The following is a 115,343-nucleotide window of genomic DNA, read 5'->3' as shown; positions in this document are numbered from 1 at the left end:
CTCGTCCGCGGTGTGCAGTACGGCGTGCTGGTGGCCGCCGTGGTGGTGCTCGCGCTGGTCGCCGACTGGCACCGGCTGCGGACGGCGTTCTTCGACGTGCAGATCGCCAAGGCGCTGTTCCCCGAGATCATCACCACGGCGCTGGTGAACACCGTCCTCTACACCCTGCTCGGTTTCGGTTTCGGGCTGGCGCTCGGTCTGGTGCTGGCACTGATGCGACTGTCGTCGGTGCCGCCGTACCGCTGGATCGCCATCACCTACATCGAGTTCTTCCGCGGCATTCCGGCTTTGCTGGTGTTCATCGCGCTGGGATTCGGGGTGCCGCTGGCGTTCGAAGTCGCGCTCGATATGAACGTCACGGTGATGCTGTCGCTCGGTCTGGTGGGCGCGGCCTACATGGCCGAGACCATTCGGGCCGGAATTCAAGCGGTGCCCAAGGGACAGACCGAGGCGGCACGTTCGCTGGGGATGTCGCAGGGGCGGGCGATGGTCTCGGTGGTGATTCCCCAGGCGTTCCGCATCGTCCTGCCGCCGCTGACCAATGAGTTGATCCTGCTGACCAAGGACTCCTCGCTGGTGTATCTGCTGGGGCTCGCCCTGAACCAGTTCGAGCTGGCCAACTTCGGCCGGGACGCGCTCAATGAGCACAAGAGCCTCACCCCGATCCTGGTCGCCGGACTGCTCTACCTCGTGATCACTCTCCCGCTGGGCCAGTTGGTTCGGCGGTTGGAAGCCCGTACGGCGAAGGCCAGGTGAGCGCGGTGGACGCGGTGGACGAGCCAAGCGGGGCGACCGGACCGGGCACCCCGGCCGGGGAGGCGCCGGCGATCGACGTCCGGGGCCTGTGCAAGTCGTTCGGCGAGCTGGAGGTGCTGCGCGGGATCGACTTCGCGGTGGCGCGCGGTGAGGTGGTCTGTGTCATCGGGCCGTCCGGGTCCGGGAAGTCGACCCTGCTGCGCTGTGTGAACCTGCTGGAGGAGCCGAGCGCGGGCCGGATCACGGTGGCCGGCAGCGAGGTCACCGACCCAGACGTGGACATCGACCGGGTCCGGCGGCGGATCGGGATGGTCTTCCAAGCCTTCAACCTCTTTCCGCACCTGACCGCGCTGGAGAACCTCGCCCTCGCCCAACGCCGGGTGCTGCGCCGCGACCGGACCGAGGCGGAGCGGGTCGCCCACGCCAACCTGGCGCGGGTCGGGCTCGCCGACAAGGCCGCGGCGTATCCGGCGCAGCTGTCCGGCGGACAGCAGCAGCGGGTGGCGATCGCCCGGGCGCTCTCGATGGACCCGGAGCTGATGCTGTTCGACGAGCCGACCTCCGCCCTCGACCCCGAACTGGTCGGCGATGTGCTGGCGGTGATGCGCGGGCTGGCCCGGGACGGCATGACGATGCTGGTCGTCACCCATGAGATGAGCTTTGCGCGGGAGGTCGCGGACCGGGTGGTGTTCATGGACGGCGGGGTGATCGTCGAGCAGGGCACCCCGGAGCAGGTGGTGGGCGCACCGCAGCACCAGCGGACCAGGACGTTCCTGGCCCGGGTGCTGGATCCGGCGGCGGCGGAGGTCCGCGACTCCGCCGACGGCGGGTAGGCCCGGTCGTCACGGCCGCCACGGCCGCCACGGTCGCCACGACGGCGTACCCGCCCCGGTCCGTCGGACGGTCGGGGGCCGTGGGCCGGGGCGGGCGCCGGTGGCGCCCGGCCGGCTCAGGACAGCGGCTTGGTGAGCTTCCGGGTGCCGGTGCTGTTGGCCGTCAGGCTGCAGCTGACGGACTTGATGCCGAGCTTGTAGCCGTTGATGCTGGGGAACTGGACGAACGTGCCCTCGACGGTTCCGGCGGGCTGCCGGGCCGCCTTCCGCTCCAGTTCGTCGCGGCACAGCGAGGACGCCTTGCGCTTGATCTCGGACTCGGTGCTCAGCCCCGCCTCCAGCCGGTGGGTAGTGACCACCTCGGCGTCGTGCGGGCCGTTGCAGGACGCCTCCTCGTTGTAGCCGCCGCCGTCGGCGGTGCGGTCGTAGCAGTCGCCCGTCTGCAGCAGGTAGTAGGGGATCTTGCTACTGCTGGGCGAGGGCGTGGCACTGTCGTCGTCGCTGCCGGTGGCGGACTCCGAGGGCGAGGGGTAGCCGGTCTCCGAGGACGAGGGCGATGACAGGGCGCTCTGGCTGGACGACGGCTGGGCCTGGTGCTTGCCGCTGTCATCGCTGTTGGCCACCACGATCACGGTGATCACGGCGGCCAGCACGACCGCGCCGCCGGCGATGATCGCCGCGATCAGCTTGCCGTTGCCGCCGCCGTTGGGCGGGCCGGGCGGCTGCTGCCAGCCACCGGGGCCACCCGGACCCGGCGCTCCGTAACCGCCAGGCGAGCCGTAGCCGCCGGGGGCCGCGCCGCCCTGGGGCGCACCGTAGCCGCCGGCCGGCGGGCCGAATCCACCCGGAGCACCGCCGGGGGGCTGGTGCGGCTGATGCGGCTGGTTCGGCGGCGGAGGCGGAGGAAAGCTCATGGCGGAAATGATCGCTTCTCTACTGGGTATTGAGGGACGTGGTGACCAACCTGGAACATTTCGCGCCTGAAATGTCTTCCTCTTGGGCACCGTTGGCGACAGGCAGCACGCCACCCTACGGCCCGGAGGTCTCCCGTGTTCACCGACCTGCCCCTGGACGAGCTGCGCCGCTACCACCCGCCGCTCCCCGAGCCGCCCGGCTTCGACGCGTTCTGGGCCCGGACGCTGGCCGGGGCCCGCGCCCATGACCTCGACGCCCGCTTCACCGAGGTCGACGCCGGGCTGGCCCTTCTCCGCTGCTACGACGTCGAGTTCTGCGGTTTCGGCGGCCACCGGATCCGCGCCTGGTTCCTGCTCCCGAGGGCCGCGGAGCACCCGCTGCCGTGCGTGGTGCAGTACCTCGGCTACGGCGGCGGCAGGATGCTGCCGTACGACTGGCTGCTGTGGCCGTCCGTGGGGTACGCCACGCTGGTCATGGACGCCCGGGGACAGAGTGGACCCAACCGCCCCGGGGACACTCCGGATCCGGTGGGGTCCGGCAATCCGGGCGTACCCGGCAAGCTGACCCAGGGCCTGCTCGACCCCGACGACCACTACTACCGGCGGCTGTTCACCGATGCCGTACGAGCCGTGGAGGCGGCGCGCGGTCATGCCGCGGTGGACGCCGGACGTCTCGTGGTGGCCGGCCACAGCCAGGGCGGCGGCCTCGCGCTGGCAGTGGCCGGGCTGGTGCCGGGGCTGGCGGGCGCGCTGATCGACGTGCCGTTCCTGGCTCACATCCGGCGCGCGATCGAGGTCACCGACGCCGGCCCGTACGGCGAGCTCGGGCGCTACTTCGCCGGCGCCCGCGGCCACATCGACACCTCCCTGCACACCCTCGACCACTTCGACGGCCTGAACTTCGCCGCCCGGGCCAGCACGCCCGCCCTCTTCGGCACGGCATTGCGCGACGAGGTCGTGCCGCCCTCCACCGGCTTCGCCGCGTACCACCACTACGCGGGCGAGAAGGAGTTGAAGGTGTGGCGCTTCAACGCTCACGAGGGCGGCGGCGGCGAGCAGCGGGCGGCCGAGATCGCCTTCGCGCGCAAGGTGCTCGGCTGACGCGACCGCCCCGTACCGGGCCGGCGCCTCAGATCGCCCCGAGCAGATGCTCCAGCGCCAGCTGGTCCAGGTGCTCGAAGGCCATGCCCCGGGCCGCCACCGCATCGGCGTCGAAGGCCTCCCAGGCGGTCGCGTCGGCGAGCAGGCCGGCCAGGCCGTCCTCAGCAGTGGGGCGGGCCAGCTGGCCGACGCGGGCGGCCCGCAGGGCGTCCTGGACGGCGGGGTCGGCGCGGAATGCGGCGGCGCGCTCCCGGAGGATCAGATAGTTGCGCATACAGCCGGCCGCCGACGCCCAGACGCCAGCCAGGTCCTCGGTGCGCGGCGGCTTGAAGTCGAAGTGCCGCGGCCCGTCGTAGCCGGCCGTCTCCAGCAGGTCGACCAGCCAGAAGGCGGACCGCAGATCGCCCGCGCCGAAGCGGAGGTCCTGGTCGTACTTGACGCCGCTCTGGCCGTTGAGGTCGATGTGGAAGAGCTTGCCGGCCCACAGCGCCTGGGCGATGCCGTGCGGGACGCTGAGGCCGGCCATCTGCTCATGGCCGACCTCGGGGTTGACGCCGAAGAGCTCGGGGCGCTCCAGGCGCTCGATGAAGGCCAGTGCGTGGCCGACGGTGGGCAGCAGGATGTCGCCGCGCGGCTCGTTGGGCTTGGGCTCGATGGCGAACCGCAGGTCGTAGCCCTGCTCGACGACGTACTGGCCGAGCAGGTCGAAGGCCTCCGCCATCCGGTCCAGCGCGGCCCGTACGTCCTTGGCGGCGCCGGACTCCGCGCCCTCCCGTCCACCCCACGCCACATAGGTGCGGGCGCCCAGCTCGGCGGCGAGGTCGATGTTGCGGAGCGTCTTGCGGAGCGCATGGCGGCGGACGGCGCGGTCGTTGGCGGTGAAGGCGCCGTCCTTGAAGACGGGGTGGGTGAAGAGGTTGGTGGTGGCCATCGGGACGACCAGGCCGGTGGTGTCCAGCGCCCGCCGGAAACGGGTGACGGCGGCCGCGCGCTCGCTGTCGGTGGCGCCGGAGGGGAGCAGGTCGTCGTCGTGGAAGGTGACGCCGTACGCGCCGAGGTCGGCGAGCCGGTGCACCGTCTCCACCGGGTCCAGGGCCCGTCGGGTGGCGTCCCCGAACGGGTCACGCCCCTGCCAGCCGACGGTCCACAGGCCGAAGCTGAACTTGTCCTCGGGCACGGGCTGGTGGCTCATCGCGACTCCCTCGGCATTTCGTCAAGGCGCTTTACAAATTCCCTCGCGGTCAAACTAATATGCGGCAGCACACCGGGGAACCCCCTGGAACCGGACCGTCCGACACGGCCGCCGAGGGAGCAGGCAGCATGGGCGCACAGGCAGCGGGACCGCTGGTCGTAGGGGTGGACAGCTCCACGCAGTCCACCAAGGCACTGGTCGTGGACGCGGAGACCGGTGCGATCCTCGCCCGGGGCCAGGCGCCGCACACGGTCAGCGGCGGCGCGGGCAAGGAGAGCGACCCCGGGCAGTGGTGGCGGGCGCTGGGCGAGGCGCTGGCGCAGTGCGGCGACGCCGTCCGGCAGGCCTCGGCGGTATCGGTCGCCGGGCAGCAGCACGGGCTGGTCACGCTGGATGCGGCCGGTACGCCGGTGCGCCCGGCGATCCTGTGGAACGACGTCCGCCCGGCGGCCCTGAGCGCGCGCCTGATCGCCGAACGGGGCGGCGCCGGGGCCTGGGCGGAGCGGATCGGCCTTGTGCCGGGGCCGGCGTTCACGGTGGCCAAGTGGGCCTGGCTGCGGGCCCATGAGCCGGCCGCGGCCGCAGCCACCGCGGCGGTGCGGCTGCCGCACGACTACCTCACCGAGCGGCTCACCGGGCAGGCCGTCACCGACCGCGGCGACGCCTCGGGCACCGGCTGGTGGGCCGCCTCCACCGAGTCCTACGACGCGGAGGTCCTGGACCACATCGGACTGGACCCGGCGATGCTGCCCCGGGTGGCGCTCCCCGGCGAGGCCGCCGGCACCGTGCACGCCGATGAACTGCCGCTGCCCAAGGGAGCGCTGGTGGCGGCCGGTACCGGCGACAACATGGCCGCCGCGCTGGGACTGGGCCTGCGCCCGGGGCAGCCGGTACTGAGCCTGGGCACGTCGGGGACGGTCTATGCGGTCTCCACCCGCCGGCCCGCCGACCCGACCGGCACCGTCGCCGGGTTCGCCGACGCCCGCGGCGACTGGCTGCCGCTGGCCTGCACCCTGAACTGCACCCTCGCCGTGGACCGGGTGGCCGCGCTGCTGGGCCGGGACCGGGAGGCCGTGGAGGTCGGCGGCGAGGTGGTGATGCTGCCGTTCCTCGACGGGGAGCGGACCCCGTACCTGCCCGGCGCCTCGGGCCTGGTGCACGGGCTGCGGCACGACACCACGCCCGGCCAGCTGTTGCAGGCCGCCTACGACGGCGCGGTGTTCGCGCTGCTGGAGGCGCTGGGCCGGGTGCTGGGCGAGGATGCCGCGCCCGATGTGCCGCTGCTGCTGATCGGCGGCGGGGCGAAGGGCCGGGCGTGGTGCGAGACGGTGCGCCGGCTGTCCGGGCGCCCGGTGGTGGTTCCCGAAGCCCAGGAGCTGGTGGCGCTCGGCGCGGCGGCCCAGGCGGCCGGGCTGCTGCTGGGCGAGGACCCGGCCGCGGTGACCCGCCGCTGGGGTACCGCCCATGGCGCACAGCATCCGGCCCGGCCCCGGGACACCGCTGCCTGGGAGCGGCTGGCGGCCACCCTCGCGGACGGTGCGGCGCTGTTGCGGCGATGACCCTGCGGCCAGGCCCCCGGGCCCGGGGCGACGCCGGCCGCACCACGTACGACACCGTCCCCCTCCCCCCTGCCCCCAAGGAGTCCCCGTGACCGCGTCCGGCGGCGACACCCAGCACGGCATCCGGCGCCGCAACCTGGCCCGGGTGCTGCGGACGGTGGCCGCGCACGGGCCGCTGTCCCGGCCCGCGGTCGCAGCACGGATCGGGCTGACCCGGGCGGGGGTGGCACCGCTGGTCGAGGAGTTGTTGCGCACCGGGCTGCTGATCGAGAGCGGGCGGGCGGCGCCCACCGGACGGGGCCGGCCGGGCGGTGAGCTGATGGTCAGCGACCGCGGGCCGGCCGGCATCGGGGCCGAGATAGGCGTGGACCATCTGGCGGTGTGCGCGGTCGACCTGCGGGGGCGGGTACGGGCAAGGATTGCGGCCGACGCGGCGAACCGGGGCAGCGCCCCCGGCCCGGTGCTGCGGCGGCTGACCGCGCTGTGCGCGGAGGTGACCGCGCGGATCTCCGCGGAGGGTCTGCGGCCTGCCGGGCTGGCGGTCGCGGTGCCCGGCCTGGTGGCCCGCGACTCGACGACGGTGGTGCATGCACCGAACCTCGGCTGGCGGGCGGCCGACCTGGCACCCGGGCTGGCTCCGGCGACCGGGGCCGGCGACGACTCCCCCGGTATCCCGCTGACCGTGGAGAACGAGGCCCATCTCGGCGCGCTGGCCGAACTGCGGCTGGCCGGGGACGACGCCGAACGGCCGGGCCCGCCACCGGACTTCGTCCATGTCTCGGCGGAGGTCGGCATCGGTGCGGCGGTCGTGGTCGAGGGCCAACTACTGCGTGGCGCACGGGGTTTCGCGGGTGAACTGGGTCATGTGCCGGTGTATCCGGACGGCCGGGCCTGCGACTGCGGCGGACGCGGCTGCCTGGAGCAGTACGCCGGCGAGCGGGCGGTGCTGCGCGCGGGCGGGCTGCCGCCGGAGCGGACGGCGGTCGGGCATCCGGGACCCGGCGGCCGGATCGCCCTGCTCGCGCGCCGCGCCGCCGACGGGGAGGCCGCCACCGTACGGGCGTTGGAGGAGGCCGGGACGGCGCTGGGCATCGCGCTGGCTGGGGCGGTGAACCTGCTGGACCCCCAGGCGGTGGTGCTCGGCGGCGCGCTGGCCGGGCTCGCGCCCTGGCTCCTGCCGTCCCTGGAGCGGGAGTTGGCGTTGCGTACGGCCGTGGCGGCGGGGCCCGCGCGGGCCGGCGGGCCGTTGGTGACGGTGTCTCGGCTGGGAGCGGACGGACCTCTACTGGGGGCGGCGCAGGCGGCGCTCCAGGGCGTACTGAACGATCCGCTCCACTTCCCTGCCCCGGCACACTCCCCCCAGACCCGAATCGGCTAAACCTTTCCATGGAAAGAGATTTCCATGCCACCCCATCGAGCGATTGTGCTGATAAAAACAGCACCATTACCGTCGGTTCAGCGAGCCTCCGCGGAACCGGCGTCAACCGGTCTTCCACGGCGGCCGCATCGCACCGTTCAAGGAGATGGGTCGCAGCGTGACGATTGCCGATGAAACACTGCCCGGCAGTGCGGAAGAATCCCAGAATTCCAGCCTGAGCACCACCGCGGCGCGGAATTTGGCGACCACCACCAAAACCTCGCCGCAGATGCAGGGCATCACGTCCCGGTGGCTTTTGCGGCTGCTCCCCTGGGTGCAGGTTTCCGGCGGTACCTACCGTGTGAACCGCCGGCTCACCTACACCCTCGGTGACGGCCGTATCGATTTCGACATCAACGGCTCCGACGCCTCGGTCATCCCCGAAGAGCTGCGCGAGCTGCCCGCGCTGCGGGAGTTCACCGACACTGAGGTGCTGGCGGCGCTCGGCAGCCGCTTCACCCAGCACGAGTACGCGCCGGGCGAGCTGATCGCCGAGGCCGGCACCCCGGACGACCGCCTGGTGCTGATCGTGCACGGCCGGGTGGACCGCATCGGCACCGGCAAGTACGGCGAGACCGCGGTGCTGGAGGCGCTGGCCGGCGGCGACCACCTCGGCGACGGCCCACTCTCCGCGGACGAGGGGACCCGGCAGTTCAGCTACCGGGCGATCACCCGGGTGACCGTGCTGGCGCTGCCCCGGCCGGCCGCGCAGGAGGTCATCGACCGCACCCCCGCGCTGCGCGAGCACCTGGCGACGGCCGGCGGGGGCACCGCACGGCCGACGAACGACAGCGGCGAGTCCCAGGTCTCGCTCGCCTCCGGGCACCACGGCGAACCGTCCCTGCCCGGCACCTTCGTCGACTACGACCCTGCGCCGCGGGAGTACGAACTCAGCGTCGCCCAGACGGTGCTGCGCACCCACAGCCGGGTCGGCGACCTCTACAGCGACCCGATGAACCAGGTCGAGGAGCAGCTGAAGCTCACGGTCCAGGCGCTGCGCGAGCGCCAGGAGCACGAGATGGTCAACAACCGTGAGTTCGGGCTGCTGCACAACGCCGACCTCAAGCAGCGCCTGCGCACCCGCACCGGACCGCCCACCCCCGACGACCTCGACGACCTGCTCGCGACGGTCTGGAAGGACCCGGGCTTCCTGCTCGCCCACCCGAAGACGATCGCCGCCATCGGACGGGAATGCAGCGCCCGCGGCCTGTATCCGACCGCGGTCGATTTCATGGGGCATTCGCTGCCGTCATGGCGCGGGGTGCCGATCTTCCCGTGCAACAAGATTCCGGTGACGAAGGAGCGGACCAGCTCCATTCTGCTGCTGCGCACCGGAGAGGAGAACCAGGGCGTGGTCGGTCTGCAGCAGACCGGAATTCCCGATGAGTACGAGCCGAGTCTCTCGGTGCGGTTCATGGGCGTCGATGACCGAGCGGTCGTCAAATACCTGGTGAGCGCCTATTACTCCGCGGCCATTCTCGTGCCCGATGCGCTCGGTGTGCTCGAGGACGTACAGATCGGCCACTGAGAGCCCACGGAAGAAGACCGCACACCGCGGCGGGGCGCTTCCCCGTCCCGCCGTCACAGCAGTACGTCCCGCATGCCCTGCACGACAGAACAGGTGAGCCCTCTCCATGACCACATCGGTGGACCCGACGTCCGGACCGCAGCCCGTCGAGCCGGCGCAGCACCGCTCCAGCCTGGACACCACGGCCGCCCGCAAGCTGGCGACCACGACCAAGACCGTGCCGCAGATGCAGGGGATCTCCTCCCGCTGGCTGCTGCGCGTCCTGCCCTGGACACAGGTCTCCGGCGGCACCTACCGCGTCAACCGCCGACTCACGTACACCCTCGGCGACGGCCGGATCGAGTTCGTCTCGACCGGCACCGAAGTGCGGGTGATCCCCCATGAGTTGCGCGAGCTGGCCCCCCTGCGCGGCTTCGACCACACCCCGGCGTTGGAGACTCTGGCCGACCGCTTCGTCCAGCGGGAGTTCGCGCCGGGCGATGTGCTGGCCCGGGCGGGCAGCCCCATGGACCGGGTCATCCTCATCGCACACGGCAAGCTGGACCGCTCCGGGACCGGCAAGTACGGCGAGGAGACGTCGCTGGGCACGCTGGCCGACGGCGACGCCCTCGGCGAGGAGGTCCTGGTGTCGTCCGAGGCGACCTGGGAGCACTCCGTACGGGCGGTGACCCGGGTGACCGCGCTGACCCTCTACCGCAGCGACTACGAGGCCCTGCTGGCCGATTCGGCGCCGCTGCGCAGCCACCTCGAGGAGTTCCGTGCCACGGAGGTGCCGGCGCACAACAAGCACGGCGAGGCGGCGATCGAGCTGTCCGCCGGCCACGCCGGCGAGCCGGTCCTGCCGGGCACCTTCGCCGACTACGACCTGGCGCCACGGGAGTACGAACTCAGCGTCGCGCAGACGGTGTTGAAGGTGCACTCCCGGGTCGCCGACCTCTACAACGACCCGATGAACCAGCTGGACCAGCAGTTGAGGCTGACGGTGGAGGCGCTGCGCGAGCGCCAGGAGCACGAGCTGATCAACAACCGTGAGTTCGGGCTGCTGCACAACGCCGACCTCAAGCAGCGGCTGCACACCCGCAGCGGGCCGCCCACCCCCGACGACCTGGACGAGCTGATCTCCCGGCGCCGCAAGACACAGTTCCTGCTGGCGCACCCGCGCACCATCGCGGCCATCGGACGGGAGTGGAACGCCCGCGGCATCTACCCCAGCACCATGGAGTTCGCGGGCACGGCGGTACGGGCCTGGCGGGGCATTCCGCTGCTGCCGTGCAACAAAATCCCGATCAACCCGGACCAGACCAGCTCGGTCCTCGCACTGCGGGTCGGCGAGGAGAACCAGGGCGTGGTCGGGCTCCATCAGACCGGCATCCCGGACGAGTACCGACCCGGGCTCTCGGTCCGCTTCATGGGCATCAACGACCAGGCCGTCATCAACTATCTGGTGAGCGCCTACTACTCGGCCGCGGTGCTGGTGCCGGACGCGCTGGGCATCCTGGAGGACGTGGAGGTCGGCCACTGACCGTGGGCCCGCCACCCGGCGCGGTGCCGTGTCCCCGCTCCGCCGTCGGAGCGGCGGGCGCGGCACCCGGGTGACCGCCGATCAGGTAGCGGATCCTCTCCTGACCTGCGCCGTTCCGCCTTTGGTCGAGCCATTGGCGGGGCGGCCATTCCCTTGGCAGGGCCTGTCCTGTTGCGCATGATGAACGCATCGCATGTGCGTGACATGTACGCGACCACCCCTCGGTCCCTTGTCAGGAGTTCACATGGAGCACGACCGCCCCCGCCCGGCCCGCCGCCGCCTGCTCACCGGCGCCGCCGCCCTCGCCGCCACCGCGCTCACCCCCCTCACCGCGGCTCGCGCCCTCCCCGTCCCACCCTGGCTGCCGGAGCGCGGCGACGACGGCTATCCCCCCGTCACCCGGGTCCCGGCCAGCCGGTCCAACTACACCGCCGCCGACCGTCCCACGCAGTACCCGGTCGAGATGGTCGTGGTCCATGTGACGCAGGAGACCTACCGGGACACCCTCCGGCTGTTCCAGGACCCGGCGCACAAGGCGGCCGCACACTACGTCGTACGCTCCGCCGACGGCCGCATCGCCCAGTGCGTCACCGAGCGGAACGTCGCCTGGCACGCCGGCAACTGGAACGTCAACACCCGCAGCATCGGCATCGAGCACGAGGGCTGGATCGACGACCCGACGTGGTTCACCGACGTCCTGTACGAGCGGTCCGCCCGGCTCACCGCGGCGGTCTGCGACCGTTACGGGATCCCCAAGGACCGCGAGCACATCATCGGCCATGTGGAGGTGCCCGGCACCGACCACACCGACCCGGGCGAGTTCTGGGACTGGGCGCGCTACATGGAGCTGGTCACCGCGGCCTCCTGGCAGCACAGCGGGTGACCGGCGGCCGGTCACCCGCGCGCAGCAAGCTCTCCGGCCGGGACGAGCGGGCGGGTGCCGGCCCGGTAGCGGTTCGACCACCGGCGGAACGGGCGCGGAGCCGCGGGCGGCGGACTGCCCGCGGCGGACGGCGGGCGAAACCCGGGGTCGGCGCGCGGCGACACGACGGCCGTTCCGCGGGTGTACAGATTCATGACATCTCCGGGCGATAGTAACGATGTCGTGATGAGCGCGGCATGGAGTGCGCGGCGCACAGCGCGCGACTTCGGCACCTGGACAGTTGGCGTGACGTCAGGGGGGCTCGTGAAGCAGCGATTCGGCCGGGTTCGCGTGGCACTGACCGTGCTGGTGGCCTGGGGTGCGGTGGCCGGCGGCGGGCTGACGGACGGGGTGGCGGCCAACGCCGCGGACGGCGCACTGCGCCGTACCGGCGCCGTGCCGGTCGCCCCCGGCGTGACCTACGGCGCATTCCGGATGACGGTGCCGCACGGCCTGGTGCGCGGCCATCTGCTGACCATCGACCTGACCGATCCCCGGGTCGCGGTGGACCTGCTCCATCCGGACGCGGTCGGCGCTCGCCTGCCGGTGTCCCAACTGGCCGACGACCGCGGCGCGGTGGGCGCCGTCAACGGCGATTTCTTCAACATCAGCGAGGGCCAACACCCGGGCGTGGAGGCGACCGGTGCTTCGGTGGGGCCCGAGGTGGCCTCGGGGCGGCAGCTGAAGGGCGCGGTGCCGGACGGACAGCGGTTCGGACCGGCCATGCCGCCTGGAGCGACCACCGAGGACGTCATCGGCGTGGGCTACGACCGACGGGCGCGGCTGGACCGGCTCACGCTGCACGGCACGGTGCGGACCCCGCGCGGAGCACTGCCACTGGGCGGGCTCAACCAGTACGCACTGCCGGTCGGCGGCATCGGCGCGTACACCCGGTGGTGGGGTCCGGTGTCCCGGATGCGGGCGACCTGCGGCACCGACACCGACCGGGGCGCGCCGTGCAGCACGGACACCGCGGAGGTGACCGTCCGGCACGGCCGGGTGGCGGCGGTCGACGGGCGACCGGGCGCCGGCGGGGTGGCCGCGGGGAGCGTGGTGCTGCTGGGCCGGGAGGAGGGGGCACGGCGGCTGCGCGAACTGCGGATCGGCGAGCGAGTGCGGGTCGATCACCGCCTCGTCGGCCGCGGAGCGGGCCGACTGCGGTGGGCGGTGGGCGGCTTCCCGATCGTGCGGGACGACGGGCCGGTGGCCGGCCTGGACACCGTGGCGGTGGCGGTGCGCACCGCCGCGGGGATCGGCGACGGTGGCCGGGTGCTCTACCTGATGGCGCTGGACGGGGCGCACGAGGAGGGACAGACGGGCCTGACGGTCCGTGAACTCGCGGATCTGATGGACCAGTTGGGCGCTGAGGACGCGATGGACCTGGACGGTGGCGGGTCGTCGACGCTGGTGACCGACGACGGGGACGGCACCGGTGTCGTGGTGCGCAACCACCCGTCGGGCGGGGCGGAACGGCCGGTGGCCAATGCGATCGGGGTCTTCTCGACCGACTGACCGCCGCACCGGCGGCTCGGAGGCTCGACGGCTCGACGGGTCGGCGGCTCAGGGACTCGGCGGGTCGGCGACTCGGCGACTCGACGGGTCGGCGGGTCGGCGGGTCGGCGGGTCGGCGACTCAGGGACTCGACGGCTCGGCGGGTCGGCGGGTCGGCGGGTCGGTGGGTCGGTGGGTCGGTGGGTCGATCCTCTGCCCGCCCGACCTCCCCGCAGCCTCTGGAAGGCCGCCGCTCAGCCCGTGGCGCCGGCTCTTCGGTCGGCGGTGCGCGCCCGGCCGCGGGCCCGGGCGCAGCCGGCCGGCCCGGGGGCGGACCGCGCCGGGAGGTCACGCGGGGCGAGTCCGAGGCCGCGGCGGCGCGCCAGGGTCACGGTCGGACGCTGCTGACCACGTCGGCCGCACCGGCCAGCCCCTGGTGGATGTCCGGGGCGAGGCTGCTGCTGGCCAGATAGAACCCGAGCAGTGCGCACACCAGGGCGTGCGAGAACTTCAGCTTGCCGCTGCGCAGGAAGATCACCGTCAGGATCACCAGCAGCAGTACGACCGAGATGGAAATTGCCATGCGACGCACGCCTCCTCGACCGCCGCCCGAACGGACGGCAATGGGTGGCCAGTTTGGCGTATTTCGGGGTATGTCCGGTTCGAGGCCCACTGCTCCATCCGGGTGATCACTACCGGTCACCAACACAGGCCAACGGGATCGCGTGGCGTGGATCACATCACCCCCCGCAACGGTCGATGGCGTTTGACCGTCTTAGCGGCCGGCATCCGGCTCCCCGGTGCCTCCCCTAACGAAAGCCCCCGATGAGCCAGACCCCTCGCCCCCGCCGCCGGCCGGCCCGGCCGCGGTGTGCCGCACTCGCCCTGGTCCCCGTGATCGGCGCCGGTGCGCTCACCGGCTGCGCGGGTACCGCGGAGCCGGCGGCCGAGGGCGATGCGGTGAAGGTGATGCTGGGCGCGGCGAGCGGGGCCCGGAGCGTCCAGGCCGGCGACCTGCTGAAGCTCACCGCGCGGGGTGGCGTGCTCACCGAGGTGCGGGTGACCGACCCCAGGGGACGAGGGCTGCCCGGCAGGCTGGGGAGCGGCGGGCGGGTCTGGACCTCCGGCACGCGGGCCGCTCCGGCCACCAAGTACTCCATCGTCGTCCGGACGAGGAGTGCCCAGGGCGACCCGGGCGCCACCAAGGAGTCGCTGACCACGGCGAGCGCCGAGAAGCTCAACACCCTGGCGATCGGCCCCGGCCGGCCGGGCGCCGGGCGGGGGGCGGACCGTCCGGTCGCGGTCACCTTCGACTTCCCGGTGACCGACCGGGAGGCCGTGGAGCGGCGCCTGAGCGTCACCGGTGACGTCCCGGCGGCGGGGTCGTGGAGGTGGAGCAAGGACGCGAGCGGCCGGGACCGGGCCGACTGGCAGCCCGCCTCCCCGCCGGAGCCGGGCACCATGATCACGCTGCGGGCGGAGCTCAACGGGGTGGACTCCGGCGGCGGCCGTTACTTCGCGAAGGACTATGACCTGAACTTCACCATCGGCCGGACTTGCACCGACTCGGATGCGACGCGGGTTTGTGGCAAGGTCCACGTGGGTGACCCCGTCGAGATCGCCGCGTCCCCCGTGCGAGGGAAGGACGATACGACCATCGGGGTCGGAGACGGGAACGTCGTCCGGTCCCCTCAGCAGCAAAACAGCGCACCCGCGCCGAGCAGCTGAACCCCTTCAGAGCCTAGTGTGACGGAATGAGCACCGTGCAGGACCAGGATCAACTCACGGGGTGGCGGCGCTTCCGGCGCCGCGTCCCGAATGGCTTCGCCATCATCTTCAGCGTACTCGGGCTGTTCTGCGCCCTGACGGCGCTGATCGGCCCCCTCCGGCGCGGGCTCCATCCAGTGATCTACTGGCTGGACACGCTCACGATCCCGGTGGCGCCGAACTTCGCCTATGCGGCGTTCCTCTTCCTTCTGGGCGCGGCGATGACCGCCCGCAAACGCGTCGCCCTGTGGTTCGTCGTGGCGTACATGGTGCTGGTCACCCTGGCGGACGCGCTGTTCCTGGCCGCGGGGTACTGGGAATTCGCCTTCTCCCTGGTGCTGTGCACCGGTGCGCTGGTGCTGCTGCTGGTCTCGCACCGAGAGTTCTATGCGATCACCCGGCGGGGCGCCTTCCTGCGGGCCATCGGCGTGCTGGTCGCCGGGCTCGCGGTGGCGGCGCTGTTCGGCTGGGGGCTGGTGACGCTGGCGCCGGGCACCCTGGAGGCCGGCGGTGGTAACCGCCTGCTGTACGCCGCCAACCGCGTCTGCGGCGGGCTGGTCACCGGCCGGCTGGTCGAGGGGCATCCGCCGCACTGGACCAGCACGGTCCTCGGTCTGCTCGGTGCGCTGGCGCTGCTGAACGCCGCCGCCACGCTGTTTCGTTCGCAGCGCATGGAGGCCGCGCTGCACGGCGACGAGGAGTCCCGGATCCGGGCGCTGCTGGACCGCTACGGCAGCCAGGACTCGCTGGGGTACTTCGCCACCCGCCGCGACAAGGCGGTGGTCTTCTCCCCCAGCGGCAAGGCCGCCGTCACCTACCGGGTGGAGGCCGGCGTCTGCCTGGCCAGTGGTGACCCGGTCGGTGACCGGGAGGCGTGGACGCAGGCCATCGAGGCCTGGTTGGAGGTCGCCGGACGGTACGGCTGGCAGCCGGCCGTGATGGGCGCCAGCGAGAGCGGTGCCAAGGCGTTCGCCCGCAGCGGCCTGGGGGCGCTGCAGCTCGGCGACGAGGCGATCCTGCATGTGAAGGACTTCAACCTGGACGGCCGGGAGATGCGGGTCACCCGCCAGGCCGTCAACCGTGTGGAGCGGACCGGCGCCACCTTCCGCGTCCGGCGCCACTCCGCGCTGACCGACGAGGAGATGCAGGAGGTCATCCACCGGGCGGACGCCTGGCGGGACACCGAGACCGAGCGCGGCTTCTCGATGGCGCTGGACCGGCTCGGCGACCCGGAGGACGGGGAGTGCCTGCTCGCCGAGGCGTTCGACGGCGACGGCAAGATGATCGCGCTGCTGTCGTTCGTCCCGTGGGGCAAGGACGGCATCTCGCTCGATGTGATGCGCCGCGACCGCACCGCGCCCAACGGCGTGATGGAGTTCATGGTGGCGCGGCTGTGCGCCCAGGCCGGGTCCCTCGGGGTGCGGCGGATCTCGCTGAACTTCGCGGTGTTCCGCTCCGTCTTCGAGGAGGGCGCCCGGATCGGCGCCGGCCCGGTGCTGAAGGTCTGGCGCCGGATGCTGCTGTTCTTCTCCAAGTGGTGGCAGCTGGAGGCGCTCTACCGCTCCAACGCCAAGTACGACCCCGAGTGGTACCCGCGGTTCCTGTGCTACGCCGATGCCGGTGCGCTGGCCCGGATCGGTCTGGCCTCCGGCATCGCCGAGGGCTACGTCGCCGTGCCGAGCCTGGGCAAGCTGTGGGGCAAGGGGCACAAGAAGCGGCTGCTGGCCCCGGCGAGCACCGCCGGGCTGCCGTCGCTGGACGAGCTCGGCCTGGTGCAGGCGGAGCCGGCCACTGCGGAGGAGCTGCGCGAGCAGGAGCTGGCCGCACTGCCCGAGCAGGTGCGGGTGCGGCACCGCAAGCTGGACCGGCTGCGCGAGGAAGGCACCGACCCGTACCCGGTGGGCATCCAGCGGTCGCACACCCTCGGCCAGGTCCGCGAGGCCCACCCGGACCTGGCGCCCGGCGTGCGCACCGGCAAGACCGCCCGCATCGCCGGGCGGGTGCTGCTCACCCGCGACCACGGTGGGGTGCTCTTCGCGGTGCTGCGGGACTGGTCGGCCGATCTGCAGATCGCGCTCACCCGGGACGGCAGCGGCAAGGAGCTGCTGGAGCGCTTCGGCACGGACATCGACCTCGGCGACCACGTCGAGGCCGAGGGCGAGGTCGGCACCAGCGACCGCGGTGAGCTGACGGTGTTCGTCACCCAGTGGCGGCTGACGGCCAAGTGCCTGCGCCCGCTGCCGGACAAGCGGCGCGGCCTGTCCGACCCGGAGGCGAAGGTCCGCCAGCGCTATGTGGACCTGGTCGTCTCGCCGGACGCGCGGGAGACCGTACGGGCCCGCAGCACGGCGGTGCAGGCGCTGCGCCAGGGGCTGATCGAGCGCGGCTACCTCGAGGTCGAGACGCCGATGCTCCAGCAGATCCACGGCGGCGCCAACGCCCGGCCGTTCCACACCCACATCAACGCCTACGACCTCGATCTGTACCTGCGGATCGCGCCGGAGCTGTACCTCAAGCGGCTGTGCGTGGGCGGTATGGAGAAGGTCTTCGAGATGGGGCGGACCTTCCGCAACGAGGGCATCTCCTACAAGCACAACCCCGAGTTCACGATGTTGGAGGCCTACCAGGCGTTCGCCGACTACGACGTGATGCTGGACCTGACGCGGGAGCTGATCCAGGACGCCGCGATCGCCGCGTTCGGCAGCGCCACCGCCCGTAAGGCGGACCGCAACGGGAAGCTCGTCGAGCACGACATCTCGGGGATCTGGCCGGTCAAGACCGTCTACGGGGCGCTCTCCGAGGCACTCGGCGAGGAGGTCGACGCGGACACCGCGCCGGACCGGCTGCGCCGGCTGTGCGAGGCCTCGGCCGTGCCGGTGAAGCCGGAGATGAGCCGCGGCGACATCGTGCTGGAGATGTACGAGCGGCTGGTGGAGGAGCGGACCCAGCTACCCACCTTCTACAAGGACTTCCCCACCGACGTCTCGCCGCTGACCCGTCAGCACCGGCGCGACCCGCGGCTCGCCGAGCGCTGGGACCTGGTGGCCTTCGGCACCGAACTCGGCACCGCGTACTCGGAGCTGACCGACCCGGTCGAGCAGCGCCGACGGCTCACCGCGCAGTCGCTGCTGGCGGCCGGCGGCAACCCGGAGGCGATGGAGCTCGACGAGGACTTCCTGCAGGCCCTCGAGTACGCCATGCCGCCGACCGGTGGTCTGGGCATCGGCGTGGACCGGCTGGTGATGTTCCTGACCGGTCTGTCGATCCGCGAGACGCTGCCGTTCCCGCTGGTCCGGCGGCGCTGACGGCGGCCGGACGGACCGGCCCGCCCGCCGGATCCGGGCGCCATGGCGGAGGCCACCCCCTGCACAGGGCGGTGGCCTCCGCCTTTCGCGCTCCGTTCTGCTCCGTTCTGCTCCGTTCTGCTTCGTTCGCGCTCCAGCCCGCAGTCCGTCCGGCGCGGCGGTTCCCCGTCGGCGGCGGGGCGGGGCGGGGCGTCAGTGCTCGCGGTGAGCCGCGTCCCCGGCGGCGATCCGCACGCAGCGCGGTACCGGCAGCGCGGCCCGGGTGAAGGCGTCGGCCACCGCGGCGCGCACCGCGGCGCGCCGCTCCCGGGGCATCAGCAGCAGCAGACCGCGGCCGGGACGCCGGGCGGGCCACCAGGCGGACCAGGCGCCGGCGCGCAGCGCCTCGCTGAGGGCCAGGGCGGTGGCGACTCCGCCGGCCGCGGTGTCCGGGTGCGGGGGCGGGCCGGCGGGGGCGCGCAGGGTCAGCAACAGCAGACCGGGGTCCGCGCCGCTGCGGTCGCCCCGCAGCGGACGGTGGGTGCCGCCGTCGACTGCGAGGAGGTGGCCGGCTCGGGCGAAGAGCACGGCCCGGCGCAGGGCGTCGTCACCGGGCACCGCGGCGCCGAGCAACCGAGCCAGCCGGGCGCGGGGCACCGGTGCGCCGCCCCGGTGGGCGTGCAGGTCGGCGACGGCCAGGGCGGCGGCGCACTCCAGCGGTTCGGCGACCGGCAACCCCGCCTCGTCCGGCAGCGCGGCGTTGACCTGAAGGTCGGCGCCGCCGCGGCCGACGCCGGCGGCGGCCAGGGCGCGCAGCGCGGCGTACGGGCGGGCCGCCCAGCCGGGGGCGCGGGCGGCGGGGCCGAGGAGCGGCAGTGCGGCGCTCTCGGCCGGGTGGTTGAGCGAGCCGCAGCGCAGCATCCCGTCGGTGCGCGGGGCGACGGCCGCGCCGGTGTGCCGGTCGGCCGCCGCGACCCAGTCGGTGCCCGGCACGATCCCGGTGAGCGCCGGGGACCGGGGGACGGCGTGCGCGCCCAGGTGGAAGGCGTAGGGGGCCCGCCAGACCGTCTCGGGCGGGCGGCCGTACGCCGCGGCGAAGCCGTGCGCGAGCAGGCGCTGGAGGGGGTCAGCGGTGGGGCGCCGGGCGAGGTCGGCGGCGGTCATCCCAGCTCCTTGCGGGCGAGCAGCCGGTAGGCGTTGCCGCCGTCGGTGGCCCGGACGAGGGCGTTGCGCACGCCGTCCAGGGCGAGGGCGGTGGCGTAGCAGGGCATCGCCGCCAGGTGGACGGCGGCCCGGGCGGCGCGGCGGGCGGGGGTCGCGGGGACGGTGGCCCAGGGGGCGCCCGGGTCGGGGGCGATCCGGTTCGCGGTGAGGGCGACGGCACCGAGGAAGTCGTTGGACTGGTGGGCCGCGCCGTGCTGCACCGCCAGGACGGTGAACCCCCGTGCGGCCAGGGCCTGTTCGAGGTTGCCGAGCGGCATGAGGTGCTGGTGCTGGGGCTGGAACCAGGGCAGCCAGTGCGGGCCGAGCAGCCGGGCGATCCGGGCCTCGGGGTCGGGGAGTTCGATCAGCAGGTGGCCGCCGGGGGCGAGGACCTTGACGGCCGCGTCGAGTTCGGCGAACGGGTCCCGGGTGTGTTCGAGGTAGTGGTGCATGCTGACCGTGTCGTAGCGGCCGGCGAGCCGGTCGGCCAGCTCGGGGAACTGGCCCCGATACCCGGTGGTGATCCACCCTTTGCGCTCGGCCTGGTGGACCCCTTCGCCCATGTCCAGTCCGTCGAAGCGGGTGTCGGGCCATACCGCGCGGGCGGCGTTGCAGAAGTGTCCGGCGGCGGTTCCGACGTCGAGCCAGTTCCTGGGCGTGGTGAAGGGGGTGAGCAGTTCGGCGCGGCCCCGGTAGGTGCTGTTCATCCGGCCGAGGACCAGGACGGCGCCCTCGGCGCCGAGGCCGTCGTAGAAGTCGCGGTAGTAGAAGTCCAGGCCCTGCGGGGTGAGGCGGGGGTTTTGGAAGACGTGGCCGCACTGCCGGCACTCCTCCAGGGTGAAGCGGCCCGGCTTGCGTTGCAGCAGGTCGGGCACGTGGACGCGGACGGTGAGGTCCACCGCGCCGCACCAGGGGCAGTCCGGGCGGCGGGGTTCGAAGAACCGGTCGGTGCCGGCGGCGAGTTCGGCGGCGTAGGCGGCGCGGCGGGCCGTGGCGGTGGGGTCCGCCGCCGACGTGCCGGCGGCCGTGGCCGGGCCGGGGGGTGGTGGTGCGCCGAGGGTGTGCAGGGCGCCGGTCAGGGCCCGCAGCGGACGCGCCGCGGTGGCGCGCGGCAGGTCGGCGGGGCGCAGACGGCCGTTCGACGCGAGGACCAGGGCGGGCTGTAGCCAGTAGAGGGCGACCACGGCGGCTCCCCAACGTGGCGTGGCATGCGCGCACTTGGCCAGCCACAGCAGGCCGGCGAGCTGCGCCGCGGACAGCAGGGCCGGTGGCAGGCCCCGGGCGCGGAGCTCCTCGGCGTGCCGTGCGGGGTCGGCGGGGGGCGTGGTCAGGCCGGGGGCGATGACCCAGCCGGTGCTGGTGGGGGCGTACTCCTTCAGGGTGCCGAGCAGGGTGAGGAGTTCGGCGACGGAGCGGGGCGGGGTGTGGGTGCCGAGCCCGGCGCGCCGGTGCACCTCGTCGGCCACCAGCAGGGCCCGGCCCGCGCCGTGTCCCGGTGCGCAGCGGTCCGCGCGGTGGGCCTCGGGGTCGAGCAGCCGGAGCAGGCCGAGGGCGCCGGCGGCGTCCAGGCGCTCCGGGATCAGGTCGAGGACGTGCAGCCCTTCCTGTACGGCGTGGGCGGTCGCGGCGCGCAGCGTCGCCTCGTCGGCCGTCACGCCGGGCGCGGTGATCAGGTGCCAGCCCGGGGCCACCGGACGTGCGGGGTCGTACGGCCCGGGCGGGGCCAGGACGGGCAGTGCGGCGAGCCGGCGGCGGGCGCGGACGGTGCCCGCCGCCAGGGCCACCGCCGTGGCGGCGGCCAGTCCCCGGATGACCGGTCCCGAGCGGTGCGCTGGTGCCATCTGCGTCACGGTCCCTTCACGGTCGCGCTGTCGGTGGGGGTGCGGGGGTGCGGACGGGCGGGCCCGGGCGGCAGCTTCTCCAGGCGGTCGGCCGCCGCGGCGGCTCCGCCGGCCGCGGCGAAGGAGGCCTGGATGCGGCGGGCGGCGGTGCGGTGGGCCGGGTCGTCCAGTACGGCGGTGAGCGCCTGCCGCAGCTCGTCGGTGCGGGGCCGGGTGAAGCGCACCCGGACACCGGCGCCGGCGTCGGCGACCTGGCGGGCCACGACCGGCTGGTCGTCCCGGACCGGCGCCACGACCAGCGGCAGCCCGTGGGCGAGGGCCTCGCACACGGTGTTGTGGCCGCCGTGGCACAGCACGGCGTCGAGGTGCGGCAACAGCCGGAGCTGGGGGACGTACTCCTGGTGCAGCACCTGCGGCGGCACGGCCGGGACGAGGTCGGCGGGGGCGGCCAGGATCAGTTGCACCCGGTCCGCGAGGGCGTCCGCGGCGCGCAGCACGGCCGGGTAGAACGCGGCGCCCGCCTCGCGGTTGAGGGTGCCCAGGGAGACCAGGACGCGGGCCCGCCCGGGGTCCAGGCGGCGCCAGGGGAAGTCGCCGGCCGGGGGGCGGGCGCCGAAGGCGGGCCCGACGAGGGCGAGCGGGGCCCGGCCGGCGGTGCCGGCGGATGCCGGGACGGTGGCGTCGCCCATGAGCTCCGGTGTGGAGAAGAGCAGGATCAGGTGTGGCGAGAAGCGCGGGTCCCAGCCGGCCGGTGCGCCGCAGTCGGCGAGCAGCCCGGCGAGGCGCTCACCGACCCACTCCCCCACCTTGGGGACGCCGTCGAAGGGCCGGTAGAACTCCGCGGAGGTGGTGGCGGAGGTGGCCCACGGCAGGCCGTGCCGGCGGGCCACCAGGGGTCCGGCGAGGGCCTGTTGGTCGGCCACCACCACATCGGGGGCGAAGGACGTGACGGCCCGGTCCACCCCGGGCAGCATGGCGTGCGCGAGCGGGATGAGGGCCTCGGCCCACAGGAAGCGCAGGGCGGCGAGGCCCCGCAGGCCGGGCCGCCGCTCGTGCAGCGCCGCGGTGCCGCCGGGCACGTCGGGGTCTCCCGCCGGGTGGAGCGCTGCCCCGGCGGGGAGCAGGGGGGCGAGGGCGGCGGCCGGGCCGGTCCAGGCGACCTGGTGGCCGCGGGCGGTGAGTTCGGCGGCGACGGCGAGGGTGGGGTTGACGTGCCCGGCCAGCGGCGGGACGACGAAGAGGAACCTCATCCGGCCACCGCCCCGGCCGTGGCGGACAGCCGCGGCAGGACGGCGGCGCACAGTCCGGCGGTGGCCTCGGTGAGCACGGTGTGTCCGATGCCGGGCAGGACGCGCAGCGCACAGTCCGGCGCAGCCTCCGCCAACTCCCGTGCCCCGTTGAGGAGTTCGGAGTGTGCGCCGTAGACGGCGAGGACCGGGCAGCGCAGCCGGGCGAAGTCGCCGGCGGTGAAGGCGCCGCCGGCCGCGATGTCCTCGATGAGGGTGGTGTGGTTGAGCAGGGCGTCGGCCGCGGCGGCCGTCCTGGCCTCCTTGCGCCGGCCGAGCGCGCCGAGCTGCCCGGCCAGCCGACCGTGTTCGAGGCCGAGGGCGGCGACGGAGAGGGTGTCGGCCATGGCCTCGGGCCAGTCGCCGGTCAGCTGGGCGTCGATCAGGACGAGTGAGGCGACGAGTTCGGGCCGGACCAGCGCGGTGTGCAGGGCGAGCACGCCGCCGTAGCTGTTGCCGATCAGGTGGACCGGGCCGCGGTCGAGCCCGAGGGCGGTGAGCAGCGCGGTGAGGTCGGCCACCGCGGTGTCCCGGTCGTAGCCGGCGGGCGGGCGTTCGCTGCGGCCGTGTCCGCGCTGGTCGTAGAGGAGCACCTGGTGCCCGGCGCGGGCGAGCGGGCCGGCGAGGGTGCAGTAGAAGCTCGACAGGTTGTCCATCACCAGCCCGTGCAGGAGGACGACGGCGGGTCCGCCGGGCCGGGGGCCGGCGCCCCGGCCCGGCAGCAGCTGGGTGTGCAGGCGCACTCCGCCTGCCGGTGTCAGGGCCATGGCGCGGTCAGCCCGCGCAGGCCCGGTCGGTGGCGGTGACCCGGTCGATGTACCCGGCGAGTTCGCCGACCGTCAGGGCCAGGATCTGGTCGAGGTCCCGCTCCGCGAGGAGGCCGAGGAAGTCCACCGCGGTGCCGTAGCGCTGCTGGAGCAGCTCGGCCAGGGCGACGAACTCGATGCTCTCCAGGGCCAGATCGTCGTTGAGGGTGGTCTCCGCGGTGATCTCGCAGGCGATCAGGATCTCCTCGCCGGCCACCTGCACCAGCATGTCGGTGATCTCGTCCAGGAGGGTCCGGATGCGCGCGGGGGGCGGGTCAGCTGCCATGGGTGGCCTCCGTGGGGATGGGGGTGTCGGTGCCCGCAGGGTCCTCGGGCGGCGGCCCGGTCCAGGCCACGACGTGGTGCGCGGACCGGTCGTGGACGGAGTCGAGGTGGACGAGGTGGGTGTGCTGGCCGCCCCGGCCGTCGGCGGCGGTCGCGCGCAGCGCACCGCCGGGCGCGGGGGTGACGGTCCACTCCTCGGGGCGGGCCCCGGGGCCCTCGGGGTGCGCCCGCGCGGCGGCCTCCTTGGCGCACCACAGCGCGGTCAGGTACGCCGGGCCGCCGCTGCCGTCCGCCTCCCAGGCGAACGGGCCGTCAAGGAGCGGGCCGTCGGGGAGCGGGCCGTCGGGGAGCGGGCCATCGGCGAGGCGGCGTTCGGCCGGGGTGAGGGCGAGCCGGGCGAGCGCCCGCGGGTCGTCGGTGACGGTGGCGACGGCGATGCCGGCGGGGCCACCGCGGCGGGCCAGCGCCACCGCGATCCGGTCGCCGTGGGCGAGCGCGAGGCGGACGCCGGTGGCGCGCGGGCCCTCGGACCGGGGACGGCCCTGCCGGTCGTCGCCGAGGGGGACCTCGGCGGGGAAGACGGGGCCGGCGCCCTCGTCCCACAGCAGCTCGCGCACCGCGTCCTTGGCGGCGATCCGGCCCAGCAGCCACGCCGTACGGTCGTGCGGGGCGCACTGTGCGAAGGCGGCGCGCTCGGCCGCGCCCAGGTAGCGGCGCATCACCAGCTCCTGGGAGGCCGGGTCGGTCCAGCGGCGCCGGGCCAGGCACCAGCCGCCGGGCCGGGGTTCGCCGATACCGCACACCTCGGGGGTGAACTTCATCGGCCAGACCCGCTCGTCGGCGCCGAAGCGCCGGTAGGTCCAGCCCTCCAGCCGGGCCCGGACGCCGCCGTCGGGGCCGCACAGTTCCACCTCGCCGCGCACCGAGCCGGGCCGTACCTCGCGGATCCGGGCGGTGGCCGCGAGCAGCGTGCCCTCGGGGGGCGGGGGTCCGTAGAGCCGCACCCGGTCCAGGGTCGCCGGGAAGACCAGCCGGTCGCTGGTGAGGTGCAGCTGCATCCAGTGGCCCAGGAGCTGACCTGCGGCATCGAGCAGGGCGCCGGGCGCGGGCAGGGCGCGCAGGGTTCCGCGGATGCCGTCGGCGGCGACCTCGGCGACCTCGTGGACGCCGGCGAAGGCCGGGCCGTGGAACATCCACCGGTCCCGGTAGAGGGCCCGGGCGCTGACCGGTGCGGGGCCGGGGGACGTGAGCGGGGCGGGGTCGGGCGGGGGCGGGGCGGGGTGCTGGGCGGCGAGGTGGACGGTGACGGTGGCGTGGTCGCCGAGGTCCACCCGGATACGGCCGGGTCCGGTGGGGGTGGTGGTGATCGTGAGGTCGACGGGCGGGGCGACCGGCAGCCAGCGCAGCGCCCGGACGTCGGACCAGCCGGTGACGGCGTGTCCGGGTTCGGCCTGGCACGCCGCGTCGGCGGCCAGCTCCAACAGCGTGGTCATGGGGACGACGGGGAAGCGGTCGGCGGGCTCGGGCCAGTCGTCGGGCTGGAGGTAGACGCAGTGGTCGCGGACGAAGGGGAGGGTGTCGAGGGAGAGCCGGCGGACGGTGCGGCGGGGGCCGGGCCGGGGCGCGGCAGGGCGGGACGTAGCGAGGCGGGCCGTGGCCTGGTGGGGCGCGCCGGGCCGGGCCGCGGCGGCGCCGGCGACGGCGCGGCTCGCGGCGGCGGTGTCGGCGAGCACGGCGTCCAGGGCCCGGCAGACGGGGTCTTCGGGCGACGGATGGCCGGCCGGGAGCGGACCGGGGGCCGGGAGGACGGGCGTTGAGTGACCGGCGGCCGAGTGGTCGGGAGTCGGGTGATCGGGAGTCGGGTGGCCTGGATCCGAGGGGCCGGGAGCTGAGTGACCGGTGTCCGGGTGGCCGCGCGTCGGGTGCCCGGGAGCGGGGTGGCCGACAGCTGGGTGACCGGCCGCCGGCGCGGGCGGCCGGGCGGCCGGCGCAGTGTCGCCGAGGCGGACGAGCGGGGAGCCGAGGTCGAGCCGGACCACCGGGCCGGCCGGCGCGACGGACGCCGCTGCGGGCGGCACGGCGGAGCCTGCGGCGGGCGGCAGCAACCGGTCCCAGCGGAGGTCGAGCCCCTCGGTCCAGAGGGCCCCGGCGAGCCGGCGCAGGGCGGTCAGGTGGTCGGGGCGGTGATCGGCCGCCGCGACGGCCAGGTGCTCCTGCCCGTGCAGGGTGTCGCCCACGAAGCCGGTGAGGCTGCCGGCCCCGGCCTGGACGAAGGCCCGGACCCCGGCGTCGTACAGCCGCCTGGTCAGCTGCTGGAAGCGCACCGGCTCCAGGAGGTGACGCACGATCAGTCGCCGGACCGCTGCCGGGTCTGCGGGGAAGGGCGCGGCGGTGGTGGCCGACCACACCGGGACGTCCGGCGCCCGCAGCGGGAGCGCCTCGAAGGCCGCGCCGACCTGGTCGAGGTAGGGCGCCCACATCGGCGTGTGGAAGCCGGACCGGAACGGCATCTCCTGGGCCCGGACCCCCGCTGCGGCCAGCCGCCGCAGCGCCACGGCCAGCTGACCGGGGTCACCGCAGAGCACCGACTGGTGCGGGCAATTGTCGTGGCTGACCGCGAGCCGGTCCAGGCCGTCCAGGGCCGCGGACGCCTGCTCGGCGCCGCAGCCGAGGGCGGCGTAGACCAGGTCGGGTACGGCCAGTGAGGCCGGCCGCAGGGTGTCGAGGAAGGTGTCGACGGCCTCGGGCGGATACATCCCGGCGACCACCATGGCGGTCCACTCACCGAGGCTGTGTCCCGTCAACAGGTCCGGTTTCAGGCCGAGTTCGGTCAACGCGCGAAAGAGGAACCGGCCGGCGGTGAGCGCGTCGACGGCGCGTTCGACGAGGCCGCTGCCGCCGGAGAGGCGTGGGCGGGGCAGCGCAAGGTGGTCGGCGATGCCGTCCATACGGGGCGCCGACTCCGCCTCCAGGCCGGGGAAGACGACGGCCAGCCGCGCGGCCGACCCCTCGGCGTACCGCCCGAAGAGGGGTCGCGGGGTGAACCACAGGTCCCCGCGCCCGCGCCAGGGCAGCCCCCGGGCGAGGACCTTGGCGGCCAGGGCGCGGCGCTGCGGGGTGGCGTCGATCAGGGCCAGCCGGCAGGGTCCGGCGTCGGGCGCGGCGACCGGGGCGGGGGCGGACCCAGGCAACCGGTCCAGCGCAGCGGCGAGTTCGTCGGGGGTGGCCGCGGCCAGCAGGACGGTGCGCTCCGGCGCGGTCACCCGGGGCGGGGGCGGCGCGGACGGGCTCCGCCCGGGCGCCTCCTCCAGCACCGCATGCGCGTTGATCCCGCCGAAGCCAAAGGCGTTGACCCCCGCCCGCCGGGGGTGCGGCCCGGCGTCCCAGGGTTCGGCTCCGGTCAGCGGGCGCATCCGGGTGTCCGCCAGCGCCCGGTGCGGATCGTCCAGGTGCAGCGTGGGCGGCAGGGTGCGGTGGTGCAGGGCGAGCGCCGCCTTGATCAGTCCGGCGATGCCAGCGGCCTGCATGGTGTGGCCCAGCATCGACTTCACCGAACCCAGGCCGACCCGGGTCCGACCCGGCCCGCCCGGCCCGAACACCTTTGCCAGTGTGGCCAGTTCGGCCGCGTCACCGACCGGGGTTCCGGTGCCGTGCGCCTCCAGCAGCCCGAGTGCCGCCGGGTGTGCGGGGTCGAGTCCGGCACCGTGCCAGGCCTGCTCCAGTGCCCTTACCTGCCCGTCCACCTGAGGGCTCATCAGGCCCGCGGTGCGGCCGTCCCCGGCCACCCCCACCCCTCTGATGACCGCGTACACCCGGTCCCCGGCGCGCTCGGCGTCGGCCAGCCGCTTGAGCAGCACCACGCCGGTGCCCTCGGAGAGCAGGGTGCCGTCGGCCCGGCGGTCGAAGGGGCGGATGGACTCGGTGGGGCTGAGGGCGCGGAGCTGGGTGAAGACGCTCCACAGGGTGGCGATATGGCAGTGGTGGACGGCCCCGGCGGCGACCAGGTCGCAGCGGCCGGCGGCAAGCAGGTCGACGGCGGCCTCCACGGCCAGCAGGGAGGAGGCGCAGGCCGCGTCGAGGGTGTAGGCGGGGCCGCGGAAGTCCAGCCGGTTGGCGGTGCGGGCGGCGGTGAAGCTGGGAACCAGGCCGATCGCGGCCTCCGGCTGCTCGGGGCCGAGCCGCGCCTGGAACGCCTCCCGTACGGCCGCGATCCGCGCCTCGTCCCACTCGGGGGCGACCTCGCGCAGGGTGGCGGCGAGTTGGTGGGCGGTGCGGACCCGCTGGTCGAGCCGGGCGGTGGCCACGCCCATGAAGCCGCCGCGGCCGAGGACCACCCCGATCCGGGAGCGGTCGGCGGGCAGCCGTTCCTGGCCGCCGGCGTCGGCGACGGCCTCGGCGATGGCGCGCAGCGCCAGCAGCTGGTCGGGCTCGGCTCCGGCGACGGCGGCGGGCATGATGCCGAACCGGGCGGGGTCGAAGTCGGCCGGCTCGTCCAGGAACCCGCCGCGCCGGCAGTAGAAGCGGTCGCTGCGCGCGGGGCCTTCGGCGCCCCGGGGGTCGTAGTAGACCTCCGGGTCCCAGCGGCCCGGCGGCACCTCGGAGAGGCAGTCGGTGCCGGCCGCCAGGTTGCGCCAGTACGCGCCGAGGTCGGCGGCGCCGGGGAAGACCGCGCCCATCCCGACGATCGCGGCGTCGGTGGGCCGGGGCCCGGACCGGCCCGCGCCGGTCTCACTCATCCGCCGTCTCCCCGTGCGCGGCGTGCCGGTCCACGGCCCGTCCGTCCGCCACGTGACCGCTCATGGCCCACCCGTCCACCGGTGGCCCGTCCGGGGCCGGCCCGCCCGCCTCGTGCCCGTCCGCGGCGGCCGCCAGGACGACCTGTGGCGCGGCGCCGTGGGCCAGTTCGTCGAGGAGCGCGGCGACCGCAGCGTCGGGGTCGAGGAGCGGGATGCCGCGGCGGGCGTAGGCGCGTTCCAGCTCGGGGGTGACCATGCCGCCACCGGTGGCGGCCCACGGCCCCCAGTCGACGGCGAGCACCCGGCGTCCGGTCCGGGCCGCCCAGGTGTGCGCCAGGGTGTCCAGGGCGTCGTTGGCGGCGGCGTAGTCGGCCTGCCCCCGGTTGCCGAAGACCCCGGCCACGCTGCCGAAGAGGACCACGAACCCGGTGTCATCGCCGGCCGCGGCGAGCAGATGGCGGGCGCCGTCGGCCTTGGCGGCGAAGACCCGGGCGAACGACGCCGGGTCCTTGTCCCGCAGCAGCTTGTCCTCCAGGGTGCCCGCGCCGTGCACGATGCCGTCGAGGCGGCCGTGCCGGTCCCTGATGTCCCGGGCCACGGCGCCCACCGCGGCGGCGTCGGTGACATCGACCGGGTGGTACCGGACGGAGGCGGCGAGCGGCTCCAGGGCTGCCAGCGTCGCGGCGATCTCCCGCCGGGCCAGCACCGCGGTGGCCGCCGCCTCGATCTCCGCCGGCCGGCGCAGCCCCTTGGCGATCAGCGCGGCGCGCAGGGCGATCCGGTCGTGGGCGTGGGCGAGTTCCGGGTCCTCGGGTGCCTCGGGCAGCGGGGTGCGGCCGAGGAGTTCGAGGTGGCAGCCGTGGGCGCGGGCCAGGGCCAGGGCGGTGCGGGCGGTGATGCCGCGGGCGCCGCCGGTGAGCAGGACCACGGAGTGCGGGCCGAGCGGGGTCCGGGCCGGTCCCGTCGGGCCGGTGGGCAGCGGGGTGCGGACGGTGCGCAGGGTGGTGCGGGTGCCGTTGGTGCGGCCCACGACGACGGGTTCGCCGGGGGCGCACAGTTCGGCGAGGAGGTGACCGGCGATGCGCTCGGGGCGGTCCTTGGGGTCGATGTCGACGCTGCGGATCAGGGCGTCGGGGTGTTCGAGCGCCGCGGTACGGGCGAAGCCGCGCAGGCCGGCGCCCGGCAGCGGATCGGGGGCGTCCTCGGCGGTGTCCCGCCCGAAGGTGCCCCCGGCGGCGGTGGCCAGCAGCAGCCAGCGGGCCCCGCCGGTCAGCGCGGTACGCAGTCCGGCGTACTGCCCGGGCAGGACGGGGCCGCGGTCGGTGCGCAGCGCGCTGAGGTCCACCACGCCCTCCGCGGTGGTGTCCACCAGCCGCTCGGCGGGGATGGTACGGACCCGTGCGCCATGGCTCTCCAGCAGTGCGGTGAGCGCCACCGCCACGCCCTGGCCGTCCTCCACCACGACGAAGTCATGGCCCGCCACCACCTCTCCGGGCGGCCGGCTATCGGGCGCGCCGATCCGGGCAACCTCGACGAGGTAGCGGGCCGGGGGCCGCCCGGGAGCGGAGCCGGCGGACCGCGGCGGGCCCACAGGGGTCACCGGCACGGCCTCCGCAACGGGCTCCGGAACGGCCTGCGGGGCGGGTTCCCGAACGGACCGTGCCGCGGGCTCGGGAACGGTGTGCGGTGCGGGCTCCGCAACGGGCAGCGGCGCGGGCTCCGGCTCCGGCCGGCCGGCGGTGATCCAGTCGACGATGCCGCTGATGGTCTTGACCCGGGAGAGCTGTTCCACCGCCGACTCCATGGCCCCGTCGGCGTCCTGCGACAGCCCGATCCGGTCGGCCAGGGCGCCGATGATCTCCACCCGCTTGATGGAGTCCACCGAGAGGTCGGCCTCCAGATCGAGCCCGGCGTCCAGCATCTCTCGGGGGTAGCCGGTCCGGGTGTGGATGATCTCCCGTACGGCTTCCAGGAGTTGATCATTCGTCAGGTGAGGAGGGTCGCCGGCCAGCTCAGCCGCGGCAGCGTCGCTCCCGGCGTCTTGCTGCACCGCGGCCGGTGCGGCGTACTGCGGCAGGGCCGGTTCCGGGACGGCTAGAGGGGCGTTCAGGGGGTCGGTCAGAGGAGCGGTCACGGGAGCGGCCGGGAGTACCGTCAGCTCCCCCGGAGCGACCGCCGCCTCCCCCAAGTACCGCAGGACCACGTCCCGCTGGGCGGCCACCAGTTCGCGTGCTCCGTGCAGGTACGCCAGCACCGCGTCGTGCCGTGCGGAGTCCCCGGCCCCGGTGGCCGCCCCGTCCGGTGCCGGGACCGCCACCCGCCGGGCCGGCCGCAGCCCGCCCGGCAGGAAGGCGCCGTCGGCGGTGCGCACCAGATGGCCGTCCACCAGCCACCCCGGGCGGCGCGGCGCGGCCGGGGGCAGCGGTGCGGTACGGCCGCGGAACAGCGGCTCGGGGTCGACCGGGACGCCGGCCGCGGCCAGCCGGGCCAGCAGGTGCAGCAGCCGGGCGAGGCCGGATGCGCCCGGTGCGTCCAGGGCGACAGCGGTGTGCGGGCGCTCGCCGAGGATGCGGCCGACGAGGCCGGTGAGCACCCGGCCGGGGCCGGCCTCCACGAAGGTGCGCGCCCCGGCGGCGTACATGTCCTCGATCTGTGCCACGAAGCGCACCGGTGCGGCGACCTGACCGGCCAGGGTCTCGCGCAGGGCGGCCGGATCGGGGCCGTAGCGGCGGGCGGTGGCACCGGACCAGACCGGCAGGGCGGGGGCGGACACCGGGATGCCGGCGAGTTCGGCGGCCAGTTCCCGGCCGGCCGCGGCGAGGCGGGGGCTGTGGAAGGCGCAGGCGACCGGCAGCCGTTGCACATCGACACCGGCCGCACGGAGCACCCGCTCGGCGGTGGCCACCGCGTCCGTGGGGCCGGCCAGCACGCTCTGCTCGGGCGCGTTGTGGTTGGCCACCACCACCTGCGGCGTGTCGTGGAGCAGCGCCCGCACCCGGTCGGGTGCGGCGGCCACCGCGGCCATCGTCCCGGGATCGTCGCCGGCCGCCCCGAGGATGGCTTCGGCACGCCGGGCGCTGAGCCTGAACAGCGCCTCGGTGTCGTAGACACCCGCGGCCCACAGCGCGGTCAACTCGCCGTAGGAGTGGCCCGCGGTGCAGTCGGGGCGGACGCCGAGGGTGGTGAGCAGCCGGTGGGCGGCGGTGGAGGCCAGGCCGAGGGCGGGCTGGGCGGTGCGGGTGTCGGTGAGGGCGGCCCGCTGGGCGGCCCGCTCTTCGGGGGTGAAGGCGGCGGGCGGGAACATCGCCTCGACCCAGCGCGGGTCGGCGTCGTCCAGGATGCCGCGCAGGGCGGGGAAGGCGAGGAACAACTCGCCCAGCATGCCGGTGCGCTGGCTGCCCTGGCCGGGGAAGAGGAAGGCGATCCGGCCCGGGTCGGCCCCCTCCTGCCGTACGTGGACGCCGTCGGCGGTGGCGAACCGCCGGGCCGCGTCCAGCTTGCCGGCGAGGTCGTCGAGGTCCTCGGCGACGACGCAGACCTGGACCGGGCCGTCGGTGGCGGCGGTCTCGGCGGCGAGGTCGCGCAGCGGCCAGGGCCGTCCGGCGGCGTCGTTCTCCGCCAGCCGTGCGGTGAGGCGCTCGATCGCCCGCAGGGCGGCGGGGCGGTCGGCGCCCCGGAAGCAGAACAGCTCGGCGGGCCACTCCTCCAGGGCATGGGTCGGCTCGGGGGCGTCGGCGTAACCTGCCAGCACCGCGTGGTAGTTGGTGCCGCCGAAGCCGAAGGCGCTCACCCCGGCGATGCGCCGGCCGGAGGGGACCGCCCAGGGCCGGGCGGTGCCGGTCTCGAAGCGGAACGGCCCGGAGTCCGCTACCGGCCGGCTCAGATGCAGGGTCGGCGGCCGAACCCCGGCGTGCACGGCGCGGGCCGCCTTGATGAGGCCGGCCAGGCCGGCGGCGCACTTGGTGTGGCCGATCTGCGATTTGACCGAGCCCAGGGTGCAGCTGTGGGGCACGGCCCCGGCCTCCTCGAACAGCTCGGTCAGGACGGCGAGTTCGGTGGCGTCGCCGACGGCTGTGCCGGTGCCGTGCGCCTCGACCAGCCCGACCTGTGCGGGGCTGATCCCGGCCCGCCGGTAGGCGCGTTCCAGCGCCCGCCGCTGGCCCTCGGGGCGGGGCGCGGTCAGGCCGAGGGAGCGGCCGTCGCTGGAGCTGCCGACCGCCTTGACGACCGCGTAGATCCGGTCGCCGTCCCGCTCGGCGTCCGCGAGGCGCTTGAGGACCAGGCAGCCGACGCCCTCGCCCAGCGCGATCCCGTCGGCGGCGGCGTCGAAGGGGCGGCAGCGGCCGGTGGGCGACAGGGCCCGGACGGAGGCGAACATCAGGTAGTCGTTGATGCCGTTGTGCACATCGGCGCCGCCGCACAGCGCCATATCGGCGTCATGGTCTCGCAGTTGACGGCACGCCAGGTCTAGCGCGGCGAGCGAGGAGGCGCAGGCGGCGTCGACCGTGCAGTTGGCGCCGCCGAGGTCGAGGCGGCCGGCGATCCGTCCGGCGATGACGTTGGCGAGCACGCCCGGGAAGGAGTCCTCGGTCAGCCGGGGCAGTTCGGCGTCCAGCGCGGGCGGCAGGTCGCCGAGGTAGCCGGGGTGCAGGGCGCGCAGGCCGTAGGCGCCGGCCAGTTCGGTGCCGGCCTCGGCGCCGAAGACGACGCTGGTGCGGGCCCGGTCGAAGGCGCGGTCGGCGTAACCGGCGTCCGCCAGGGCCTTCGCGGCGGCGTCGAGGGCGAGCAACTGCACCGGTTCGATGCCGGTGAGCGAGGCCGGGGGGATGCCGTGGGCGAGGGCGTCGAAGGGGAGGGCGGGCAGGAAGCCGCCCCAGCGGGAGGGGGTGCGTTCGCCGGCCCGCGCGGGGTCCGGGTCGTGATAGGTGGCGGCGTCCCAGCGCGCGGCGGGCACCTCGGTGACGGAGTCGACGCCGGTGAGGACGTTGGACCAGTAGCGAGCGGTGTCGGGTGCGCCCGGGTAGCAGCAGGCCATCCCGACGATGGCGATGTCCAGCGGTTCCGGGGCGGGTTCGGGCCGCTCCGCGGCCGGCCGGAAGCGCTCCGCGCGGGCCTGGAGCAGGGCGGTCGCCCCCTCGGTCACCTCGGCGTGCAGGGCGGCGACGGTGGTGGTGGCCCGGCGCAGGGTGGCGGCCTGGCCCATCATGAACAGGCCCTGCTCCCGCTGCTCGTGCTCCCCCACCGGTGCCGGGTGCCCTTCGTCGGTGTGCCGCAGGCCCTTGCTGGCGATCCGCAGCCGCCCGAGGTTGCGGCGCTCCAGCTCCTCCCAGCGGGCTCGCGGGTCGGTACCGGCGTCCGCGAGGCGCCGCTCGGCCGCCGCGAAGTCGTCGGTGTAGGGGGTCTCGGCGCAGCGGGTGGCGTGGCCGGGCGCGGTGCGCAGCAGGACGGTGCGGTCGCAGGCGAGCGCGGTGTGCTGGAAGCCAGGCAGCACCGCACCGGTGGCGACGGCCTCCTCGGTGAAGAGGTAGGCGGTGCCCATCAGGACGCCGATGCGGGCGCCGCGTTCGGCGAGCGGGGCGGCGGCGGCCGCCGCCATGGCGGCCGAGCGGGCGTCGTGGATGCCACCGGCGAAGAGCACGTCGAGGTCGCCGGCCACCGCGCCGTCCCGCTCCCGGTCGTGGGTGAGCAGCCGCTCGATCTGCTCCTCCCACAGCGGGAAGCTGGCCCGCGGCCCGGTGTGGCCGCCGCACTCCTGGCCCTCGAAGACGAATCTGCGGGCCCCTTCGGCGAGGTAGCGCTCCAGCAGGCCGGGCGAGGGCACATGGAGGTAGGTGCGGGTGCCGGCGGCTTCGAGGGGCGCGGCCTGGGCCGGTCGGCCGCCGGCGATCAGGGCGTGGGAGGGGGCGAACTCGGCGACCGCGGCGAGCTGTTCCCGGCGTAACTCCGGCGGGACGAAGCCGAGCAGGCCGACGCCCCAGGGCCGGTCGCCGAGCCGTTCGGCGGTCTCGGCCAGGAGGCGGCGCACCTGCGCGCCGTCCATGACGGCGAGGGCGAGAAAGGGCAGGCCGCCCTCGGCGGCCACCGCGGCGGCGAAGTCCGCGGTGTCGCTGACCCGGGTCATCGGCCCCTGGGCGACCGGGAGCGGCCCGTCGCCGGGGCGGGGCGCGAGCGGGCGGAGGCGGGCGGCGGCGGCGAGGTGGTCGGTGACGGCGGCCCGTACGGCCTGGACGATGCCTCCGGTGGTGCGGTGCCGGGCGGCGAGGCGGGCGGCGAAGGCGGCGTCCTGGCCGAGGGGCAGCGGCCGGTCCGGCAGGTCCGGGCGGAGCAGGACCCGGCGGCCGTCGAGCAGCACCGGCTCGCTGCCGTCCAGGGCGCGGAGCGCGGTGGCGAGCGCGCGGGGCAGCCGGTCCACGCCCTCGGTGGTCAGCGCGAGCTGGGCGTCCAGCAGCACCCCGGCGGCTCCCCCGGCGACGGCCGCGGCGGCGGTGTGTGGGCCGATCCCGCCGGCGGCGAGGACCGGAACGGTGATCCGGGGGTCGGCCAGCAGGCGCTGCAGCAGCACACAGGTGGTGAGGTCGCCGACCCGGCCGCCGGACTCCTGGCCGCGGGCGACCAGTGCGGTGGCTCCGGCGGTCACCGCCGCGGCGGCCTCCTCGGGGCTGGTGATCTCGGCCCAGACGCGGCGCCGGCCGCCGTCGGACCAGTCGGCCGGCCGGAGCGCGACAAACCGGGGCGCGGTGGGCGGTGGCGCGGTGCCGGCGGCGGGGTCGGCGAGCAGCACGGTGTCGACCGCGTCCGGGAGGTCGTCGGGGGTGAGCGGGCAGCCGACCGGCACCCGTACGCCGTGCGGCCGGCGCAGTTGCCGCCCGAGCCGGGCGAGTGCCGCGCGTGCCGGGCCGGCCTCCCGCCCGAGGTCCAGCAGGCCCAGTGCGCCGGCGCGTTCGGCCGCCGCCACGATCCGGTCGTCGGGCTCCTCGAACGGGGAGAGCGCGATGACCAGATCACGCGGTGCGCCGACTGCGGGGCCGGCGGGCGGCGGGCCGGAAGGGGAGGTTTCGGGAAAGGGCGTACCGGCGGACGGGGGCCAGGGGACCACGGGCGCTCCTTGTACTGCGTGGGGGACGGACACGCTTTCCACTGCCACCTGCGGTAACCAGCAGTAGCCCGCTGATGTCGCGTTGCATCGTGGAGGCACCCCCTTGCACTGTCAACGCACCTGCACCAGGCGGCAGTCGATTGCGCCAAGGTCACCGAGGACCGGTCCCCGCCCCCTCGTGCGGCCGGATTCCCGTCCCACCTGCGCGGCCGTACCGGCGGCCCGCTCCCCGACGGTGGGCACCGTCCCGGCCCGGTTCCCCGGCGGTACGGCGTGGCGCAGGCCGGGCGGCGGAGCGGGACTCGCCGCCGGGAGCTGGCGAACCGTCAGAATCACCGGGCGCGGCCGGTGCCCGGCGGCGCAGGAGCGGTACGGCTGGCCAAAACCCGCTCCGCGGCGCGGCCGCCCGAGGCCACTGACGGCCGGCCCGCCCCACGGGCCTCACCCCACCCGCACCACCTCCGGGTTGGCGCAGTGCACCGGCGGCTCACCGCGCAGATGACGGCCGACCTCCGCGGCGACGGCCCGGGCGGCCTGGTGGGCGACCTGTCGGCTGCCGCCGGCGATGTGCGGGGCGGGGAGGACGGTCCCGGGGCGGTCAGCAGACGGGAGCCGGCGGGCAGCGGCTCCTCGGGGAGGACGTCGAAGCCGGCGCCGGCCAGGGCGGCCGGTACCGAGGTGACGGTGGTGCCGGCCCGCTGACCCGGTGGGCCGGGAGCGGTGCGCGCCGGGCCGCCGCGTCCCACCGGCCGTGGCGTCCGGACCTGCCGGGGCCTCCGTCAGGGGCTGCCCGTCTTCAGCCGCAGGTTCCACCGGGCCAGCGCCTCGCCGACCGGCTGGAAGATGGTGATGGTGTCACCGCCGAAGTTGCCGCAGGTGGCCGCGCCACCGCCGGAGTGCACCCCGACGGCCATGGGGGCGTTGGGCTGGGTGACGTACGATCCGCCCGAATCCCCGGGCGCCGAGCAGGCGTTGGTGTACGAGAGGCCGTCGATGACGACGTTGCCGTAGTCCACGGTCTGGTCGGCGCGGGTGATCTCCCCGCAGTGCCAGCCACTGGACTGTCCGGAGTGGCAGATGGACATGCCGGTCAGGCCCTCCTGCGTGCCGGTGACGGTCACCGGCGCGCCGCCCTGGCCCGCCACGGTCGCGCTGAGCAGCCAGTCCGGCTGGTCGACGGCGACCAGCCCGTAGTCGCCCGCCCGCCCGTTGACGCTGCGCAGCCCGCCCTGGTTGGAGATCCCCATGGGGGTGCCGTCCTTGCCGTACGCGACCTGGTCCGGGGTGCGGGTGCAGTGACCGGCCGTCAGGAAGCCCTGGAAGTCGTGCGGGCCGGTCACCGAGAAGCCGACCGAACAGATGCCCTCGGTACCGGGCATCCAGCGCTCCCCGCCCACCACCGTGCCACCCTGCTGGCGCGGCGACTGGGTGCTGCGCTCGACGGTGACCGGGACCCGCGCCCGGCGCCCCAGGTCCCGCGCTGCCCGCTCGAAGGCATCGGTGCGGGCGGTGCGCCGGGTGCGGTCGATCCGGATCAGCACGCCGTTGGCGCGCTCGTCCACCCCCCAGCCGGTCACCCCCGGCACGCCCCTGCCGATCCGCCGGTTGAGCCGGCGGACGAGTGCGTCGAGCACCGCGCGGCTGTGCCGGACCGTCCTGGGCACCGCGCCGAGGGTCCGGACCCGTTGGGCGTCGTCCCGTCCGGTCACCGCGACGACCAGCTTCCCGCTCCCCTTGTCGAACCACATCCCGGCCGGCGGAGCGGCCAGCGCCCGGCGCACCGCGATCGCCGCCCGCTGCGCCTCGGCCTCCTGCGCCAGCCGGGTACGCACCTGCGCGGCGGTCAGTCCGAGGTCCCGGCGCATCGCGTCGAGCATCCCGCGCGGCGAGGGCTTCGGCGTCGGCCCGGGCTGCGGGACGGCGCGCGCCGCGCTGAGCGGTCCGGCGGCCGCCATCACGGCGACGGTCACGCCCCAGAGAGCGGCGTTGCGAATGCGGCGTTCCATCGGGGATCTCCTCGCGGTGTCGAGTGCACGTCGGATCCGGTCCGTCGAGCGTGCGCGACACCGCGGCGGGCGGCACGAGGGAGCTGCTCTGCATCATGGGGGCATGAACCACCAGCCCGGATCCCAAGTCCCCGCCGTGCACGGCCCGATAGCCCTCGGGCAACTCCCGGCGGCACTGCGCAAGGTGACCTACTCGGGTGCCCGCCATCCGGGAGCGGGGACACCTGAATGTCCGTCATACGGGCTGGACGGAGACGCCGGTGCCGCCAGTGGCGCCGCTCCGGACGCCTCCGGCCCGTTCGCCGACCTGGTCGGAGGTGCCAACTGCCAGCGCTACGCCTACGCCGTCCTGCGCCACTTCGGCCTGCGGGTGCCGCCGCTGCGCTCGGCGGAGCTGTGGGCGGACGACCGGGCGAGCGCGCGGGCCGACCGGCCGCGCCCGCTGGACCTGGCGCTGTTCGACGGCGGACCGGTCGCCGGCCGGCCCGAGGGGTACGGCGCGCATGTGGGCGTCCACCTGGGCCCGGACCGGGTGCTCCACCTGTGCCGGGAGGTCGGGCGGCCCGTCGTGTGGCGCTATCGGGACTTCGCGGCGCGCCCGCGCTATGCGCGACTGCTGGGCTTCAAACGGGCGGTGCACCGGACGGAAGGGTGACCGGAAGGAAGGGTGACCGGACGGAAGGGTGACCGGACGGAAGGGTGACCGGACGGAACGGTGACCGGACGGAACAGTGACCGGACGGACGGGTCGCACGGCGCGGCCGGCCCGACCGCGCACCGGCCCGACCGCGCACCGGCCGGGACGGCTCAGAAGCCGCCGCCGTCGAAGCCGCCACCGCCCCCGTCGAAGCCCCCGCCGTCGCCGAACCCGCCCCCGAAGTCGTCGGGGTTGAAGTCCGCGCCGGAGTAGTCGCCCCCGTCGGCGCCCGAGGGTCCGCCGAAGTCCGCGCCGTAGGCGGGCGACGACAGCAGCACATTGCCCAGCAGCGTGCCGACCAGGAGGCCGGGCAGCAGACCGCCGCCGAAGTAGCCGCCGGCCCAGGGCCCGTAGGCCGGGCCCGCGTCCCAGTACGGGCGGTCGCCGCTGTCGGTGCGGACGGTGCGGGCCAGCGGCTCGCGGCCGTCCTCCAGCCGGGTCCGGTCCGCGGCGCAGACCGGCACCGTGCGCTCCGCGCCACCGGCCGGCGCCCAGGCGGCATCGGCGACGGAGGGGCCGTGCCGGGGGTCGAAGAAGCAGGGCAGTCGGCGCTCCGGCAGCGGCCGGCCGGTCCGCCGGGCGTCCAGGGTGGCCAGCGCGAACCGGCCCTCCTCCAGGGCCTGGGTCACCTTCTGCACCTCGCCGGGGTGTTCGGCCGCCGCCATCGCCGCCTTGGCGTTCTCATAGGCGTCCAGCGCCCGGCTGTAGTCGGCGCGCATCGCGTCGTCGGCGCCGGGCTCACCGGGGCTGAAGTCGAGCCGGTCCAACTCCTCGCCGAAGGCCGTGATGTCCTCGTCGACGACGACCCGCAGGTCCTCCAGCGCGGCCCGCTCCGCCTCCGCGCGCCGGCGGCGGTTGCGGCGGGCGAGGGCGTACGCGCCACCGCCGCCGACGACCGCCAGCACGCCCAGGCCGACCGCGGTACCGGTGTCGAAGCCGCTGCCGCTGCCGCCCCAGGAGTCCGGGGCGTGGCCGGAGGCGCTCTGGTTCGCGGTGTCGACGAAGCTGTTCAGGCGCTCGGAGACGGTCGGGTACTGCGACCGCTTGACCGAGCCAACCAGGTTCTGCACCGAGCTGTGCGACATCACCCGGGGGTCCGCGCCGGCGTTGAAGCCGTTGCCGAGTTCGACCGCGTAGACGCCGCTGATGCCGACCTTGGTCCGCAGGTCCCGCAGCAGGGTGCTGGGCGGGTACTCCGCGGTGCGCGGCAGCACCGCCACGAAGACCGGCTTGTCCGCGTCCTTGATCTTCTTGGCCAGCGCATCGGCCTGGGCGGAGGAGAGCAGGCCGGAGGCACGGGGGTCGACGTAGACGGGGCCCTTCTTCAAGGCCGTCGCGGCCTCGTCGAGCCCGCCGGCGGCCCGGGCGTCGGGGGCCAGCGCGGCGACCACCGCCAGCAGCGCGGCCACCAGCAGCAGCACGGGCCCGATCAGCGCACGACGCGTTGCGGTCTTCATGCTTCGACGCTACCCGAACGGCACTTTCCAGACATCACCGGTCCCGCCTTCGGCCACACCGCGACCGCCGGGATTCTCCCGTGCCCCCGACGGCCTGTCGCGCGGGCCATGACCAACCAGGTGATCGCTCCGCGCGTCGTTTTTGTCGCCCGGAGTGCCGGGGATGTTCCGGCTCGTCCCTCCCCCGAGGAAACGAGGAGACGATGTCCCGGGCCGCATCGATAGCCACGAACATCGCCGTCGCCGTCGCCGCCACCGCGGTCGCCTCCATGGCGGTGGTCTCGCTGGCGCCCGCCCGTCCCGACACCCCCCCGGCCACGCTGTCGGCCGGGAACTCCCTGGCCGCGACGGTCGGGCACGGGGGTTCGGCGGCGCGGGCCGCCACCTCCGCGCTCGGTGCGGGAGGCCCCGCCGCCTACGAGGAGCCGGGTACGCCGGTGACCGGCCGGATCGAGGTGACCGCGCCGCAGCCCGGCGTCACCTTCAAGTCGAACGGCAGCTCCGCCGTGGCCTGGCGGAACAGCACCGGCCTGGAGGTGGACGTCTGGCTGGACGCGGACAACGGCCACGGCCGCACCCAGCGGCTGGCGCTGGTCGCGACCAAGGCGGGCGCCGGCGCCACCGGCGAGGTGATCGTGACGCTGCCCCGGGTGCCGCCGGGCCCCCACTACCTCCTGGAAGTGGCCACCGCCGGTGACGGCGCGGTCCGCGGGTTCAGCAGGACCTTCGCCATCACCGAGTGACCGGCCGCATCCGGCCGCCGGCCCGGCCGAGCGGGCGCCCGGCGCGGGGCCTACGGCGCGCGCAGGTCGACCAGCTCCGCCAGCGCCTCCCGGTGCCGCCCCGGCGAGCCCAGCGCGAGCTCATCGCTCTTGGCTCGCTTGAGGAACAGGTGCGCCGGGTGCTCCCAGGTCATCCCGATGCCGCCGTGCAGCTGGATGCACTCCTGGGCGGCCTGCACCGCCACCGGCGCGCAGTACGCCTGGGCGACCGCCACCGCCACCGCGGCGTCGGGGCTGCCGGAGGCCAGCGCGTCCGCGGCGTTGCGGGCGGCGGCACGGGCCGAGGCGACCTCCAGCCACAGCGCGGCCATCCGGTGCTTGAGCGCCTGGAACGAGCCGACGGGGCGGCCGAACTGGGTGCGCCCGGCGGTGTACCGCACGGTCTCGCTCAGGCACCACTCGGCGATCCCCAGCTGTTCGGAGGCGAGCAGCCCGGCACCGGTCAGCAGGGCGCGCTCGACGGCGGCCTCGGCACGTGCACCGGCGGCCAGCAGCCGGCCCGGGGCGCCGTCGAAGGCGAGGTGCCCCAGTGGGCGGGTGAGGTCCAGCGGGGTCACGGGCTCGGTGCGTACGCCGTCTGCAGCGGCGTCCACGGCGTACAGCGCCGGGCCGTTTCGACCCTGGGCCCGGACGAGCAGCAGCCCGGCGGACCCGGCGTCGGCGACCGAGGTCACCCGCCCGGTCAGCGCCCCGTCCGGGCCGGCCGTCACGGTCGGTGCGGGCAACCGGCCCGGTGCGGTCGTCCAGGGCAGGGCGAGCACACCGACGGTGCGGCCCTCGGCGAGCGCGGTGAGCGCCGCGGCGGCCTCCACCGGGCCGAGGTCGCAGCCGAGCAGCGCGGTGACCGCCAGGACCGCGCTGGTCAGGTAGGGCACGGGGGCGACCGAGCGGCCCAACTCCTCCAGGACCACGGCGGCCTCGCGGGTGGAGGCGCCCGCCCCGCCGAGCCGTTCGGGCACCAGCAGCCCCGCGGTGCCGATCTCGGCGGCCAGCGCCCGCCACAGCGCACCGTCGTACGGCTCGTCCGACGTCACGCCGGCGAGCACGGTGGCCGGATCGCTGCGGTCGGCGAGCAGCGCCCGTACGGCGGAGCGCAGCGCCTCCTCGTCCTGGGAGTACAGGAGGTCGGGGTCGGGCGTGGGGACGGCCGGCAAGCGGGTCTCGGCGGTCATCGGGGGAGGTCCTTCCACGCGACGTCCTTGTCGGTGCGCGGCTCGGGCGGCAGCCCCAGCACACGTTCGGCGACGATGTTGAGCAGCACTTCGGAGGTGCCTCCTTCGATGGAGTTCCCCTTGGCCCGCAGATAGCGGTAGCCAGCCTCGCGCCCGGTGAAGTCCACCCCGTCGGGGCGGCGCATCGTCCAGTCGTCGTAGGTCAGTCCGTCCTCGGCCAGGAACTCCACCTCCCAGCCGCTGATCTCCTGGGCGAGGCGGGCGAAGGCCAGCTTCAGCCCGCTGCCCTCGGGGCCGGGCTGGCCCTGGGAGAGCTGCTGGCGCAGCCGCTCGCCGGTCAGCCGAGCGACCTCGGCCTCCACCCACAGCGTCAGCAGCCGCTGGTGCAGGTCGTGGGTGCGCAGTGCGGGGCGGTCCCGCCAGTCGGCGGCGGCGACACCGATCATCCCGCCCTCGCGGGGGCTGCGGGCGCCGCCGATGGCGACCCGCTCGTTCATCAGCGTGGTCTGGGCGACCTTCCAGCCCTCGCCTACCTCGCCGAGGCGGTGGGCGTCGGGGATGGTGACGCCGGTGAGGAAGACCTCGTTGAACTCGGCCTCGCCGGTGATCTGCCGCAGCGGCCGCACCTCGACGCCCGGGTCGGTCATATCGCAGATGAAGTAGCTGATGCCGCGGTGCTTGGGGACGTCCGGGTCGGTGCGGGCGATCAGGATCGCCCAGCGGGCCAGGTGTGCGCTGGACGTCCAGACCTTCTGGCCGTCGACGGTCCACACCTCCCCGTCGCGCACCGCCCGGGTGGCCAGCGCCGCCAGGTCGGAGCCGGCGCCGGGCTCACTGAAGAGCTGGCACCACACCTCTTCGCCGGTCCACAACGGGCGCAGGAAGCGCCGCTTCTGCTCGTCGGTGCCGAACTGCAGGAGGGTGGGCGCGGCCATGCCCAGGCCGATGCCGATCCGGCCGGGGTCGTTGTCGGGGGCGCCGGCCGCCGCCAACTCGGCGTCCACCACCGCCTGCAGGGAGCGCGGTGCGCCCAGCCCGCCGAGGCCCTCGGGGAAGTGCACCCAGGCGAGTCCGGCGTCGAAGCGGGCGCGCAGGAACGCCAGCCGGTCGGCCTCGGACCAGCGAGGCGGGCCCGCAGGGCCCTCGTTCGAGGGTGGTGGGGGGAGACGGGTGGGCAGGTGGGCGGCGAGCAGCTCGGCGGTGCGCCGGCGCAGGTCGGCGGCGTCGGTCATCGGGCCTCCTCCGCTCCGGGGACCACCACGAGCCGGCCGACGGAGGCGCCGTCGGCGACCCGCTGGACCGCGTCGGCGGCGGCCTCCAGCGGGACCCGGCCGCCGATCGGGGGCGCGATCGTGCCCTGGGCGGCGAGCTTGGTCAGCTCCTCGTGACAGGCGTCGACGGCGGCCGGGTCCTTGGTGTGGTATAGGCCCCAGTGCAGGCCCAGGATCGCGTAGTTCTTCACCAGTGCGTGGTTGAGGGCGGGGCTGGGGATGGTGCCGCCGGCGAAGCCGACCACCACGATCCGGCCCTCGAAGGCGATGCACTTGGTGGAGGCGGTGTACGCCTCGCCGCCCACGGGGTCGTAGACGACATCGGCACCCCGGCCGCCGGTGGCCTCCTTGACGGCGGCGACCAGGTCGTCGGAGCGCCGGTCGAGGACCACGTCGCAGCCGAGTTCCCGGGCGGTGCGGGCCTTGTCCGGTCCGCCCACCACACCGATGACCCGGGCGCCGGCGGCCCTGCCGAGCTGGACCGCGGCGCTCCCGACCCCGCCGGCCGCGGCGTGCACCAGCAGCGTCTCGCCGGGCTGGAGCCGTGCCCGGCGGTGCAGGCCGAACCAGCCGGTCTGGTAGCCGATGTGCAGCGCGGCGGCCTCGGCGTCGTCCAGGGCCTCCGGTGCGGGCCGTACCGCTGCCGCATCGGCCAGCGCGAGTTCGGCGAAGCCGCCGCCGGGCAGCGGGGGTTGGGCCAGCACCCGCTGCCCCACCTCACCGGCCGCGCCCTCCCCCACGGCGAGCACCTCACCGCAGACCTCCACGCCCGGGGTGAACGGCAGCGGCGGCCGGACCTGGTAGTGGCCCCGGCACAGCAGCGCGTCGGGGAAGTTGACGTTGGCGGCCCGCACCCGCAACAGCAGCTGCCCCGGCCCCGGTTGTGGGTCGGGGACCTCCTCCAGCCGCATCACCGCATGCGGCTCACCGTTCGCGTGTACGCGCCATGCCTTCACCTGGTGCCTCCACTGGGCTCGGTTACGCGGTGGGCGGAGGCCTGCCGGCCCCTCGCGAGCGACATACTAAGCGGTCGGTATCCCCCGGGGAACCGCCTCTGACGAGTCTTGGCCACTTCGCCACACCGCCTCGCCGCCGCCTCGCCCCGCCCGGCCGCCCACCCGCCCGTCGCCCCGTCCGTCCTCGCTGGCCCGCGCCCCGACCCCGTACCGGCGATCCTGACCATGGCAGGGTCAGGCTCCCGCCCGCCGGATGACGGAGACTGACCGGCATGGACTCATCCGGCACGGACTCCCCCGCCGCACTGGGGAGCTTTCTGCGCAGCCGACGCGCCCGGCTCCGGCCGGAGGACGTCGACCTGGTCTCCTACGGCACCCGTCGCCGCGTCCCCGGTCTACGCCGCGAGGAGCTGGCGCAGCTGGCCGGCGTCAGCGTCGCGTACTACACCCGCCTGGAACAGGGGCAGAGCCACCAGGCCTCGGACGGGGTGCTGGACGCGCTGTCCCGCGCGCTGCGGCTGACCGTCGACGAGCAGACCCATCTGCGCGCACTGGCCCGGCCCGCTGCCGCCCGCCGCGCCCCCGCCGCCCGCCCCGACACCGCCCGGCCCGGCGTACGGCAGTTGCTCGCCGCCCTGGCGGACGTACCGGCCGTCGCGCTCGGGCCGCGCTTCGAGATCCTCGCCTGGAACCGCCTCGGGCACGCCCTGACCGCCGGGCACCTGGACTTCGACAGCCCCGGACGCCCGCCGGAGCGCCCCAACGCCCAGCGGCTGCTCTTCCTCGATCCGCACACCCGCGAGCTGTACCCGGACCGCGAGGAGGAGCTGCGGCGCGCCGTCTCCGCGCTGCGAGTGGCCGCCGGCCAGTACCCCGACGACCGTCAACTCGCAGAACTCATCGGCGAGTTGACCATGAAGTCGGCCGAGTTCGGCGCGCTGTGGCCCCGGCACGGGGTCCGCAACTGCACCTACGGCACCAAGCGCTTCCACCATCCCCTGGTGGGCGAGCTGCGGCTGGAGTTCGAGATGCTGCAGACCCCGGACGGCTCCGGGCAGGGCGTGCTGCTGTACACCGCGCAGGAGGGCTCGCCGTCCGAGGCGGCGCTGCGGCTACTCGCCGCGGAACGCGGCCCAGACCTCAGGGTCCTCGAACCCGAGCGCCCATAGCCCGGTGCCCCGCACCCCGTACTCCGCCAGCAGCGGCAGCAGTGCGCGGACCCCACGGGCGTCCTGGTACCAGACCTCGTGCACCTCGCCGTCCCGCTCGTAGCCGAAGTGCGGGGTGCCCGAAACCTTGTCGAAGCGGTACGGGGCGCCCGCCCGCTCGCGCAGCGCCTCGGCCTCCTTCCAGGTCAGGTGGCCGGCGCGGCGCTTCGTCCCGAGGGTCCAGTCCCAGCCGTAGCCGGGGAAGGCCACCTCGATCTTGTGCCGGGGGATGGTGCCGGTGGCGTAGCGCAGGAACTCCTCGTACCAGTCCCGGGCGGACAGCGGCCCCGGCTCGCCGCCCGACCAGTGCAGGTCGTAGCCCATGATCCGGACCCGGTCGGCGTACCGGCCGAGCCGCTCGTAGTCATAGGCGGTGCCCGCCCCCCGCACCCGCGCCGGCACGGTGACCACACACTGCTTGTCGCGGGCGTGCAGGCGCCCGCACAGGTCCCTGGCGAGCGCGGCGTAGCCGGTCCGCACCCGCTCGCGGACCGCCTTGTCCTTGCTGACCGCCATCGTCTCGTAGTCCAGGTCGATCCCGTCGTACGACCGGCTGGCCACCAGGTCCAGCAGCGCGTCCACATGCGCCCGCCGCCGCTCGGGATCGTGCATCAGCCGGGCCATCCGCCGCGCGTCGAGGGTCTCGGTCGCGGTGGGGACGACGGCGATCCCGGCGTCGTGCAGCCCGTCGATGATGTCGCGCCGCCCGGCGCCGTCCTGCCCGGTGACGGTGGAGCCGGAGGAGGCCTCGTACCAGAAGGGGCTGACGGTGTGCAGCTCGGAGGCGTGCCGCAGCGCGTCCCGGTAGGCGGCGTCGACATCACCCCAGTACGGGAGCCAGGCCGACATGGTGCGTCCGCCGGCTCTCGGGGACGCGCCCGCCGCGGCGGCCGGGGCGGGCCCGGCCAGCAGCGCCACGGTCAGCAGGAGGGCGAGGGCGGTGCGCGCTCGGGAGGGTGGTGGGTGATCCATGTCCCGAGCGTCACCCGGCGGCCGCACTGACGCAGCGTCAACTCCGCCGAACGGGGCGGCGGCACGGGCGTCAGACCGCCGTCGTCTGCTTCCGCTGCCCTTCCCCGTCGGCCGCGCCGGGCACGGTGACCGCGATCCGGCCGTCGGCGATGGCCTGGGCGAGGGAGAGGCGGCCGTCGGCGATGTCGGTGCAGGTCACGGTGGACATCCGCAGTCGGACGTCCGGATTCTCGGCCGGGCCCTCGGCGTAGCCGGGCGCCTCGACGTCGAGGTCGACGTGGAACTCCCCCTCGTCCAGGGCGATGTCGACGACCCCGACGTCCTCCGCCGCGAAGTGGCCGGCGAGCCGGGCGATGAGCGGGACCGCGAACCAGTGGGCCCGGACCGCGTCCGTGGCCCGCCGCTCGGCCAGGGCGGGGGCGCCCCAGTCGGCGAGGGCGGTGAGCGCGGGCAGCAGGGCCCGGCCGCGGGGGGTGAGCTCGTAGACGAAGGAGGCGCCGGGCGGGGCGAGGCGGCGGCGGGTGACCAGGCCGTCCCGCTCCATGTCCTTCAGCCGGGAGGCGAGCATGTCCGTGCTGACGCCCGGCAGATCGGCGTGCAGGTCGGTGTAGCGCCGGGACCCGCCCAGCAGTTCCCGGACGATCAGGAGCGTCCAGCGGTCACCGACGGCGTCCAGGGCTCGGGCGACGGCGCAGTACTGGTCATAGCTTCGGCGCGGCATGACACCAGCATAGACAGAAGTTGGACTTTCCAAGTCTCCACTTGGTAAAACCAAGTACGGTGTTACGAGTGCTGCCGCGCCGCGCGGTGAGCGAGGGACCGGGAGGCCACCGCATGCAGTTCAAGCAGTCCAGCAAGATGGCCGACGTCTGCTACGAGATCCGCGGGCCGGTGATCCGGCACGCCGACGCGCTGGAGGAGGCCGGCCACAGCGTGCTGCGGCTGAACACCGGCAATCCGGCGCTGTTCGGCTTCGAGTGCCCCGAGGAGATCCTCCAGGACGTGATGCGCAACCTCTCGCGCGCCCACGGCTACACCGAGTCCCGCGGCATCCTCTCGGCCCGCCGCGCGGTGGCCCAGCACTATCAGGGGGCCGGGCTGCCGGAGGTCGGCGTCGACAACGTCTACCTCGGCAACGGCGTCTCCGAACTCGTGTCGATGGCCGTACAGGCCCTGGTCGACGACGGCGACGAGGTGCTCATCCCGGCGCCCGACTTCCCCCTGTGGACGGCGGTCACCACCCTCGCCGGCGGCAAGGCCGTGCACTACCTCTGCGACGAGTCCGCCGACTGGCTGCCGGACCTCGACGACCTCGCCTCGAAGATCACCGACCGGACCCGGGCGATGGTCATCATCAACCCCAACAACCCCACCGGCGCGGTCTACCCGCGCGAGCTGCTGGAGGGCATGCTCGACCTGGCCCGGCGCCACCAGCTGATGGTCTTCGCCGATGAGATCTACGACCGGATCCTCTACGACGACGAGGTCCACCACCACGCCGCGGCGCTCGCCCCCGACCTGGTGTGCCTGACCTTCAGCGGGCTGTCCAAGTCCTACCGCGTGGCCGGATTCCGCTCCGGCTGGCTGGTGGTCTCCGGCCCCCGGCAACACGCCGCCGACTACCTGGAGGGTCTGGACACCCTCGCCGCCATGCGACTGTGCCCGAACGCCCCCGCGCAGTACGCCGTCCAGGCGGCCCTGGGCGGCCGGCAGTCAATCAAGGACCTGGTGCTGCCAGGCGGCCGGCTGCGGGAGCAGCGCGACCGGGCCTGGGAGCGGCTGAACGAGATCCCGGGGGTCTCCTGCGTCAAGCCCAAGGGCGCGCTCTACGCCTTCCCCCGCCTCGACCCCGCCGTCCACAAGATCCACGACGACGAGAAGTTCGTCCTGGACCTGCTGCTGCGGGAGAAGATCCAGGTCGTCCAGGGCACCGGCTTCAACTGGCCGCGCCCGGACCACTTCCGCATCCTCACCCTCCCGCAGGCTGACGACCTGGACGCGGCGATCCGCCGTATCGGCCGCTTCCTGGCGGGCTACCGGCAGTGACCCCGGCGGGCGGCCGGCGCCCCACGCCCCGGCTCCGAGGCGGCCACGGCCCGGCCCGTCCGCCGGGTGGACCGGCCGGCCCCGCCCCACCCGTCCGCGGTGTGGACCGCCCCGGGCCCGCCGTCCGGCCCGTGGTCACCCGAACGGCCGCCCCGTGCCGCCCCGGGACCCCGCCCCGGGCCGCCACCCGCCGGGCCCGGTCACCGGGCGCACAGGCGGGCGGGAAGGCCGTCCGGCGGCCCGGGCGCGCCCCGACACCGCAGCAGAGCCCCTCTCCCCGGACCGCCCACGCCCTCCCCGGCGGCCCGTCCGGCGCCACATCCGGATCCCACGCGCTCTTGAGCGGAGCGCGCGCAGCGGTTTAGGTGGAGAACGGCAATCCTGCCGCGCCCACGAGGGAGAGGGATTCCATGCCGGTACGGCCTTCGGTAACGGAAGCGGACCTTGAAGCTCACCTGCACGGCATCTGCTTCAAGACGGGTCCACCCCGCCGCATAGGGGTCGAGATCGAGTGGCTGGTCCACGACGCGCACAACCCCCGATGTCCGGTCTCGCCGGACCGGCTGCAGCGCGCCGCCGATACCCTGCGCGCCCTCCCCCTCACCTCCCTCCTGACCTTCGAACCCGGCGGCCAGCTGGAGCTCAGCTCGCTGCCCGCCGCCTCCCTGACCGAGTGCATCGACGCCATGACGGCCGACCTCGCACTGGTCCGCCCCACGATGCTGGCGATGGGCCTGGGCCTGGCCGGCCACGGTCACAACCCGTGGCACCCTCCGCACCGCGTCCTGACCCACCCCCGCTACAACGCCATGGAGGCGTACTTCGACCGCTGGGGCTCCGCCGGGCGGTCCATGATGTGTGCCACCGCATCGGTGCAGGTCTGTGTGGACGCCGGCCACGAGGAGCCGGGGCCGCTCGGGCTCGGCCGGCGCTGGCTGCTGGCGCACCTGCTGGGCGCGGTGCTGGCCGCGGCGTTCGCCAACTCCCCGACCAGTGAGGGCTGCCCCACCGGCTACCGCACCACCCGCCAGGTCATCTGGTCCCAGCTGGACCCGGACCGGACGCTGGCACCGCCCCAGGGCCCGGATCCGCGCGCCGCCTGGGCGCGCTACGTCCTGGACGCCCAGGTGATGTGCATCCGCGCCGACGCCGGGCCCTGGGACGCACCGGAGGGGCTGACCTTCCGCGAGTGGGTCCGTACCGGTGTGCCCCGACCGCCCACCGTGGAGGACCTCGACTACCACGTCACCACGCTCTTCCCACCGGTACGTCCGCGCGGCCATCTGGAGCTGCGCATGATCGACGCGCAGTCCGGGGAATCCGGGTGGGTGGTGCCGCTGGCCGTGACGGCCGCGCTGTTCGACGACCCGGAGGCCGCGGAGCGCGCCTACCGCGTCGTCAAGCCGCTGGCCGAGACCGCCGGGCCCCGGCCGGCCCCCCGCAACCCGCTGTGGCGGCGGGCGGCCCGCGGGGCGCTGACCGATCCGGAGCTGCACGCCGCGGCGGTGGCCTGTTTCGCCGCCGCGCAGGAGGCACTGCCGCGGCTCGGCGCCTCGCCGGAGGTGCGGGCCGCGGTCGCGGAGTTCACCGCGCGCTATGTGGCGCGCGGGCGCTGCCCGGCGGACGACCACCTGGACGCCCTGCACGCCGCGGAGCGCGCACCCATCCCCGGGAAGGAGAGCCAGTGACCACCATCGACCCCGAGCTCCTTCGTGAGCGGGCCGCGGCGGCGCTGCTCGCCGCCCGTGACCGCACCCGTCTACTCACCACCTGTGTCGAGCACCCCGACCTCGTCGCCCAGCACTCCCCGCTGATGTCCCCGCTGGTGTGGGACCTGGCGCACATCGGCAACCAGGAGGAGCAGTGGCTGCTGCGCACCGTCGGCGGCCGTGAGGCGCTGCGGCCGGACATCGACTCCGTCTACGACGCCTTCGAGCATCCGCGCGCCGAGCGTCCCTCGCTGCCGCTGCTGCCCCCCGACGAGGCGCACGGCTACGTCGCCGAGGTCCGCGGCCGGGTGCTGGACATCCTGGAGCGCACCCCGCTGCACGGCGGCCCGCTGCTGGATTCCGGCTTCGCCTTCGGCATGATCGCCCAGCACGAGCAGCAGCACGACGAGACCATGCTGATCACCCACCAGCTGCGCCACGGCCCGCCCGTCCTCACCGCGCCGGAGCCGCCCCCGCTCTCCGACGAGGTCATTCCGGCCGAGGTCCTGGTGCCCGGCGGGCCGTTCACCATGGGGACGTCCACCGAGCCCTGGGCGCTGGACAACGAGCGGCCGGCGCACCGCCGGACCGTGCCCTCCTTCCTGATCGACACCACCCCCGTCAGCAACGGCGCCTACCAGCGGTTCATCGAGGCCGGCGGCTACGACGAGCCGCGCTGGTGGGCACCGGCGGGCTGGGCGCAGGTGCAGGAGCACCGGCTGCGCGCCCCGCTGTTCTGGAAGCGGGACGCCGGCCAGTGGCTGCGCCGCCGCTTCGGGGTGACCGAGCCGGTGCCCCCGGACGAGCCGGTGCTGCACGTCAGCTGGTACGAGGCGGACGCCTTCGCGCGCTGGGCCGGCCGCCGGCTGCCGACCGAAGCGGAGTGGGAGAAGGCCGCCCGGTACGACCCGGTCACCGGCCGGTCGATGCGCTACCCCTGGGGCGACGAGGACCCCACGCCGGAGCACGCCAACCTCGGCCAGCGGCACCTGCGGCCGGCCCCGATCGGCAGCTACCCCGACGGCCAGTCGCCGATCGGCATCCGGCAGTTGATGGGCGATGTGTGGGAGTGGACGGCGAGCGACTTCCTGCCGTACCCGGGGTTCGCCGCCTTCCCCTACCGGGAGTACTCGGAGGTGTTCTTCGGCGACCAGTACAAGGTGCTGCGCGGCGGATCGTTCGCGGTCGCCCCGGTCGCCTGCCGGGGAACCTTCCGCAACTGGGACCTGCCGGTCCGGCGGCAGATCTTCTCCGGTTTCCGTACCGCGCGGGACGCCGACCTGACGGCGGACGCATGAGGCCCCCGGCCCGGAAGGCAGTGAACTGATGTGCCGTCATATGGCTTACACGGGGCCGGAGATACCCTTCGGCCAGCTCGTACTGGACCCGCCGTGCAGCCTCCACCGGCAGTCCTGGGCACCGCGCCGGCAGCGCCACGGCACGGTCAACGCGGACGGCTTCGGCATCGGCTGGTACGCCCCGGGCGACCCGGTGCCCGCCCGCTACCGGCGGGCCGGGCCGATCTGGGCCGATGCCCAGCTGCCCGACCTGGCGCGGGTGGTGCGCACCGGCGCCCTGCTGGCCGCCGTACGGGACGCCACCGTGGCCGGGCCGGACGCCGAGGCGGCCGCCGCGCCGTTCGCCGCCGGCCGCTACCTCTTCAGCCACAACGGCGCGGTCACCGGCTGGCCGGACTCGCTGGCGCCGCTCGCCGCCGAGCTGCCGCCGGAGGAGCTGCTGCGACTGCCGGCCCGGTGTGATGCGGCGTTCCTGTGGGCGCTGGTCCGGCACCGGCTGGTGCGCGGCGACGAGCTCGGCGACGCACTGGCCGGCACCGTCACGGCCGTCGCCGCGGCGGCCCCCGGATCCCGACTCAACCTGCTGCTCACCGACGGCACCGCCATCGCCGCCACCACCTGGGGCGACACCCTCTTCCACCTGACCCTTCCGGGCGGCGGCACGGTCGTCGCCTCCGAGCCCCACGACGATTCCCCCCTCTGGACCGAGGTACCCGACTGCACCCTGCTGCGGGCCACCCGGGCCGAGGTCCACCTCACCCCGCTCAAGGAGTCCGCGACGTGAGCCCGCTCAGCATCACCCGTACCCTCCCCGCCGACGCCACCGCCGCCGCGCTGCGCGCCGATGTCATCCAGGGGCTGTCCCGCGCCCCCAAGCAGCTGCCGCCGAAGTGGTTCTACGACGCCCGGGGCAGCGAGCTGTTCGAGGAGATCACCCGGCTGCCCGACTACTACCCCACGCGCGCCGAGCGGGAGATCCTGCTCACCCGCGCCGACCAGATCGCCGCGGCCACCCACGCCCGGACCCTGGTCGAGCTGGGCTCCGGCTCGTCCGACAAGACCCGTCACCTCATCGGCGCGCTGGGCTCGCTGGAGGCGTATGTGCCGGTCGACGTCAGCGAGTCCGCTCTGGCTTCAGCGGGCGAGCTGCTGCTCGCCGAGCACCCCGGGCTCGCCGTGCACGCCCTGGTCGCCGACTTCCAGCACGGCATGGAGCTGCCCGGCACCCCCGGCCCGCGGCTGCTCGCCTTCCTCGGCGGCACCCTCGGCAATCTGCTCCCCGAGGAGCGGGCGGCCTTCCTGCGCTCGGTGCACGCGCTGCTGTCCCCGGGGGACGCCCTGCTGCTCGGCACCGACCTGGTCAAGGACGAGGCCACGCTGGTAGCCGCGTACGACGATCCGCAGGGGGTGACGGCCGCGTTCAACAAGAACGTGCTCCAGGTCATCAACCGCGAGCTGGGCGGCGACTTCGACCCCGCGGACTTCGACCACGTCGCGGTGTGGAACCCCGAGCGCGAGTGGATCGAGATGCGGCTGCGAGCCCGCAAGGACCTGACCGTCAAGGTCCCCGGCGCGGACCTGGCGGCGACCTTCGCGGCCGGTGAGGAGCTGCGGACCGAGGTCTCGGCGAAGTTCCGTCAGGACGGCGTGCGCGCCGAACTCGCGGCGGCCGGGTGGGAGTTGACCAACTGGTGGACCGACGGCGCGGACCGGTTCGCGCTGTCGCTGGCCTTCCGCGCCTGACCGACCGTCCGCTTCCGGCCGGTGTGCCCCTCGGCATGCCGGCCGGGTGCCATCCGTGCGGCCGTTGTGGTTCGATGCCCCGATCACATCCGCGCACCGGGGGCCGGTGCGGCGCTCACCGACGTGAGGGGCAGGGGAACGGGATGGGGCAGCGGCAAGGCACGGGAGTGGACCGGCGGGGTTTCCTGCGGGGGGCGGCGGGGGTGTCGGCCGCCGGAGTGCTGGCGAGCCTCGGCAGCGGGCAGTTCACCGCCGGTGCGGCGGTCCGCCGGCCGGCCCTGCGGCCCGCGCCCGCCGTCCTCTCCGTACAGGACTGGATGACGGCGCTCGGCGACGGCACCCCCGTCCAGCGCCTCACGATCCCCGGCACCCATGACTCCGGTGCCCGGATCGGCGGCCCCTGGGTCGCCTGCCAGAACACCGCCATCGACGCCCAACTGGCCGCCGGCATCCGCTTCCTGGACGTCCGGTGCCGGGCCGTCGACGGCGTCTTCGCGATCCACCACGGCGCGTTCTACCAGGAGCTGATGTTCGGCGATGTGCTCAACGCCTGCCGGGCGTTCCTGCGGGCGCACCCCTCCGAGGCGGTGCTGATGCGGGTCAAGCAGGAGTACTCGGAGGTCAGCTCCGAGGAGTTCCGCCGGATCTTCACCCGCTACCTGGACGACAAGGGCTACCGCTCCCTGTTCCGCCTGGACGGCGGCCTCCCGACGCTCGGCCAGGCCCGCGGCAGGGTCGTCCTGCTGGCGGACTCCGACGGCCTGGGCGGGGTGCGGTACGGCGATCCGCAGCTGTTCGACATCCAGGACGACTACATGGCCGAGCCGTTCGGCAAGTGGCCGAAGGTCGAGGCGCAGTTCCGCAAGGCGGTCGCACAGCCCGGCAAGCTCTTCGTCAACTACGTCAGCACCGCCGCGCTGCTCCCGCCCCGCTCCACCGCGGACCGGCTCAACCCGCAGGTCAAGAACCTCCTGACGGGCTCCGAGGGCAGCTCCTGGACGGGCCTGGGCATCGTGCCGATGGACTTCCCCCAGGAGTTCGGGCTGGCGGAGGCGCTGATCCGGCACAACCTCGCGGGACGGCGGGTCCGGCTGACGTCCTGAGCAGGGCGTCCCCCGTCCGGGCCCGCCCGGCACCCGTTCCGTCCGGGTGACGCCGGCCCGACCGCGGGCCCGGGTCCGGATCACCCGACCGGCCCAGCCTGCGGCGTCCGGGCACCACGGCGGTGGATCCGGGCCCGCGGGTCCTGTGGGGGCGCCGGAGCAGGGGCGCTCCGGCCGTCCCGCGCCCCCCTCCGCCCGGTCCGTGCCCACCGCCGGCAATGATCCGCCCGGGTGACCCAACCAAGACGGGCGGCGCTGCATCAGACTGGGTGAAATGTCTGGTTCCGGCGCCGTCCCGGCCTCCTGAGGGGCGCCGCCGGCCGATCTGGCGAGGCGGCTGTTGGTGGAGACGAGCGAACGCGGGGCCGCGACGGCGGACAGCCCGGGCGGGGCAGCCGGGGCGGGCGCGCCCGGCAGCTGCTCGGGCCCGGGCCGGCCGACCTGCATCGGGCGCGGCCGGGCCGGCGTGCCGCTGCGGGCGACCGTGGCGCTGGGCGCGCTGACCGTCGTCCTGAGCAGCGCGGTGCTGGCGCTCGGCTCCCCGGCGCGCGATCCGTTCCTGGCCGCCGGGGACAGCGCGACCGGCTCGTACCTGGCGACCCGCGCCGACGGCGACCAGGCCGCCACCGCGGTGCTCGCCGGGCCGTACCAGGAGCGTCCGGGGCCGCCCGTCACGGCCCGCCGCGGCAGCGGTCCGGTGGCCCCGCTGCCGGTGTCCCGGCCCCTGGTGGCCGCGCCCGCGCGGCCGTCCCCGGCGATCGGGGCGCTCTTCTCCCCCGGGGACGACGGCGACCCGGCGCACCACTGCTCCGCGAGCGTGGTGCACGCGCCGGCCGGTGACCTGGTCGTCACCGCGGCGCACTGCGTCCACGACGGCGGCTTCCGCACCCGACTGGTCTTCGCCCCCGGACTGCGCGACGGGATCGCGCCGTACGGCCTGTGGGTGCCCACCCGCATCCATGTCGACCCGCGCTGGATCAGCGACCGGGACCCCGACCACGACGTGGCCTTCCTGAGGGTGCGCAGACCGGGGCAGGCCGGCCGCCGGATCGAGGACCTCACCGGCGCCGAGCGGATCCGCTTCGACGACCCGGTCGGCCGCCCGGCGCTGCTCACCGGCTACCCCGCCGACCAGGACTCCCCGGTCAGCTGCCGGCACGCCGTCGAGACCGAGGGGCCGGCCCAACTGCGGTTCCCCTGCGCGGGGTTCCCCAACGGGACCAGCGGCGGGCCGCTGCTCACCGACGTCGAACCGGTCACCGGCACCGGCTCCCTGGTCGGGGTGGTAGGGGGGCTCGACGAGGGCGGCGACGACTTCACCTCGTTCAGCAGCCGGTTCGGCGAGGACGTCGCCGCGCTCTACCGCCGCGCGACGGCGGGGCCGGCCCCCACGCCGGAGGTCAGGCTCCGCGTGGCACCACGGTCTTGAGGACGGACGGCAGCGGGTACCAGTCCGCTGTGGCGAAACTGGCGTGCGCGGCGGCGAGTTGGCGGACCCGGGCCAGCGCCTCCGCCTCGGTCGGGTGGGTGCCGTCGATCGCCGGCGGGACGTTGTGCGCGTCGGTCATGATCAGCAGGTAGTGCCGGGCGTCGTACCAGGCGGTGTCGATGCTGCCGTTCATATAGGTCGCGGCGTCGCCGTCGAACACCACGAACCACGGGCGCAGCGCCGGGTCCTGGTAGCGCTCGCGGGGGTCGCCGGGCGCCGCACCGTGCACCGCGGGGAAGGCCGTGGCCCCGGCCAGCTTCCCCTGCGCCGCCAGGTCCTTGAGGTGGGTGGCGTACTCGACGTCGGTCCACAGCTTGTCGAACGGGTTGCTCTCCTCGACCGTGCCCGGTATCAGCTCGAAGAGGAACTTCCCGGCCAGCGCGCTACGGGCGGGCCAGCCGCCGGCCCGCACCGCCTCGTCGGGCGTGGCGTGTCCGGCCGTCAGGTCGCCCGGGCCGTATACCGCGTCGCCCAGCTTCTGCCGCACCAGCGCGTCGAATTCGGCCGCCCCGCGCCCGCCCTTGGCGTTGAAGCCGTCCTTCATCTCGACCTTGACCAGGATGGGGCGGTGGCCGGGGTGTGCGTCGTGCCAGGCCTTCATGTCGGCGAGGCAGCCGGCGAAGTCCTGGTTGCGGTCCTTGGTGCGCAGCTCCCCGGCGTTCGCGGCGCCCGCACAGTTACTGTTGTTGCCGAGCGGGTTGCTGTGCGAGACCCGGAAGGACCTGCCCAGGCCGTTGGTCCAGAGGTCGAGTTCGAGCAGGGAGGCACCGGAGTCCAGCGCATCGGCGAAGTAGGGATACTTCTCCTTGTCATAGGCGTTGTGGACGCCCACGGACGTGCTGGTGCCGTATGTCGTGGTGGCCGGCTCGGCACCCGCCGGCCCGCCGACCGCCATCACTGCCGCCGCCGCGGCCGCCACCGTCCCCATGCACCGCTTACCGTTCATGAGCCCCGCTTCCCCTGGATCCTCGAGCGTCCGGCACATCCCGAACGTCCGCTCGCCGGTCGATCACCCGGTCGATCGGGGAGCAGCGTACGGGAGTTGCCGCCACCCGGGAGCCAGGGCGCGGTGGACGGGTAGCAAAGAGCTCACCAACATGACCGACTCACGGAGGAACTGTGTCCGAGAAACCGGCTGCCGGCCGGATAGCACCCACGGGGATGCCGCTCGCGGCGGCCCTGCTCACCGCCACTGTGGCGCTCCACATCGCCCTGATCGCCTTCGGCAACATCACCGACTACGGCACCAATCAGCAGTTCGTCCGCCATGTGCTGGCCATGGACACCACCTTCCGTGACCCGGACCTGATGTGGCGGGCCATCACCTCGCACACCCTGCAGGACGCCGCGTATCTGGCGATCATCGCCTGGGAGTCGCTGGCCGCACTGGTCCTGATCGCGGCGACCGCGCTGTGGGCGGTCGGCCTGCGGCGCCACGGCGCCCTCGCGCGGGCACGGCTGTTCAGCACCCTCGGGCTGCTGATGGTGCTGCTGCTGTTCGGTGCGGGCTTCCTCGCCATCGGCGGCGAGTGGTTCTCGATGTGGCAGTCCAAGAGCTGGAACGGCCTAGAAGCGGCGACCCGCAACCTCACGCTCGCCGGGATCGCCCTACTGGTCGTCCACCTCGGGGCGCCGGCCGCCCCCCGGGCCGAGGCAAGCGGAACGGAGCAGCCCGCACCCGACGCCGTCACCACGGCTCCGTAAGGCCGGGGCGGCCGGGGCGCCCCGGCCGCCCCCAGCGGTCCCGGCAAATCCAGGACGAGGTCCGGCCGTTCACGGGACGGGCTCGTTCCGCGGGGCGCTCTCCTCGGGTACGCACCTGCGTGTCGCGCGCACGCGTGGGGTTGCGCGCCTACCGGTGCCCAGATAGGTCGCGGCGATGGAGGCGCAGGCGACGGCGGCGATGCCGAGCCACTGCGGCCCGTGGAGGTGCTGCCCGAGGACGATCAGGCCGAACAGGGAACCCGCAGCCGGCTCAAGGCTCGTCAGTACGCCGAAGACGCGGGGCGGAATCCGGCGCAGCGCCTCCAGGTTGAGCGAGTACGGCAGCACGCTGGAGGCCACCGCCACCACGGCTGCCACCCCGAGGACGTGCGGGTCCAGCAGGGCGCCGCCGGCGTGGGCAATGCCGTAGGGGGCGCTCAGCAGCGCCGCCCAGACGATGGCCACCGCCAGGCCCTGGCCGCCGCTGAACCGCGTGGCCATACGGGCGGAGACCAGGATGTATCCGGCCCAGCAGCCCGCCGCCGCAACGGCCAGGGCGAGGCCGCCCAGGGGGAGGGAGGAGCCGCCCCCGTCGCCCAGCAGGAAGACACCGCCCGCTGCCAGGCACGCCGGCAGCAGGTCGATCACCCGACGGGAGCCGGCCAGGGCGATGGTGAACGGGCCGAGGAATTCGATCGTGGCCACGATCCCGAGGGGAAGGTGGTTGACGGCTTCGAAGAACGCGAGGTGGTGCCCTGCGAGCAGGACCCCGGCGGCGAGCACCGTCCCCCAGGCACCCTTGTCCCCCGTCCACGCCTGGCGCCCTGGACGCCACAGCAGGCACAGCAGCACACCGGCGATCAGCAGCCGTAGGAACACCACGCCCGCTGCGCCTACTTGGGGGTACGCACGTGGCGCGAATGCCGCGCCGAACTGCGTTCCGCACACACCGGCCAGCACCAGGCACGGAGCGGGCACCCTTCCCACGACAGCGGAAAGCCCTCGGGCCGCACTGCTCTGCTGCATTCCCTCTCCGTTCCCCCTGGGCCCGGCGCCCGGCCGGACACCCCGAGCCTGCAGGCCTTCTCACCAGTGCCCGGAGGGGCGTGGAAACGACCGCGGGCCCCGCACCACCCTCCGCGAGTGTTCAACCAGAAGCGAACACTAGCACTGTATGATCGGCATCGAACAGTGAGTTCCTGCGCGCACCGGCCACGGAGGAGGAAGAGGGATGACGGAACGGAGTGAGGGTGGTGGCCACCGCCCGGCGCCCGTGCACACGCACCCCGACGACGTGCCCCTTCTGACCGCGCTCTCCGCACTCGCGGATCCCGTGCGCATCCGGTTGGTCCGCGACCTGGCGGACCACCCCGACTGGACGCTCAGCTGCAGCAACTTCGACGTACCCGTCGGCCGGGCCGCGAAGAGCCACCACTTCGCCGTGCTGCGGGACGCAGGCCTTGTCGAGCAGCGCGACCAGGGCCCCAAACGGCTCAACCGACTGCGCCGGCAGGAGTTCGACGCCCGCTTCCCCGGCCTCCTCGACCTGACCCTCCGCGCCGACGACATCGGCTGAAGGGCAGCCGACTGCTCCGCACGGCCGTCCCACAGCGGCGCCGACGCCGGCAACAACACCGATGCCCGCGTCGGGACGGACGACCGAGCACCCGCGCGTCCCGGGCGCGCGCCAGGGCCTAGTAGTCCTCGAAGTAGTCCCCGAAAGGGCCTAGTAGTCCTCGAATTCCTCCAGCACCGCGCCCCAGAACGGCGATTCGTCAACCGTCGCGTCATGGCTGCGCATCCGGGCGCGCAGCTCTGTCGCGGCGGTGTGCCGCGCACCGGCGTCGTCCGCATCGAGCGCCTCCCCGCTCTCGACCATCAGCCCCAGCAGAACGGCCAGGTCCGGCAGCGACCAGGCCGCGGGGCCCTGGTAGCCGGCGCCGTGGTCCCAGCCGTTGGGGTCGTAGTGGTCGACGCCGCCGTGCGCGCCGTTCAGCATCAGCATCTGGTCGGACCAGGTGCCCACCGAGAAGCAGAAGTTCACCGGCGGGGAGTGGTCGTCCGGGTAGCGGTTCCCGTACAACTCGTCGGCGTCGAAGGGGTGCAGCGCCTCGCCGTCGTCCGCCCGCAGGTGGGAGGCGTCGAACCCGACGATGTCGATCCGCACCGCCGGGAAGCCGACGGTGGTCAGGAACCTCCGGGTCTCCGGGTGGGTCAGCTCCTCGGGCAGTTCGGCCTCGGTGGGCCGCCACAGCGAGCCCACCCCGAACCGCGCCTCTAGCCAGTCCGCGTCCGGTGCCAGTGGTGTGTCCTCGGCAGTGGTGGTCATGGTTCCTCTCCCCCGGCGTACGACCGGCGCTCTGCCGATCTCCTGCACCCAGCAGACCACAGGGGTCTGACACCGCGTCCTCGCCCGCGATCCGGTGGCCCATCAGCCGGTCGTCGCCAGCCGCGCTGCCCCGGCCCCACCCACGTCACCGCGGCCGGGCCCGGCCTGGCCCGCCGGCCTTGGCCCGGCCGGCACCTGGCTCGGCCCGGCCTGGCGGCGGCTTGCCCCGGGGCCGGGGCCGAGCCGGGCCGGAGCATCCAGCCGGCCGCCGGGTCAAGGCCCCGCCCGGCAGCCGGTGGACTCCGCCGGCGGCTCAGCCCGCCGCGTACACGTCCTCGATGTACCGGCCGGAGGCGGTCAGTTCACGCAGCCAGGCCTCGGACTCTTGGGGGGAGGCTCCGGTGTGCGCGGCGTGCACCTCGCGGAACGCCGCCCGCACCCCGGGAGCCATCCGGCTGCCGTCGCCGCAGACGTAGACCCGGGCCCCGGCCTGGAGCAGCTCCCAGACCTCGGCGGCCTCGGCGGCGATGCGGTGCTGCACAAAGCGGTGGCCGTCCACGGGGCGCGCGCTGAAGACCGGGCGGAGCGAGACGGCGCCGGCGTCCTCGGCGGCGGCGAGTTCGGCGGCGTGCAGGAAGTCGCCATCCGGGTCGTCGCAGCCGAAGTAGAGCCGGGCGGGGGCCTGTTGGCCCGCGGCGAGGCGGTCGGCGACGGCGCCGCGGAAGGGCGCCAGGCCGGTGCCGGCGGCGACCAGGATGACCGGGGTGTCATCGACCGGGTCCAGGCGGAAGGCCTCCCGGCAGGGCTGGACGCGGGCCAGCACGGTGTCCCCGGGCCGCAGGCCGTGCAGATGGGTCGAGCCGGTGCCGCCGGGCAGCAGCGAGACCATCAGATCGGCGTGCCGGGCGTCGACGGCGGGTGCGGACGACACCGAGTAGTGCCGGGGCCGCAGCGGCGGGAACAGCTCCAGGATCGTCGGCCAGTCCAGGGCGCCGCGCAGCGCGGGGTGCGCCTCGAGCAGTTCGACGAGGGTGCGGGGGTCGTCCTCGGGGAGCGCTTCGAGGGCCCCCCGCTCGGGCGGGCAGGGGTTGTGCGCGGCGAGCAGGGCCACCTGTGCGGTGGTCGGACGGGCGCCCAACTCCAGGTGGTGCGACAGGAGTTCGCGGACGGTTAGCGGCCGGTCGACGGGCAGCGCGTCCCGGCCGGGGCGACGGCCCGGGTGCAGGGACAGCACGGTGTCCAGGGCGACGCCGAGGGCCTGGGCGACCCGCTCGACCACCGCGGGGGTGTGCACGGGCAGCACGGCCAGGTGGTCGGCGGTGCGGTACGTCACGCCGTCCGGCAAGGCCAGGCGCAGGAACCGCTTGGGCCGCGGCCAGTCCTGGGCGGTCAGGTCGTACGCCTCGGTGACCGTCATCGGGGTGAGGCCGTGCCGGGCGGCGAGGGCGTCCAGGGGGCCGCCGGTGACCTCGGTGACCGTGTAGCCGGTGTCTTCCGCCACCGGGGCGTTCGCGCCGACGCTGGCCGGGTCGCCGTAGCGGGCCAGCAGTTCGGTGCGCAGGGAGGCGGTGAACTCCTGGACGGTGGCGGTGAGGTTGCCGGAGGCGTCGGCCTCGGCGCGGGGCAGCAGCCGGTGGCCGCCCAGGGCGTGCAGCCGGTCGTCGATGAGGGTGGGGACGTGCTGGTAGGTAGCGGCCCAGTTGCGGTCGCCGACGCCGAGCACGGCGAACGGGACGTCCGCGGCGGCACCGTCCTGCGCGGTCCGCAGCCAGTCGACGAAGGCGGCCGCGTCGTCGGTGGGCTGTCCGTTGTAGGAGGCGGCGACGATGACGACGGGCCGGTCGCCGGGCAGCGCTCCGGCGCAGGCGTCCAACGGGGCGACCTCGGGGGCGAAGCCCAGCCCGGTCGCCTCGTCGGCGAGCCGCTCGGCGAACTCCCGGCAGGTGCCGTAGTTGCTGCCGTGCAGGAGCAGCAAGCCGGTGTCCTGAGGGACGCGGGTGGGCAGACCGTCCTGGGTCGCCGCGTCGCCGGCGGGGGCCGTGGCGCCGCCGGGCAGGACGGCCAGCGCGGCGCGGACCGCGGCCCGGTCGGCGGGTGTCCGCGCGGCCAGTGCCATGGTGAAGCCCTCGGGCTTGAGGGTCAGCGTCTCCTTGATGTGCAGCCGGTAGTCACCGTGGTCTGCCATCCGGTAGCGGTGGACGAGCAGGGCCAGCAGCATGGTCGCCTCGTGCAGGGCGAACTGCCGCCCGATGCAGGCGCGTTCACCGGTGCCGAACGGCTTGAAGGCGTGCGGGGAGCGGGCCGCCTCGGCCTCCGGGCTGAAGCGGGAGGGGTCGTACAGCTCGGGGTTGTCGCCCCAGGCCGGGTCGCGGTGCAGCATCGGGGTGAGCACGGTGATCAGCTCGCCGGCCTTCACCGGGTAGCGCCCGCCGAGCAGGGTGTCCTGCTGGGCCTGCCGGGTGAAGGCGGCGGCGGTGGGCCACAGCCGCAGCGCCTCGTTGAGGGCCTGACGGGTGAACGGCAGCCGGCCGATGTCCTCGAAGGTGGGGTCGGGGTCGGCCCGGTCGCCCCACAGCTCGTCCGCCTCCCGCTGGACCATACGCAGCGCGGTCGGGTTCTTCAGCAGGTGGTACAGGGCGAAGGAGAGCGCCCCCGAGGTGGTCTCGTGGCCGGCGATCAGGAAGGTGATGACCTGGTTGCGGATGTTGGCCAGGTCGAGCGAGGGACCGCCCTCGGCCCCGTCCTCGTCCCGGTCGCGGGCGCCGAGCATCAGGCCCAGCAAGTCGTCCTCACCGCTCTCGCCACCGGCCGTGCGGGCGGCGATGACCTCGTCGACGACGGAGGCCAGGTAGTCCGCGTCGGCGCGGAAGGCCGCGTCCTCCTCGGTGTGGTCGCCCTCCGGGTCGCGGGCGAACTTCCGTCCGCTCCACTGCAGGCAGCGCACCATCGCCTCGACGAAGGGGTGCGCGTCGTCGCCGCGGGTGAAGGACTCGAAGTCGAAGCCGAAGCCGGCGAGCCCGATGGTGTCCAGGGTCATCCGGGTCATGTCCTCGGCGACCTGGACGGGCGTGCCCTCGGCCATCCGCCGGTCCCAGGCGGCGATGACCCGGCGGGCGACCTTGAGCATCGCCGGGTGGTAGGTCCGCATCGAGCCCAGCGCGAAGGCCGGCATCAGGACCTCGTGCGCCTTGGCCCAGTTGGGTTCGTCGTTGTAGGCGGTGAACAGACCGTCACCGGCGAACTCCCTGACGTTCTCCAGGATCACCGAGACGCCCTTGGCGAAGCGGGTCTCGTCGGCGACCTCGGTGACCAGGTCGAGCGAGGTCACAAAGAGGGTCTCGCGGTCGCCGAGCCGGCGCCGGAAGACCGGGCCGTGGGTCCGGGCGAGGTCCATGGCCTGCTGGATGGGCGTCGTGGAGAGGCGGTTCGCCGTGATGTCGGCCACCGGGATGCGGTCGTCGGCGGCGGGTTCCTCGCGGTGCAGCGCGATGGTGTCGGTCATATCTCCAGCGTGCGCGCCCCGGCGTGTACCTCGGCCCCGGGCAACTACATGATTGTGCAGTGGTTTTTCGCTGCGGGCTCTTGCGTGCGGACCGGGGATGGGGCAATGGACGAGGGAACGGCTGACGGTGTGCCGGGCGCACAGGCACCGGACGGACGGGGACAGCCCTGCCGGGATCCCCGTCCCGACCCGGCCGGGCCGTACGCGGACGGCCCCTGGCGCAACTACTTCCTGATCCTGCTGGACCGCATCCCGACCCCGATCGCGGTGTGCCGGGCCGACGGTGAGGTGCTGATCGCCAATCCGGCGATGGCCGAGCAGTGGGGCGTGGCGCCCGGCCGGCTGCGGGGCCGCAACCTGCTAGACCTCTTCCGGCCGCGGGCGGAGGCCCAACTGGTGCGGGTCGCCGAGGCGATCCGGCTGGGCCGCCGGTCGCGCTATCCGGTCGCAGTGCACTGGCGGGCCGCGTCCGACGGGACCGAGCGGGAAGGGGAGCTGACGGTGGATCCGGTCGGCGACCCCTCCGTACAGCCGCCCGCGCTGCTGGCGCTGCTGAAGGTCAGGGAGCCCGACCCGCCGGCGCCGCAGCGCGACGGTACGAGCCCGGTGGAGGCCCGCATCCTGGCCCTGGCCGCCGCCGGTGCCACCACGGCGGCGATCGGTTCCGCACTGGGCCTGACGGTCGACGGGGTCAACTACCACCTCACCCGGCTGTCCCGGCGCTGGCGCGTCCAGGGGCGCACCGCGCTGGTGGCCAAGGCGTATGTGCTGGGCGTGCTGTCGCCGGAGAGCTGGCCGCCGGCACCGGCCTGAGCAGACGGGACCGGCCGGACCGGCGGACGGACGCCGGACGGCCCGGGGACTGCCGGGGTAGCCCGGGGACTGCCGGCGTGGCCCGGGGACTGCCGGCGTGGCCCGGGGACTGCCGGCGTGGCCCGGGGACTGCCGGGGTGGCCCGCCGGCCCGTCAGCACGCGCGTACGGATAACCTCCGTGGTGTGGAGCAGAACGCAGCCGCGCCGTTCGAGCGCGGAACGGACGGCCCGAAGGTCATCGTCGTCGGCATCGACGGGTCGGACTCGTCGTGGCGGGCCGCGGCGTACGCCGCGGGGCTGGCCCGGCGCCAGGGCTCGAAGCTGGCCCTGGTCTACGTCCAGCCGGTGCTGCCGGCCGGGGCGGCGATGGGCGCACCGGTCGTGGACGCCACCGACGAGGTGGCCAAGGAACTGATGGCCGAGATCCGCAAGGCGACCGAGCGGCTGCAGGGGATGGACCAGGTCCGCTGGGAGTTCCACACGCTGCGCGGCGACCCGTACAACGGCATGGTGCAGATGGCCGACGAGCTCACGGCCGACGCGGTGGTGGTGGGCGCCTCGGAGTCCGCCGGGCACCGCATCATGGGCTCGGTCGCGGTCCGTCTGGTCAAGGCGGGGCGCTGGCCGGTCACGGTCGTGCCGTAGCCCGGCGGTACGGGCGCTCCGCTGGTGGGGCGGCCCGCCCTGAGGCACGGTGGGAGGTGGACGGGCGGAGCGCCGCCCCGGCCGAGGGAGACCACCGTGACCGACCGCACCTATCGCGTGACCGAGATCGTGGGGACGTCCCAGCACAGCGTGGACGCCGCGATCAACAACGGCATCCAGCGCGCCTCGCAGACCCTGCGCAACCTCGACTGGTTCGAGATCACCCAGGTCCGCGGGCATCTCGTGGACGGGGCGATCGACCACTACCAGGTCGGTCTGAAGGTCGGCTTCCGGCTGGAGGACGCCGACTGACCGTGGCGCCGATTGCCACCCCTGACGTGTAACTCTCCCGGCGAGTCCTGGTCCTACTAGGGAGTCGCCTTCCTCCGGGGCCCGTGAGGGTCCATGATGATCCGCCGTTGGACCACGATGGAGTGAGCCTACGGAGGGATGACCCATGGGCCTGCGCGCGGGACAGGGCGTACTGCGCCGCAAACCGATCGAACACATCGAAGAGGCGGAAGGCAGCGCGAGCCAGCAGCTCACCCGGGCGCTCGGTCTCTGGCAACTGACCGCCATCGGTGTTGGCGGCATCATCGGCGCCGGCATCTTCACCCTGGCGGGCACCGTCGCGAACGAGAAGGCCGGGCCGGCGGTTCTGGTCTCCTTTCTGATCGCGGGTGTCGCGAGCGCCGCGGCGGCCTTCTCCTACGCCGAATTCGCCGGGCTGATCCCCAAGGCGGGTTCGGCCTACACCTACGGTTATGCGGTGCTCGGCGAAGTGGCCGGCTGGTTCATCGGCTGGGACCTGCTGCTGGAATACACCGCGATCGTCGCGGTGGTGGCCATCGGCATCTCGGGGTACTTCGGCTTCCTGCTCGGCGAGGTGGGGCTCGATCTGCCCGCCTGGATGCTGGGTGCGCCCGGTACGGGGCCGGGGCACCGGGTCGACCTCTTCGCGGCGGTGCTCTGCCTGTTGATCGCCTATCTGCTGACCCTCGGCATCAAGAACGCCGCACGGTTCGAGACCATTGTGGTGGGGCTGAAGGTGCTGGTGGTCGTGGTGGTCATCGCGGTCGGCTTCTTCCACATCGACACCGCGAACTACCGCCCGTTCTTCCCGTTCGGGGTGACCGGTGCCTTCACCGGCGCGGCCACGGTCTTCTTCGCGGTCTTCGGCTACGACGCGATGAGCACCGCGGCCGAGGAATCGCGGGACGCCCAGCGCCATATGCCCAGGGCCATCATGTACTCGCTGGCGATCTCGATGGTGCTCTACGTCCTGGCCTGCCTGGTGCTGACCGGTATGCAGAACTACAAGGACATCGACCCGGAGAGCGGTTTCTCCTCGGCGTTCAAGTCGGTGGGCCTGACCGGGCTCGCCGATGTCATCGCGGTCGGCGCCATCATCGGCATCCTGACCGTCATGTTCACCTTCATGCTCGGGGTGACCCGGGTGTGGTTCTCGATGAGCCGGGACGGGCTGCTGCCGAAGTGGTTCGCCAAGACCAGTCCCACCCACCACGTGCCGACCCGGGTGACCTGGATCGTCGGCGTCGCCTCCGCGTTGATCGCCGGCTTCCTGCCGATCGGCGAGGCCGCCGAGTTGACGAACATCGGCATCCTGCTGGCATTCGTGGTGGTCTGCGTCGCGGTGATCGTGCTCCGCTACAAGCGCCCCGACCTGCCACGTACCTTCCGCACCCCGGGGATGCCGGTGGTGCCGGCGATCGGCGTCTGCTTCTCGCTCTGGCTGATCACGTTCCTGGCGTGGCAGACCTGGGTGCGGTTCGTGGTCTGGTTCCTCGTCGGCATGGTCATCTACTTCACGTACTCCTACCGGCACTCGAACCTGGCGCGGCAGGAAACCGGCGAGGCCTCCGGCTGATCCGGCAGGGCCGGGCCGCTCCGTACGGCCGGCGGTGCGGGGACACGGCGCGGGGCCGGCGGGCAGTCGTCCGCCGGCCCCTCGCCGTCGGTCCGTCAGGCCTCCGGGTCAGAACGCGGCCGTCGGTCCGTCAGGCCCCGGCGTCAGAAGACGAACGGGCCCGGGGACTGTGCCGACGTGGCCTTGCAGGTGGCCGTGACCCCGAAGACCACGACCTTCAGGGAGGTGGCTGCGAGCCGGTCGCCGGCGGCCACGGTGCCCTTGAGCGGCCCGGTGGAGACGGCGCTGCCGGCCGGGATCGCCGGGTTGGAGCTGCCGGTGAACGCGATGGTGCCGGAGCCGTTCCTGGTCAGGGTCAGGGTGGAGTTCACGGAGTTGGCGGCGACGTCTATCGGCGGGGTGATCGCCGAGGTGGACACATTGATGGTGGCCGCGGTGCCGTTCTGCGTGGCGGTGAGCGTCGCCTTGCCCTTGCCGTACAGACCGCAGTCGAAGGTGATGGTGGCGGTGCCGGGTGTCACCGCGGTCGCGGCCGGGGCCAGCGCGAGGGTGCCCACGGCGGCGAACGCGACGCCGAGCGCCGCACCGATGCCGCGCCTGCCCGGTCTGAGGTATCGCATGGCGTGTCTCATGGGGGAACCGCCTTCGTGAGGGGGGTGAGGTCACAGGTCCGTGACCGCGGCCGTCGGGGGAGCGAGGGAACGGCGGGCGGCCACGCGGGGCCGGGAGGGGCCCCGTGCCGGCCGGCACCGGAACGCCGGAAGCCGAGGGGCACGCCGGGGAACACCGTCGAAGCCCAAAGGGACCGGAAGAAACCGGAAGGAACCAGAGGGAACCTGATGGACAGTCAGCGACCTGAATCGCTGCCCATTGAGGCACGCCCCGCTGAAGAGAGCAAGGCAGACACCTCATGATTTTTGCCGCGTCATCACCTCTTGCCGGATCCTTACCAGGTGACGGGTGCGCGGCGTTCGGCCACGCTGGCCCGGCGGTTCACCGATGGCCAGTGCAGCAGCCCGCTGTCGCCCGGAGTCCCGCCCTTCCCGGCCCTGGCCCTACCTCTACCTCTGCCCCTGCCCCTGGCCTTGGTCTTGGCCCTGCCCCTGGCTTTGGTCTTGGCCCTGCCCCTGGCTCTGGTCTGCGAACGCGGCCGCGGTGGCCCGGGTGAAGGCCTCCGGATTGTCCAGCATGATGTTGTGCCCGCAGTCCGGGATCGCCACCACGGCCACCCCCGCCGCGGCGAGCGCGTCGGCACCCGGGAGCGGGCCGTCGGCCTCGGGCAACAGGTAGGTACGGGGAATCGTCAGGTCCAACAGGAGTGCGCGCATGCTGGGGACGCTGCCGCGGGTGAGGTGGACCGCGCTGCGGTGCAGGGCCGCACGACCGGCCAGGCGCATGGTGGCCCACCAGTGCGGACCGACCCGGTCCCGGACCTCTTCCCAGCCGCCCGCCAGGAACGCCTGCTCGGAGTAGGCGGCGATGCCGCTGCTGCCGCCGGAGCCGGGCTGCTGCGGGAGCGGGTAGCGGCGCTCAGCCCCACCACGCCGCCCGGCGACCGCCGGCACGGGTCCTCAGCCCCGGAACGTGAGCCGGGACCGCCACGCCCACAGCCACTCCCCCAGCGCCTGTCGCCACAACCACCACGGCAGCCGGCGCCGCGCCACATACGTCCAGAGGTCCTGGTCGGCCTCGTTGCCGCGCGGGCAGCGCGCCAGCAGGTCCAGGCAGCGGCGGTCGACGGTGCCGTGCAGTCGGGCGGTGTGGGCGAGGGCGACGATGCCCTGGTGGCGCAGTCCGGGGTCGTCGGTCTCCCGCGCACGCTCCAGGGCCCGCGCGACCCGCGGGAGGATCGCCTCCGCGTCGGGGTGGGTGAGGGCGAGCCCGATGACGGCGACGCCCACCTGCCCCTCGCCCCGCGCGAAGGCGGCGTCCACCTCTTCGGGCCGGTCGGTGCCGAGCAGTGCGGAGGACTCCTGCCAGTTCATACCGCACCCCGACGCGGCCCGGGCGAGCAGGAATTCCGACCGCCCCTCGTCCAGTTGGCGCGATACGGCGTCCTCGGCGGGGCCGCCCCGGGAAGTGCGCCAGCTCAGCTCCAGGTAGCGCCAGATCCGCCGCGGGTCGTGCGCAGCGTCCCCGCCGGGGCCGCGGACCTGGTCCCGGTCCCGGTCCCGGTCTCCCGCGATCTCCCGGCAGACGGCGTCGAGTTCGGCCGGCACCGGCCCCCTCGTATGGATCCGGGCGAACGCCGCACCGCGTTCCGCGCCGAGGTCACAGCGCCGGAGGAAGGCGAGTTCGACGGTGTCGTCGGGGGTCAGACGGCCGTTCAGCCGCCCCCAGGCGAGCTCGGCGGCCTCCAGAGCCACCGCGTACCGGATGAAAGCTGCGGGGATGCGTGGGGGCGGGGCGTCGGTCCGGTCGGGTTGGGGCACCTGGTGAGCCTATCGAGCGGCGTGCGGTGCACCGGAGTTGGCTGGTCGACACCCCTACGGCCACGACCATGCGGACAAGGACGAACCCCGGCAGGCGCCCGATCTGGTCGCGCCGTACCCTGCGTGTTCACCGGCCACCCGGGGCAGGGCGTACCTCACCACCGGCGAGCCGCGCTCGGGCCGTGAACCGGCCTGCACCGTGGGTCCGGAGCCGTCCCGCTGGGGTACCGGCGGCCACGCCGCACCGCCGTCGGTGGGCCTCGGCTCAACCGCCCGCCAGCAGCCCCACTGCCAGCGTCGAGATCACCCCCGCGGACAGCAGCGCGGTGACCGCCCTGCCCCGCGGACCGGTCAGCGCGCTGCCCCAGGCGGCTCCGCCCAGGGCGAGGAGGAGTTGCCAGCTGGCGGAGGCGGTGAACACGGCCGCCACGAAGGCGGCGGGTCCTCCCACGCCGGCTCCGGAGGTGCCCGCTCCGCCGGCGAGCACCAGCGCGGAGAAGTAGAGGATCGCCCACGGATTGATCAACGTCAGTCCCAGGAAGGCAAGATAGGCCCGGGCGGGGCGACGCAGAACCTCCCGTTCCGGTTCCGGCCGCCCGCCGCGGTGCCGCAGGGTCCGTACGGCGATGCGGATCGCCATGCCGAGCAGGACGACGGCGGCGAGCGCGCGCAGCGGGCCCGCCGCCGGCGCGACGGTGCGGGAGAGGCCGGCACCGCCGACCACCGCGGCCAGCGCATAGAGGCCGTCGGCGGTCGCCACGCCCAGCGCCGCCGAGGCGCCGACCCGGAACGAGGTGCGGGCGGTCACGCTCACCAGCAACACGGCCAGCGCGCCGACGGGCACCGCCAGCGCATAGCCCGCCCACAAGCCCGGCAGAAGGGCGTCGGTAAGGATCTCGGTCATGCCCTCCAGCGTCGGGCGGGCCGACTGTGTGGGTCCATCGAAAGTTTCCGCAGGGCACCGTGTGGCGGTTTCACACGGTCGGTGCCACCAACCGTCCGGCCGGAACGCGCCGGTGCCCGCGTCCACAGCGCAAGCGGAACCCGGTGGTGGTGCCGCCCCCGCACCGCCGCAGGCCGAGTGGCCCGCGGCTGCCGGTCCGGCGGTCGGGCAGTCGAGTGAGGGGAGTTGGCCGGTCGGCTGGGCCGTCGGGCGGCCCGGCAGTCGATCCGGCGATCAGCTGACGCGGGCCGCAATGGTGCGCGCAACCCTCAGGGACTCGGTGTGCGTGGTGTCCACTTCCAGGTCGTAGCGCACCCCCTCGTGCACCACAGCCGCCTGCGCCTCGGCCATCCCCGCGATGCGATCTCCTCGTGCGACCTCGCGGGATGCGGCGACGGCGCTCTCACACCTGACGCCGACCCACAGCACGGGCAGTGCGCCCAGCGCCTTCCGCCACCGCTGCTGGGACGCCGCCCCGCCGAGGAAGACGTCATCGATGAGGACCCTGGCGCCTGCACGGGCCATCGCCACCACACCGTCCCTCCAGGCCGCCTCCAGCGCCCGGAAGTCCGCCCCGACGCTCACCCTGCCGTCCGCCGCGAGCACGATTCCCCCGTCCGACGCCCGCATCTTCGCGGGCAGCGCGTCGATGAACGAGTCGCACCCGAACGCCAGCCACGGATCCGGCAGGACGGCCTGCAGGCACCGTACGATCCCGGACTTCCCCGAGCTGGAACCACCGTTGAGAATGATCAACTGAGTCGTCACCACGCCACAGTAGGGCGCCCCCACACGACACGAAACGCACGGCGGCGCACCGCTCCGCTGCCACCACCCGGTGCTGTTCCCGGTCACCGCACCAGGCCCCGGTCGGCACGGCCCCCGTCGACTGCCCGAAGGGCGGCGGGAGTTCGACGGTAGGGCCTAGCCTCACCCCGTGATCGATCCAAGGCTTCAGACCCTGCGCGTCCTGCATGCACGGGGCACCATCACCGCGGCCGCAGAGGCCCTGCATCTGACCCCGTCGACGGTCTCCCAGCAGCTGCGTCAGTTGTCGGCCCGGCTCGGATTGGAGTTACTGGAGCCGGACGGCCGCAAGGTGCGGCTGACTCCGGCGGCGCTGGCGCTGGTCGAGCACGCCGATGCGCTCTTCCTGCGCTGGGAGGAGGCCCGCGCGGACCTCGCGGGGTACGCCGAGGGAGTGGCCGGGCGGCTGGTGATCACCGGTGTGGCGACGGCTGTCGCCGGGGTGATCGCACCGGCCGTGGCGCGGCTGCGGGAGGAACTGCCGCGGCTGGCGGTGGAGATCGGCGAGGACCCGGGCGAGGACCGCTTCGAGCTGCTGCTGGCCGGCCGGGCGGACATCGCCGTGGTGATTCCGGCGCCGGGCGGCCCGCCGCCGGATGACGCACGCTTCGTCCAGCAACCGGTTCTGACGGAGCCGCAGGACCTGCTGGTGCCGACCGGTCACCGGTTCGCCGGGCGGGCGGAGCCGGGGGTGCCGCTGGCGGAGGCGGCCCGGGAGCACTGGATACGGGCCGGTGACCCGGCCGATCAGCACCGACTGCTGCTGGCCGCCTGCGCCGCCGCCGGCTTCACCCCGCGGGTGCGGCACCACGCCGTGGACTGGTCCGCGGTCGCCGCACTGGTCGCGCACGGCTTCGGGATCTGTCTGGCGCCGAGGCTGGCGCCGGTGCCGGAGGACTGCCCGGTCGTACGGGTGCCCCTGCGCGGGGAGCCGCTGCCGGTACGGCGGTTCGTGGCGGCCGTGCGCCGCGGCAGCGAGCGGCAGCCTCCGGTCGCCCGCGGCCTGGCGGCGCTGCGCACGGCCGCGGGCGAGCGGGAGGCGAAGGAGGCGTGAGCGCGGGTTCCGGCGTCAGCTCTGCAGGGCCTGCCAGAACTCGTCGAAGGACATCTTGCCGTCATTGTCGGTGTCCTTGGCCTTGATGACGGCCTCGGCGACCGGGCCGGTGACGAACGGGTCGCCCATCTCGGCCATCGCGTGCTTGAACTCCTCCGGCGTGACCTGGCCGTCGCCGTCCGCGTCGAAACGGGCGAATGCCGCCTTGGCCTTCTCGATGTCTGCCATGAGAGATGCCCCCTCCGTGGTACGGCGCGGTGCTGCGCCGTGGTGGTGCCTGCTGATCTGACCTGCGTACATTAGCGGACCGTCATCCCGCGTCCGGTCGCGCCCTCCGACGGGCCAGGTAACGGGCGGTACGGCTGCCGGGTGCCGCGGCGACCTCGGCGGGGGTACCGGCGGCCACGATCCGGCCGCCGTCCGCGCCGCCGCCCGGGCCCAGGTCGATGACGTGGTCGGCGCCGGCGACCACGCCCATGTCATGCTCGACGACCACCACGGTGTGCCCGGCGTCGGCCAGGCCGTGCAGCTGGCGCAGCAGCACCTCGGTGTCGGCGGGGTGCAGCCCGGTGGTGGGCTCGTCGAGGAGGTAGAGGGTGTGGCCGCGGCGGGTGCGCTGGAGCTCGGTGGCGAGCTTGATCCGCTGGGCCTCGCCGCCGGACAGCTCGGTGGCGGGCTGGCCCAGCCGTAGGTAGCCGAGGCCGACGTCCTGGAGGGTGCGCAGGCTGCGGGCGGCGGCAGGGAGGTCGGCGAGGAAGCCGGCGGCGGTGTCCACGGTCATCGCCAGCACCTCGGCGACGGTGTGGCCGCGGTAGGTGATCCGGAGGGTTTCGGGGTTGTAGCGGGCGCCGTGGCAGTCGGTACAGGGCGCGTAGGTGCCGGGCAGGAAGAGCAGTTCCACGGCGACGAAGCCCTCGCCCTGGCAGGTCTCGCAGCGGCCGCCGGCGACGTTGAAGGAGAACCGGCCGGCGGTGTAGCCGCGGGCGCGGGCCTCGTCGGTGGCGGCGAAGACCTTGCGGACCGCGTCGAACAGGCCGGTGTAGGTGGCGAGGTTGGAGCGCGGGGTGCGGCCGATGGGCTTCTGGTCGACGCGGACCAGCCGGTCGATCGCCGCCAGGCCGTCGGCCGCGGTGAGCTGGGCGCGGGCCGTGGGCCCGGTGGCGGTGCCGTCCTCACCGGCGTCGCTCCCGCCGTCGCCCAGCCGGTCCCGTACGGCGTCCGCCAGGACGCGGGTGACCAGGGTCGACTTGCCCGATCCGGAGACGCCGGTGACGGCGGTGAAGACGCCGAGCGGGAAGGTGGCGTCCAGACCGCGCAGGTTGTGCAGGGTGATGCCGCGCAGGGTCACCGTCCCCGAGGCGCGGCGCGGGGCGCGGTCGGCGGGCGGTTCGGCGGCGAAGAGGTAGCGGCGGGTGGCGGAGTCCTCGACGCCGGCGAGCGCCGCGACCGGGCCGCTGTGCAGCACCTGCCCGCCGTGCTCCCCGGCCCGCGGGCCGATGTCGACGATCCAGTCGGCGCGCCCGACCACGTCCATGTCGTGCTCGACGACGAAGAGCGAGTTGCCGGCCTCCTTGAGCCGGCCCAGCACCGTCAGCAGCGACTCGGTGTCAGCGGGGTGCAGCCCGGCGGAGGGTTCGTCCAGGACGTAGACGACGCCGAAGAGGCCGGAGCGCAGCTGGGTGGCGAGCCGCAGCCGCTGGAGCTCGCCGGCGGAGAGCGTGGGTGAGGGGCGGTCCATGCTCAGGTAGCCCAGGCCCAGTTCGGTCAGGACCTCGATGCGGGCCACCAGGTCGCGGGCGAGCGCCGGGGCCACCGCGTCGTCAGCGCGGTCGGCGGTCGGGCGCAGCAGCCCGGCCAGGGCCGCGAGCGGCATCCCGGCGAGGGCGGCGATGTCGTGGCCGGCGAAGGTGACGGCGAGCGCCTCGGGCCGCAGTCGCCGTCCGGCGCAGACCGGGCAGGGCTCGGCGGTCATGAAGCCCTGCACCCGCTTGCGCAGCGTCTCGCTCTTGGAGTCGGCGAAGGTGTGCAGGACGTAGCGCCGGGCGCTCATGTACTGGCCCTGGTAGGGGCGCTGGATCCGGCCGGCCTCGCGCACCGGGTGGACGGTGACCACGGGCTGCTCGTCGGTGAACAGGATCCAGTCCCGGTCGGCCGGCGGCAGCTCGCGCCAGGGCCGGTCGATGTCGTACCCGAGGGCGGCGAGGACGTCGCGGAGGTTCTTGCCCTGCCAGGCGCCGGGCCAGGCGGCGACGGCGCCCTCGCGGACCGACAGCGACGGGTCGGGTACCAGGGACTCCTCGGTGACCCGGTGGACGGTACCCAGGCCGTGGCACTCGGGGCAGGCGCCGACCGCGGTGTTGGGCGAGAAGGCGTCGGAGTCGAGCTGTTCGGCGCCTTCCGGGTAGTCGCCGGCGCGGGAGAAGAGCATCCGCAGGGTGTTGGAGAGGGTGGTGACGGTACCGACCGAGGAACGGGCGGTGGGTGCGGAGCGCCGCTGTTCCAGGGCGACGGCCGGCGGCAGCCCGGTGATGTCCTCGACCTTGGGCGCGCCGACCTGGTGGATCAGCCGCCGGGCATAGGGCGCCACCGACTCGAAGTATCGGCGCTGCGCCTCGGCGTAGAGGGTGCCGAAGGCGAGCGAGGACTTGCCCGATCCGGACACCCCGGTGAACGCGACCAGCGCGTCCCTCGGGATGTCCACATCGATGCCGCGGAGGTTGTGCTCACGGGCGCCGCGCACCCGTACGTACGAATCGGCCATCCCTCCATGATCGGGCACGGTCCGTGGGGACCGGGCAGCGTCAGCCGGTGGCCGTGGCGGCGTCGATCCGCTCGCGCGCCTCCTCCCAGTCGAGCGGATCGGCGACCACGGCGCGCAGCGCCCGGATCTGCCGGGGCGGCAGCCCGCACACCAGCACCGCCACACAGCGTCCGGCGCGGCCGTAGACGGCGAGGATCCGGCGCCCGGCCCGGTCCAGGACGGGGGTCTCGATCCGGTCGGCGCCGGCGGTCGGTCCGTAGGCCTGGAGCTTGAGGTCGTACTGGTCGGACCAGAAGTACGGGACCGGGGCGAAGGGACGGCGCTCCTGGGCGCCGGGGCCGTCCGCGGCCACCTCGGCGAGCAGGTTGCGGGCGGCGGCCATGCCCTGTTCGGTGGCGTTCATCCGGTGCTCGAAGCGCAGCGGCCGGCCGTACACCGGGTGGTCCCAGCGGGCCACGTCGCCGGCGGCGTAGATGCCGGGGGCGGCGGCGCAGTACGCGTCGCAGCGCAGCCCGTCGGCGGTGTCCAGCGCGGGGTCGGTGAGCCAGCCGACGGCGGGCGTGGCCCCGACGGCGAGCAGCACGGTGTCGGCGGGCAGCACGGTGCCTCCCCCGGCGGCTACGCCCCCATTGCCGGGGGGACCCCCCTTGGCCAGCCGTACGGCGGTGACGGTGCCCGCGGCGGTCTCGAAGCCGTCCACCGCCCCGGTGTGCAGCGTCACGCCGTGGGCCCGGTGCTCCTCGGCCAGCAGGGCGCCCACCGCGGGGCCGACCGCGGCGGCCATCGGCACCTCGTCGAGACCGACGAGGGTGGTGTGATGCCCCAATTCGGTGGCCACCGCGGCGGCTTCGCAGCCCAGCACGCCATTGCCGACGATCACCAGGCGGCGGCCGGTGCCGGTCAGCCGGCCGCGCAGGGCCAGGGCGTCGTCGAGGGTGCGCAGGGTGTGGATGCCGGCGATGGCGTCGGTGCCGGGCAGGGTACGGGCCGCCACGCCGGTCGCGATGATCACCCCCGTGCAGTCGAGCCGCTCCCGCTCGCCACGCTGCCCGAGCGCGGGGCCCCCCGCGCCGCCGTCGAGGGTGAGGGTGCGGCCGGCCACGTCGAGGCCGGTGGCCCGGGTGCCGAGCCGCAGGTCCAGGTCGAGCGGGGCGAGTTGCTCCTCGGTGCGCAGCAGCAGCTTGCCGGGCTCCCAGGTCCCGTGCAGCAGCTGCTTGGACAGCGGTGGCCGGTCGTAGGGCAGATGCTGCTCGTCGCCGATCAGGCTAAGCGGGCCGGTCCAGCCGAAGCGGCGCAGCGCCTCGGCCGCGGCGAGACCGGCCGCCGAGGCGCCGACCACGGCGATCGGCCGGGCGGTCATGCCTGGACCTCGATCACGGCGGCCGGGCAGAGGGCGGCCGCTTCGTGGACCGCGGCGTGCTGCGCGGCGGGCGGCTCGGCGTCGAGGAGGACGACCACGCCGTCCTCGTCGCGCTGGTCGAAGACCTCGGGGGCGATCAGCACGCACTGGCCGGCGGCGCAGCACTTGTCGGCATCAAGGGTGATCTTCATGACGGGGGTACTCCGTGGGGTCGCGGTACGGGGCGGGCGGGTCGGCCGGTCACCAGGTGACCGGCAAAGCGTGGCAGCCGTAGATCGCCATGTCAGTACGGAACGGGATCTCCTCGACCGGCACCGCGGGCAGCAGGGTGGGGAAGCGGCGCAGCAGCGTGCCGAGGACGATCTGGAGTTCGGCGCGGGCCAGCGCCTGGCCGAGGCACTGGTGGATGCCGTAGCCGAAGGCGACGTGGTGCTGGGAGTTGGGGCTGGCGATCGCCAGCCGCCCGGCGTCGGCGAAGACGTCCTCGCCCGGTGCGGCCTCCTTGGCGGTGACCAACCGGTCCAGGTAGTCGTGCAGTTCGCTCCGCGCGACCGCCCGCTCGTCGTCGGGGACGGTCCGGGAGAGCAGGGTTGCGGGTGAGCCGCTGGAAGGTGTCGTGGTCCTCGTAGGGGACGCCCAGCAGCAGGCTGATGACCCGTGACGGCACCGGCAGCGCCAGCGCCTCGACCAGGTCCACCCCGCCCCGCTCACGCCCCTCGGTGCGCTCCATCGCGTCGCAGAGCTCGTCGGTGATCCACTGGATCTCCGGGCGCAGCGCCTCGACCCGCTTGACCATGAACTCCCGGTTGACCATCCGGCGCAGCCGGGTGTGTTCGGGCGGGTCCCGGCGGATGAAGCCGCGGTTGGCGTGGGGGGCGCCACCGGTCATGCCGCTGACCGGGTAGCCGTGGACGGTGGTGTCGGAGCTGAAGCGGGTGTCGCCCAGGACCGCCCGGATGTCGTGGTAGCGGGTGACCAGCCAGGCCCAACTGCCGTCCGGGAGCGCAACCCTGGAGATCGGCCGCTCGGTGCGCAGGGCTCCGAACGCGGCGTGCGGCTCCCCCTGCTCCAGCAGGTCCGCGAAGGGCGGCGGGTCGAAGGGGCAGCCGTTCGGGGCGGTGCCGGCTGCTCGGCCGGGGCGGTGCGCATCGTCATCTCGCTCATCTCACTCAATTGGCTTGGTGGGCACGCCGGTAGGGGGCGTGCGTGCTGAGTCGAACGTTCGCCTGACACCCGTGAACTTACATATGCAGGACACAACTAAATATGTCGGGGGGGGGTGGAGACGGGTGAGGTTTTCGCGCCACACGTGAGGCGTGGTCAGCGCTCCGGCAACAGCGCGAGCATCTCGCCGACGAACCGGTCCAGCCGGCTGGTGTCCTTGCGGCTCGGCGTGACCTGCCAGAGCATCGCCCGGCCGTGCACCGCCGACCACGCCCCGCGGCGGGTTGCGGGTCCGCACCGCCGCCCGCTCACTGCGGGCCGCGGCATCGGGCACCGGCAGTACCGGCCCTACCAGCACCGGCGTACGGGGGACGACAGGCCGCCCCCTCCCCTACCGTGAGGGCGTATGGAGCTGCAACCATCCGAGGACCGTGCGCCGCTGCATGTGACGGTATGGGACGGGGCGACGCCCGGGGCGCCGCGTGCACTGCTGGTGCACGGCACCATGAGCTGGGGCACCCGGTGCTTCGCCGGGCAGCGGCCGCTGTCCGAACTGTTCCGGCTCGAACTGGTCGACCGCCGGGGCTTCGGCGACAGCCCGGACATCGACCACAGCGACTACGCGGTCGACGCCGAGGACCTCGTCCAACTCCTCGGCACTGGCGCGCACTTGGTCGGTCACTCCTACGGCGCGGCGGCCGCGATGCTGGCCGCGGCGGCGCGCCCCGAGGCGGTGCGGTCACTGACCCTGATCGAACCGTCCGCACTGCGCACCGCGGCCGCCGACCCCGTCGTGGCGGCGGCCCTGACCCGGATCCGGGCGGCGTTCGGGGAGTCCGGCGGGACCGGGCCGGAGGTGAGCCCGCAGGAGTACCTGCGGCGCTCCACCGAGCCGTACGGGATGCCGGTGCCGGAGCCGACCCCGCGGATGCTGCGCGCGGTGCGCTCGGCGATGCGCGAACGCCCGGTGTGGGACGCGGAGTTGGAGCTCAGACCGCTGGCCGCGGCCAGCCTGCCCAAGACCGTCATCAACGGCACCTGGGAGACCGCCCACCCCGACTACCGGGAGTTCACCGGGCGGGCGCTGGCCGCCTGCGGGGAGTACCTGGCCGAGGCGATCGGCGCCCGCCACGTACGGATCAGCGGCACCGACCACTCCCCGCACCAGGACCGCCCGGAGGTGGTGAACGCGATCCTCACCCGGCTGTGGCAGAGCTGACGCGGCCGCGCCCGACGCCCGCGCGGGGCCGGAAAGGGGCCGATCGCCTCGGTACCGCGCGTGCACACGGCTCGGCGTCCGCGCGGGTACCGGTTCCGGCCGGCCATCGCGTCGGCCACCGCGGCAGCCCGTCTCAGGCGACCTCGATGCCGTGCTCCTGCACCAGCGCCTCCAGGCCGCCGCGGTACCCCTTGCCGCCGATCACGAAGTCCCAGTCACCGCCCGCCCGTTGCCGGAAGGAACCGAGCACCAGCGCGGTCTCGCCGGGCCGCCCGTCGGAGACCTCCAGCTGCCCCAGCTCCTCGCCGGCCGCGTCCAGCAGCCGGATCCGGGCATCGGTGAAACCGGCCAGATCGGCGTGCGGATCGACCTGCGGGTCGATGGCGGCGACCAGCACCAGCCGGTCGGCATCCGCCGGCAGCGCCTCGAACCGCACCTGCATCGCGGCGCGGTCGGGGACGAAGCCGGGCAGCATCCGCACTGAACCATCCGGGGTGCGCGGGTTGTTGTAGAAGACGAAGTGGTCGTCGCTGAGCACGGCGGTGCCCTTGCAGACCAGGGCGCAGACGTCGAGGGCGACCTCGCCGGACCAGTTCATGCCGAGGATGTTGTGGTCCGGCGCCTCCTCGGCGGCGGGGGCTCCGGCCACCGGGTCGGCCGGGCCGAGCCGTCCGCGCAGCCCGTACCGGCCCAGCAGGTCGACGAGTTCGGGGCCGGCAATGAGGCTGAGCGGCTTGCCGTTGGCGAAGGTGTGCGCGCCGGGGCCGAAGCGGGAGGTGGTCACCAGTACGCCCTTGTTGGCGCCCTCGGACTGGACGGTGCCGTAGAGGTCGCGGACGGCGGTCGGCGGGACGGTGTTGCGGTAGCGCTTGACCTGCACGACGATCTTGCCGCCGCGGATCGGGTCGGGGTCCAGGGCGTCCACGTCGACGCCGCCGTCGCCGGAGCGCTGGGTGGTCACGGCCTGCATGCCCATGGCGCGGAACAGCTCGGCGATCAGGTTCTCGAAGGCGATCGGGTCCATCTGGTACAGGTCCGGCTCGCTGTCGCCGCCGTGCGTCACCACCGCGGCCCGGCCCCCAACGTCGCCCGGCAGCCGCCCGGGGCGCACCGCGGTCCGCTGGTCGGGGCGGGCCGAGAGCTGGCCGCGCAGCCCGTCGGTCAGGCACTCCACCGCGCTGACCTGCGCAAGGTGCAGCGCGGCGAAGGCGTCCCGGGGCACCAGGGCGGTGGCCAGGAAGATCTGGGCGGGGCGGCCGGTGGCCGGGTCCACATCGTCGACGAAGCCGTTGAGCGCCACCGAATCCAGCGTGCCGTAGGCATCGGCGGCGAAGAGGTCCCGCAGCACCAGCAGCATGCTCTGGGCGAGCACCTCGCGGTAGAGCACGCGGCGCTGGGCGGCCGGGCGGGCGGTCTCCTTGTCCTGGTCCGTGGTGGACAGGTACCGGACGGACTTGCTCTCCGGGACGATGTCGTAGCCGGGCAGCTCCCAGTCCAGTACGAGCTGTCGCAACGTCGGGTCGTAGGCGGCGGCGACCCGGCGCGGGAAGCCCTCCGGCCAAGCGGTGGAGGAGTACAGCGCCGCCGAGAAGTACTCGACGGCGGCCTCCGCATCACCGCCGCGCAGGGCGCTGAGCAGCTCCTCAACGCCGGCGTTGTGTTGCCGGATCCCGGCCAGCGTGCCGGCCGCCCACTGGTCGTACTGCTGCCGGTAGGCGGCGAGTTGGGCCTGCCGCTGGCTCTCGGCGGCCTGCGCGGCGTACCGGTCCTGTTCGTAGCGGGCGCGAGCCTCCTCCTGGGCGCGGTCACGGCGGGCGCCCCCTATCTGCCAGCCGCCGGTCGGCGTCTGATAACGGGCGGGGTCGGGCATCGGTACGGGGGTGACCAGCGCGCCCGGGGCGAACGCCTCGATGCTCTCGGGGCGCAGCAGGGCAGCGGGGGTGAAGGCGGGGGCACGGCAGCCGTCGGCGAGCAGCCCGGTCAGCGCGGCGACCCGGGCGTCCAACCCCTCGGTACGGCGCCGGGCGTCGGCCTCGCGCTGCCGCCGATAGGCCGCCTGCCGCTCACGGTGCATCCGCGCCATGGCCCGCTCGGCGTCCCGTGCCTGCCGTTCCGCATCGCGCTGCTGCTGCGCCGAGGCCCGGCGCTGGGCCTCCTCCCGGCGCTGCTGCTGACGCTGCGCCTCGGCCCAGACGGCCAGTAATCCCTGGGAACGGCGGCTCATATCGGTCTTCGTCCTCCCCCCGGGGCGACGGCCCCCGGAACCCTGTGGAAGCGGTTTCACCTGCGCTGTTCCCGTCGACTCTAGCGGGGAACGCCGTGCCGGGACGGTGCGGGACGGGAAGTTCGGCCGCCGGCAATGCCGCACCGGACGATCCCGACCGACGGCCGTCCTCGGCGCTATCTTCTCCTCCGTCCGGCAGCGGACCGGCGCCGGAGACCAAGGGGCCCTACGCCGCCGAGACGCACCGTCGCAGGCCACCCCCAGGAGCTCAGATGACGCACCACGGTCCACAGCCAGCGGATCAGACAGGGCAACAGGCAGGGCAACCGACAGGGCAACCGGCAGGGATCTCGCCGGAACGAGCGGCCGAGATGACCGAGATCATCGATCGCCTCACACACTGGGCCGAACACCGCGACGACGTCGTGGGCCTGCTCCTCGTCGGCTCCTGCGCACGCAACGCCGCACGCCCCGACTCCGACATCGACCTCACCCTGCTCACCACGGACCGGACGCGGTACGCGGAGCACGCCTGGGCCCACGAGCTGGACCTGGGCGAACCGATCCGGATCCGGTCGTGGGGCCCCCTCACCGAGCGGCGCTTCGCCACGGCCTCGGGCCTGGAGGTCGAGATCAACGTCGGGCCTACCGACTGGGCACGGACCGACCCTGTCGACCCCGGCACCCGCCGCGTCGTCAGCGACGGCGCGCGTCCCCTGCACGACCCGGCCGGCATCCTCGCCCACCTGATCCGGGCCTGCCGACCATGACCGCCCCGGAAGCGGGCGCCGTGGCTCCACCGGCCTGCGTACGGTTCCCCTGCCCGCCCCTTTTCCGCCCCTTGCCCGAATGCGCCACGCCTGTAGCTCAGTTGGAGGTCGTGCGGATCCGCCCACGCCGGTGATCGTTCCGCGCGGCGTCTTGAGCGGTATCTCGTCTGTCGGCCGGGGTGGCCGTGGCGTCGTAGTCGGGGGCGACCCCGGGCACCAGGACGAGATCGCCCTGGATGTGCCGGGTGCGCAGCGGGAGGATCTCCTGGTAGGCGGGAGAGGCGTACCAGGCCCGCGCCTCGTCGAGGCCGGGGAATTCGATGACGACGACGAAACCGGGCCAGTCCCCCTCCACGACCTCGACCTGGGCGTTGTGCACCCGGAACCGTCCGCCGAAGGGGGCCATGGTGGCCTGGATGCGCTCGACGTACTCGGCGATGTCCGGGTGCGCGGCGGCGGGGCGGAGGTGGGCGATGGCGAAGGCGCTCATGGGACGGCCTTTCCGGTCGGAGTACGGCGGTGGTGCCGTGCTCCACGCTTCCAGCCGTCCGGGGTGGGGTCGATTACCTCCGGGGTAAGACGTGCCCATGCGCGCTACGGCGGGGCGGGACAACGCACCGGCGTACGGAGCCCTCTGCCGCCTGCGAGCTTTCCCGGCACGGGCGTGGGTGCACGCCGGTCGCTGGGTCCTGCCAGATCGCGTGCCCAGCCGGGCGCGGGTCGGTCGGGCGCGGGTCGGCCGGGCGCGGGCCAGCCGGGCGCGGGTCGGCTGATGCACCGGCCTGAGGGTCCGGCCCGGCGTCAGACGGGTCGCGGCACGATGCACTCAGCGCGGTAGTCGTACCCGTCCTGCGGGAAGCCGGGGGCCTCCCATGTGAGGTCCACCCGCTGGCCGGGGACCAGCCCCCGGAACCCCGTCATCCGGATGACGGAGAAGTGAGCCCAGCAGCCACCGGGGGTCTCGGGGCAGTCGATCACGCCCCACCCTTCGTCGTCGTGCCACTCGCGGACAGTCGCGGTCACCATGAGAAGAGCCTACTGTCCTGCCGTGTTTCCCCGTGGGGAGTGGCTCCCGCTGCGAGGAGCACCGCGACGGTTTCGGGGTGAGGGCCGTCGATCGCCCAGTCCATGGGAGAGCGGCCGGTGCCGTGCTCCTCACGGAGGTCCGGATCGGCGCCGTGCGCCAACAGTTCGCGCGCCGTTGCGGTGTGCCCCCAGCATGCCGCCCCGCACAACGGCGTGCCTTCCGAGCCGTCCCCGCTCTCGGTGTCCGGGCGGGCTCCGGCCGCCAGGAACAGGCGGGCGATACCGACCGCTCCGTTCACGGACGCCTGGTACAGCGGGGTGGTGCCGTCACGGTCCGCCCGCTCCGGGTCGGCCCCGGCCCGCAGAAGCGTCGTCACACGGGTGGTGTCGCCCAACAGGACTGCTGTGGAGAGGTGTTGGGAGAGCTTCTTGCGCCGTCGATGGTTCATGGGTGCCGAGGTTAGCCAGCAGGTCGCCGGCCCCACCACGCATTTCTGCTCGCTGACGGGCGACGACGGGACCCGTCTCCACATTCACTGACATTCCGTCAGTCACCGACTGAGGCAGAGCAGATCGGATCCTGCGAGCCCTTTCGTATTGCCTTGAGAAGCCTTGTCGCTCTATGTTGGTGTGGTGACTACCGGGTCGGCCATGGGCCATGAGCGAGTGAGGTTCCCGGTCACCACGTGACCGCCCGGCGGGCCTGCAGGGCCCCGCCTCTCCTCCCCTCCAGTATCTGCGCTGTCTGCGCACCTTTCGCATGCACGGGACGCCCCGTTCGCCTGCGCCTCTTCTCCGTTGCCGAATTCCTGGTTGCCCGATTTCCGAGTTCCTCGGTAACGCGGCTTCTCAGCTTCTCGGCTACCCACACCCCCGTTCCACCTCTTCTGCCACGCCCTGTCCAGAAACGGTGCGCGGGCGCTTCCCCCTTTCCCTTTCCCGACTTCCCACCTCCCCTTCCTCCTTTCCCCTCCCACTTCCCACACCTGGAGAACGATCACCCCATGCCAACCGACTTCAACCAGCAGGTCATCGAGGAATTCCGCGCCAATGGCGGGCGCGTGGGCGGCCCCTTCGAGGGCGGCCGGCTGCTCCTGCTGACCACCACCGGCGCCCGGTCCGGAGCCCGGCACACCACCCCGCTGGGCTATCTGCCCGACAGTGGCGGACGCGTCCTGGTCATCGCCTCGGCGGCGGGCGCACCCCGACACCCCGCCTGGTACCACAACCTGGTCGCCGACCCCCGCGTCACCGTGGAGGCCGGGGTCTTCACCTACGAGGCGCGCGCCGTCGTCCTGGAGGGCGAGGAGCGTGACCGGGCGTTCGCCCGCGCGGCCGGGGCGGATCCCGGCTGGTCGGAGTACCAAGCGAAGACGGACCGGATCCTGCCGGTCGTCGCCCTGGAGGAGATTCCGGCCGGTCCGCCGCGCATCGCCGCGGCCTCGCCGGGCGCGGCCCTGATCGCGGTGCACGACGGCTTCCGCCGCGAACTCGCCCTGATCCGCGAGGAGATCGCCACTTCCGGCGCCGGCCTCGGCGCCCAGCTCCGAGTGAACTGCCTGGCCCTGTGCCAGGGCCTGCACAACCACCACACCGGCGAGGACGCCGGGATGTTCCCGATGCTCGACCGCCACCACCCCGAGCTGGCCGCGGCCCTGGCACGGATGCGAGCGGAGCACGAGAAGCTGGCCGAGCTCCTCGCCGACCTGCAGGAGGTCATCTCCGCCGAGGGTACCGATCCTCAGGTGCTGCTCGCCGAGGTCGAGCGCCTCACGGCCGCGGTGGAGGACCATCTGACGTATGAGGAGGAGCAGTTGGTCCCGGTCCTGGACGCCGCCTGCTGAGCCCGGACGGGCGGCCGGCGACGGGCAACAGGCAACAGGCAACGGGCGGGGGCGGCAGGCCGGGTAGGCGGCGGGCCGCGGGCCGCAGGCCGGGTAGGCGGCAGGCCGGGTAGGCGGCGGGCCGCGGACGCTCAGCCGGTCAGCAGCCGGCTCAGCCGGTCCCTTCCTGCTCCGCCCAGTACGGGTCCCGCAGCTGCCGTTTGAAGAGCTTGCCCGAGTCGTCGCGCGGGAGCCGCTCCTCGAAGACCACGGCCCGCGGGACCTTGTACCCGGCGAGCCGCTCGGCGACATGGGCGCGTACCGCGGCGGCGCCGAGCCGCACGCCGGGCTCGGTCTGCAGGTGCGCGGCGAGCACCTCGCCGAACTCCTCGTCGGGGATGCCGAACACCGCGGCGTCCCGCACCCCGTCCAGGGCGAGCAGACAGCCCTCGACCTCCGCGGGGTAGATGTTGACGCCACCGGAGATGACCAGGTCATGGCGGCGGTCGCTGAGGTAGAGGAAGCCGTCCTCGTCCAAGTGGCCGATGTCGCCGATGGTGACGTACCCGGGCAGGCCCGGTGCCTCCATGGCGGCGCGCTTGTCCGGGTCGCCGAGGTAGGTGAACTGCGGCCAGGTGTCGGCGGGCTTGAGGTAGACGTCGCCGGTGGCGCCGGGCGGCAGCGGGCGTCCGTCGGGCCCGAGGACCGCGATCCCGCCGGTGCCGGCCGCCCGGCCCACGGTGCCCGGATGCGCCAGCCACTCCTCGCTGTCGCACCAGGTCACGGCGCCGGTCTCACTCCCGCCGTAGTACTCCCGCAGCACCGGGCCCAGCCAGTCGATCATGGCGTACTTGATGTGCGGCGGGCAGGGCGCCGCGGCGTGCACCACGGAGGTGAGCGACGACAGGTCGTAGCGCTCCCGTACGTCCTTGGGCAGCCGCAGCAGCCGTACGAACATCGTGGGCACAACCTGCACCTGCTCGATGCGGTGACGTTCGATCAGCCGCAGGAACTCCTCGGCGTCGAAGTGCGGCATCAGGGTGACGTCCAGGCCGGCGGCGAGCGCCAGGACCGCGTGCTGGCTGGGGGACGCGTGGTAGAGCGGCGCGGGGATCAGTGTCCGGCCTCCGGGGGCCACCGCGAAGTACTCCAGGAACAGCTCCACCGCAGTCTCCAGCCGGTCAGCGGAGACCGGTTCGCGCAGAACTCCCTTGGGGCGTCCGGTGGTTCCCGAGCTGTAGATGACGGTGGGCGGGCGGTCGGCGGCCGGCCGGGCCAGCGGCGCATGGCCCCCCAGCCAGTCGTCGAGCAACGGATACCTGCCGGTGGGCGGCGGCGCGGCGAGACCGCACGCGGCCGCGACACCGACGGGCACGGCCACCTCGACGACCCGTACGCCGTCGGGGAGCACCGCCCGCACCCGCTCCAGCAGATCGGTGTGTACGAAGACCACCTTGCTGCCGCTGTCGGTGAGCACATGCCCGAGGTCGTCATGCTTGAAGTGCCAGTTGACGGGCACCGCGCAGGCGCCGAGCAGTGCGGATCCGGCGGTGATCTCCAGATGTGCGGGCTCGTTGCGCAGGACGACGGCGACCCGGTCGCCGGGGTCGACTCCCAGGGCCCGCAGGCCGTTTGCGATACGAGCCGCGCGGTCGAGGAACTCCGGATAGCCGCGTTCGTGCCCCGCACAACGGATGGCCGGAGCACCGGCGGCGGTCGGGGCGACGGCGTCCATGGGTGCCTCCCGTGATCTGCGGCCGAGGCGGCTCATTGAACCGGCAACCCGGGTACTCCGCCAGGGCGCCCGGGGGCATCGCCCAGCGCCCGGGGCGCTGACCGTAGGCATTCGGCCACCCCCTGCACCCCACCATGAGGTCCGAGGTCTGCTTCGCTACGTCTCGTCAACTCGCCTGCTTTGCCCACCCCTTCGGCAAGGTGCTCCGATGTTTGTCGCGTTCGAGGGCTTCCGGCGGCGGGGACCGGGCCTGCACCATGCCGGAGGCACTGAGGCACGCACCCGATCGACCGACGGGCACCCCGACCCGAGGAGCGAGCGATGCACAGCCGCACAAGACCCTTCCGTACGCCGGTGGTTCTGGCCGCGCTGGCCGCCCTGTTGCTGGCCGCCACCGGCCCCGCGGCCGGTGCGAAGCCCCCGGCCCGGACCGACGCCGGCCCCGGCACCAACCACGCGACCGACGACCCGTTCACCTCGGCGCGCACTGCCTGGTGGCGGCAGGATCGGTTCGGGATGTTCATCCACTTCGGCGCGTACTCGAACCTGGAGGGCGAGTACACCCGGCCGGACGGTACGGTCTGCCGCAACGCGGAGTGGATCGAGCGCGAGTGCGGCATCCCCAGGGAGGAGTACGAGCGGCAGGCCGCCACCTTCGATCCGGCCGGTTTCGACGCCACCGCGATCGTCCGGGCCGCCAAGGACGCCGGCCAGCGCTACCTCGTCATCACCGCCAAGCACCACGACGGCTATGCGATGTGGCCGACCCGGCAGAACACCTGGAACCTGCGCGACCATTCGGCCTTCGACCGGCACCGCGACCTGCTCGCCGAGCTCAAGCGGGCCGCCGACGCCGCCGGGGTCAAGCTCGGCTTCTACTACTCGATCTGGGACTGGCACGATCCGGACTTCGCCTCTCCGGAGACCTTCCCGCGCTACAAGAAGCGGATGTACGGCCAGCTGAAGGAGCTGATCGACGCCTATGACCCGGCGCTGCTCTGGTTCGACGGGGAGTGGGACGCCGACCGCCCCACCAACCGCTGGTCCCGCCGGGACGGCGCCGAACTCCAGGCCTATCTGCATGAGTTGAACCCCCACCTGATCGTCAACAACCGGGTCGGCAAACGCGAGGTGGTCGACGGCGACTTCGGCACCCCGGAGCAGGAGATCCCCGCGGAGCCGGTCGACGGCCAGCTGTGGGAGAGCTGTATGACGCTCAACGACCACTGGGGCTTCGCCCGGTACGACACCCACTGGAAGCCGGCCGCCACGGTCGTGCGCAACCTGCTGGACGTGGTGAGCCGCGGCGGCAATTACCTGCTCAATGTGGGCCCCGACCGGCACGGCCGCATTCCGCGGGCGTCGGTCGACCGGCTGCGGGAGACCGGCCGCTGGCTGGCCGCCGACGGTCAGGGGGACGCGGTGTACGGAGCCGGGCACACCGGGCTGGTCGCCGCCCCCTCCTGGGGCGCGGTCTCCCGGAGCGGCGACGCGCTGTACGCCGCCGTCACCGCCTGGCCGACCGCCGGCAGTCCCCTCCACCTGACCGCCCACAGCCCCTTCACGGTCACCTCGGCCCGGGTGCTGGGCAGCGACCAACGGGTGGCGGTGACCCCGTCCGGTGACGGGTTCGACCTCACCCCGTCCGGTGCGGCCACCGGCCCGCTCGCCACCGTCATCCGGCTCGCGATCAGACCCCCTGCCGCCGCCCTCGCCAGCCGGGGCACCGGCCTGACCGCCCAGAGCTGGGCGAACGACTCCTTCACCGGCCCGCCCGCGGTGACCGGAGTGGATCCGACCCTCAACAAGTCCTACCGTTTCGACGGCTCGCCGGATCCGACGATCCCCGCCGAGCACTTCAGCACCCGCTGGACCGGCTCCGTCCAGCCGCGCTTCGACGAGACCTACACCTTCACCACGGTCTCCGACGACACCGTACGACTGTGGATCGACGGCAGGCTGGTGATCGACAGCTCCTCCCCGCACGGCCCCCGGGTCGACAAGGCCGCGGTCACCCTCCGGGCCGGCCACCGCCACCGCATCCGGATCGAGCACACCGAGCAGACCGGCGAGGCGTACCTCAAGCTGCTGTGGTCCAGCCCCAGTCAGCCCCAGCAGGTCGTTCCACAGCGTCAGCTGTACCCCGGCTGAACCACCCGAAGGGGCGCGGGCCGAGCAGGGCGGGACCCCGCTCCCGGCCGGGCCGACCGGGCCGGCGCGGGGGCGGCCGGCCGCGCCCGCTCCTATGCTCGGAGAACATGAGCTTCGACGAGATCCTGCGGTTTCACGGCGAGGCCCTCGCGCTCTTCGGGAGCCGGGTGCACGCGGTCCGCGACGACCAGTGGGCGGGGCCGACGCCGTGCACGGAGTGGACGGTACGCGACCTGGTCAACCACCTCACCGCCGAACAGCTGTGGGTACCCCGCCTGGTGCGGGACGGCGCCACGATCGGCGAGGTGGGCGGAGACTTCGACGGCGATGTGCTCGGGGACGATCCGGTCGCGGCGTGGGACCGGGCGGCGGTCGCGGCCGTCGCGGCGTTCTCGGAGCGCGGGGCGCTCGGCCGCTCCGTGCAGCTGTCGTACGGATCGCGCCCGGCGGACGCCTACTGCACGCAGATGACGGCCGATGCGGTGGTGCACACCTGGGATCTGTCCCGGGCGATCGGCGCCGATGAGCGGCTGCCCGGCCATCTGGCGCGGGCGGCGCTACAGGAGGTGGAGCCGTACGCGCCCGGGCTCTCGGCGTCCGGGCTGTTCGCCCCGGCGGTGGAGCCCCCGGCGGACGCCGACGCGCCGACCCGGCTGCTGTGTCTGCTCGGACGTCGGCCCTGACCCCGGAGGGTCGCCCCTTGAGTCAGGGCCGGCGCCCGAGGTTCAGTCGATGCCGCGGATGATGTACGGCTCGGCCGGGTCGTCGTCACAGCCGGCGAGGCGCACCGGTGCGCACCGGTCCCAGACTTCGAGGTTGCGGACTTCCTTGATACGTCCGGGTCGCTCGCCCCGCTTCAAACGGGGCTGCTTGTGTTGAGCCTTGTGCAATGCCACCACGCACTCCTTCATCGAGGTATTGGATCCGACGCGGTGGCGCCTTCTTTCACAAACCGGGAGGTCGGCCAAGGTTTGTGGCGTTCCCGCGACGGGCCAATGGTGTTGGCGTCTCCCAGAAAGGTCGTCCGTCGTCCTTCAGATTAACGATGCCGCTCGCGGCGCGCTCGACGTTTTCCGGCGATATAGCGGGGGCATCAAGGGGCGGTCATTCCCCCACCTGGAAGTGACGGGGAAAACGGGCCCCATGTGTGAGGCAGATCACTCACTCCAATGGCTCTCCGGTTGCTGCATCTGCCCCGATCCGTACGCTGGAGGGTGACGGCACGGAGTGAGTGCGCCCGCCGGTGCGGGGCCGGTGCTACGCATGGGCGCGTGGCTTGGTTCTCGGATTCCGGATACTGGCTCGGGCGGCTGCTCTTCCAGCGGACGCTGGCCGTGCTCTATGCGGTCGCGTTCCTCGCGGCGGTGCGGCAGTTCCGGGCGCTCATCGGGGCGCGCGGCATGCTGCCGGTGCCCGACTTCGTGGCGCGGGTGCCGTTCGGCGCGGCGCCCTCGGTCTTCCACTGGCGGTACTCGGACCGCTTCTTCGCGCTCTGGTCCTGGTCCGGTGTGCTGCTGGCGGCGGCCGTCGCGGCGGGAGCCGCGGACGCCGTGCCGCTGTGGGCCTCGATGGTGCTGTGGGCGGTCCTGTGGGCGCTGTATCTGTCCATCGTGAACGTGGGGCAGACCTGGTACAGCTTCGGCTGGGAGTCGCTGTTGCTGGAGGCCGGTTCGCTCGCGGTGTTCCTGGGCAACGCCGACACCGCTCCCCCGGTGACGGTGATGTGGCTGCTGCGCTGGGTGCTGTTCCGGGTGGAGTTCGGGGCCGGGCTGATCAAGATGCGCGGCGACCGCTGCTGGCGGGATCTGACCTGCCTCTACTACCACCATGAGACCCAGCCGATGCCGGGGCCGCTGAGCTGGTTCTTCCACCGACTGCCGCGGCCGCTGCACCGGGTCGAGGTGGCCGCCAACCATGTGGCTCAACTCGGGCTTCCGGTACTGCTGTTCACGCCGCAGCCGATCGCCGGCTGGGCGGCGGTCGCGATGGTCGTCACCCAGCTGTGGCTGGTGCTCTCCGGCAACTTCGCCTGGCTGAACTGGCTGACCATCGCGCTCGCCCTGTCGGCCGCCGCCCCGCTGTGGGCACAGCCGTCCGTGGGGCTCCCGTCGCCCCCGGTGTGGTTCGAGGTGCTGGCGCTGGCGGCCACCGCCGGTGTGCTGCTGCTCAGCTACCGGCCGGCGCGCAATCTGCTGGCCCGGCAGCAGATGATGAACACGTCGTACGAGTCGCTGCACCTGGTCAACTCGTACGGAGCCTTCGGCACGATCACCCGGGTGCGCCGGGAGATCGTGGTGGAGGGCACCGCGGACGCGGTGACCGGGCCGGACACGACCTGGACCGCGTACGAGTTCCACGGCAAGCCCGGCGATGTGCGGCGGCTCCCCCGTCAGTTCGCGCCGTACCACCTGCGGCTGGACTGGCTGATGTGGTTCGCGGCGCTGTCCCCGGCCTATGCGCGGGCGTGGTTCTTGCCATTCGTGACCCGGCTGCTGGAGAACGACCGGGACACCCTACGACTGCTGCGCGGCAATCCGTTCCCCGAGGTGCCGCCGGCCCGGATCAGGGCCCGGGTGTTCCGCTACCGCTTCACGACCTGGCGGGAACTGCGGGAGACGGGAGCGTGGTGGCACCGGACCGAGGAGCGGGAGTTCCTGGCGCCGGTCGCGCGGTCAGCTCTGCGCGGAAGGCGATGACCGCTTCCTTGGCCTGGCGCAGCCCGATGCGGGTGAAATCCGCTTCCAGGACGGCGAGTTCGGCGAGGGTCTCGTCGTGGTCGCGGCCGAGGTGGGCCTGGGACTTCGCCAGGCCGAGCCGGGAGAGTGCCTCCCCGCGCGGCTCCTGCATCTCGCTGAACTCCCGCAGCGCGAGGGCGTAGGTGTCGCGTGCTGCGGCGTAACGCCCGGCGCGGTAGAGGACGTTGGCGCGCATCTTGTGGTTGTAGGCGAGTGCCGATGCCAGGTCCATCCGCCGGCAGATGGCCTCCGCCTCGGACAGCAGCTCCAGTGCGCGGTCGCTCTCCCCCTGGAGCGACAGCACATCGGCGACCCCGCGCAGCGACCAGGCCCGCCCGCGGGCGTCGTCGCCGGCCTCGGCTATCCGGGCGGACTCCTCGAAGAGCTCCAGGGCCTTGTCGTGGTCACCGGTGTTGCGGTGCATCTGGGCGATGCCGGACATCGCCCAGACCATGTGCCGGGCCTCGCCGTGCGCCCGTCCCTGTTCGAGCAGTTGCTCGTGGAGTTCCGCGACGGCGGCGTAGTCGCCCTGTATGCGGCCGGTCTCGGCGAGGCCGGCGAGGGAGTAGCCGTGGGCGAGGCGGTCACCGCCGTCGGCGGCAAGGGTGACGGCGTGGGTGAGCAGCCGGCGGGCCAGCGGGAGGGTGCCGCACTGGCGGGCCAGGGTGCCGCCGCTCCACAGGGCCCAGGCCATGGCGCCGGCGTCACCGGCGGTGCGGGCGCTGCGGTAGCTCTCGCGCCATGCGGCGCCGGCGTCCTCGACCCGGCCGAGCCGCCGGTTGGCCTCGGCCACCGCGAGCCCGGCCCGGGCCCGTTCCAGCGCCGTGCCCGCCTCGGCCCGCGCCCGGCTGGCGGTAGTCAGCACCTCCTCGTAGGAGGAGTTCACGCTCAGCGCCGAGCCCAACTCGCCCTGGTACTCCGGGGCGAATGCCTTGCCGTACATAGATGAGTGACCTCTCGATCATTTCCGTGCTTGATCACGAATCTATGTGCGGCCAGGGGTGCATCGAATCCGTCCGTGTATGGGTTGTGCCGTACGACTCCAGTGCTACGCAAGGGGTCATGATCAGCTTGAAGATGTAGGGGCTTCTCAGGGTCACGCGGCCGAACCGGCGCCGGACCGGCCGCGCTCCGCGCCGTTCGGGCGGCTCCTTGCCCGTGCCTGCCGCGGCGAGTCACCCTGCTGCCATGACAGCACCCCCTAAGGGAACCCCTCATGGCGCGGTGGCCGACCGCCGGCGCTTCCTGCGCACCCTGGCTGCGGGCCTGGCAACGGCCGCCGGGGCCGGGCTGCTGACCGCGGCGGACGCCGCTCCCGCCCCGGCCGGGCGGCCGGCCCCTCGCCCGACCGGCCGCCGCCCCGCCCGGAACCCGCGCGGTCCCCGGCCGCTCCTCCTCGGCACGTACACCTCGAAGGAGGGCGGCGGCACCGGCATCGGGCTGGCGGAGTACGACACCAGAACGGGGCGGATCACCGGCACCGGGGTGGTGCCCGGAGTCGCCGACCCCTCCTATCTGGCGACGGGGCCCGCCGGCCGCACCCTCTATGCGGTCGACGAGCGGCAGGAGGGCACCGTGACCGCCCTCGCGCTGACGCCCGGCGGGCCGCCCACCGTGCTGGGCAGCCGCTCCACCGGCGGCGCCGGGCCCTGTCACCTGTCGGTGCACCCGGGCGGGCGCTGGCTGTTCAGTGCCAACTACCTCTCCGGCAGTGTGGCGGTGCACCCCGTCGACCCGGCCACCGGCGCCCTGGGCGAGCGTACCGACCTGGTCACCCACACCACTCCGCCGCCCGGCCCCGGCCAGGACGGGCCGCACGCCCACCAGGTCCTCACCGGGCCCGACCGCCGCCATGTACTCGCCGTCGACCTCGGCACCGACACCGTCTACACCTACCGGCTGGACCCCACGGCCGGCCGGCTGCTCCCGGTGTCCCGTGCGGCGCTGCGGCCCGGGGCCGGCCCCCGCCATCTGACCTTCCACCCCTCGGGCGCGTTCGCCTACCTGGCGAACGAGGTCGACAACACCGTCGTGGTCTGCGGCTACGACCGCGGCAGCGGACGGCTGACGCCGGGCGATCCGCAGCCGACGGGCACCGGTCCGGGCACCAGCTTTCCCGCACAGATCCTGGTCACCCGGAACGGCCGCTTCGCCTTCCTCGCCAACCGGGGGCACAACAGCCTCACCCGCTACGCCGTGGAGGGCGGCGGGTCCAGGCTGCGGCTGCTGGACACCGTGCCGGTGGGCGGGGACTTCCCCCGGCAGATCGCGTTCTCGCCGGACCAGCGGTGGCTGTTCGCGGCGAACCAGAAGTCGGGCTCGGTGACGGTGTTCGCGGTGGACGCCGCTACCGGGACGCTGACCCCCGCGGGCGCACCGTTCCCGGCCCCGATGCCGGTCTGTGCCCTGCCGCTGTGAGGCGGTGAGCGGGTGGGGCGGTGGGCCGGTGAGGCGGACGGGCCGGTGAGCACCAGCGGCGCGGGCGTCCCGGGCGGGCTTCACCGTCGGCTGGCTGTACTGGTACTTCTTCGTGATCGTGGTCGCCGTGGAGGCGGTGGCCGGCGGCCGGATCGTCCGGCTCTGGCTGCCCCAGGTGCCCCTACGGCGCCATCGCCCTGTTCGTGTACCTGGCCATCGCGGTCGCCCAGGTGCGGCTGCGCCACAAGCTGGAACGCGAGGAGCCGGACCGCCTGACGCTGCGGATGTGGCTCTTCCCCTGGCTGAGCTGGGTGACCATCGCCCTGATGGCCGTGGTGATCGGCGCGATGGCCTTCCTCCCGGACAGCCGCGCGCAGTTCTGGCTGAGCCTGCTGACGGTGGCGGTGGTGCTGACCGGCTACGAGCTGCGCCGCCGCTCGGAACGCCGTTCGGCCTGAGTGGGCCGCCGCTGGAGACCCCGTCGCCCGACCTGAGCGCCCGCACAGTGGGTCAGCGGGCCAGGTACTGCCGCAGCAGGTCGCCCAGCTCGGCCTCGAACTCCGCGTAACGGGTCCGGAGTTGGCTGCCGGGCCAGTGCCGGGGCAGGAGCGGGTCCGGCAGCAGCGGATCGACGAGGAGGTGGCGCAGGGCGGCGGCCGCGATGGTGAAGCGGTCGGCGGGGCTCGTGGCGTCCTCCAGGGCGGACGTCAGGGCGCGGGCCCGGGTCGCCCAGCCGTCGAGGTCCCAGAGGCGGGCAGCGAGCGCGGCCGGGTCGCCGTCCGGGGTGCCGGTGAGCCAGGTGCACTGCTCGGTGGCGACCGGCGGGCGGGGCCGGTCGAGGTTGGCCGGGCGCAGCCAGCTGCCCTCGCGGAGTTCGGCGAGCCGCAGGGCGGCCATGGCCTGACGGAGCGCGGTGCGGTCGGCGGCCGGGCGACCCTCGGGGGTGGTGACGACGGCGATCTCCCAGTCGCCGTGCCAGGCCCGGGTCCGCGGTGCGCGGCTCTCGTCCTGGCGGTCCTGGCGGGCCAGCAGGCGGGCGGTGAGTCCGTACGAGCCGTCGGTCTGCCGGAGGTCACCGGCGGCCACCATGCGCGAGAGCGCGACCCGGACCGTTCCCTCGGCGATGCCGAACAGCTCGCCGACCCGTACCAGGGCGCGTGCCGGCAGCCTCGGCGGGTGGTGGCCCAGCAGGGTGCTCAGCACGATGGAGCGCGCGGTGAGCGGCCGCAGCGCGAGGGCGGCGGTGCCGCGGGGGTCGGGGGTGTCGGAGTCGTTCATATGCCGGGGAAATTCTAGCGGCGCCGGACGCCCCCGCCATTACACTCTTTCCGCGACTGTTCAGCTTCTGTAATGTCACGGGTATGACCGTCACCCATGAAGTCGTGAATCAGGCCCCGCCGCTGACCGGGTTCAGTGCGGCGGACGAGCCGGCCCTGCTGGAGGCGCTGCGCCGGGACGGCGCCGAGTGGGGCGTACGGGAGGTCACCGAGCTCGGCGCGCTGGCTGGCTCGGCGGCGGTGCAGGACCAGGCCCGCTGGGCGGAGCAGCAGCCGCCGCGGCTGCACACCCACGACCGCTTCGGGCACCGCATCGACGAGGTGGAGTTCCATCCGGCCTGGCACCAGCTGATGACCGTCGCGGTGGAGCACGGTCTGCACGCCGCGCCCTGGACCGACGGCCGGGCCGGGGCGCACCTGGTGCGGGCCGCCAAGTTCTATGTGTGGTCGCAGGCCGAGGCCGGGCACGGCTGTCCGATCTCCATGACCTACGCCGCCGTGCCCGCGCTGCGCGGCGCACCGGACCTCGCCGCGCAGTACGAGCCGCTGCTCGCCTCCCGCACCTACGACTTCGGGCTGCGGGCGCCGCTGACCAAGTCGGGCCTGATCGCCGGCATGTCGATGACGGAGAAGCAGGGCGGCTCCGACGTCCGGGCCAACACCACCCGGGCGGTTCCGGCCGGCGACGGCACGTACCGCATCACCGGCCACAAGTGGTTCACCTCGGCGCCGATGAGCGATGTGTTCCTGGCGCTGGCGCAGACCGAGGAGGGGCTGACCTGCTTCCTGCTGCCGCGGGTGCTGCCGGACGGCACGCTCAACGGGATGCGGCTGATGCGGCTGAAGGACAAGCTGGGCAACCGCTCCAACGCCTCGTCCGAGATCGAGTACGAGCAGGCGGTCGCCTGGCCGGTCGGGGAGCCGGGCCGTGGGGTGCGGACCATCGTCGAGATGGTCAACATGACCCGGCTGGACTGTGTGCTGGGGTCGGCGGCCGGGATGCGCGCCGGGCTGCGGCAGGCGCTGCACCACACCGCCCACCGCCGGGCTTTCGGGCGGGAGTTGGACCGGCAGCCGCTGATGCGGGCGGTCCTGGCGGACCTGGCGATCGAGTCCGAGGCGGCGACGCTGCTGGGCATGCGGCTGGCGGCGGCGGTGGACCGCTCGCAGGCCGGCGACGCCCAGGAGGCGGCGCTGCGCCGGCTGGCCCTGGCGGCCGGCAAGTACTGGGTGTGCAAGCGGGGCAGCAGCCACGCCGCGGAGGCGCTGGAGTGCCTGGGCGGCAACGGCTACGTCGAGGACTCGGGCATGCCGCGGCTGTACCGGGAGGCGCCGCTGCTGTCCATCTGGGAGGGCTCAGGCAACGTCGCCGCGCTCGATGTGCTGCGGGCACTGGGCAAGGAGCCGGCCGCGCTGGAGGCGTTCTTCGCCGAGGTGGAGTCCGCGGCGGGCGCCGACCGGCGGCTGGACGCGGCGGTGGCCGGGCTCCGCAAGATGCTGGGCTCGCTGGCCCCTCCGGAGCGGGCGCAGCTGATGGCACGGTCGCTGGCGGAGCGGATGACGCTGGTGCTCCAGGCGTCGCTGCTGGTGCGCCACAGCCATCCGGCGGTCGCCGACGCCTTCTGCGCCTCGCGGCTCGACGGGGAGTGGGGCCATGCGTTCGGCACCCTGCCGACCGGTGTCGACCTGACGGCGGTCCTGGAGCGTGCCCGGCCGACGGCTCCGGCCGACGGTCCGGCCGGAAGCGCGGGCTGATGTCCGTACGGATCGAGCGCGCCGGCCCGGTGACCACGGTGGTGCTGTCCCGGCCGGCCGTGCGCAATGCCGTCGACGGCGCCACCGCACGGCAACTGGCCGACGCCTTCCGGGAGTTCGAGGCGGATGACGGGGCCCGGGTCGCGGTGCTGTGGGGCGAGGGCGGGACGTTCTGTTCCGGCGCCGACCTCAAGGCGTTGGCCGAGGGGCGCGGCAACCGTGTCGCGCCGGACGGTGACGGGCCGATGGGGCCGACCCGGATGCGGCTGACCAAGCCGGTGATCGCGGCGGTCGCCGGTCATGCGGTGGCCGGCGGGCTGGAGCTGGCGCTCTGGTGCGACCTGCGGGTGGTGGAGCAGGACGCGGTCCTCGGGGTGTTCTGCCGGCGGTGGGGGGTGCCGCTGATCGACGGCGGTACGGTGCGGCTGCCCCGGCTGATCGGCACGAGCCGGGCGATGGACCTGGTGCTGACGGGGCGTCCGGTGGCGGCGACGGAGGCGCTAGCCATCGGGCTGGCCAACCGGGTGGTGCCGACCGGCACGGCGCGGGCGGAGGCGGAGCAGCTGGCGGCCGAGATCGCCCGCTTCCCGCAGGCCTGTCTGCGCAGCGACCGGGCCTCGCTGCTGGACCAGGAGGGCAAGGACGAGGCGGCGGCGCTGGCCGCCGAACTCCGCCACGGGCAGGCGGTGCTGGCCGAGGCGCAGCAGGGGGCGGCCCGGTTCGCCGAGGGAGCCGGGCGGCACGGGGAGCCGGACCGGGCACCGTGACCGCGCGCCGCTGGCCCGGGGGACGGGACCGGGGCGGGCATCATGGAGCACGGCCGGGCCACCGCGTACCCTCGCGGCCCCCGCCCCGTCCCGCCCCGCGACCGACCCCTTGGAGCCCACCGTGCACGAGGTGAACTACCCCGAGGTAGGCGGCACCCTGCGCACCCCGCTGCCGGCCGGCTACCACCATCTGCGCGAGGAGCTGCCGCTCGGCCACGGCCGCGCGGTGCTGTCCGCCGCGGGTGAGGCGATCACCACCTTCCGGATGCACCGCGCGGCCGGTACCGGCATCCAGGCCGACGCCCCGCGGGCCGCGTCCGGGGTCGCCGTGGAGGTCTCGCTGGGCGTCGGCCCGCTGCAACTGCGGGCGCCGTGCCGGGTGGTGTGGACGGTGTCCGAGGCGGACCGGATCGGCTTCGGCTACGGGACCCGCGACGGGCACCCCGAGTGCGGCGAGGAGGCGTTCGTGGCCGAGCTGCGCGCGGACGGCTCGGTGTGGTTCACGGTGACCGCCTTCAGTCGGCCGGCCGTCCCGCTCACCCGGCTCGCGGGTCCGCTGGTGCCGGTCCTTCAGCGCCAGTACGTCCGCCGGCTCGGCCGCACCCTGCGCCGGCTGGTGGCGGGGTAGCTACCCACCAGCCACCCACCCCGGCGGAGCGGAAACGGTGCCCGACCCCCCGCTTTTCTCACGCCCCGATGCCGCCCGGAGACACGTAGTTACCGGTGCGTAACTCCGTTGCCGCCAGTCGCCATACGTCCACGTGCGCTTCATCTCTTCTTCACCATCACCCCTGTCGGCCATGAGAGAAAACCAGGCATGTGTGATGACGAACTGATCCCGCCGCAGGCGGACATGACCGAGCGGGAGTGGCTGCGGGCCGGCTCGGAGGCGACGGCGGGGGCAGCTCCGATGCGGACCACCGGACGGGCGGCGCCGTGGGTCGGCCGGCGCGCCCTGCTGGGCGGCGCGATGGCCGGTGCGGCGCTGGCGGTACTCCCCTCCCCGGGGCAGTCGACCGCCTCGGCCGCGCCCCGGGGAGGAGCCCCGGGGGCCTTCCCGTTCCCCGAACACCCCAACGGCAGCGGTGAGTTCGCGATCCTGGTCACCGGCGATGCGGGGACCGGGGACGAAGCGCAGTACGCGGTGGCCGCCGCGGCACGCGATGTCTGCCGGGCCGAGCAGGTGGGTCTCGCGGTGGGCCTGGGGGACAACATCTACGAGAACGGGCCGGAGTCCGACCACGACTCCGAGTTCCAGGACAAGTTCGAGAAGCCGAACAGCGGCATCGACGTGCCCTGGCTGATGGTGCTGGGCAACCACGACTGCTCGGGGCTGATACCGGGCAGCGGCGGCGACCCCTCGCGCGGTGACCGCGAGGTCTCCTACGCCAAGACCTCCAAGCGCTGGTACATGCCCGGCCGCTACTACAGCGTGCCGCTGCCGGCCGCCGACCCGCTGGTGGAGTTCTTCGCCATCGACACCATCCCGTGGTCGTCGTACGTCGCCCAGCTCGACCCGTACTACCGCTGGGACGGGCCGTACATGCGCGAGCAGCGCCGCTGGCTGGATGCCGCGCTGAGCGCCTCGCGGGCCCGCTGGAAGGTGGTCATCGGCCACCACCCGTACCTCAACAACGGCAAGCACGGCAGCGCCGGCTCCTACGACGGGTTCGAGATCGGGAACTACACCAGCGGCGTCCACCTCAAGGACATGTACGAGAAGGTGGTGTGCGGCCGGGCCGACCTGATCCTGTCCGGGCACGACCACACCCTCCAGATCCTGGAGCCGACGGCGCGCACCGGCGGCACCCGCCAGGTGGTGTGCGGGGCGTCCGCCAAGACCGAGGACGGCAAGGCGCACTTCGCCAACCCGGCGGCCTGGCAGAACTTCTCCGAGCACGGCTTCATGCTGCTGAAGGTGTCCGGCGCACGGCTGACCATCGACGCCTACACCGTCGATGTGGCGACCCGGAAGGCCACCCTGGCGCACCGGACCCGGCAGACCCGCCCGGTGGCGGCTCCGGCGCGGGCGCACGCCTGACGGCCGGCGGGCCGTCCCGGGCGCACGCCCGCACCGGGACGGCCCACCCGCCGGTTCCTCCCGTAGGCGGTGGCCGGGCCCTCCCGTAGGCGGTGGAGGCGCCCGGACCGGCCCGTCCGACCGGCGGACCGGCCTGTCCGGGCGCTTCCGGGGAGCGCCCGTCACCCGTCCGCCGTAGCCGGGAACCGCCCGGCGCACCGGACGTGCGGGGCCGGTGGCCCCCGCCTAAGGTGAGCGCATGGTGAGCCGACACGTCTGGCGCTCCACAGCCACGAGGTGGGCCCGCCCATGACCACCCCTCCGCCCGGCCCGTCCGGGGCGGCGGACGCCTCCCTGACCGACGGGAACCGGCACCAGGCCGCGCAGGGAACGCCCGGGGCGTCGCGCCATGAGCCCGTCGGACTGCGCGAACGGCTCTCGCTCAACCGGATGGGCACCTTCGACCGGGATCTGGAGCGCGGGGTCGCCCATCTCGACCCCGGCGCCCTGGAGGTCTTCGACCTGCGGCCGGACGAGTACGACGGCACACCGGCGTCGCTGGCCGCCCGGGTGCCTCCGGACGAGGGCCGGCGGCTGGACGAGGCGCTCTCCCAGGCGCTGGAGGAGGGCCAGCCGTCCTACGGCGCCTACTTCCGGATCCGCTGCCGCGACGGCACCTGGCGCTGGACGCATGCCCAGGGGCGGATCCTGCTCGACGACCGAGGGGCCCCGTACCGGATCATCGGCATCGTCCGGGAGGCGACCAGCGAACTGGCGGACTCCGCGCTGCTGCGCTCGCTCCAGCAGGAGCGCCAGCGGCAGACCGTGATGGTGCAGCAGACCACCGCCGCGCTGGCCCGTGCGCTGTCGGTGCGGGACGTCACCCGGGTGCTCACCGGCGCCGGCGGCGCCCGGCGGTTCGGTGCGGACGGGCTGGTCCTCGGCCTCGTCGAGAACGACCGGTTCGAGGTGATCGCCACCGCGGGGCTGGACGGCGAGGTCCCCGAGGACATGAAGAACTCGCGGCTGGACGACACCCTTCCGCTGGCCGACGCGACGCGCTCGCGGCGTCCCGTCTTCCTGAGCACCCGCGGTGAACTGGTCGCCCGCTATCCGCGGCTGCGCCCGTACGCCGGGCTGCTGCCGAGGGGCAGCGCGGCGTTCCTCCCGCTGATCGCCCAGGACGCGGCGGTGGGGGCGTTGGGGCTGTTCAACGCCGAGCCGGCCGTGCAATCGCCGGAGGCCAGGAACCTGGCGCTGGCGCTGGCCGGTGTCGTGGCGCAGTCGGTGCAGCGGGCGACCCTCTTCGACCAGGAGCGGGAGATCGCGACCGGGCTGCAGGAGACCATGCTGCCGCGCCGGCTGCCGCCGCTCGCCGGCGGTGCGGTCACCGCCCGGTACCACCCGGCGAGCATCGGGCGCGACGTCGGCGGTGACTGGTACGACGTGATCCCACTGCCGCAGGGCCGGACCGGTCTGGTCGTCGGCGATGTGCAGGGCCACGACACCCATGCGGCCGCCGTGATGGGGCAGCTGAGGATCGCGCTGCGGGCCTACGCCGGGGAGGGCCACTCGCCGGAGACCGTGCTGGTGCGGGCCTCCCGCTTCCTGGCAGAGCTGGACACCGAACGGTTCGCCACCTGCACCTACGTCCAGGCGGACCTGGAGTCGGGGGCGCTGCACGTGGCCCGGGCCGGCCACCTCGGGCCGCTGATCCGCAACGGGTCCCGGCACGTCGACTGGCCCGAGGTCCGCGGCGGGCTGCCGCTCGGCCTGGCCACCGCCTTCGGGCAGGACCACTTCCCGGAGACCCAGCTGTTCCTGGAGCCCGGCTCGACCCTGCTGCTGTGTACCGACGGCCTGGTCGAGCAACCGGGCCTGGACATCTCGGCCGGGCTCGACGCGTTGGCCTCGGCGGTCCGCACCGGGCCCACGGACCTGGAGGCGCTCGCCGACGCCCTCTCGGACCGGCTGTGGGACGAGCCCGGCTCCGAGGACGACATGGCCCTCCTGCTGCTGCACCGGCTGCCCAGCGCCGGCGGCACCGCCCCGCCCCGGCTGCGGCTGCACGTCCACCAGGCCGATCCGTCGGGCACCGCGGAGGTCCGCTCGGCGCTGCGCCGCACGCTCGACCAGTGGCGGGCAGGCGGCGTGCTGCACAACGTCGAGGTCGTCGCCTCCGAGCTGATCGCCAATGCGCTCACCCACACCGAGAGCGGCGCCCTGGTCTCCGTCGAGCTGCTGCCCGGCAGGCCGCGGCGGATCCGACTGGAGGTCGAGGACCGCTCCAGCCGGTGGCCGCGCCGGCGCAGCCCCGGCGAGACCGCGACCTCGGGGCGGGGCCTGCTGCTGGTGGAGGCGCTGGCGGACCGGTGGGGCGCGGAGCCACGGGGCGCCGGCAAGGCACTGTGGTGCGAGTTCGTGGTGCCGGACGAGCCGGGCGGAGCGGACAGGTCGGACGGGCCGGTCGGGACGGACACAGCGGGCGGGACGGGCAGGCCGGACGGCCCTGACGCCGGCGACAGGCCGGGTGGGTCGGACGGGGCAGACGGAGCGGACGGCGACCGCAGGGGGTGAGCGGCAGGCCGGCACGGTCCGCCGCCCTGCCGATGTGTCGGGTCAGGGTCGGGCGGAGGCCGTGGACGTGGAACTGGGCCCGGTGTGCGGCGTACCCGCGGTGATCTGCACGGTAATCGGGGCCGTGTCGTCGGACGGGTCGGGGTCCACCGAGTCAGCGGGCTCCACCACCCGCAGTGTGCCCCGCGCGTCCTGGACCTTCTCGTCGATGCGGACGCGCGGGGAGGACCAGGGCGGATTCTGGGTGCAGCGGACGGTCCGGCCGTCGCTCGCGTACCGGCAGTACTCCTCCTCCGCTTGCTCGTCCGGCTGTGGCGGGACGAGGGTGACGCCCTGGGGCAGGGTCATCTCCACGGCGGTGGGGCGCCGGTCCGGCTTGTCGGGGCCCCGGTTCCGCGCAGAGGGGACCGGCACGGTCAGTTGCTCACCGATCCGGCCGCGGAGCGTGATGCCGTCGATCGTCCAGTCCGCCTCCGGCTTCCCCTCGGAGGTGAACTCCAGGACGCCGTCCCGGTTGTCCGGCAGCCCGGCGATGTCGATCGGCTTGAGGCCGAGCACCCGGCCGTCGCCCCTGCGGTCCTCCGGCGACGGTCCGCTCCCGTACTCGGGCGGGTCTCCCGCCGGCCAGAGGGAGTAGCGGTAGCTGCCCTTCACCCAGCAGCAGGGGTCCGTCGCCCCGCGGAAGGGGCCGTCCGTCTCGAACGCCTTCCCCGGGGGCAGTTGACCGGTGAACCGGCAGTGGGCGGCCGTGTTGTCCCGGTTGTAGGAGCAGTTGCGGTACCGCTCCCCCGTGAAGGTGCCCTCGGACAGCGACACCGCGAGGACGAACCCGCCGGGCACCGCGATCTCGCCCCGGTTGCCGAAGGCGGGGGTCAGCGGGGGCAACGGGCCACGTCGGGAGCGGGGAAGGGTGTACGGCGCGTGCCGGTCCGTCCGCAGGTCCGGTCGGCCGACGTAGACCTGCCGGACGTGGGTGACGGTGCCGGCGTTGGCGCTGGTGATCCGCTCTTCGACCTCGCCGGCCGCGCCGACCGGCACGCCCTTCACCGGGCGCAGCGCGAAGGGGAACAGGGAGGTCTGCTGGTAGAAGCTGCCGGCCCGGCAGCTGACGGTCCAGTCCCGGCGGGTGCAGCCCCCGCCCACCCGACGGATCGTCACCTTGCCCTTGAGGGACGACAGGTCGTAGTGGGCCACGACGCTTTCGGCATTGCGCTCGCCACTGCCCCGCGGGTTCTCGGCGTAGAGGACGGTCTGGTAGCGGTCGGACTCCTGGCCCGTGCCGTTCGGGGCCAGGAAGTAGGCGGCCTGCGGGTGGAACTGACGGAGTTTCGGCGGCGCTTCGGCGCCACCGCCCCGCCTTCCGGCCGTGTCACCGCACGCGGTGCCCGCGGCCGCGCACAGCAGCGTGACCACCGCCACGAGGACCGTCCTTCCCCATCGCATGTTCCGCTCCCCCCGCCCCGCTCGACCCTCGCGGTCGATCTGCGTCACCTGATACGGAAGAGGACCGGTAGGCGAAGCGGGAGGTTGCTACCGGGCGGGAACCGGGCGGTTTCGGTTGCCCGTCCGGGCAGGAAGGCGGCTACGGGGCCGTCCGCGTACGCGAGGGTCGAGCCGACCAATCTGGCCCTTGGCCAGCCCGACCTGACGGGAACGTACACCCTCACCCCCGGGGCGGGAAATGCCCGTGCGCATGCCGAGAGGAACCCGGCCGGCGCGATCGCGCCGCCACGCCCGCGGGCCGGAGCGGAGCGGCGGCGGGCCGGCGCGGCCCGGCAGCGCGGACCGCCCTGGGCCTCACTCCTCCGGCCCGTACCACAGCGTCGTCATGTTGCAGAACTCCCGGATGCCGTGGCCGGAGAGCTCCCGCCCGTAGCCGGAGCGCTTGGCGCCGCCGAACGGCAGGCCGGGGTGGGAGGCGGTCATACCGTTGAAGAAGACGCCACCGGCCTGGAGGTCCCGCGCCAGCCGTTGCTGTTCGGCCGGGTCGCGGGTCCAGGCGTTGGAACTGAGGCCGAACGGCGTGTCGTTGGCGACCTGCACCGCTTCGTCCAGGTCGGCGACCCGGTAGAGCGTGGCCACCGGGCCGAACGCCTCCTCGTGGTGGATACGCATACCGGGGGTGATGCCGGCCAGGACCGTCGGCTCGTAGAACCAGCCGGCGCGCCGACCGGGCGGGCGCCGGCCGCCGCACAGTGCGGTGGCGCCCTGGTGGACCGCGTCATCGACCAGCTCCTCCAGGTCGGAGCGGCCCTGCTCGCTGGAGAGCGGCCCGACGTCGGTGCCTTCGTCCATCGGGTCGCCGATGGTCAGCGCCGCCATCCGCGCGGTGAACCGCTCGGCGAAGGCGTCGTAGACGTCCTGGTGCACGATGAACCGCTTGGCCGCGATGCAGGACTGGCCGTTGTTCTGGACGCGCGCGGTGACGCCGACGCGGACCGCCTTGTCGAGGTCGGCGGAGGGCAGGACGACGAACGGGTCGCTGCCGCCGAGTTCCAGCACGGTCTTCTTGATCTCGTCGCCGGCGGTGGCGGCCACCGAGCGGCCGGCGGGTTCGCTGCCGGTGAGCGTGGCGGCGGCGACCCGCGGGTCGCGCAGCACCTCCTCGACGGCGCCCGAGCCGATCAGCAGGGTCTGGAAGCAGCCCTCGGGGTAGCCCGCGCGGCGGAACAGCTCCTCGATGTAGAGCGCGGTCTGCGGGACGTTCGAGGAGTGTTTGAGCAGTCCGGTGTTGCCGGCCATCAGGGCCGGCGCGGCGAACCGCACGACCTGCCAGAGCGGGAAGTTCCAGGGCATCACCGCGAGGACGGTGCCCAGGGGGCGGTAGCGGACCACGGCGCGCACCGCTCCGGAGTCCTGCACGTCGTCGGGGTCGGGGTGTTCGTCGGCGAGCAGCGCCTCGGCGTGCTCGGCGTACCAGCGCATGGTCTTGGCGCACTTGGCGGCCTCCGCGCGGGCCTGGACCAGGGGCTTGCCCATCTCGGTGGTCATGGTGCGGGCGATGCCGTCCTGGTCGGCGTCGAGCAGTTCGGCGGCCCGCAGCAGCAGTTCCTTGCGGTGCGCGAAGGTCGTGCCGCGGTGCTCCTGGAAGGCCTGGTCCGCCCTGACCAGGCGGTCTTCGATCTCGCCCGCATTGAGCGCGTCGAAGGTCTTCAGGGTCTCGCCGGTGGCCGGGTTGACCGTGGCGATGGCCATGATCAGCACCTCCTAAGAGAGCGGAGAGGGGGCCGGTGAGGGTTCCGGGACCGGGTCGGGGTCGGGCCCGGGGGGCCGGGGGATCGGTGACGGCTCCGGCGGAATCGGTTCGGGTGGCGCGGGCGGGACCGGCGGGCCCGGGAGCGGGTCCGGGACGGGGTTCGGCGGTGGGGTCCCCGGATCCGGGGGTGTGGGCTGCGGATCGCGGTCGCGCGTGCACGCACTGCGGGTTTGCGGTTGCCGCTGCACTGCGGGCCTCCCAATGAGACAACTGGTGGCACATGTGCCCCCGTACCCGAGTTTGGCCTGTCCATGGCCCGGGCGCACGACGGATTGCCGCGGACGGGTTGCGGTCCGGGGCCGGTGGGCGTATGTGACCGGTACGGACGGCGCCGGGCGGACCGCAGGGGCGCTACCGTGCCGCCATGCCCATGCCCATGGTGTGTACGAGGAGGCATCCGGTGACCGGGGCGCTGCGGGCCGGGGCCGCGGTGGCGCTGTCGGTGGCCGGCGCGGCGCTGCTCACGCTGGCCGGCCCCGCCCCGGCCGGAGCCGCCGCCGGCTCGCTCCCCCTTCCCCAGCGCATGGCGGACACCGGCGGGGGCCGCCAGCTGATCACCGCCCAGGCGCCCTCGGTCGGCGCCACCACCGGCACGGTGGAGTGGTGGCAGCGGCGCAACGGGCGCTGGCACAGGGCCGGTTCGGCGCCCGCCCGGTTCGGGGCGAACGGGCTGACCGAGGGCGCCACCCGGGTGCAGGGCACCTCGACCACCCCCACCGGGCTCTACGACCTGCCGTTCGCCTTCGGCCTCGCCCCGGCGCCGCCGGGCACGCTCACGCCGTACCGCCGGGTTACCGGGGACGCGTGGTGGTGCGAGGACAACGCCTCCACGTCGTACAACCGCTGGGTGCGACCGCGTCCGCCGGACTGCGCGGCCGCCGAGTCGGAGCGGCTCGCGGACCATCCGGTGCAGTACGCCCGGGCCGTGGTCGTCGGCTTCAACTACCACCACCCGGTGCGCGGCCGGGGCGCCGGGATCTTCCTCCACGTCAATGGGCGGGGGGCCACGGCCGGCTGTGTGTCGGTGCCGGCCGGGGCGATGGCGCGGATCCTGTCCTGGCTGCGCCCTGCCCAGCAGCCGCACCTCGCCATCGGCACCACGTACGGGCCGACCGCGCTCACCCACTACTGAGCACCACCGGAATACCGCCCCACCCCACCACGTTGTGGCCCGCGGGGGGCTCCTGCACCCCCTACGGGATCTGTTCCCCCGCCCCCTACGGCCCCTCACCACCAGCGGCCCCTCACCTCCTGCGGCCCCCAACCCCCGCACGCCGCTCCGCTCCCCCGCCCCGCCCCGCCCCGCCCCCTAAGGCTGCGGATCGCGTGCGTCGTAGCGGGCGAAGGCGCGGCGGCCCAGGCCCAGGGCGGCGACCGTGAGGACGCAGGCCAGGCCGCCGCCGATCACCGCGGTGGCCAGGGAGGTCAGGTCGGCGGCGGAGCCGGCGACGAAGTCGCCCAGCCTCGGGCCGCCCGCGACCACCACGATGAAGACGCCCTGGAGACGGCCGCGCATCGCATCCGGGGTGGCGGCCTGCAGCATGGTGCTGCGGAACACCATGGAGACGGTGTCCGCGCACCCGGCCACGGCCAGGAAGAACAGCCCCAGCCACAGGTTCCGGGCGAGGCCGAAGCAGGCGGTGGCCGCGCCCCAGGCCGCCACCGCGATCAGGATGGCCAGGCCGTGCCGGCGGATCCGGCCGAGCCATCCGGAGAACAGCCCGCCCAGGACGGCGCCCACCGCGGGCGCGGCGACCAGCAGGCCCACGGTCCTGGCGTCGCCGGCGAACCAGAGCACCGCGATCGCGGGGAACAGGGCGCGCGGCTGGGCGAGCACCATCGCCGCCAGGTCGGAGAAGAACGTCATCCGCAGGTTGGGGCGGGTGGCGAGGAAGCGCAGGCCGTCGAGGACGGAGGCGCGGCGACGCGGCCCCTCGCCGTGGTCGGGGCGCATCGCCGGGAGCCGCCACATCGCGTACAACGCCGCGGTGAAGGCGGCCACGTCGATCAGGTACGCGGCCTGGTAGCCCCACAGTCCGACAATCAGGCCGCCCAGCATCGGCCCGCCCATCAGGCCGAGGTTGGTGGTCAGGGAGCTGAGCGCGTTGGCGGCCGGCAGCTGTTCGGTGGGCAGCAGCCGGGGGATCATCGAGGCGCGGGCCGGGGAGTTCATCGCGAAGCACACGGCCTGGAGGGCGACGACGGTGTAGAGCAGCCACACCCGGTGGTATCCGGCCAGGGCAGCGCCGGCCAGCACGAGGGACATCACGGTGGCGCCGGCGGCGCTGTAGAGGCCCAGTTTGCGGCGGTCGGCGGTGTCGGCGATGGCGCCGCCGTACAGCCCGAACACCACCAGGGGGACCAGGGAGCACAGGCCCACCATGCCGACCGCGAAGGTGGAGCGGGTGATGGCGTAGACCTGCAGGGAGACCGCGAGCGCGGTCATCTGCTGGCCCATCCACGAGATGGTGTTGCCGCACCACAGCCGGCGGTAGTCCGGCGAGCTGCGCAGGGGGGTCAGGTCGGCGAATATCCGGGAGCGCAGGGGGACTTCGCGCTCCTCCGGTCCGGTCTGCGGGGAGTCGTCCGAGGTCGTTGTAGAGGCCACGCGGCGAAGTAAAGCACGCGTCGGGGCGCACCGGAGGCGGCGAGGAAAGAGGCGGTGGGGTCGAGTGTCCCTTACGGGGCCGGTGCCCGCGGCGGGCGTCCGGCAGGGTTCGGTGACGCGCTACGCCCCGCCGGTGGGCGAAGGCCGCCGTCGAGGCCGGGTCCGGCCCCTGGGCCGACCCGCGGGCCTCACCAGCGCCAGCGGGTTGCGGCGGCGATCTCCTCGGGCTCGTGCTCGGCGAAGTGCGCCTCCTCGGCGCGCCGGACGGCGAGCACCGCGCCGTGCAGCACCTCGCCCATCGCCTCGTACAGCGGCGCCGACTTCTCCAGCCGGTCGGCCGCCTCGGTGAGGGTGGCGGGCAGCCGTACGATGCCGCGCCGGGCGCGCTCGCGGACGCCGAGGGTCCCTGGGTCGCCGGTCTGCGGTGCGGGCAACGAGGCGGCGGACTCGATGCCGTGCAGTCCGGCGGCGATCACCGAGCCGACGGCGAGGTAGGGGTTGGCGGCGGCGTCGAAGGTCTTGACCTCGGCGTGGCCGCCGTCCGGGTCGTCCGGTGCGCCGGTGATCAGGCGGAGGGCCGCCTCACGGTTCTCCACGCCCCAGCACTGGTAGACGCCGGCCCAGTGCGAGGGCTGGAGCCGCAGGTAGCTGGCGGGTGACGGGCAGCCGATGGCGAGCAGGGCGGGCAGGGCGTTGAGGACGCCGCCGAGGAAGGCGACCGCGTCGGGGGCCAGGCCCCAGGTGGCGTCGGGGGTGCGGTGCAGGCTCCGGCCCTCGCGGTAGAGGCCGAGGTGGAGGTGGCAGCCGTTGCCGACCTGTCCGGCGACGACCGAGGGCGCGAAGGAGGCGCGCAGTCCGTGCCGGGCGGAGACGGCGCGGAGGGTCTCGCGGACGAGGACCACATCGTCGGCGGCGCGCAGCGGGTCGCCGGGTGCGGTGGTGATCTCGAACTGGCCGGGGGCGTACTCGGGGTGGAGCTGGAGGACGTCGATGTCCTGGACGGTGAGTGCCTCGGTGACGTCGCGGAGGTAGTCGGAGAGTTCCACGACCCGGGTCATGCCGTAGGCCGGGCCGGCGCAGGGGTAGTCGAGGGGCGCGTGCGGGTCGGTGGCCGCCGCGGTGTGGCCCTCGGGGGCACGGGTGACCACCCACTCGGTCTCGAAGCCCATCCGCAGTTCCAGGCCGGCGGCGCGGGCCCGCTCGGTCATCCGCCGGGCGAACTGCCGCTGGCAGGCGGGGTGCGGCGCCCCGAGCTGGTCGTAGCGGTCGGCGGGGGCCCAGGCCCAGCCGGGCTGGCCGGCGAGGACGGTGACCCGGTCCAGGGCGGGGAAGAGCCGTAGGTCCCCGTCGGGTCCACCGAGGTGGTCGGACTCGGTGATGGCGTCGTCGGAGGTGAAGACGTCGAAGACGGGGGACATCCCTACGCCGCGTTCGGCGGCGGCCGCCAGGCGCTGGGCCGGGATGGTCTTGACGCGGGCGATGCCGGCGTTGTCCACCCAGGTCAGGGCGACGTTCCGGACGCCTTCGGCCTCCAGCCGCGCCGTCAACCGGCGGGCTTCCTCGCGCTGTTCCCCAGCCCGCGCTGCCATAGAGCCGTCCTCACTCGCCCGTGCCGATCCCTCGGCGCCCGTCTGCCCACTGGTGCCCGGTGCGGCGCGGCGCCGTCCCGGTCAGGGGCAGTTGAACTCGCACCATACGCACTTTCCGCCGCCGCGCGGCTCCACACCCCATACATCGGCCAGCCGGTCCACCAGGAGCAGGCCGCGGCCGGAGACCCCGGCCTCGCCCGGTTCGCGGCGGCGCGGCAGGCTGCTGGAGTGGTCCTCGACCTCCAGCCGGAGCCGCCGTTCGACGCTGTGCGGCATCCGGATGTTCACCACCGCCTCGCCGTCGGTGTGCAGCAGGGCGTTGGTGATGAGTTCGTCGGCGACCAGCTCGATCTCCTCGGACCGCTCGGCAGCGCCCCAGGCGCGCACCGCGGAGCGGATCATGTGCCGGGCGGCGGAGAGGCCGTCGGGGTCGGCGGGGGCGATGTGCTGGCGGAACCGTCCCACGGTGTCGTGTTCGGGTACGCCGAGGCGGCGCAGCAGGAGCAGCGCCATGTCGTCCTCGCCGGTGCGGTCGTCCGCCGACGCACAGAGCCGGTCGGCGAGTTGCTGGACGTCCTGGGGGCCGTCACGGACCTCGCGGGCCAACTTCCGCATGCCTTCGTCGAGGTCGGTGCCGGGGTGCTCGACGATGCCGTCGGTGCACAGCAGCAGGGTGTCGCCGGGGGCGAGCTGGACGGTGGTGACGGGGTAGTCGAGGCGGCGGAATTCGGAGGAGATCCCCAGGGGCAGTCCGCCGGCCACCGTCAGTCGACGGCAGATGCCCTCGGCGTGCCGCAGCAGCGGGTCGATGTGGCCGGCGCGGACGATCCGGGCCGAGCCGGTGCTGAGGTCGGCGTCGACGTAGAGGCAGGTGGCGAAGCGGTCGGCCTCCAGTTCGTTGAGGAAGGCGGAGGCCCGGCCCATGACGGTGGCGGGTGTGTGCCCTTCGGCGGCGTAGGCGCGCAGCACGATGCGCAGCTGGCCCATCAGCGCAGCGGCTTGGGTGTCGTGGCCCTGGACGTCGCCGATGACGGCGGCGACGCGGCCGTTGGGCAGCGTGATCACGTCGTACCAGTCACCGCCGATGTCCCGGCCCATCCGGGCGGAGCGGTAGCGGACGGCGATCTGGGCGCCGGGGACGCCGGGGATGCGGCGCGGCAGCATGGCCTGCTGGAGTCCGGCGGCGATCTCGTGCTCCTGGTCGTAGAGCATGGCCCGGGCCAGGCTCTGGGCGATGCTGCTGCCGAGCGCCACCAGGACGTTGCGCTCCTGGTCGCGGAAGTCGCTCTCGCGCTCGAAGAACAGGCCGATCACGCCGATGGGGCGGCCCTGGGCGATCAGCGGGAGGTAAGCGGCGGAGTTGACGTTGAGCGGCTCGATGGCGTGCCACAGCCGGGGGTAGCCGTACCGGAACTCCGCGCGGCTGTGCACGAAGCGCGGGTTGAGGGTCCGCACCACCTCGCTCATCGGGAATTCGTCGCCGACCCGGGTGTATTCGAGGTCGGGGACGAAGCTGCCCGCCTTGCCCTCGGAGACGAGCCGGATGCGGCCCGCCTCCACCAGTCCGAGGATGATGTTCTCCGCGCCGAGGCGGCTGAGGCCCTGTTCGTCGGCGAGCACCGCGATCACCTCGCCGACCGTTCTGGCGTGTGCCAGGGCGGCGGTGGTGCGTTCGACGACGTTGGTGTGGCGGCGGCGCTCCTCGTCGACGGCGAGGCGTTCGGCCGCATGGGTGTATTCGTGGCTGGCGTCGCGGACCACGCCGATGATGCGGCGGGGCCGTCCGGTGTCGTCGCGGCGGATGCTGCCCTGGGCGTGGGTCCAGCGCAGTTGCCCGTCGCGCAGCCGGACCCGGAAGTAGGCGCCGTAGGAGTCGCTGCCGTCCTTGAGCGACCGGGCCACCAGGGAGTCCAGCCGGGCCGCCTCGTGGGCCGGGACGCGGGTGCCGAGGGTCTCGGGGCGGTCGTCGTACTCGGAGGGGTGCAGGTCGAAGACCTCGAGGGCGGGCGGGTCCATGTGCATCAGCCCGCTGTCGAGGTCCCAGTCGAAGCCGCCCATGCCGTTGAGGGCCAGGGTCAGGTCCGGGTGGGCGGGCCAGTCGTCCGGCACCGACACGGTGGGCCGCTTCGCTCCCCGGCGGTCAGCCATGTCGTCACTTTGCCACATTCACCCGGATTGCGGCGGATCCGGCCCGTCTCCCCACCGATCCGGGACACCCTTCGTCACCTCACTGACTCAACCATCAGTCACCCTCGCCACGGCGACGCTTCTACCCCACAGAGCAGGGCGATTCCCGCCTTCATCACATCGCGATCATTGCGATCTTCTCAACACGACTGTTACGGTCCCGAACCATGAGCGACGCCCCCGGAGAGGGCTCCGGCGCCCGGATCAGCGGCGACGCCGGAGGGGTCACGGACCGTGTCCGGCAGGTGATCGGCCGGCTCGGCTGGAGCCAGCGCGCGTTCGCCCGCCGGCTGGGCATGGACCCCTCGAAGCTCTCCAGATCGCTGGGCGGCTCCCGGCGCTTCACGCTGGCCGAGATCGTGCGGATCGCGGATGTCGGCGGGGTCGACACCGGCTGGCTGCTGGGCGCCCCCGAGCCGCCCGCGGAGCCGGACCGCGCGCCGACGACGGTGCCAGAAGGGGGCCGGCCGCTGCAGATCGTCCGGGAGACCGTCCAGCTGATCGCCGAGCACGGCTTCCACGGCGTACGGGTCGCCGACATCGCCGCCGCCTGCGGCACCAGCCCGGCCACCGTGCACTATCACTTCCCCGGCCGGGACGCGCTGCTGGCGGCGGCCGTGCGCTGGTACCTGGACGAGGACGCCGCGCGCCGCACCGCGGGGCCGGCCGGGACCGCCGACGCCCGCGCCGAGCTGCTGCGGCTGATCGCGCTGCAGACCCCGCGCAGCGCGCGGCAGCGCCGCCAGTGGCTGGTCCGGCTCGAGCTGTGGGCGCAGGCCGCCCGCTCCACCCCCGCGGGGCGGCTGCACGCGCACCACCACCGGCAGTGGCGCGCCACCGTCGCCGACGTCCTGCGGCGGGGCGTCGACCAGGGCGTCTTCCGCGCCGTCGATCCGGAGTCCACCGCGCTCCGGCTGACCGCGCTGATCGACGGGCTGGCCACCCAGGTGCTCGCCACCGCCCCGGACAGCACCGGCCCCGACACCATGCACGAGGCCCTGCTGGCCTTTGTGGAGACCGAACTCACGGCCGGCTGAGCCCGACGTCGGGCCGCTCCCGGGCTTGGCCCCTTCCTCGGTCTTGGCGCCTTCCCCTGGCCTGACGCCCTCCCCTGGCTTGGTACCTTCCCCGGGCTTGGCGCCTTTCCCGAGCCCTGCCGCCTTCCCCTCCGGGCGCCTGGCGCCCTCCACGGGCCCGCCCCTGACGACGCGCCGCAGCCCTCGGCAACGAACCCGCCTCCCCTACTTCGCTGTTGGACCGCGCCGGCAAGCAACTCCGGCCGGCGCACGAGAGGTTCACCGGCGGGCTGTCAGTGCCGCGTCCTACCCTGGGACGTCGAAGGAGAGCACAGGCCTTCGAAGGAGAGCGAAGGGCACGGGCAGCATGGCAGCACCACCGCACCGCCACGACGTACCGCACGCGCGGAACGCACTGGTCGAGAGCACGGTCTCCGGCCCGGTGATCCAGGCCGGATCGATCGGCCACCTGTCGGTCCACCATGCCGCCGCACCGGACTCCCCGCCGCAGGCCCAGCCCGCCCATGACGCCTGGACCGGCCTCGCCCTCGCCTCCTCCGTGTGGGAGCACGTCCCGCCCGGCCGGGACACCTCGGCCCACCGCCACCACACCGCCGAGGTGACCGCCGCGCTCGCCGCCCTGCGCGAGGAGGCGGAGCAGCGGCTGACGGACGATCCCTGGCAGGACCCCGACCTGGTCCGGCGGTTCACCGAACGCCTGGAATGGCTGCTGGGCGAGCCCGGCGGCGGCGAACCCCTCGACCTCTACCCGGCCGAGGCCGCCCTGCTGGTCCTCACGCCGTTCCTCCACCGCACCCTCGCCCTACGGGTCGCCGCGGACCACAGCGGGGTCGCCCCCGCCACCCTCGCCCCGGTGGCCGACCCGTCCCCCGACCGCGTCTCCTTCGAGGCGTACGCCCGGGAGCAGCACCTGCTGGTCACCCGCGCACTGCGCCGGCCAGAGGCGGCCGGCCCCCTCGGCTGGTGGCTCTTCCACCGGTGGCTCGCCCGCCGCGAGGAGCCTTCCCTCCCCGACGCGGTGGGGCAGCTGCTGGCCGCCGGTCCCCTGCGGGATGCGGCCCGCCCCCTGGGAGACGTGCTCTCGCCGACGCGTATCGGGGCACTGCTCCACGGCCTGCGCCGCGGCCCCGGTGTCTGCCACCCCGAACACCTCGGCGCCCTCCCGCCCGACGACCGGGTGGCCGGCCCCGGCCACCAGCGCGTCCGAGACCAGCGTCTGGCGCTGCTGACCGCGCTGGCGTACGGCGCCTCGGTGGAGATGACGGCGCTGCCCGACATCGTCGCCGAGCACCTCGGCATCCCGCACCCCGTCGACCTCGCGGAGCTGCGCGGCACCCTGGAGCGGGCCGACTGGGGCGGCTCCCCCGCGCTTCCGGTCCTGCGCGCGCAGTGCCCTCACGAAGCCGTGATCGAAGCGCTCCGCGCCTACACCTCCCGCCTGGACGAGACCCTGCACGCCGTCCACCGCACCGTGCGGGAACGGATCACCCAGCCGGTGCCGCAGCTGCCCAGCCGCCTATCGGCGGACGGTGTGGTGCCCTCCTCCGGGACGCTGACCGGCTGGGCGAGGTTCCGCCTGGACGAGGGCCGGGTCCGCGACCTGCTGACGGGCATCCAGCTCTACAAGGACCGCGATCTGGCCCTGCGCGAGCTCTACCAGAACGCCCTCGATGCCTGCCGCCACCGCCGCGCCCGCACCGCCTATCTGGACCGCACCCACCTCGCGTCGTACGCCTACGAGGGCCGCATCGAGTTCGCCCAGGGCCGGGACGCGGACGGCCGGGCCTATGTGGAGTGCCGGGACAACGGCATCGGCATGGGCGACGCGGAGCTGCGCGGGGTCTTCTCCCAGGCCGGTGCCCGCTTCGCCGAACAGCCCGACTTCCGGCTGGAACAGGCCGCCTGGCGGCAACTGGACCCGCCCGTCCCGTTCTTCCCCAACTCCCGCTTCGGCATCGGCGTGTTGAGCTACTTCATGCTCGCCGACGAGATCAGCGTGACGACCTGCCGGATGCACCCGGACGGCACCCCGGGGCCCCTGTTGGAGGTCTCCATCTTCGGCCCCGGACACCTCTTCCGGATCGTCGAGGCGGCGGCGCGGGGCGCGGAGCCGGGCACCCGGGTACGGCTCTACCTCCGCGAGGACGGCGCGGAACGGCCGGACGACTGGTCGTGCGTGCCGGCGCTGGAACGGCTCCTGGGCATCGCGGAGTTCCCGACCACCGCTCAAGACGGTGAGCGGGAGAGCGTATGGCGGGCCGGTGAGCTGAGGGCCCGGGCCGGCCAGGCGGGCGAGCAGTTCGGGCTCAACGCCCATGGGGCGCTGGTGCCCTGGTCCGGGGCACCCGACGGGGCCCAGGTGGTCTGGTGTGAGCAGGGCGGCGGGCTGCTCGTCGACGGCCTGGTGGTCCAGCCGTCGCTCCGGCGCGGGGTGTTCTCGGGCACCGGCGCCGGCCTGACCGGAGCGGTGGTGAACCTCTCCGGCGCCCGGGCACCGGAGAGGTTGTCGGCCGACCGGCGCGAGGTCCTGGACGAGCTGTCCGGGCCGGTCGGCGCGCTGCTGACCGAAGCCGCGGACGACCTGCTCGCCTCGGAACAGGCCCTGCCGACGTTCGAGTGGATCAGCAGGGTCGCCGACGGCAGCCTGCGGCTGGCCGATGTGCTCGCCGCCGCGACCATCGCGGCGGGTCGGCACCTGCGGTACCAGTCCGTGCGGTTCGACACCGCGCAGACCGGCTGCCTCCCCGGGGACGCCTCCCTCTCCTTCCTCCCCATCACCAGAGGGATCAGCCTGCCCACCACGATGGGGGTGTTGGGCGAGCCACCCGACTCCCTCTTCCTGTGGCGGCTGCTGGCTCACCGCCCCAACAAGAGCCTCGATGCGCTGACCGCCCTCTGCCCCGAGCTGGGTGCGGCCGGCCCGGTGCTCCCCGCGATGCCCTCCGACCAAGCGCTGCTGACCCCGCGCGGAAGCTGGCGGGGCACCATGACACCGTCGCGGACGCTGGCGGCCCAGCTCGCGGCCCGACTGGAGCGGCCGCTGGCCACGGTGGAGGACCGGGCCGCGCGACTCGGCCTGTCCACCGCGGGCCGCGGACTTCCCGCTCCCGGCCCGTCCGCGTTCCGCGCCGGCCAGGAGGCCGGTGACCCGCTGCTGATGAGGGACGTCCAGGATCCCGGAGCCGGCAAACGGCTGTGGCTCGACCCCGGCGAACCCGTGCCTCCCGGCCACCTCGCGCAGGCCGCCCTCCGCCTGGGCACGCCCGTCCCCGAGGCGGCGGCCGCGCTGCGCTCGTACGGCCTGGAGGTGGAGCCGGC

The 115,343-nt window shown here is 74.2% G+C and carries 87 protein-coding genes and 4 pseudogenes (2 of these 91 cut by a window edge); 45 read left to right on the top strand and 46 right to left on the bottom strand.

The features are described 5' to 3' along the window. On the top strand, positions 1-756 hold the 3' portion of the coding sequence (locus AB0G84_RS18575) for an amino acid ABC transporter permease (RefSeq protein WP_361321412.1). 30 nt of this gene lie to the left of the window's left edge; only the last 756 of its 786 coding nucleotides appear in the window; the start codon falls outside the window, past its left edge; it ends in the stop codon at positions 754-756. 14 nt (positions 757-770) lie between these two features. Continuing rightward, positions 771-1,589, top strand: coding sequence for an amino acid ABC transporter ATP-binding protein (locus AB0G84_RS18570; protein WP_361321501.1), 819 nt, complete (start codon positions 771-773; stop codon positions 1,587-1,589). A gap of 116 nt (positions 1,590-1,705) precedes the next feature. On the opposite strand, the gene AB0G84_RS18565 is transcribed toward AB0G84_RS18570, so the two are convergent. Next, the gene (locus AB0G84_RS18565; RefSeq protein ID WP_361321410.1) at positions 1,706-2,503 is read right to left on the bottom strand and encodes a hypothetical protein; all 798 of its coding nucleotides are present in this window, start codon (positions 2,501-2,503) and stop codon (positions 1,706-1,708) included. 135 nt (positions 2,504-2,638) lie between these two features. Here AB0G84_RS18565 and AB0G84_RS18560 point away from each other — a divergent pair, with 135 nt between their 5' ends. Then, positions 2,639-3,604 (top strand): acetylxylan esterase, encoded by a 966-nt coding sequence (locus AB0G84_RS18560; protein ID WP_361321405.1) that lies wholly within the window; start codon positions 2,639-2,641, stop codon positions 3,602-3,604. A gap of 28 nt (positions 3,605-3,632) precedes the next feature. Here the strand turns inward: AB0G84_RS18560 and xylA are convergent, their stop codons facing one another. Then, entirely contained in the window at positions 3,633-4,796 is a 1,164-nt protein-coding gene (xylA, locus tag AB0G84_RS18555; RefSeq protein WP_361321403.1) for a xylose isomerase, read from the bottom strand. A gap of 128 nt (positions 4,797-4,924) precedes the next feature. Between xylA and xylB the strand changes: the two genes are divergently transcribed. The 6 genes from xylB to AB0G84_RS18525 all read left to right on the top strand — a co-directional run bounded on the left by xylB (position 4,925) and on the right by AB0G84_RS18525 (position 13,256). Beyond that, positions 4,925-6,355: a xylulokinase gene (gene xylB / locus AB0G84_RS18550; RefSeq protein ID WP_361321401.1), complete on the top strand. Its 1,431-nt coding sequence runs from the start codon at positions 4,925-4,927 to the stop codon at positions 6,353-6,355. 88 nt (positions 6,356-6,443) lie between these two features. Further along, positions 6,444-7,733, top strand: coding sequence for an ROK family protein (locus AB0G84_RS18545; RefSeq protein ID WP_361321399.1), 1,290 nt, complete (start codon positions 6,444-6,446; stop codon positions 7,731-7,733). 157 nt (positions 7,734-7,890) lie between these two features. Next, positions 7,891-9,300, top strand: coding sequence for a family 2B encapsulin nanocompartment shell protein (locus AB0G84_RS18540; protein WP_361321397.1), 1,410 nt, complete (start codon positions 7,891-7,893; stop codon positions 9,298-9,300). 106 nt (positions 9,301-9,406) lie between these two features. Next, on the top strand, positions 9,407-10,822 hold the full coding sequence (locus AB0G84_RS18535; RefSeq protein ID WP_361321395.1) for a family 2B encapsulin nanocompartment shell protein: 1,416 nt from the start codon (positions 9,407-9,409) through the stop codon (positions 10,820-10,822). A 244-nt stretch (positions 10,823-11,066) separates the two neighbouring features. Next, positions 11,067-11,705 (top strand): N-acetylmuramoyl-L-alanine amidase, encoded by a 639-nt coding sequence (locus AB0G84_RS18530; RefSeq protein ID WP_361321393.1) that lies wholly within the window; start codon positions 11,067-11,069, stop codon positions 11,703-11,705. 303 nt (positions 11,706-12,008) lie between these two features. After that, positions 12,009-13,256, top strand: a complete 1,248-nt coding sequence (locus tag AB0G84_RS18525) for a phosphodiester glycosidase family protein (RefSeq protein WP_361321391.1) — start codon at positions 12,009-12,011, stop codon at positions 13,254-13,256. 367 nt (positions 13,257-13,623) lie between these two features. Here AB0G84_RS18525 and AB0G84_RS18520 read toward each other — a convergent pair whose 3' ends face one another. Further along, positions 13,624-13,818, bottom strand: a complete 195-nt coding sequence (locus AB0G84_RS18520) for a hypothetical protein (RefSeq protein WP_361321389.1) — start codon at positions 13,816-13,818, stop codon at positions 13,624-13,626. Between the two features lie 242 nt (positions 13,819-14,060). Here AB0G84_RS18520 and AB0G84_RS18515 point away from each other — a divergent pair, with 242 nt between their 5' ends. Next, complete coding sequence (locus AB0G84_RS18515) at positions 14,061-14,963, top strand: Ig-like domain-containing protein (protein WP_361321387.1); 903 nt, start codon at positions 14,061-14,063, stop codon at positions 14,961-14,963. Positions 14,964-14,989: 26 nt separating this feature from the next. Then, positions 14,990-18,307 carry a bifunctional lysylphosphatidylglycerol synthetase/lysine--tRNA ligase LysX gene (gene lysX / locus AB0G84_RS18510; protein WP_361321385.1) on the top strand — a complete coding sequence of 1,106 codons (3,318 nt, stop codon included), beginning with the start codon at positions 14,990-14,992 and terminating at the stop codon, positions 18,305-18,307. A gap of 192 nt (positions 18,308-18,499) precedes the next feature. On the opposite strand, the gene AB0G84_RS18505 is transcribed toward lysX, so the two are convergent. From AB0G84_RS18505 to AB0G84_RS18465, 9 genes and pseudogenes are all read right to left on the bottom strand, one after another. After that, entirely contained in the window at positions 18,500-19,450 is a 951-nt protein-coding gene (locus AB0G84_RS18505) for a galactokinase (protein ID WP_361321383.1), read from the bottom strand. Then, positions 19,447-21,330: a class I SAM-dependent methyltransferase gene (locus AB0G84_RS18500; RefSeq protein ID WP_361321381.1), complete on the bottom strand. Its 1,884-nt coding sequence runs from the start codon at positions 21,328-21,330 to the stop codon at positions 19,447-19,449. The genes AB0G84_RS18505 and AB0G84_RS18500 overlap by 4 nt, the downstream gene beginning before the upstream one ends. Before the next feature lie 5 nt (positions 21,331-21,335). Beyond that, the gene (locus tag AB0G84_RS18495; RefSeq protein WP_361321379.1) at positions 21,336-22,580 is read right to left on the bottom strand and encodes a nucleotide disphospho-sugar-binding domain-containing protein; all 1,245 of its coding nucleotides are present in this window, start codon (positions 22,578-22,580) and stop codon (positions 21,336-21,338) included. After that, complete coding sequence (locus AB0G84_RS18490; protein WP_361321377.1) at positions 22,577-23,383, bottom strand: alpha/beta fold hydrolase; 807 nt, start codon at positions 23,381-23,383, stop codon at positions 22,577-22,579. The genes AB0G84_RS18495 and AB0G84_RS18490 overlap by 4 nt, the downstream gene beginning before the upstream one ends. Positions 23,384-23,390: 7 nt before the next feature. Beyond that, positions 23,391-23,708: a phosphopantetheine-binding protein gene (locus AB0G84_RS18485; RefSeq protein ID WP_361321375.1), complete on the bottom strand. Its 318-nt coding sequence runs from the start codon at positions 23,706-23,708 to the stop codon at positions 23,391-23,393. After that, entirely contained in the window at positions 23,698-28,443 is a 4,746-nt protein-coding gene (locus AB0G84_RS18480) for a beta-ketoacyl synthase N-terminal-like domain-containing protein (RefSeq protein WP_361321373.1), read from the bottom strand. The genes AB0G84_RS18485 and AB0G84_RS18480 overlap by 11 nt, the downstream gene beginning before the upstream one ends. Further along, positions 28,436-35,539 (bottom strand): SDR family NAD(P)-dependent oxidoreductase, encoded by a 7,104-nt coding sequence (locus AB0G84_RS18475; protein WP_361321371.1) that lies wholly within the window; start codon positions 35,537-35,539, stop codon positions 28,436-28,438. The genes AB0G84_RS18480 and AB0G84_RS18475 overlap by 8 nt, the downstream gene beginning before the upstream one ends. Positions 35,540-35,980: 441 nt before the next feature. Then, positions 35,981-36,201, bottom strand: a pseudogene (locus AB0G84_RS18470) (hydroxyacid dehydrogenase); the annotation flags it as partial. A 117-nt stretch (positions 36,202-36,318) separates the two neighbouring features. Next, positions 36,319-37,545 (bottom strand): S1 family peptidase, encoded by a 1,227-nt coding sequence (locus tag AB0G84_RS18465; RefSeq protein ID WP_361321369.1) that lies wholly within the window; start codon positions 37,543-37,545, stop codon positions 36,319-36,321. A 103-nt stretch (positions 37,546-37,648) separates the two neighbouring features. Between AB0G84_RS18465 and AB0G84_RS18460 the strand changes: the two genes are divergently transcribed. Continuing rightward, positions 37,649-38,200: a cell wall hydrolase gene (locus AB0G84_RS18460; protein WP_361321367.1), complete on the top strand. Its 552-nt coding sequence runs from the start codon at positions 37,649-37,651 to the stop codon at positions 38,198-38,200. Positions 38,201-38,352: 152 nt separating this feature from the next. On the opposite strand, the gene AB0G84_RS18455 is transcribed toward AB0G84_RS18460, so the two are convergent. Next, positions 38,353-39,699 (bottom strand): hypothetical protein, encoded by a 1,347-nt coding sequence (locus AB0G84_RS18455; RefSeq protein WP_361321365.1) that lies wholly within the window; start codon positions 39,697-39,699, stop codon positions 38,353-38,355. Between the two features lie 203 nt (positions 39,700-39,902). Between AB0G84_RS18455 and AB0G84_RS18450 the strand changes: the two genes are divergently transcribed. Further along, a complete protein-coding gene (locus tag AB0G84_RS18450; RefSeq protein WP_361321363.1) occupies positions 39,903-40,442 on the top strand; it encodes a hypothetical protein in 540 nt (179 codons plus the stop codon). Positions 40,443-40,492: 50 nt separating this feature from the next. Here the strand turns inward: AB0G84_RS18450 and AB0G84_RS18445 are convergent, their stop codons facing one another. The 3 genes from AB0G84_RS18445 to AB0G84_RS18435 are packed head-to-tail and all read right to left on the bottom strand — an operon-like array spanning position 40,493 to position 43,880. Then, positions 40,493-41,653, bottom strand: a complete 1,161-nt coding sequence (locus AB0G84_RS18445) for an acyl-CoA dehydrogenase family protein (protein ID WP_361321361.1) — start codon at positions 41,651-41,653, stop codon at positions 40,493-40,495. Then, complete coding sequence (locus AB0G84_RS18440; RefSeq protein WP_361321359.1) at positions 41,650-42,885, bottom strand: acyl-CoA dehydrogenase family protein; 1,236 nt, start codon at positions 42,883-42,885, stop codon at positions 41,650-41,652. The genes AB0G84_RS18445 and AB0G84_RS18440 overlap by 4 nt, the downstream gene beginning before the upstream one ends. Then, complete coding sequence (locus AB0G84_RS18435; RefSeq protein ID WP_361321357.1) at positions 42,882-43,880, bottom strand: NADPH:quinone oxidoreductase family protein; 999 nt, start codon at positions 43,878-43,880, stop codon at positions 42,882-42,884. Before AB0G84_RS18435 ends, AB0G84_RS18440 begins: the two co-directional genes overlap by 4 nt. Before the next feature lie 272 nt (positions 43,881-44,152). On the opposite strand from AB0G84_RS18435, the gene AB0G84_RS18430 reads away from it, so the two are divergent. Beyond that, complete coding sequence (locus AB0G84_RS18430; protein WP_361321356.1) at positions 44,153-45,049, top strand: helix-turn-helix domain-containing protein; 897 nt, start codon at positions 44,153-44,155, stop codon at positions 45,047-45,049. Here AB0G84_RS18430 and AB0G84_RS18425 read toward each other — a convergent pair. Continuing rightward, on the bottom strand, positions 44,993-46,060 hold the full coding sequence (locus tag AB0G84_RS18425) for a glycosyl hydrolase family 18 protein (RefSeq protein ID WP_361321354.1): 1,068 nt from the start codon (positions 46,058-46,060) through the stop codon (positions 44,993-44,995). The two genes, AB0G84_RS18430 and AB0G84_RS18425, sit on opposite strands and share 57 nt — an antisense overlap. 70 nt (positions 46,061-46,130) lie before the next feature. Then, positions 46,131-46,781 carry a helix-turn-helix domain-containing protein gene (locus AB0G84_RS18420; RefSeq protein WP_361321352.1) on the bottom strand — a complete coding sequence of 217 codons (651 nt, stop codon included), beginning with the start codon at positions 46,779-46,781 and terminating at the stop codon, positions 46,131-46,133. 113 nt (positions 46,782-46,894) lie between these two features. Between AB0G84_RS18420 and AB0G84_RS18415 the strand changes: the two genes are divergently transcribed. From AB0G84_RS18415 to AB0G84_RS18385, 7 genes are all read left to right on the top strand, one after another. Continuing rightward, positions 46,895-48,106 (top strand): pyridoxal phosphate-dependent aminotransferase, encoded by a 1,212-nt coding sequence (locus AB0G84_RS18415; protein ID WP_361321351.1) that lies wholly within the window; start codon positions 46,895-46,897, stop codon positions 48,104-48,106. A 410-nt stretch (positions 48,107-48,516) separates the two neighbouring features. Then, positions 48,517-49,794 carry an ergothioneine biosynthesis glutamate--cysteine ligase EgtA gene (gene egtA, locus AB0G84_RS18410; protein WP_361321349.1) on the top strand — a complete coding sequence of 426 codons (1,278 nt, stop codon included), beginning with the start codon at positions 48,517-48,519 and terminating at the stop codon, positions 49,792-49,794. Then, complete coding sequence (egtB, locus tag AB0G84_RS18405; RefSeq protein ID WP_361321347.1) at positions 49,791-51,113, top strand: ergothioneine biosynthesis protein EgtB; 1,323 nt, start codon at positions 49,791-49,793, stop codon at positions 51,111-51,113. The genes egtA and egtB overlap by 4 nt, the downstream gene beginning before the upstream one ends. A gap of 28 nt (positions 51,114-51,141) precedes the next feature. Beyond that, positions 51,142-51,897: an ergothioneine biosynthesis protein EgtC gene (egtC, locus tag AB0G84_RS18400; protein WP_361321345.1), complete on the top strand. Its 756-nt coding sequence runs from the start codon at positions 51,142-51,144 to the stop codon at positions 51,895-51,897. Beyond that, positions 51,894-52,856 (top strand): L-histidine N(alpha)-methyltransferase, encoded by a 963-nt coding sequence (gene egtD / locus AB0G84_RS18395; RefSeq protein ID WP_361321343.1) that lies wholly within the window; start codon positions 51,894-51,896, stop codon positions 52,854-52,856. The genes egtC and egtD overlap by 4 nt, the downstream gene beginning before the upstream one ends. Before the next feature lie 143 nt (positions 52,857-52,999). After that, positions 53,000-53,959, top strand: coding sequence for a phosphatidylinositol-specific phospholipase C (locus AB0G84_RS18390; protein ID WP_361321341.1), 960 nt, complete (start codon positions 53,000-53,002; stop codon positions 53,957-53,959). Between the two features lie 343 nt (positions 53,960-54,302). Next, the gene (locus AB0G84_RS18385) at positions 54,303-55,388 is read left to right on the top strand and encodes a trypsin-like peptidase domain-containing protein (protein ID WP_361321339.1); all 1,086 of its coding nucleotides are present in this window, start codon (positions 54,303-54,305) and stop codon (positions 55,386-55,388) included. On the opposite strand, the gene AB0G84_RS18380 is transcribed toward AB0G84_RS18385, so the two are convergent. Then, complete coding sequence (locus AB0G84_RS18380) at positions 55,360-56,394, bottom strand: phosphatidylinositol-specific phospholipase C domain-containing protein (protein ID WP_361321337.1); 1,035 nt, start codon at positions 56,392-56,394, stop codon at positions 55,360-55,362. The two genes, AB0G84_RS18385 and AB0G84_RS18380, sit on opposite strands and share 29 nt — an antisense overlap. A gap of 215 nt (positions 56,395-56,609) precedes the next feature. Between AB0G84_RS18380 and AB0G84_RS18375 the strand changes: the two genes are divergently transcribed. Continuing rightward, complete coding sequence (locus tag AB0G84_RS18375) at positions 56,610-57,152, top strand: DUF2165 domain-containing protein (protein ID WP_361321335.1); 543 nt, start codon at positions 56,610-56,612, stop codon at positions 57,150-57,152. Positions 57,153-57,221: 69 nt separating this feature from the next. Here the strand turns inward: AB0G84_RS18375 and AB0G84_RS18370 are convergent, their stop codons facing one another. After that, positions 57,222-58,130: an EamA family transporter gene (locus AB0G84_RS18370; RefSeq protein ID WP_361321333.1), complete on the bottom strand. Its 909-nt coding sequence runs from the start codon at positions 58,128-58,130 to the stop codon at positions 57,222-57,224. Positions 58,131-58,383: 253 nt separating this feature from the next. Between AB0G84_RS18370 and AB0G84_RS18365 the strand changes: the two genes are divergently transcribed. After that, complete coding sequence (locus tag AB0G84_RS18365) at positions 58,384-58,728, top strand: helix-turn-helix transcriptional regulator (protein ID WP_361321331.1); 345 nt, start codon at positions 58,384-58,386, stop codon at positions 58,726-58,728. 150 nt (positions 58,729-58,878) lie between these two features. On the opposite strand, the gene AB0G84_RS18360 is transcribed toward AB0G84_RS18365, so the two are convergent. Both AB0G84_RS18360 and AB0G84_RS18355 read right to left on the bottom strand, forming a co-directional pair. Further along, the gene (locus AB0G84_RS18360) at positions 58,879-59,481 is read right to left on the bottom strand and encodes an SUKH-4 family immunity protein (protein ID WP_361321329.1); all 603 of its coding nucleotides are present in this window, start codon (positions 59,479-59,481) and stop codon (positions 58,879-58,881) included. A 313-nt stretch (positions 59,482-59,794) separates the two neighbouring features. Beyond that, positions 59,795-62,983 (bottom strand): cytochrome P450, encoded by a 3,189-nt coding sequence (locus tag AB0G84_RS18355; RefSeq protein WP_361321327.1) that lies wholly within the window; start codon positions 62,981-62,983, stop codon positions 59,795-59,797. Positions 62,984-63,088: 105 nt separating this feature from the next. Here AB0G84_RS18355 and AB0G84_RS18350 point away from each other — a divergent pair, with 105 nt between their 5' ends. From AB0G84_RS18350 to AB0G84_RS18335, 4 genes are all read left to right on the top strand, one after another. Then, on the top strand, positions 63,089-63,796 hold the full coding sequence (locus tag AB0G84_RS18350; protein ID WP_361321325.1) for a PAS domain-containing protein: 708 nt from the start codon (positions 63,089-63,091) through the stop codon (positions 63,794-63,796). A gap of 184 nt (positions 63,797-63,980) precedes the next feature. Then, positions 63,981-64,442, top strand: a complete 462-nt coding sequence (locus AB0G84_RS18345) for a universal stress protein (RefSeq protein ID WP_361321323.1) — start codon at positions 63,981-63,983, stop codon at positions 64,440-64,442. Positions 64,443-64,538: 96 nt separating this feature from the next. Further along, positions 64,539-64,754, top strand: a complete 216-nt coding sequence (locus AB0G84_RS18340) for a dodecin (protein WP_361321321.1) — start codon at positions 64,539-64,541, stop codon at positions 64,752-64,754. Positions 64,755-64,899: 145 nt separating this feature from the next. Then, a complete protein-coding gene (locus AB0G84_RS18335; protein ID WP_361321319.1) occupies positions 64,900-66,330 on the top strand; it encodes an amino acid permease in 1,431 nt (476 codons plus the stop codon). 143 nt (positions 66,331-66,473) lie between these two features. Here the strand turns inward: AB0G84_RS18335 and AB0G84_RS18330 are convergent, their stop codons facing one another. The 5 genes and pseudogenes from AB0G84_RS18330 to cpt all read right to left on the bottom strand — a co-directional run bounded on the left by AB0G84_RS18330 (position 66,474) and on the right by cpt (position 70,473). Continuing rightward, positions 66,474-66,950, bottom strand: a complete 477-nt coding sequence (locus AB0G84_RS18330) for a hypothetical protein (RefSeq protein WP_361321317.1) — start codon at positions 66,948-66,950, stop codon at positions 66,474-66,476. A 441-nt stretch (positions 66,951-67,391) separates the two neighbouring features. After that, positions 67,392-67,844, bottom strand: a pseudogene (locus tag AB0G84_RS18325) (hypothetical protein); the annotation flags it as partial. 57 nt (positions 67,845-67,901) lie between these two features. Then, positions 67,902-68,762, bottom strand: a complete 861-nt coding sequence (locus AB0G84_RS18320; RefSeq protein ID WP_361321315.1) for a hypothetical protein — start codon at positions 68,760-68,762, stop codon at positions 67,902-67,904. Positions 68,763-69,027: 265 nt separating this feature from the next. Continuing rightward, entirely contained in the window at positions 69,028-69,666 is a 639-nt protein-coding gene (locus AB0G84_RS18315; RefSeq protein WP_361321313.1) for a LysE family transporter, read from the bottom strand. 273 nt (positions 69,667-69,939) lie between these two features. Then, complete coding sequence (cpt, locus tag AB0G84_RS18310) at positions 69,940-70,473, bottom strand: chloramphenicol phosphotransferase CPT (RefSeq protein WP_361321311.1); 534 nt, start codon at positions 70,471-70,473, stop codon at positions 69,940-69,942. A gap of 169 nt (positions 70,474-70,642) precedes the next feature. On the opposite strand from cpt, the gene AB0G84_RS18305 reads away from it, so the two are divergent. Continuing rightward, on the top strand, positions 70,643-71,566 hold the full coding sequence (locus AB0G84_RS18305; protein ID WP_361321309.1) for a LysR family transcriptional regulator: 924 nt from the start codon (positions 70,643-70,645) through the stop codon (positions 71,564-71,566). A 15-nt stretch (positions 71,567-71,581) separates the two neighbouring features. Here the strand turns inward: AB0G84_RS18305 and AB0G84_RS18300 are convergent, their stop codons facing one another. From AB0G84_RS18300 to AB0G84_RS18275, 6 genes and pseudogenes are all read right to left on the bottom strand, one after another. Further along, the gene (locus AB0G84_RS18300; protein ID WP_361321307.1) at positions 71,582-71,794 is read right to left on the bottom strand and encodes an EF-hand domain-containing protein; all 213 of its coding nucleotides are present in this window, start codon (positions 71,792-71,794) and stop codon (positions 71,582-71,584) included. A gap of 82 nt (positions 71,795-71,876) precedes the next feature. Then, the gene (gene uvrA / locus AB0G84_RS18295; RefSeq protein ID WP_361321305.1) at positions 71,877-74,327 is read right to left on the bottom strand and encodes an excinuclease ABC subunit UvrA; all 2,451 of its coding nucleotides are present in this window, start codon (positions 74,325-74,327) and stop codon (positions 71,877-71,879) included. Positions 74,328-74,367: 40 nt separating this feature from the next. Next, complete coding sequence (locus AB0G84_RS18290; protein WP_361321303.1) at positions 74,368-75,687, bottom strand: FAD-dependent oxidoreductase; 1,320 nt, start codon at positions 75,685-75,687, stop codon at positions 74,368-74,370. After that, entirely contained in the window at positions 75,684-75,878 is a 195-nt protein-coding gene (locus tag AB0G84_RS18285) for a ferredoxin (protein WP_361321301.1), read from the bottom strand. The genes AB0G84_RS18290 and AB0G84_RS18285 overlap by 4 nt, the downstream gene beginning before the upstream one ends. A gap of 49 nt (positions 75,879-75,927) precedes the next feature. Further along, entirely contained in the window at positions 75,928-76,398 is a 471-nt protein-coding gene (locus AB0G84_RS18280) for a cytochrome P450 (protein ID WP_361321299.1), read from the bottom strand. Further along, positions 76,364-76,633, bottom strand: a pseudogene (locus AB0G84_RS18275) (cytochrome P450); the annotation flags it as partial. The gene AB0G84_RS18280 and the pseudogene AB0G84_RS18275, both read right to left, overlap by 35 nt. Positions 76,634-77,257: 624 nt before the next feature. Here AB0G84_RS18275 and AB0G84_RS18270 point away from each other — a divergent pair. Beyond that, on the top strand, positions 77,258-78,070 hold the full coding sequence (locus AB0G84_RS18270) for an alpha/beta hydrolase (protein ID WP_361321297.1): 813 nt from the start codon (positions 77,258-77,260) through the stop codon (positions 78,068-78,070). Positions 78,071-78,203: 133 nt separating this feature from the next. Here AB0G84_RS18270 and AB0G84_RS18265 read toward each other — a convergent pair whose 3' ends face one another. Then, entirely contained in the window at positions 78,204-80,294 is a 2,091-nt protein-coding gene (locus tag AB0G84_RS18265) for a restriction endonuclease (protein WP_361321295.1), read from the bottom strand. Between the two features lie 371 nt (positions 80,295-80,665). On the opposite strand from AB0G84_RS18265, the gene AB0G84_RS18260 reads away from it, so the two are divergent. After that, a complete protein-coding gene (locus AB0G84_RS18260) occupies positions 80,666-81,064 on the top strand; it encodes a nucleotidyltransferase domain-containing protein (RefSeq protein ID WP_361321293.1) in 399 nt (132 codons plus the stop codon). 97 nt (positions 81,065-81,161) lie between these two features. Here AB0G84_RS18260 and AB0G84_RS18255 read toward each other — a convergent pair whose 3' ends face one another. The 3 genes from AB0G84_RS18255 to AB0G84_RS18245 form a co-directional block, all read right to left on the bottom strand. Next, positions 81,162-81,554 (bottom strand): DUF1330 domain-containing protein, encoded by a 393-nt coding sequence (locus AB0G84_RS18255; protein ID WP_361321291.1) that lies wholly within the window; start codon positions 81,552-81,554, stop codon positions 81,162-81,164. A gap of 311 nt (positions 81,555-81,865) precedes the next feature. Continuing rightward, positions 81,866-82,090, bottom strand: coding sequence for a cold shock domain-containing protein (locus AB0G84_RS18250; RefSeq protein WP_361321289.1), 225 nt, complete (start codon positions 82,088-82,090; stop codon positions 81,866-81,868). After that, positions 82,084-82,539, bottom strand: coding sequence for an ankyrin repeat domain-containing protein (locus AB0G84_RS18245; RefSeq protein WP_361321287.1), 456 nt, complete (start codon positions 82,537-82,539; stop codon positions 82,084-82,086). Before AB0G84_RS18245 ends, AB0G84_RS18250 begins: the two co-directional genes overlap by 7 nt. Positions 82,540-83,094: 555 nt before the next feature. On the opposite strand from AB0G84_RS18245, the gene AB0G84_RS18240 reads away from it, so the two are divergent. Beyond that, complete coding sequence (locus AB0G84_RS18240; protein ID WP_361321285.1) at positions 83,095-83,934, top strand: nitroreductase/quinone reductase family protein; 840 nt, start codon at positions 83,095-83,097, stop codon at positions 83,932-83,934. Positions 83,935-84,085: 151 nt separating this feature from the next. Here the strand turns inward: AB0G84_RS18240 and AB0G84_RS18235 are convergent, their stop codons facing one another. Beyond that, on the bottom strand, positions 84,086-85,648 hold the full coding sequence (locus AB0G84_RS18235; RefSeq protein ID WP_361321283.1) for an AMP-binding protein: 1,563 nt from the start codon (positions 85,646-85,648) through the stop codon (positions 84,086-84,088). Between the two features lie 321 nt (positions 85,649-85,969). Here AB0G84_RS18235 and AB0G84_RS18230 point away from each other — a divergent pair, with 321 nt between their 5' ends. Continuing rightward, complete coding sequence (locus AB0G84_RS18230; protein ID WP_361321281.1) at positions 85,970-87,799, top strand: alpha-L-fucosidase; 1,830 nt, start codon at positions 85,970-85,972, stop codon at positions 87,797-87,799. A gap of 107 nt (positions 87,800-87,906) precedes the next feature. Then, positions 87,907-88,482 carry a TIGR03086 family metal-binding protein gene (locus tag AB0G84_RS18225; RefSeq protein ID WP_361321279.1) on the top strand — a complete coding sequence of 192 codons (576 nt, stop codon included), beginning with the start codon at positions 87,907-87,909 and terminating at the stop codon, positions 88,480-88,482. 42 nt (positions 88,483-88,524) lie between these two features. Here AB0G84_RS18225 and AB0G84_RS18220 read toward each other — a convergent pair whose 3' ends face one another. Next, positions 88,525-88,695, bottom strand: coding sequence for a hypothetical protein (locus tag AB0G84_RS18220; protein WP_361321507.1), 171 nt, complete (start codon positions 88,693-88,695; stop codon positions 88,525-88,527). Positions 88,696-89,070: 375 nt separating this feature from the next. Here AB0G84_RS18220 and AB0G84_RS18215 point away from each other — a divergent pair, with 375 nt between their 5' ends. Next, complete coding sequence (locus tag AB0G84_RS18215) at positions 89,071-90,495, top strand: lipase maturation factor family protein (protein ID WP_361321277.1); 1,425 nt, start codon at positions 89,071-89,073, stop codon at positions 90,493-90,495. Here AB0G84_RS18215 and AB0G84_RS18210 read toward each other — a convergent pair. Next, positions 90,389-91,477: a tetratricopeptide repeat protein gene (locus AB0G84_RS18210; RefSeq protein WP_361321275.1), complete on the bottom strand. Its 1,089-nt coding sequence runs from the start codon at positions 91,475-91,477 to the stop codon at positions 90,389-90,391. The genes AB0G84_RS18215 and AB0G84_RS18210 overlap by 107 nt on opposite strands. Positions 91,478-91,722: 245 nt before the next feature. Here AB0G84_RS18210 and AB0G84_RS18205 point away from each other — a divergent pair, with 245 nt between their 5' ends. The 3 genes and pseudogenes from AB0G84_RS18205 (at position 91,723) to AB0G84_RS18195 (ending at position 93,410) form a co-directional block, all read left to right on the top strand. Then, positions 91,723-92,952, top strand: a complete 1,230-nt coding sequence (locus tag AB0G84_RS18205) for a lactonase family protein (RefSeq protein WP_361321273.1) — start codon at positions 91,723-91,725, stop codon at positions 92,950-92,952. Between the two features lie 82 nt (positions 92,953-93,034). Next, positions 93,035-93,121: pseudogene (locus tag AB0G84_RS18200) on the top strand (hypothetical protein); the annotation flags it as partial. Positions 93,122-93,143: 22 nt separating this feature from the next. Continuing rightward, a complete protein-coding gene (locus AB0G84_RS18195; RefSeq protein ID WP_361321499.1) occupies positions 93,144-93,410 on the top strand; it encodes a hypothetical protein in 267 nt (88 codons plus the stop codon). Between the two features lie 52 nt (positions 93,411-93,462). On the opposite strand, the gene AB0G84_RS18190 is transcribed toward AB0G84_RS18195, so the two are convergent. Continuing rightward, complete coding sequence (locus AB0G84_RS18190) at positions 93,463-94,230, bottom strand: PaaX family transcriptional regulator C-terminal domain-containing protein (RefSeq protein WP_361321271.1); 768 nt, start codon at positions 94,228-94,230, stop codon at positions 93,463-93,465. Positions 94,231-94,313: 83 nt separating this feature from the next. Here AB0G84_RS18190 and AB0G84_RS18185 point away from each other — a divergent pair, with 83 nt between their 5' ends. The 5 genes from AB0G84_RS18185 (at position 94,314) to AB0G84_RS18165 (ending at position 101,348) form a co-directional block, all read left to right on the top strand. After that, positions 94,314-95,984 (top strand): acyl-CoA dehydrogenase family protein, encoded by a 1,671-nt coding sequence (locus AB0G84_RS18185; protein ID WP_361321269.1) that lies wholly within the window; start codon positions 94,314-94,316, stop codon positions 95,982-95,984. Beyond that, complete coding sequence (locus AB0G84_RS18180; RefSeq protein ID WP_361321267.1) at positions 95,984-96,751, top strand: crotonase/enoyl-CoA hydratase family protein; 768 nt, start codon at positions 95,984-95,986, stop codon at positions 96,749-96,751. The genes AB0G84_RS18185 and AB0G84_RS18180 overlap by 1 nt, the downstream gene beginning before the upstream one ends. Before the next feature lie 121 nt (positions 96,752-96,872). Further along, entirely contained in the window at positions 96,873-97,379 is a 507-nt protein-coding gene (locus tag AB0G84_RS18175; protein WP_361321265.1) for a DUF1990 domain-containing protein, read from the top strand. A 189-nt stretch (positions 97,380-97,568) separates the two neighbouring features. Further along, positions 97,569-98,792: a metallophosphoesterase gene (locus AB0G84_RS18170; protein ID WP_361321263.1), complete on the top strand. Its 1,224-nt coding sequence runs from the start codon at positions 97,569-97,571 to the stop codon at positions 98,790-98,792. Positions 98,793-99,080: 288 nt separating this feature from the next. Next, positions 99,081-101,348 (top strand): SpoIIE family protein phosphatase, encoded by a 2,268-nt coding sequence (locus tag AB0G84_RS18165; protein WP_361321261.1) that lies wholly within the window; start codon positions 99,081-99,083, stop codon positions 101,346-101,348. A 42-nt stretch (positions 101,349-101,390) separates the two neighbouring features. Here AB0G84_RS18165 and AB0G84_RS18160 read toward each other — a convergent pair whose 3' ends face one another. Both AB0G84_RS18160 and AB0G84_RS18155 read right to left on the bottom strand, forming a co-directional pair. Beyond that, a complete protein-coding gene (locus AB0G84_RS18160; protein WP_361321259.1) occupies positions 101,391-102,791 on the bottom strand; it encodes a hypothetical protein in 1,401 nt (466 codons plus the stop codon). 354 nt (positions 102,792-103,145) lie between these two features. Beyond that, entirely contained in the window at positions 103,146-104,543 is a 1,398-nt protein-coding gene (locus AB0G84_RS18155; protein ID WP_361321257.1) for an NADP-dependent succinic semialdehyde dehydrogenase, read from the bottom strand. Positions 104,544-104,968: 425 nt separating this feature from the next. On the opposite strand from AB0G84_RS18155, the gene AB0G84_RS18150 reads away from it, so the two are divergent. After that, positions 104,969-105,736 (top strand): L,D-transpeptidase family protein, encoded by a 768-nt coding sequence (locus AB0G84_RS18150; protein ID WP_361321255.1) that lies wholly within the window; start codon positions 104,969-104,971, stop codon positions 105,734-105,736. A 177-nt stretch (positions 105,737-105,913) separates the two neighbouring features. Here the strand turns inward: AB0G84_RS18150 and AB0G84_RS18145 are convergent, their stop codons facing one another. The 3 genes from AB0G84_RS18145 to AB0G84_RS18135 all read right to left on the bottom strand — a co-directional run bounded on the left by AB0G84_RS18145 (position 105,914) and on the right by AB0G84_RS18135 (position 110,949). Next, positions 105,914-107,212, bottom strand: coding sequence for an MFS transporter (locus AB0G84_RS18145; RefSeq protein ID WP_361321253.1), 1,299 nt, complete (start codon positions 107,210-107,212; stop codon positions 105,914-105,916). Positions 107,213-107,400: 188 nt separating this feature from the next. Beyond that, positions 107,401-108,801: a glutamine synthetase family protein gene (locus AB0G84_RS18140; protein WP_361321251.1), complete on the bottom strand. Its 1,401-nt coding sequence runs from the start codon at positions 108,799-108,801 to the stop codon at positions 107,401-107,403. A gap of 81 nt (positions 108,802-108,882) precedes the next feature. Then, a complete protein-coding gene (locus tag AB0G84_RS18135; RefSeq protein ID WP_361321249.1) occupies positions 108,883-110,949 on the bottom strand; it encodes a SpoIIE family protein phosphatase in 2,067 nt (688 codons plus the stop codon). Between the two features lie 206 nt (positions 110,950-111,155). Here AB0G84_RS18135 and AB0G84_RS18130 point away from each other — a divergent pair, with 206 nt between their 5' ends. Both AB0G84_RS18130 and AB0G84_RS18125 read left to right on the top strand, forming a co-directional pair. Further along, positions 111,156-112,025 (top strand): TetR/AcrR family transcriptional regulator, encoded by an 870-nt coding sequence (locus tag AB0G84_RS18130; protein ID WP_361321247.1) that lies wholly within the window; start codon positions 111,156-111,158, stop codon positions 112,023-112,025. A gap of 346 nt (positions 112,026-112,371) precedes the next feature. After that, on the top strand, positions 112,372-115,343 hold the 5' portion of the coding sequence (locus AB0G84_RS18125; protein ID WP_361321245.1) for an ATP-binding protein. 853 nt of this gene lie beyond the right edge of the window; 2,972 of the gene's 3,825 nt are visible here — the first part of the coding sequence; the start codon lies at positions 112,372-112,374; the stop codon falls past the right edge of the window.

It is taken from the genome of Streptomyces sp. NPDC020742 (assembly GCF_040641675.1).
GTDB lineage: Bacteria > Actinomycetota > Actinomycetes > Streptomycetales > Streptomycetaceae > Streptomyces.
This window is presented reverse-complemented; position numbering and strand designations above follow the sequence as displayed.

Excerpts from the sequence above, each read along its gene's own strand:
- AB0G84_RS18205 (WP_361321273.1), top strand. The coding sequence starts at position 91,723 with ATGACAGCACCCCCTAAGGGAACCCCTCATGGCGCGGTGGCCGACCGC.
- AB0G84_RS18330 (WP_361321317.1), bottom strand. The coding sequence starts at position 66,950 with ATGCGATACCTCAGACCGGGCAGGCGCGGCATCGGTGCGGCGCTCGGC.
- AB0G84_RS18130 (WP_361321247.1), top strand. The coding sequence starts at position 111,156 with ATGAGCGACGCCCCCGGAGAGGGCTCCGGCGCCCGGATCAGCGGCGAC.
- AB0G84_RS18265 (WP_361321295.1), bottom strand. The coding sequence starts at position 80,294 with ATGAGCCGCCGTTCCCAGGGATTACTGGCCGTCTGGGCCGAGGCGCAG.
- AB0G84_RS18565 (WP_361321410.1), bottom strand. The coding sequence starts at position 2,503 with ATGAGCTTTCCTCCGCCTCCGCCGCCGAACCAGCCGCATCAGCCGCAC.
- AB0G84_RS18290 (WP_361321303.1), bottom strand. The coding sequence starts at position 75,687 with ATGACCGCCCGGCCGATCGCCGTGGTCGGCGCCTCGGCGGCCGGTCTC.
- AB0G84_RS18415 (WP_361321351.1), top strand. The coding sequence starts at position 46,895 with ATGCAGTTCAAGCAGTCCAGCAAGATGGCCGACGTCTGCTACGAGATC.
- AB0G84_RS18135 (WP_361321249.1), bottom strand. The coding sequence starts at position 110,949 with ATGGCTGACCGCCGGGGAGCGAAGCGGCCCACCGTGTCGGTGCCGGAC.
- AB0G84_RS18535 (WP_361321395.1), top strand. The coding sequence starts at position 9,407 with ATGACCACATCGGTGGACCCGACGTCCGGACCGCAGCCCGTCGAGCCG.
- AB0G84_RS18245 (WP_361321287.1), bottom strand. The coding sequence starts at position 82,539 with ATGAACCATCGACGGCGCAAGAAGCTCTCCCAACACCTCTCCACAGCA.
- AB0G84_RS18365 (WP_361321331.1), top strand. The coding sequence starts at position 58,384 with ATGACGGAACGGAGTGAGGGTGGTGGCCACCGCCCGGCGCCCGTGCAC.
- AB0G84_RS18235 (WP_361321283.1), bottom strand. The coding sequence starts at position 85,648 with ATGGACGCCGTCGCCCCGACCGCCGCCGGTGCTCCGGCCATCCGTTGT.
- AB0G84_RS18210 (WP_361321275.1), bottom strand. The coding sequence starts at position 91,477 with ATGTACGGCAAGGCATTCGCCCCGGAGTACCAGGGCGAGTTGGGCTCG.
- AB0G84_RS18155 (WP_361321257.1), bottom strand. The coding sequence starts at position 104,543 with ATGGCCATCGCCACGGTCAACCCGGCCACCGGCGAGACCCTGAAGACC.
- AB0G84_RS18180 (WP_361321267.1), top strand. The coding sequence starts at position 95,984 with ATGTCCGTACGGATCGAGCGCGCCGGCCCGGTGACCACGGTGGTGCTG.
- AB0G84_RS18515 (WP_361321387.1), top strand. The coding sequence starts at position 14,061 with ATGAGCCAGACCCCTCGCCCCCGCCGCCGGCCGGCCCGGCCGCGGTGT.
- AB0G84_RS18350 (WP_361321325.1), top strand. The coding sequence starts at position 63,089 with ATGGACGAGGGAACGGCTGACGGTGTGCCGGGCGCACAGGCACCGGAC.
- AB0G84_RS18240 (WP_361321285.1), top strand. The coding sequence starts at position 83,095 with ATGCCAACCGACTTCAACCAGCAGGTCATCGAGGAATTCCGCGCCAAT.
- AB0G84_RS18495 (WP_361321379.1), bottom strand. The coding sequence starts at position 22,580 with ATGAGGTTCCTCTTCGTCGTCCCGCCGCTGGCCGGGCACGTCAACCCC.
- AB0G84_RS18445 (WP_361321361.1), bottom strand. The coding sequence starts at position 41,653 with ATGACCGCCGAGACCCGCTTGCCGGCCGTCCCCACGCCCGACCCCGAC.
- AB0G84_RS18380 (WP_361321337.1), bottom strand. The coding sequence starts at position 56,394 with ATGAACGGTAAGCGGTGCATGGGGACGGTGGCGGCCGCGGCGGCGGCA.
- AB0G84_RS18140 (WP_361321251.1), bottom strand. The coding sequence starts at position 108,801 with ATGGCAGCGCGGGCTGGGGAACAGCGCGAGGAAGCCCGCCGGTTGACG.
- AB0G84_RS18450 (WP_361321363.1), top strand. The coding sequence starts at position 39,903 with ATGTCCCGGGCCGCATCGATAGCCACGAACATCGCCGTCGCCGTCGCC.
- AB0G84_RS18485 (WP_361321375.1), bottom strand. The coding sequence starts at position 23,708 with ATGGCAGCTGACCCGCCCCCCGCGCGCATCCGGACCCTCCTGGACGAG.
- AB0G84_RS18255 (WP_361321291.1), bottom strand. The coding sequence starts at position 81,554 with ATGAGCGCCTTCGCCATCGCCCACCTCCGCCCCGCCGCCGCGCACCCG.
- AB0G84_RS18230 (WP_361321281.1), top strand. The coding sequence starts at position 85,970 with ATGCACAGCCGCACAAGACCCTTCCGTACGCCGGTGGTTCTGGCCGCG.
- AB0G84_RS18335 (WP_361321319.1), top strand. The coding sequence starts at position 64,900 with ATGGGCCTGCGCGCGGGACAGGGCGTACTGCGCCGCAAACCGATCGAA.
- AB0G84_RS18170 (WP_361321263.1), top strand. The coding sequence starts at position 97,569 with ATGTGTGATGACGAACTGATCCCGCCGCAGGCGGACATGACCGAGCGG.
- AB0G84_RS18355 (WP_361321327.1), bottom strand. The coding sequence starts at position 62,983 with ATGACCGACACCATCGCGCTGCACCGCGAGGAACCCGCCGCCGACGAC.
- AB0G84_RS18455 (WP_361321365.1), bottom strand. The coding sequence starts at position 39,699 with ATGAAGACCGCAACGCGTCGTGCGCTGATCGGGCCCGTGCTGCTGCTG.
- AB0G84_RS18440 (WP_361321359.1), bottom strand. The coding sequence starts at position 42,885 with ATGACCGACGCCGCCGACCTGCGCCGGCGCACCGCCGAGCTGCTCGCC.
- AB0G84_RS18480 (WP_361321373.1), bottom strand. The coding sequence starts at position 28,443 with ATGAGTGAGACCGGCGCGGGCCGGTCCGGGCCCCGGCCCACCGACGCC.
- AB0G84_RS18425 (WP_361321354.1), bottom strand. The coding sequence starts at position 46,060 with ATGGATCACCCACCACCCTCCCGAGCGCGCACCGCCCTCGCCCTCCTG.
- AB0G84_RS18165 (WP_361321261.1), top strand. The coding sequence starts at position 99,081 with ATGACCACCCCTCCGCCCGGCCCGTCCGGGGCGGCGGACGCCTCCCTG.
- AB0G84_RS18490 (WP_361321377.1), bottom strand. The coding sequence starts at position 23,383 with ATGGCCCTGACACCGGCAGGCGGAGTGCGCCTGCACACCCAGCTGCTG.
- AB0G84_RS18315 (WP_361321313.1), bottom strand. The coding sequence starts at position 69,666 with ATGACCGAGATCCTTACCGACGCCCTTCTGCCGGGCTTGTGGGCGGGC.
- AB0G84_RS18285 (WP_361321301.1), bottom strand. The coding sequence starts at position 75,878 with ATGAAGATCACCCTTGATGCCGACAAGTGCTGCGCCGCCGGCCAGTGC.
- AB0G84_RS18185 (WP_361321269.1), top strand. The coding sequence starts at position 94,314 with ATGACCGTCACCCATGAAGTCGTGAATCAGGCCCCGCCGCTGACCGGG.
- AB0G84_RS18150 (WP_361321255.1), top strand. The coding sequence starts at position 104,969 with ATGCCCATGCCCATGGTGTGTACGAGGAGGCATCCGGTGACCGGGGCG.
- xylB (WP_361321401.1), top strand. The coding sequence starts at position 4,925 with ATGGGCGCACAGGCAGCGGGACCGCTGGTCGTAGGGGTGGACAGCTCC.
- AB0G84_RS18250 (WP_361321289.1), bottom strand. The coding sequence starts at position 82,090 with ATGGTGACCGCGACTGTCCGCGAGTGGCACGACGACGAAGGGTGGGGC.
- xylA (WP_361321403.1), bottom strand. The coding sequence starts at position 4,796 with ATGAGCCACCAGCCCGTGCCCGAGGACAAGTTCAGCTTCGGCCTGTGG.
- AB0G84_RS18360 (WP_361321329.1), bottom strand. The coding sequence starts at position 59,481 with ATGACCACCACTGCCGAGGACACACCACTGGCACCGGACGCGGACTGG.
- AB0G84_RS18530 (WP_361321393.1), top strand. The coding sequence starts at position 11,067 with ATGGAGCACGACCGCCCCCGCCCGGCCCGCCGCCGCCTGCTCACCGGC.
- AB0G84_RS18225 (WP_361321279.1), top strand. The coding sequence starts at position 87,907 with ATGAGCTTCGACGAGATCCTGCGGTTTCACGGCGAGGCCCTCGCGCTC.
- AB0G84_RS18300 (WP_361321307.1), bottom strand. The coding sequence starts at position 71,794 with ATGGCAGACATCGAGAAGGCCAAGGCGGCATTCGCCCGTTTCGACGCG.
- AB0G84_RS18430 (WP_361321356.1), top strand. The coding sequence starts at position 44,153 with ATGGACTCATCCGGCACGGACTCCCCCGCCGCACTGGGGAGCTTTCTG.
- AB0G84_RS18500 (WP_361321381.1), bottom strand. The coding sequence starts at position 21,330 with ATGGCACCAGCGCACCGCTCGGGACCGGTCATCCGGGGACTGGCCGCC.
- AB0G84_RS18420 (WP_361321352.1), bottom strand. The coding sequence starts at position 46,781 with ATGCCGCGCCGAAGCTATGACCAGTACTGCGCCGTCGCCCGAGCCCTG.
- AB0G84_RS18160 (WP_361321259.1), bottom strand. The coding sequence starts at position 102,791 with ATGCGATGGGGAAGGACGGTCCTCGTGGCGGTGGTCACGCTGCTGTGC.
- AB0G84_RS18520 (WP_361321389.1), bottom strand. The coding sequence starts at position 13,818 with ATGGCAATTTCCATCTCGGTCGTACTGCTGCTGGTGATCCTGACGGTG.
- AB0G84_RS18270 (WP_361321297.1), top strand. The coding sequence starts at position 77,258 with ATGGAGCTGCAACCATCCGAGGACCGTGCGCCGCTGCATGTGACGGTA.
- AB0G84_RS18260 (WP_361321293.1), top strand. The coding sequence starts at position 80,666 with ATGACCGAGATCATCGATCGCCTCACACACTGGGCCGAACACCGCGAC.
- lysX (WP_361321385.1), top strand. The coding sequence starts at position 14,990 with ATGAGCACCGTGCAGGACCAGGATCAACTCACGGGGTGGCGGCGCTTC.
- AB0G84_RS18460 (WP_361321367.1), top strand. The coding sequence starts at position 37,649 with ATGAACCACCAGCCCGGATCCCAAGTCCCCGCCGTGCACGGCCCGATA.
- AB0G84_RS18390 (WP_361321341.1), top strand. The coding sequence starts at position 53,000 with ATGGGGCAGCGGCAAGGCACGGGAGTGGACCGGCGGGGTTTCCTGCGG.
- egtC (WP_361321345.1), top strand. The coding sequence starts at position 51,142 with ATGTGCCGTCATATGGCTTACACGGGGCCGGAGATACCCTTCGGCCAG.
- AB0G84_RS18505 (WP_361321383.1), bottom strand. The coding sequence starts at position 19,450 with ATGACCGCCGCCGACCTCGCCCGGCGCCCCACCGCTGACCCCCTCCAG.
- AB0G84_RS18375 (WP_361321335.1), top strand. The coding sequence starts at position 56,610 with ATGCCGCTCGCGGCGGCCCTGCTCACCGCCACTGTGGCGCTCCACATC.
- AB0G84_RS18190 (WP_361321271.1), bottom strand. The coding sequence starts at position 94,230 with ATGAACGACTCCGACACCCCCGACCCCCGCGGCACCGCCGCCCTCGCG.
- uvrA (WP_361321305.1), bottom strand. The coding sequence starts at position 74,327 with ATGGCCGATTCGTACGTACGGGTGCGCGGCGCCCGTGAGCACAACCTC.
- AB0G84_RS18465 (WP_361321369.1), bottom strand. The coding sequence starts at position 37,545 with ATGGAACGCCGCATTCGCAACGCCGCTCTCTGGGGCGTGACCGTCGCC.
- egtA (WP_361321349.1), top strand. The coding sequence starts at position 48,517 with ATGCCGGTACGGCCTTCGGTAACGGAAGCGGACCTTGAAGCTCACCTG.